The sequence below is a fragment of the Streptomyces sp. Ag109_G2-15 genome (genome assembly GCF_900215565.1).
Taxonomy (GTDB): domain Bacteria; phylum Actinomycetota; class Actinomycetes; order Streptomycetales; family Streptomycetaceae; genus Streptomyces; species Streptomyces diastatochromogenes.
This window is the reverse complement of the sequence record NZ_OCNI01000001.1, coordinates 5,149,228-5,263,498: the sequence shown is the minus strand read 5'-3', so window position 1 is coordinate 5,263,498 and position 114,271 is coordinate 5,149,228. Positions and strand designations below refer to the sequence as shown.

The 114,271-nt window shown below is 70.9% G+C and carries 103 protein-coding genes, 3 pseudogenes and 2 riboswitches (2 of these 108 running past the window's edge); of the genes and pseudogenes, 37 read left to right on the top strand and 69 right to left on the bottom strand.

Translation table 11 applies throughout. The features are described from left to right. Nucleotides 1–362: the start of a histidinol dehydrogenase gene (gene hisD, locus CRP49_RS23615; RefSeq protein WP_097255190.1), read on the bottom strand. Its footprint begins 964 nt before the window's first position; the window shows 362 of its 1,326 coding nt (coding positions 1–362); its start codon is at nt 360–362; the stop codon falls past the left edge of the window. Between the two features lie 202 nt (nt 363–564). Here hisD and CRP49_RS23610 point away from each other — a divergent pair, with 202 nt between their 5' ends. From CRP49_RS23610 to ybaK, 4 genes are all read left to right on the top strand, one after another. Beyond that, a complete protein-coding gene (locus CRP49_RS23610) occupies nt 565–2,142 on the top strand; it encodes an oxidoreductase (RefSeq protein WP_097255189.1) in 1,578 nt (525 codons plus the stop codon). A 172-nt stretch (nt 2,143–2,314) separates the two neighbouring features. Next, complete coding sequence (locus tag CRP49_RS23605) at nt 2,315–3,367, top strand: hypothetical protein (RefSeq protein ID WP_097255188.1); 1,053 nt, start codon at nt 2,315–2,317, stop codon at nt 3,365–3,367. 11 nt (nt 3,368–3,378) lie between these two features. Further along, nucleotides 3,379–4,119, top strand: coding sequence for an LON peptidase substrate-binding domain-containing protein (locus CRP49_RS23600; RefSeq protein WP_097255187.1), 741 nt, complete (start codon nt 3,379–3,381; stop codon nt 4,117–4,119). A gap of 22 nt (nt 4,120–4,141) precedes the next feature. Then, nucleotides 4,142–4,645 carry a Cys-tRNA(Pro) deacylase gene (gene ybaK / locus CRP49_RS23595; RefSeq protein ID WP_094220223.1) on the top strand — a complete coding sequence of 168 codons (504 nt, stop codon included), beginning with the start codon at nt 4,142–4,144 and terminating at the stop codon, nt 4,643–4,645. Nucleotides 4,646–4,650: 5 nt separating this feature from the next. Here ybaK and CRP49_RS23590 read toward each other — a convergent pair whose 3' ends face one another. From CRP49_RS23590 to CRP49_RS23575, 4 genes are all read right to left on the bottom strand, one after another. Further along, a complete protein-coding gene (locus CRP49_RS23590) occupies nt 4,651–5,325 on the bottom strand; it encodes an AAA family ATPase (protein ID WP_097255186.1) in 675 nt (224 codons plus the stop codon). 34 nt (nt 5,326–5,359) lie between these two features. After that, nucleotides 5,360–6,181: an ABC transporter permease gene (locus CRP49_RS23585; RefSeq protein WP_097255185.1), complete on the bottom strand. Its 822-nt coding sequence runs from the start codon at nt 6,179–6,181 to the stop codon at nt 5,360–5,362. 76 nt (nt 6,182–6,257) lie between these two features. After that, the gene (locus tag CRP49_RS23580) at nt 6,258–7,271 is read right to left on the bottom strand and encodes an ABC transporter ATP-binding protein (protein WP_097255184.1); all 1,014 of its coding nucleotides are present in this window, start codon (nt 7,269–7,271) and stop codon (nt 6,258–6,260) included. 79 nt (nt 7,272–7,350) lie between these two features. Continuing rightward, the gene (locus CRP49_RS23575) at nt 7,351–8,571 is read right to left on the bottom strand and encodes an NYN domain-containing protein (protein ID WP_097255183.1); all 1,221 of its coding nucleotides are present in this window, start codon (nt 8,569–8,571) and stop codon (nt 7,351–7,353) included. A gap of 226 nt (nt 8,572–8,797) precedes the next feature. Between CRP49_RS23575 and CRP49_RS46935 the strand changes: the two genes are divergently transcribed. Further along, complete coding sequence (locus CRP49_RS46935; RefSeq protein WP_179851734.1) at nt 8,798–8,971, top strand: hypothetical protein; 174 nt, start codon at nt 8,798–8,800, stop codon at nt 8,969–8,971. 71 nt (nt 8,972–9,042) lie between these two features. Here the strand turns inward: CRP49_RS46935 and dnaE are convergent, their stop codons facing one another. Beyond that, the gene (gene dnaE, locus CRP49_RS23570) at nt 9,043–12,582 is read right to left on the bottom strand and encodes a DNA polymerase III subunit alpha (RefSeq protein WP_097255182.1); all 3,540 of its coding nucleotides are present in this window, start codon (nt 12,580–12,582) and stop codon (nt 9,043–9,045) included. Between the two features lie 170 nt (nt 12,583–12,752). Here dnaE and CRP49_RS23565 point away from each other — a divergent pair, with 170 nt between their 5' ends. The 4 genes from CRP49_RS23565 to CRP49_RS23550 all read left to right on the top strand — a co-directional run bounded on the left by CRP49_RS23565 (nt 12,753) and on the right by CRP49_RS23550 (nt 17,488). Then, entirely contained in the window at nt 12,753–14,078 is a 1,326-nt protein-coding gene (locus tag CRP49_RS23565; protein ID WP_097255181.1) for a DUF2252 domain-containing protein, read from the top strand. Between the two features lie 67 nt (nt 14,079–14,145). Further along, nucleotides 14,146–14,829: a hypothetical protein gene (locus CRP49_RS23560; protein WP_097255180.1), complete on the top strand. Its 684-nt coding sequence runs from the start codon at nt 14,146–14,148 to the stop codon at nt 14,827–14,829. A gap of 66 nt (nt 14,830–14,895) precedes the next feature. Then, complete coding sequence (locus CRP49_RS23555; RefSeq protein WP_094220308.1) at nt 14,896–15,714, top strand: thioredoxin domain-containing protein; 819 nt, start codon at nt 14,896–14,898, stop codon at nt 15,712–15,714. A gap of 103 nt (nt 15,715–15,817) precedes the next feature. Further along, nucleotides 15,818–17,488 (top strand): alkaline phosphatase, encoded by a 1,671-nt coding sequence (locus CRP49_RS23550; RefSeq protein WP_097255179.1) that lies wholly within the window; start codon nt 15,818–15,820, stop codon nt 17,486–17,488. A 7-nt stretch (nt 17,489–17,495) separates the two neighbouring features. Here CRP49_RS23550 and CRP49_RS23545 read toward each other — a convergent pair whose 3' ends face one another. Further along, nucleotides 17,496–18,065 carry a dienelactone hydrolase family protein gene (locus CRP49_RS23545; protein WP_094220214.1) on the bottom strand — a complete coding sequence of 190 codons (570 nt, stop codon included), beginning with the start codon at nt 18,063–18,065 and terminating at the stop codon, nt 17,496–17,498. Between the two features lie 107 nt (nt 18,066–18,172). On the opposite strand from CRP49_RS23545, the gene CRP49_RS23540 reads away from it, so the two are divergent. After that, complete coding sequence (locus tag CRP49_RS23540; RefSeq protein WP_094220213.1) at nt 18,173–19,255, top strand: mechanosensitive ion channel family protein; 1,083 nt, start codon at nt 18,173–18,175, stop codon at nt 19,253–19,255. Here the strand turns inward: CRP49_RS23540 and CRP49_RS23535 are convergent. The 6 genes from CRP49_RS23535 to CRP49_RS23510 all read right to left on the bottom strand — a co-directional run bounded on the left by CRP49_RS23535 (nt 19,227) and on the right by CRP49_RS23510 (nt 25,675). After that, nucleotides 19,227–19,967, bottom strand: a complete 741-nt coding sequence (locus CRP49_RS23535) for an SDR family NAD(P)-dependent oxidoreductase (RefSeq protein ID WP_097255178.1) — start codon at nt 19,965–19,967, stop codon at nt 19,227–19,229. The two genes, CRP49_RS23540 and CRP49_RS23535, sit on opposite strands and share 29 nt — an antisense overlap. A gap of 71 nt (nt 19,968–20,038) precedes the next feature. Further along, on the bottom strand, nt 20,039–21,625 hold the full coding sequence (locus CRP49_RS23530; protein ID WP_097255177.1) for a Na+/H+ antiporter: 1,587 nt from the start codon (nt 21,623–21,625) through the stop codon (nt 20,039–20,041). 85 nt (nt 21,626–21,710) lie between these two features. Further along, the gene (locus CRP49_RS23525; protein WP_094220210.1) at nt 21,711–22,178 is read right to left on the bottom strand and encodes a GNAT family N-acetyltransferase; all 468 of its coding nucleotides are present in this window, start codon (nt 22,176–22,178) and stop codon (nt 21,711–21,713) included. After that, on the bottom strand, nt 22,175–23,119 hold the full coding sequence (locus tag CRP49_RS23520; protein WP_097255176.1) for an RluA family pseudouridine synthase: 945 nt from the start codon (nt 23,117–23,119) through the stop codon (nt 22,175–22,177). The genes CRP49_RS23525 and CRP49_RS23520 overlap by 4 nt, the downstream gene beginning before the upstream one ends. A 71-nt stretch (nt 23,120–23,190) precedes the next feature. Beyond that, a complete protein-coding gene (gene lspA / locus CRP49_RS23515; RefSeq protein WP_097255175.1) occupies nt 23,191–23,793 on the bottom strand; it encodes a signal peptidase II in 603 nt (200 codons plus the stop codon). 67 nt (nt 23,794–23,860) lie between these two features. Continuing rightward, nucleotides 23,861–25,675: a TraR/DksA family transcriptional regulator gene (locus CRP49_RS23510; protein WP_143670024.1), complete on the bottom strand. Its 1,815-nt coding sequence runs from the start codon at nt 25,673–25,675 to the stop codon at nt 23,861–23,863. Between the two features lie 602 nt (nt 25,676–26,277). Between CRP49_RS23510 and ileS the strand changes: the two genes are divergently transcribed. After that, nucleotides 26,278–29,421: an isoleucine--tRNA ligase gene (gene ileS, locus CRP49_RS23500; protein WP_179851733.1), complete on the top strand. Its 3,144-nt coding sequence runs from the start codon at nt 26,278–26,280 to the stop codon at nt 29,419–29,421. 225 nt (nt 29,422–29,646) lie between these two features. Here the strand turns inward: ileS and CRP49_RS23495 are convergent, their stop codons facing one another. The 16 genes from CRP49_RS23495 to rsmH form a co-directional block, all read right to left on the bottom strand. Then, nucleotides 29,647–30,831 (bottom strand): DivIVA domain-containing protein, encoded by a 1,185-nt coding sequence (locus CRP49_RS23495; RefSeq protein ID WP_097255174.1) that lies wholly within the window; start codon nt 30,829–30,831, stop codon nt 29,647–29,649. 55 nt (nt 30,832–30,886) lie between these two features. Next, nucleotides 30,887–31,174, bottom strand: a complete 288-nt coding sequence (locus CRP49_RS23490; RefSeq protein WP_094220204.1) for a YggT family protein — start codon at nt 31,172–31,174, stop codon at nt 30,887–30,889. Between the two features lie 51 nt (nt 31,175–31,225). Beyond that, nucleotides 31,226–31,867 carry a cell division protein SepF gene (locus tag CRP49_RS23485; protein ID WP_097255173.1) on the bottom strand — a complete coding sequence of 214 codons (642 nt, stop codon included), beginning with the start codon at nt 31,865–31,867 and terminating at the stop codon, nt 31,226–31,228. A 128-nt stretch (nt 31,868–31,995) separates the two neighbouring features. Continuing rightward, complete coding sequence (locus tag CRP49_RS23480; protein WP_097255172.1) at nt 31,996–32,715, bottom strand: YggS family pyridoxal phosphate-dependent enzyme; 720 nt, start codon at nt 32,713–32,715, stop codon at nt 31,996–31,998. 6 nt (nt 32,716–32,721) lie between these two features. Then, nucleotides 32,722–33,486, bottom strand: coding sequence for a peptidoglycan editing factor PgeF (gene pgeF / locus CRP49_RS23475; RefSeq protein ID WP_097255171.1), 765 nt, complete (start codon nt 33,484–33,486; stop codon nt 32,722–32,724). After that, the gene (gene ftsZ, locus CRP49_RS23470) at nt 33,483–34,685 is read right to left on the bottom strand and encodes a cell division protein FtsZ (protein WP_097255170.1); all 1,203 of its coding nucleotides are present in this window, start codon (nt 34,683–34,685) and stop codon (nt 33,483–33,485) included. Before ftsZ ends, pgeF begins: the two co-directional genes overlap by 4 nt. Before the next feature lie 278 nt (nt 34,686–34,963). Next, complete coding sequence (locus CRP49_RS23465) at nt 34,964–35,758, bottom strand: cell division protein FtsQ/DivIB (protein WP_097257500.1); 795 nt, start codon at nt 35,756–35,758, stop codon at nt 34,964–34,966. Nucleotides 35,759–35,784: 26 nt separating this feature from the next. Then, nucleotides 35,785–36,873 (bottom strand): undecaprenyldiphospho-muramoylpentapeptide beta-N-acetylglucosaminyltransferase, encoded by a 1,089-nt coding sequence (gene murG, locus CRP49_RS23460; RefSeq protein ID WP_097255169.1) that lies wholly within the window; start codon nt 36,871–36,873, stop codon nt 35,785–35,787. Between the two features lie 6 nt (nt 36,874–36,879). Continuing rightward, on the bottom strand, nt 36,880–38,241 hold the full coding sequence (gene ftsW, locus CRP49_RS23455) for a putative lipid II flippase FtsW (RefSeq protein ID WP_097255168.1): 1,362 nt from the start codon (nt 38,239–38,241) through the stop codon (nt 36,880–36,882). A 97-nt stretch (nt 38,242–38,338) separates the two neighbouring features. Beyond that, nucleotides 38,339–39,778, bottom strand: a complete 1,440-nt coding sequence (gene murD / locus CRP49_RS23450) for a UDP-N-acetylmuramoyl-L-alanine--D-glutamate ligase (protein ID WP_257033470.1) — start codon at nt 39,776–39,778, stop codon at nt 38,339–38,341. Next, nucleotides 39,760–40,830 (bottom strand): phospho-N-acetylmuramoyl-pentapeptide-transferase, encoded by a 1,071-nt coding sequence (gene mraY / locus CRP49_RS23445; RefSeq protein ID WP_094220306.1) that lies wholly within the window; start codon nt 40,828–40,830, stop codon nt 39,760–39,762. Before mraY ends, murD begins: the two co-directional genes overlap by 19 nt. After that, nucleotides 40,830–42,236: a UDP-N-acetylmuramoyl-tripeptide--D-alanyl-D-alanine ligase gene (gene murF / locus CRP49_RS23440; protein ID WP_097255166.1), complete on the bottom strand. Its 1,407-nt coding sequence runs from the start codon at nt 42,234–42,236 to the stop codon at nt 40,830–40,832. Before murF ends, mraY begins: the two co-directional genes overlap by 1 nt. Before the next feature lie 4 nt (nt 42,237–42,240). Continuing rightward, the gene (locus tag CRP49_RS23435; protein WP_373560362.1) at nt 42,241–43,896 is read right to left on the bottom strand and encodes a UDP-N-acetylmuramoyl-L-alanyl-D-glutamate--2,6-diaminopimelate ligase; all 1,656 of its coding nucleotides are present in this window, start codon (nt 43,894–43,896) and stop codon (nt 42,241–42,243) included. 44 nt (nt 43,897–43,940) lie between these two features. After that, a complete protein-coding gene (locus CRP49_RS23430) occupies nt 43,941–45,905 on the bottom strand; it encodes a penicillin-binding protein 2 (protein ID WP_306459747.1) in 1,965 nt (654 codons plus the stop codon). A gap of 5 nt (nt 45,906–45,910) precedes the next feature. Continuing rightward, a complete protein-coding gene (locus tag CRP49_RS23425) occupies nt 45,911–46,498 on the bottom strand; it encodes a septum formation initiator family protein (protein ID WP_097255163.1) in 588 nt (195 codons plus the stop codon). 63 nt (nt 46,499–46,561) lie between these two features. Further along, complete coding sequence (rsmH, locus tag CRP49_RS23420) at nt 46,562–47,518, bottom strand: 16S rRNA (cytosine(1402)-N(4))-methyltransferase RsmH (RefSeq protein ID WP_097255162.1); 957 nt, start codon at nt 47,516–47,518, stop codon at nt 46,562–46,564. A gap of 358 nt (nt 47,519–47,876) precedes the next feature. Between rsmH and CRP49_RS23415 the strand changes: the two genes are divergently transcribed. The 4 genes and pseudogenes from CRP49_RS23415 (at nt 47,877) to CRP49_RS23400 (ending at nt 53,568) form a co-directional block, all read left to right on the top strand. After that, nucleotides 47,877–48,488 carry a carbonic anhydrase gene (locus CRP49_RS23415; RefSeq protein ID WP_097255161.1) on the top strand — a complete coding sequence of 204 codons (612 nt, stop codon included), beginning with the start codon at nt 47,877–47,879 and terminating at the stop codon, nt 48,486–48,488. A 298-nt stretch (nt 48,489–48,786) separates the two neighbouring features. Next, nucleotides 48,787–49,824 (top strand): MoxR family ATPase, encoded by a 1,038-nt coding sequence (locus CRP49_RS23410; RefSeq protein WP_097255160.1) that lies wholly within the window; start codon nt 48,787–48,789, stop codon nt 49,822–49,824. Then, nucleotides 49,824–51,181 (top strand): annotated as a pseudogene (locus tag CRP49_RS23405) (DUF58 domain-containing protein). Before CRP49_RS23410 ends, CRP49_RS23405 begins: the two are co-directional and overlap by 1 nt. After that, nucleotides 51,181–53,568 (top strand): DUF3488 and transglutaminase-like domain-containing protein, encoded by a 2,388-nt coding sequence (locus CRP49_RS23400; protein ID WP_097255159.1) that lies wholly within the window; start codon nt 51,181–51,183, stop codon nt 53,566–53,568. Before CRP49_RS23405 ends, CRP49_RS23400 begins: the two are co-directional and overlap by 1 nt. An 80-nt stretch (nt 53,569–53,648) precedes the next feature. Here CRP49_RS23400 and CRP49_RS23395 read toward each other — a convergent pair whose 3' ends face one another. The 3 genes from CRP49_RS23395 to CRP49_RS23385 all read right to left on the bottom strand — a co-directional run bounded on the left by CRP49_RS23395 (nt 53,649) and on the right by CRP49_RS23385 (nt 55,769). After that, nucleotides 53,649–54,035, bottom strand: coding sequence for a DUF3040 domain-containing protein (locus CRP49_RS23395; protein ID WP_097255158.1), 387 nt, complete (start codon nt 54,033–54,035; stop codon nt 53,649–53,651). A 276-nt stretch (nt 54,036–54,311) separates the two neighbouring features. After that, on the bottom strand, nt 54,312–55,082 hold the full coding sequence (locus tag CRP49_RS23390; RefSeq protein WP_097255157.1) for a methyltransferase: 771 nt from the start codon (nt 55,080–55,082) through the stop codon (nt 54,312–54,314). 123 nt (nt 55,083–55,205) lie between these two features. Beyond that, on the bottom strand, nt 55,206–55,769 hold the full coding sequence (locus tag CRP49_RS23385) for an SAV_6107 family HEPN domain-containing protein (protein ID WP_097255156.1): 564 nt from the start codon (nt 55,767–55,769) through the stop codon (nt 55,206–55,208). A 167-nt stretch (nt 55,770–55,936) separates the two neighbouring features. On the opposite strand from CRP49_RS23385, the gene CRP49_RS23380 reads away from it, so the two are divergent. The 5 genes and pseudogenes from CRP49_RS23380 (at nt 55,937) to CRP49_RS23360 (ending at nt 61,679) form a co-directional block, all read left to right on the top strand. Beyond that, a complete protein-coding gene (locus tag CRP49_RS23380; RefSeq protein ID WP_097255155.1) occupies nt 55,937–56,722 on the top strand; it encodes an ATP-binding cassette domain-containing protein in 786 nt (261 codons plus the stop codon). Further along, nucleotides 56,694–58,778, top strand: coding sequence for a YhgE/Pip family protein (locus tag CRP49_RS23375; RefSeq protein ID WP_097255154.1), 2,085 nt, complete (start codon nt 56,694–56,696; stop codon nt 58,776–58,778). The genes CRP49_RS23380 and CRP49_RS23375 overlap by 29 nt, the downstream gene beginning before the upstream one ends. A gap of 47 nt (nt 58,779–58,825) precedes the next feature. After that, the gene (locus CRP49_RS23370; protein ID WP_066992729.1) at nt 58,826–59,455 is read left to right on the top strand and encodes a TetR/AcrR family transcriptional regulator; all 630 of its coding nucleotides are present in this window, start codon (nt 58,826–58,828) and stop codon (nt 59,453–59,455) included. A 387-nt stretch (nt 59,456–59,842) separates the two neighbouring features. After that, nucleotides 59,843–60,091, top strand: a pseudogene (locus CRP49_RS23365) (DUF4126 domain-containing protein); the annotation flags it as partial. Nucleotides 60,092–60,137: 46 nt separating this feature from the next. After that, a complete protein-coding gene (locus CRP49_RS23360) occupies nt 60,138–61,679 on the top strand; it encodes an NAD(P)/FAD-dependent oxidoreductase (protein ID WP_179851732.1) in 1,542 nt (513 codons plus the stop codon). 13 nt (nt 61,680–61,692) lie between these two features. On the opposite strand, the gene CRP49_RS23355 is transcribed toward CRP49_RS23360, so the two are convergent. The 6 genes from CRP49_RS23355 to CRP49_RS23330 form a co-directional block, all read right to left on the bottom strand. After that, a complete protein-coding gene (locus tag CRP49_RS23355) occupies nt 61,693–62,607 on the bottom strand; it encodes a hypothetical protein (RefSeq protein WP_097255152.1) in 915 nt (304 codons plus the stop codon). Nucleotides 62,608–62,663: 56 nt separating this feature from the next. Continuing rightward, entirely contained in the window at nt 62,664–63,587 is a 924-nt protein-coding gene (gene metF / locus CRP49_RS23350; protein WP_097255151.1) for a methylenetetrahydrofolate reductase [NAD(P)H], read from the bottom strand. Between the two features lie 120 nt (nt 63,588–63,707). Then, complete coding sequence (thiE, locus tag CRP49_RS23345) at nt 63,708–64,355, bottom strand: thiamine phosphate synthase (protein ID WP_097255150.1); 648 nt, start codon at nt 64,353–64,355, stop codon at nt 63,708–63,710. A 90-nt stretch (nt 64,356–64,445) separates the two neighbouring features. Further along, nucleotides 64,446–64,811 carry an Rv2175c family DNA-binding protein gene (locus CRP49_RS23340; RefSeq protein ID WP_094220178.1) on the bottom strand — a complete coding sequence of 122 codons (366 nt, stop codon included), beginning with the start codon at nt 64,809–64,811 and terminating at the stop codon, nt 64,446–64,448. A gap of 65 nt (nt 64,812–64,876) precedes the next feature. Continuing rightward, complete coding sequence (locus tag CRP49_RS23335) at nt 64,877–66,109, bottom strand: NAD(P)/FAD-dependent oxidoreductase (RefSeq protein ID WP_179851731.1); 1,233 nt, start codon at nt 66,107–66,109, stop codon at nt 64,877–64,879. A 32-nt stretch (nt 66,110–66,141) separates the two neighbouring features. Further along, entirely contained in the window at nt 66,142–66,492 is a 351-nt protein-coding gene (locus tag CRP49_RS23330) for a hypothetical protein (RefSeq protein ID WP_097255148.1), read from the bottom strand. Between the two features lie 53 nt (nt 66,493–66,545). Further along, a riboswitch (TPP riboswitch) is annotated at nt 66,546–66,657 on the top strand. Between CRP49_RS23330 and thiO the strand changes: the two genes are divergently transcribed. The 6 genes from thiO (at nt 66,655) to CRP49_RS23300 (ending at nt 72,370) form a co-directional block, all read left to right on the top strand. Further along, a complete protein-coding gene (gene thiO, locus CRP49_RS23325; protein WP_097255147.1) occupies nt 66,655–67,815 on the top strand; it encodes a glycine oxidase ThiO in 1,161 nt (386 codons plus the stop codon). Its footprint overlaps the riboswitch before it by 3 nt. Continuing rightward, nucleotides 67,812–68,012, top strand: coding sequence for a sulfur carrier protein ThiS (gene thiS / locus CRP49_RS23320; RefSeq protein ID WP_094220174.1), 201 nt, complete (start codon nt 67,812–67,814; stop codon nt 68,010–68,012). The genes thiO and thiS overlap by 4 nt, the downstream gene beginning before the upstream one ends. Nucleotides 68,013–68,015: 3 nt before the next feature. Then, a complete protein-coding gene (locus CRP49_RS23315; protein WP_094220173.1) occupies nt 68,016–68,810 on the top strand; it encodes a thiazole synthase in 795 nt (264 codons plus the stop codon). A gap of 93 nt (nt 68,811–68,903) precedes the next feature. Next, nucleotides 68,904–70,829 (top strand): Stk1 family PASTA domain-containing Ser/Thr kinase, encoded by a 1,926-nt coding sequence (gene pknB, locus CRP49_RS23310; protein ID WP_179851730.1) that lies wholly within the window; start codon nt 68,904–68,906, stop codon nt 70,827–70,829. 56 nt (nt 70,830–70,885) lie between these two features. Continuing rightward, nucleotides 70,886–71,764 carry a deoxyribonuclease IV gene (locus CRP49_RS23305; protein WP_097255145.1) on the top strand — a complete coding sequence of 293 codons (879 nt, stop codon included), beginning with the start codon at nt 70,886–70,888 and terminating at the stop codon, nt 71,762–71,764. Between the two features lie 75 nt (nt 71,765–71,839). Next, nucleotides 71,840–72,370, top strand: coding sequence for a DUF4396 domain-containing protein (locus CRP49_RS23300; protein WP_097257499.1), 531 nt, complete (start codon nt 71,840–71,842; stop codon nt 72,368–72,370). A gap of 18 nt (nt 72,371–72,388) precedes the next feature. Here CRP49_RS23300 and CRP49_RS23295 read toward each other — a convergent pair whose 3' ends face one another. Continuing rightward, nucleotides 72,389–73,021, bottom strand: a complete 633-nt coding sequence (locus CRP49_RS23295; protein WP_097255144.1) for a sulfite oxidase-like oxidoreductase — start codon at nt 73,019–73,021, stop codon at nt 72,389–72,391. A 175-nt stretch (nt 73,022–73,196) separates the two neighbouring features. Between CRP49_RS23295 and bfr the strand changes: the two genes are divergently transcribed. Next, nucleotides 73,197–73,676, top strand: coding sequence for a bacterioferritin (bfr, locus tag CRP49_RS23290; RefSeq protein ID WP_097255143.1), 480 nt, complete (start codon nt 73,197–73,199; stop codon nt 73,674–73,676). 7 nt (nt 73,677–73,683) lie between these two features. Here bfr and CRP49_RS23285 read toward each other — a convergent pair whose 3' ends face one another. Further along, on the bottom strand, nt 73,684–73,926 hold the full coding sequence (locus tag CRP49_RS23285) for a bacterioferritin-associated ferredoxin (protein ID WP_179851729.1): 243 nt from the start codon (nt 73,924–73,926) through the stop codon (nt 73,684–73,686). A 155-nt stretch (nt 73,927–74,081) separates the two neighbouring features. Further along, on the bottom strand, nt 74,082–75,434 hold the full coding sequence (locus CRP49_RS23280) for a class II 3-deoxy-7-phosphoheptulonate synthase (protein ID WP_094220167.1): 1,353 nt from the start codon (nt 75,432–75,434) through the stop codon (nt 74,082–74,084). Between the two features lie 105 nt (nt 75,435–75,539). On the opposite strand from CRP49_RS23280, the gene CRP49_RS49155 reads away from it, so the two are divergent. Further along, complete coding sequence (locus tag CRP49_RS49155; RefSeq protein WP_189312748.1) at nt 75,540–75,596, top strand: trp operon leader peptide; 57 nt, start codon at nt 75,540–75,542, stop codon at nt 75,594–75,596. An 89-nt stretch (nt 75,597–75,685) separates the two neighbouring features. After that, the gene (locus tag CRP49_RS23270; protein ID WP_097255141.1) at nt 75,686–77,572 is read left to right on the top strand and encodes an anthranilate synthase family protein; all 1,887 of its coding nucleotides are present in this window, start codon (nt 75,686–75,688) and stop codon (nt 77,570–77,572) included. 16 nt (nt 77,573–77,588) lie between these two features. On the opposite strand, the gene CRP49_RS23265 is transcribed toward CRP49_RS23270, so the two are convergent. The 4 genes from CRP49_RS23265 to CRP49_RS23250 all read right to left on the bottom strand — a co-directional run bounded on the left by CRP49_RS23265 (nt 77,589) and on the right by CRP49_RS23250 (nt 81,404). Continuing rightward, nucleotides 77,589–78,617, bottom strand: a complete 1,029-nt coding sequence (locus CRP49_RS23265; protein ID WP_097255140.1) for a 6-phosphofructokinase — start codon at nt 78,615–78,617, stop codon at nt 77,589–77,591. A gap of 123 nt (nt 78,618–78,740) precedes the next feature. Further along, nucleotides 78,741–79,418 (bottom strand): response regulator transcription factor, encoded by a 678-nt coding sequence (locus CRP49_RS23260; protein WP_097255139.1) that lies wholly within the window; start codon nt 79,416–79,418, stop codon nt 78,741–78,743. Next, nucleotides 79,415–80,641 (bottom strand): MacS family sensor histidine kinase, encoded by a 1,227-nt coding sequence (gene macS, locus CRP49_RS23255; protein ID WP_097255138.1) that lies wholly within the window; start codon nt 80,639–80,641, stop codon nt 79,415–79,417. The genes CRP49_RS23260 and macS overlap by 4 nt, the downstream gene beginning before the upstream one ends. A 34-nt stretch (nt 80,642–80,675) precedes the next feature. Beyond that, nucleotides 80,676–81,404 carry a 1-acyl-sn-glycerol-3-phosphate acyltransferase gene (locus tag CRP49_RS23250; protein WP_097257498.1) on the bottom strand — a complete coding sequence of 243 codons (729 nt, stop codon included), beginning with the start codon at nt 81,402–81,404 and terminating at the stop codon, nt 80,676–80,678. A gap of 150 nt (nt 81,405–81,554) precedes the next feature. On the opposite strand from CRP49_RS23250, the gene CRP49_RS23245 reads away from it, so the two are divergent. Together CRP49_RS23245 and CRP49_RS23240 are read left to right on the top strand one after the other, a co-directional pair. Then, nucleotides 81,555–82,334, top strand: a complete 780-nt coding sequence (locus tag CRP49_RS23245) for a carboxylesterase (RefSeq protein ID WP_097255137.1) — start codon at nt 81,555–81,557, stop codon at nt 82,332–82,334. After that, nucleotides 82,327–82,880: pseudogene (locus CRP49_RS23240) on the top strand (hypothetical protein). Before CRP49_RS23245 ends, CRP49_RS23240 begins: the two are co-directional and overlap by 8 nt. A gap of 24 nt (nt 82,881–82,904) precedes the next feature. On the opposite strand, the gene CRP49_RS23235 reads toward CRP49_RS23240, so the two are convergent. From CRP49_RS23235 to CRP49_RS23210, 6 genes are all read right to left on the bottom strand, one after another. Continuing rightward, nucleotides 82,905–83,660, bottom strand: a complete 756-nt coding sequence (locus tag CRP49_RS23235; protein ID WP_097255136.1) for an endonuclease/exonuclease/phosphatase family protein — start codon at nt 83,658–83,660, stop codon at nt 82,905–82,907. A 59-nt stretch (nt 83,661–83,719) separates the two neighbouring features. Then, on the bottom strand, nt 83,720–84,673 hold the full coding sequence (locus tag CRP49_RS23230; protein ID WP_094220158.1) for an ROK family glucokinase: 954 nt from the start codon (nt 84,671–84,673) through the stop codon (nt 83,720–83,722). Nucleotides 84,674–84,740: 67 nt separating this feature from the next. Next, nucleotides 84,741–85,232: a DUF5304 domain-containing protein gene (locus tag CRP49_RS23225; protein WP_097255135.1), complete on the bottom strand. Its 492-nt coding sequence runs from the start codon at nt 85,230–85,232 to the stop codon at nt 84,741–84,743. Nucleotides 85,233–85,289: 57 nt separating this feature from the next. Then, a complete protein-coding gene (locus CRP49_RS23220; protein WP_097255134.1) occupies nt 85,290–86,462 on the bottom strand; it encodes an ArsA family ATPase in 1,173 nt (390 codons plus the stop codon). A gap of 49 nt (nt 86,463–86,511) precedes the next feature. Further along, entirely contained in the window at nt 86,512–86,952 is a 441-nt protein-coding gene (locus CRP49_RS23215; RefSeq protein WP_094220155.1) for an SRPBCC family protein, read from the bottom strand. A 64-nt stretch (nt 86,953–87,016) separates the two neighbouring features. Beyond that, nucleotides 87,017–87,814, bottom strand: coding sequence for a metallophosphoesterase (locus CRP49_RS23210; protein WP_097255133.1), 798 nt, complete (start codon nt 87,812–87,814; stop codon nt 87,017–87,019). Between the two features lie 296 nt (nt 87,815–88,110). Here CRP49_RS23210 and CRP49_RS23205 point away from each other — a divergent pair, with 296 nt between their 5' ends. Beyond that, complete coding sequence (locus tag CRP49_RS23205) at nt 88,111–89,907, top strand: long-chain fatty acid--CoA ligase (protein ID WP_097255132.1); 1,797 nt, start codon at nt 88,111–88,113, stop codon at nt 89,905–89,907. A 16-nt stretch (nt 89,908–89,923) separates the two neighbouring features. Here the strand turns inward: CRP49_RS23205 and CRP49_RS23200 are convergent, their stop codons facing one another. After that, nucleotides 89,924–91,510, bottom strand: a complete 1,587-nt coding sequence (locus CRP49_RS23200) for a GMC oxidoreductase (protein ID WP_097255131.1) — start codon at nt 91,508–91,510, stop codon at nt 89,924–89,926. A 115-nt stretch (nt 91,511–91,625) separates the two neighbouring features. Beyond that, entirely contained in the window at nt 91,626–92,768 is a 1,143-nt protein-coding gene (locus tag CRP49_RS23195) for a glycosyltransferase family 4 protein (protein ID WP_097255130.1), read from the bottom strand. Between the two features lie 78 nt (nt 92,769–92,846). Here CRP49_RS23195 and CRP49_RS23190 point away from each other — a divergent pair, with 78 nt between their 5' ends. Next, nucleotides 92,847–94,082 (top strand): glycosyltransferase 87 family protein, encoded by a 1,236-nt coding sequence (locus CRP49_RS23190; protein WP_179851920.1) that lies wholly within the window; start codon nt 92,847–92,849, stop codon nt 94,080–94,082. On the opposite strand, the gene CRP49_RS23185 is transcribed toward CRP49_RS23190, so the two are convergent. Next, entirely contained in the window at nt 94,046–95,365 is a 1,320-nt protein-coding gene (locus CRP49_RS23185) for an MATE family efflux transporter (RefSeq protein ID WP_097255128.1), read from the bottom strand. The two genes, CRP49_RS23190 and CRP49_RS23185, sit on opposite strands and share 37 nt — an antisense overlap. Before the next feature lie 90 nt (nt 95,366–95,455). On the opposite strand from CRP49_RS23185, the gene CRP49_RS23180 reads away from it, so the two are divergent. Next, nucleotides 95,456–95,986 (top strand): PadR family transcriptional regulator, encoded by a 531-nt coding sequence (locus tag CRP49_RS23180; RefSeq protein ID WP_097257497.1) that lies wholly within the window; start codon nt 95,456–95,458, stop codon nt 95,984–95,986. On the opposite strand, the gene CRP49_RS23175 is transcribed toward CRP49_RS23180, so the two are convergent. The 5 genes from CRP49_RS23175 to CRP49_RS23155 form a co-directional block, all read right to left on the bottom strand. After that, the gene (locus tag CRP49_RS23175; protein WP_179851728.1) at nt 95,974–97,167 is read right to left on the bottom strand and encodes a hypothetical protein; all 1,194 of its coding nucleotides are present in this window, start codon (nt 97,165–97,167) and stop codon (nt 95,974–95,976) included. The genes CRP49_RS23180 and CRP49_RS23175 overlap by 13 nt on opposite strands. 29 nt (nt 97,168–97,196) lie before the next feature. Next, a complete protein-coding gene (locus tag CRP49_RS23170) occupies nt 97,197–98,219 on the bottom strand; it encodes an NlpC/P60 family protein (protein ID WP_097255126.1) in 1,023 nt (340 codons plus the stop codon). Nucleotides 98,220–98,456: 237 nt separating this feature from the next. Next, a complete protein-coding gene (locus CRP49_RS23165; RefSeq protein ID WP_097255125.1) occupies nt 98,457–99,488 on the bottom strand; it encodes an NlpC/P60 family protein in 1,032 nt (343 codons plus the stop codon). Nucleotides 99,489–99,700: 212 nt separating this feature from the next. Beyond that, nucleotides 99,701–101,044 carry an NYN domain-containing protein gene (locus CRP49_RS23160; RefSeq protein WP_097255124.1) on the bottom strand — a complete coding sequence of 448 codons (1,344 nt, stop codon included), beginning with the start codon at nt 101,042–101,044 and terminating at the stop codon, nt 99,701–99,703. Between the two features lie 38 nt (nt 101,045–101,082). Next, complete coding sequence (locus tag CRP49_RS23155) at nt 101,083–101,322, bottom strand: hypothetical protein (RefSeq protein ID WP_094220145.1); 240 nt, start codon at nt 101,320–101,322, stop codon at nt 101,083–101,085. 154 nt (nt 101,323–101,476) lie between these two features. On the opposite strand from CRP49_RS23155, the gene CRP49_RS23150 reads away from it, so the two are divergent. After that, nucleotides 101,477–102,220: a rhomboid family intramembrane serine protease gene (locus CRP49_RS23150; protein ID WP_097255123.1), complete on the top strand. Its 744-nt coding sequence runs from the start codon at nt 101,477–101,479 to the stop codon at nt 102,218–102,220. Continuing rightward, nucleotides 102,217–102,498 carry an Lrp/AsnC family transcriptional regulator gene (locus CRP49_RS23145; protein WP_094220143.1) on the top strand — a complete coding sequence of 94 codons (282 nt, stop codon included), beginning with the start codon at nt 102,217–102,219 and terminating at the stop codon, nt 102,496–102,498. Before CRP49_RS23150 ends, CRP49_RS23145 begins: the two co-directional genes overlap by 4 nt. Before the next feature lie 34 nt (nt 102,499–102,532). On the opposite strand, the gene CRP49_RS23140 is transcribed toward CRP49_RS23145, so the two are convergent. From CRP49_RS23140 to CRP49_RS23115, 6 genes are all read right to left on the bottom strand, one after another. Continuing rightward, nucleotides 102,533–103,906 carry an aminotransferase class V-fold PLP-dependent enzyme gene (locus CRP49_RS23140; RefSeq protein WP_097255122.1) on the bottom strand — a complete coding sequence of 458 codons (1,374 nt, stop codon included), beginning with the start codon at nt 103,904–103,906 and terminating at the stop codon, nt 102,533–102,535. Between the two features lie 161 nt (nt 103,907–104,067). Beyond that, nucleotides 104,068–104,184, bottom strand: a riboswitch (SAM riboswitch). Nucleotides 104,185–104,258: 74 nt separating this feature from the next. Next, nucleotides 104,259–105,323, bottom strand: coding sequence for an anthranilate phosphoribosyltransferase (gene trpD, locus CRP49_RS23135; protein ID WP_097255121.1), 1,065 nt, complete (start codon nt 105,321–105,323; stop codon nt 104,259–104,261). A gap of 120 nt (nt 105,324–105,443) precedes the next feature. Further along, a complete protein-coding gene (locus CRP49_RS23130; RefSeq protein ID WP_097255120.1) occupies nt 105,444–107,075 on the bottom strand; it encodes a cytochrome bc complex cytochrome b subunit in 1,632 nt (543 codons plus the stop codon). Then, nucleotides 107,072–108,130 (bottom strand): ubiquinol-cytochrome c reductase iron-sulfur subunit, encoded by a 1,059-nt coding sequence (locus CRP49_RS23125; RefSeq protein ID WP_097255119.1) that lies wholly within the window; start codon nt 108,128–108,130, stop codon nt 107,072–107,074. Before CRP49_RS23125 ends, CRP49_RS23130 begins: the two co-directional genes overlap by 4 nt. After that, entirely contained in the window at nt 108,127–108,939 is an 813-nt protein-coding gene (locus CRP49_RS23120) for a c-type cytochrome (RefSeq protein ID WP_097255118.1), read from the bottom strand. The genes CRP49_RS23125 and CRP49_RS23120 overlap by 4 nt, the downstream gene beginning before the upstream one ends. 62 nt (nt 108,940–109,001) lie before the next feature. Next, nucleotides 109,002–109,622, bottom strand: a complete 621-nt coding sequence (locus tag CRP49_RS23115; RefSeq protein ID WP_094220137.1) for a heme-copper oxidase subunit III — start codon at nt 109,620–109,622, stop codon at nt 109,002–109,004. Nucleotides 109,623–109,768: 146 nt separating this feature from the next. On the opposite strand from CRP49_RS23115, the gene CRP49_RS23110 reads away from it, so the two are divergent. Continuing rightward, entirely contained in the window at nt 109,769–110,170 is a 402-nt protein-coding gene (locus tag CRP49_RS23110) for a response regulator transcription factor (protein ID WP_097255117.1), read from the top strand. A 105-nt stretch (nt 110,171–110,275) separates the two neighbouring features. On the opposite strand, the gene CRP49_RS23105 is transcribed toward CRP49_RS23110, so the two are convergent. From CRP49_RS23105 to coxB, 4 genes are all read right to left on the bottom strand, one after another. Beyond that, nucleotides 110,276–111,538, bottom strand: coding sequence for an Ig-like domain-containing protein (locus CRP49_RS23105; protein WP_097255116.1), 1,263 nt, complete (start codon nt 111,536–111,538; stop codon nt 110,276–110,278). Between the two features lie 130 nt (nt 111,539–111,668). Further along, nucleotides 111,669–112,067 (bottom strand): cytochrome c oxidase subunit 4, encoded by a 399-nt coding sequence (locus CRP49_RS23100; protein ID WP_094220134.1) that lies wholly within the window; start codon nt 112,065–112,067, stop codon nt 111,669–111,671. Then, a complete protein-coding gene (gene ctaD, locus CRP49_RS23095; protein WP_097255115.1) occupies nt 112,064–113,794 on the bottom strand; it encodes a cytochrome c oxidase subunit I in 1,731 nt (576 codons plus the stop codon). Before ctaD ends, CRP49_RS23100 begins: the two co-directional genes overlap by 4 nt. After that, on the bottom strand, nt 113,791–114,271 hold the 3' portion of the coding sequence (gene coxB, locus CRP49_RS23090) for a cytochrome c oxidase subunit II (RefSeq protein WP_097255114.1). 479 nt of this gene lie beyond the right edge of the window; the window shows 481 of its 960 coding nt (coding positions 480–960); its start codon lies beyond the right edge, outside the window — the gene reads right to left on this strand; the stop codon is at nt 113,791–113,793. Before coxB ends, ctaD begins: the two co-directional genes overlap by 4 nt.

The following is a 114,271-nucleotide window of genomic DNA, read 5'->3' as shown; positions in this document are numbered from 1 at the left end:
CACTTCTCGGTGACGGACCCGCCGGGCACGACCTTGGTGGTGTGCGTCGAACGGCGCTGCTCACGGTGGACCAGACGGGCGCGGCGGATGGACTCCTCCAGGGCCGCACGCACGGCCGGGTCGAGGGCCTCCAGCGCGTCGGTGAGCGCCTGGCCCGGGACACGGACGGATTCCAGCCGTACTCCGTCGAACTTCTCGGCAAAGTCGATCAGCGCCGCGTCACCCCGATGATGCACGGCCTCGCAGATCGGACGCACCTTCTCCAGGGCGGCCTGAACGTCGAAGTCGGCTCGGGGCAGCAGGTCGCGCAGGGCCGGGCCCTCAGGAAGGGCGTCGCCGCGCAGATCGATTCGGGAGATCACGGTGTCAATTCTCTCAGACCGGGGTCGGGAGCCGTCCGCGCGTATCAATGGCTGATACAGAACGCGGGACAGCGGGCGGTACATAGCCTGGCCGGAACCCGGAAGATCACCTTCACATCGTGTGTATCAGGCGTCACTCAGCGGGCATGAACGGGTGTACGAGGAAGGTGACAGCGAGTAGTCAGAGGAGGAAGGAAGAGCGGTGACCGAGGGGGCCGGCATCCACGCCGGGGACCTGCCGGACGACCTGACCGCGGCCGAGGCGGGCATGTGGCAGGCCTTCCGCAACGGCAGCGTGTACGACCTGAGCAGCGGGGACGTAGTCGTGGACGATCCGCACGGCGGGCATCCCTGGGGACCCGAGCGGAGCGTCCGGGCGCGCATCATCTGCTGGCTGCTGCTGGACGGGCCTCCCGCGCTCGCGGGCCGGGTGCCCTCCCTGAAGCTGACCGGCGTGCGGGTCACCGGCACGGTGGACCTGGCGGGCGGCACGGTCACGCCGTACACGGAGCTGCGCGGCTGCCGCTTCGACGACCAGATCCTCCTGCCCGAGGCCCGGTTCACGACCCTGCGTCTGGTGGACTGCGCGGTGCCGCGCCTGGAGGCGGCCCGAGTGCACACCGAGGGCGATCTGCACCTGCCGCGCTGCCGCTTCCAGAACGGGGTGCGGCTGACCGACGCGCACATCGGCACGGACCTGCTGCTCAACCAGGCGATCGTCTACCGGGACCGCAGCGGCCGCTCGATCGCCGCGGACGGCATGACCGTGGGCCAGGACCTGCAGGCGGAGCTGCTGGAGTCGCACGGCGAGCTGAGCCTGCGCAGCGCCAAGATCGGGGTCTCGCTGAGCCTGCGGGGAGCGAGACTGGCCAACCCGTACGCGCGCCTCGCCCTGAACGCCCCCCAGCTGACGGTGGGGCGCACCCTGTACCTGACCCCGGCCGGCGTGGGCAACCCGCTGCTGAGCGGGACGACGCCCGCGCGCGGGACACGCATCCAGCGCTTCGAGTGCCGGGGCGGGATACGGCTGGACGACGGGCGGTTCGGGGACGCCGTGGACCTGGAGCGGGCCCGGTTCGGCTTCACCGACGACCAGGAGCTGTCGCTGCGCCGGGTGCAGACGCCCGAGCTGCGCTTCCTCGGGGACAGGCCGCAGCGCGGGAAGGTGGTGCTGTCCGGCGCGCGGATCGTCAACCTGGTGGACCACGCGGGCAGCTGGCCGGGCCCGGGCAGCCTCCACATGGGCGGCTTCGCGTACGAGAACCTCGTACCGCAGGGACCGTTCCCGCTGACCCGGCGGCTGGACTGGGTGGCGGCGGCCACCGCCGAGTACAACCCGGAGCCGTACGAACGGCTGGCCACCGTGCTGCGGGCGGCCGGGGAGGACGAGGACGCCCGCGAGGTGCTGCTCGCCAAGCAGCGCCGGCGCCGCGAGACGCTGCCGCTGGCCGCCAAGTTCTGGGGGTACGTCCAGGACTGGACGGTGGCGTACGGCTACCGGCCGGGCCGGGCCGCGGTGTGGATGGCGGTGCTGTGGGCGGCGGGCACGCTGGCCTTCTCGCACGCCGGCCATCCGCCGGTGAACCCCGGCGGCCATCCGTCCTGGAGTGCCGCCCTGTTCACGCTGGACCTGCTGCTGCCGGTGATCGACCTGGGCCAGGTCGGCCAGTGGCAGCTGCGCGGCGGCTGGCAGTGGCTGGCCGCGGCGATGATCCTGCTGGGCTGGATCCTGGCGACGACGGTGGCGGCGGGGGCGACCCGGCTGCTGCGGCGCGGCTGACGCCCGGTTCATCGGCACGTACGGATGCCCGGTTCATCGACATGTACGTCACATTGGTCAGGTACACCACATTAGTTGAACAATCACCTTTTACTTGTCCTTGACCGTCGGGCGTACAACCTTCCATGACTTGCCCGGACCCTCTGGCGCACGCCCGACCTGCGGACTTTCAATGGTCGACACCATGGCTCTGCTGCCGGCGTTCTTCCGCCCCACACGGATGACACGACGTGCCTCGCGCCCCGCCGACCCACAGGCGGCCGGCGACGAGGCCGTCCTCGACGCGCCCGACGAACGCCTGTCCCCCGCGCTGGTCGCGGCCGGCCGGGGCGAGTTCGGCGCCGCCTCCGCTCTGCTCGCCACCACGCGCGCGGCGGCCGAGTGGGAGGACCACGACCGCTACGCCAGGCGGCTCGCGGCCTTCGCCCGCTCGCGCTCCGAGTGGTTCGAGGCCTGGCACGCGGCCGCCCCGGACGACCCCGACGTCACGCTCGTCGCGGCCCAGCTGGCGGTGGACCGCGCCTGGCCCTCCCCGGCCCGCGCCGAGCTGCTGCGCGAGGTGAGCCCGCTGATCACGGCCGCCGCCCGGGCCGACGACCGCGATCCGGTGCCCTGGCGGATCGCGCTCGACCACGCGAGGGGCTCCCGGGCCGGGCACCGCTACTTCGAGGAGCTGTGGGAGGCGGCGGTCCGGCGCGCCCCGCACCACTACGGCTGCCATGTGGCCGCCCTGCGCTACCTGGGCACCTCCTGGCACGGCTCGCACCGCGAGTGCTTCGACTTCGCCGACCTGGCCGCGCAGGACGCCCCGGCCGACTCGCTCGTCCAGGCGCTGCCGGCCCGGGCGGCCCTCTCCTACCTGACCGACGGCTGCGGTCCCGAGGTACCGCGCGAGCGGCTGGAGGCGGCGGCCGACCGGGCGATCGCGCTCTCCGGCCGGTTCCCGGCGGCCACACCCTGGCCCGCCGAGATCCGCAACAAGCTGGTGTACGTCCTCGCCCGGCTGGAACGCTGGGAGGACGCCCGCACCCAGCTGCGCCTGATCGGCCCGTACGCCACGTCGTTCCCCTGGGACCGGTTCTCCGACGACCCGCTGGGCCACTTCCTGCGGCTGCGCGAGGCACTGCTCACGACCGCTCCCGGCACCACCGTGACCGAACTGCTGGCGGCACCCGCTCAACCGCGGAACGAACACCGCGGCCGAGCCCCCGCCCCCGACCATTAGGCTGGGGCGTCGTGACCACCGTCCGTCTCCCTCTCTTCCCGCTGAACTCGGCGCTGTTCCCCGGGCTCGTGCTGCCCCTGAACATCTTCGAGGAGCGCTATCGCGCCATGATGCGCGAGCTGCTGAAGACCCCCGAGGACGAACCGCGCCGGTTCGCCGTCGTGGCGATCCGCGACGGCCACGAGGTGGCAGCGAGCGCGCCGGGCATGCCCGATCCGACCGCACAGCCCGAGCGGGGCCCGGCCGCGGGCTTCGGCCCGGACCCGCTCAAGTCCTTCCACGGCGTGGGCTGTGTGGCGGACGCGGCGACCATCCGGGAGCGCGCCGACGGCACGTTCGAGGTGCTGGCGACCGGGACGACCCGGGTACGGCTGCTGTCCGTGGACGCGTCGGGCCCGTTCCTGACGGCGGAGCTGGAGGAGCTGCCGGAGGACCCCGGCGACGAGGCGGGCGCCCTGGCCGAGGGCGTCCTGCGCGCCTTCCGGCAGTACCAGAAGCGCCTCGCGGGAGCCCGCGAGCGCTCCCTCTCCTCGGGCTCCGACCTCCCGGACGACCCCTCGGTGGTCTCCTACCTGGTGGCGGCCGCGATGGTCCTGGACACCCCGACCAAGCAACGGCTGCTGCAGGCGCCGGACACCGCCTCCCGGCTCCGGGACGAGCTGAAACTCCTTCGCTCGGAGACGGCCATCATCCGTAACCTTCCGTCGTTGCCCGCGTTCGAGCTGACGCGGACGCCGACCAGCCTGAACTGAGCGAACCGAGGCCGACACCCCGATGGCGAAGAAGTCGAAGAAGCAGCAGCAGTCCGGAGGCACTCCCGCGACGGTGTCCCTGACGGCGGCGGGCGTGGACTTCACCCTCCACTCCTACGACCACGACCCCGCCCACCCCTCCTACGGCGAGGAGGCGGCGGAGGCGATGGGCGTCTCCCCCGACCGGGTCTTCAAGACATTGGTGGCCGACGTGGACGGCGCACTGACGGTGGCGGTGGTCCCGGTCTCCGGCACCCTCGACCTCAAGGCCCTGGCCGCGGCGGTGGGCGGCAAGCGGGCGACGATGGCCGACCCCACCCTCGCAGAACGCACCACCGGGTACGTCCGCGGCGGCATCTCCCCCTTGGGCCAGCGCAAGAAGCTCCGCACCGTCCTGGACGACTCGGCCGAGTCCCACGCCACGATCTGCATCTCGGCGGGCCGCAGGGGCTTGGAGGTGGAACTGTCTCCGGAGGACCTGACGAAGCTGACGGAGGCGGTACTGGCACCGATCGGGCGGGGCTGACGGGGTTACGCCGGCGGGGCTCCGTACGAGTCCTTCGGGGCCGGCCCGTGCGGATACGGCGCCTCAGGATCCCGCGGCCCGAACAACGCCGTGAGCCCCAGATGCACCAGCACCGCGGCCAACGGCCAAGCCAGCAACGCCCCCTTCGCCCCCAACTTCAACGGTGCCGAGAAGGTGACCCCCTTCCCCACCGCCTTCGCGTGAGCGATCACGTCGGACTCGGGCCCCAGCCAGACCCCGAACCGCCACGCGAGCACCGACCCGAGCAGGGCGCCCAGCCCGAGTGCCACAACGAGAGGCACACCCCCACGCCGCCGAAACAGAAGCACGACGACCGCGCTGACCAGCCCGAAGGCCAGCCCCAGCAGCGTGAACGTCCCGTCCACCCCGGCCGCCTGCTCCCCCTCGGTGTCCTTGAGGTAGACGACCCAGCTCTTGTCGACCTCGTCCCCCACCAGCGGCACATGCGGCGCCAGCCACCACCACAGCAGCCCGAACAGCACCCCGCCCAGCGCCACCGCTATCGCGATCACGACGGCTTCCCGGACTTCGGTCTTCATCCCAGGACCGTCCTGTTCGTACAGGCCTCCCACCGGCGCCCCGGCCGGCGGCGGCGCCTGCCAGACCTGGTGCGGGGAGTCGTCGTGCGGCGGCGGAGGCGGAGTCAGCGGTGCGGTCACTCTGACATCGTGCCAGGTCGCGCTGTGGGCCGCGTCATCGGACGGCGGCCCTGCGGTACGCCCAGGTCGCCACGGCCAGCGAGATCACTCCGACCCCCGCGCAGACTCCCAGGTCAGCGAGGACGACGGCCCAGTCCGGGTGGGCCTCGAAGGTCCGCGCGTAGGCCTCCACGCCGTAGGTCGACGGCAGCAGGTCCCGGGCCAGCCGTACGATCTCCGGCATCCGGTCGGCCGGCAGCACACCGAGCAGCAGTGCCGCCGACATGCCGAGCTGCCCGAGCAGCGTGGCCAGCTCGGGCCGCGGCGCGAGCAGCCCGCAGGCGGCGCCCAGCCCGGCGAGCGCGGCCCCGGCGAGCGGAATGACGGCCACCAGGATCCAGAGGTTGGACAGCGGCAGCCCGAACAGCACGCACCCGAAGACAGCGGTCACCAGGGTCCCCGGCACCGTGAAGGAGGCGTACGCCCCCGCCGCGCCCAGCACCACCGCCGCGGGCGGCACCGGCAGCGTGGCGTAGTGGTCGAGCCCGCCGCTGGCCCGCAGCTGCCCGAAGTACTGCGACAGCAGATTGAGCGCGACGTACGCGACGACGAGCACCGAGGACCCGGCCACCACGGACTGGGCCTCGCTGCCGCTGTCGACGACACCGCGCATCATCACGGCGATGCCGACGGACTGGAAGGTCGCCACGAACAGCAGCGGAATGCGCGCCACCCGGGCCCGGGACAGCTGGGCCCGGTAGACGGCCACCAGCGACGGCCACAGCCGCGCGGGCGGCCCCAGCTCGGCCGCGGGCCGGGCCCGTTCCGGCACGGCCCGGGCACCGCCCGGCAGAACCTCCGCGGGTACGACACTCACGACGAGCTGCTCCTCTTCCCTACGGCAGCCGCGCCGCCGTCCCACAGGGACCATACGGATACGACGATCCTCGCGCTCACGCCTTCACCAGCCCCTGCCGTGCCGCCCCGCCCAGCGCCAGGTACACGTCCTCCAGGCTGGGCGTGGCGAGCGTGAAGTCGTCCAGGGCGGCGAAGGCGGCCCCGCCGGTCACCGTGGCGACGACGGCCCGGGCCTCCTCGGGTGCGAGCCGGAGCGTCCAGCGCCGGCCGGACTCCACGGCCCGTTCGCGCAGCACGGCGACCTCGGGCACGTCCAGCGGTGCCCGCTCCCGCCACACCAGTTCCACCCGCACCTCGCCGGAGACCTGTTCCTTCAGCCCGGCCGGGGTGTCGCAGGCGATGACCCGGCCCTCGTCGAGGACGGCGACCCGGTCGAGAACGGTCTCGGCCTCGATGACGTTGTGGGTGACCAGCAGCACGGTCGTACCGTGTTCGGCCCGCCGCCGGTCCACGGCCGCCCACACCGCGCGCCGGGCCACCGGGTCCATGCCGGTGGTCGGCTCGTCCAGCACGAGCAGCGGCCGCCGGCCGACGAGGGCGGCGGCGAGGCAGGCGAGCCGCCGCTGTCCGCCGGACAGCTTCTTCAGCGCCCGCCCGGCGATCGGCGTGAGCCCCAGTTCGTCGAGTACGGCGTCCCGCTCGGCGCGCGCCCGCCGTACGTCCAGGCCGCGCAGGCGTCCGGTGGTCTCGGCGGCGAGCGCGACGGTCAGCTCGTCCAGGGCGGAGGACTCCTGCCCCAGGTAGGCGAGGATCCGCGCGGCCCGCTCGGGATGCCGGACGATGTCGTGGCCGAGGATCTCGACGCTGCCGGTGTCCGGCCGCAGCAGCCCGGTGAGCTGCCGTACGAGGCTGGACTTGCCGGCGCCGTTCGGCCCGAGCAGCCCGAAGATCTCCCCGCGCCGTACGTCCAGCTCCACACCGTCGGTGGCCCGCACCTCGGGCGTACCGGGTGTTCCGCGCCGCCCCTTCACGGGCGGGTAGGTCTTGCTGAGCCCGCGCACGCGTACGACCTCGTCCTGCCGAAGTGCCTGTCCCGCGCGCGTACTCACAAGGCACGAGACTACGGGGTCCGGCCCCTTTACTCGCCTTTGGGGCCACTTCTGTACTTGACCGGTAAGAAAAGAACGGTCATTCCCCGGCAGGGGCGTGCTCGGCCGCCGCCGGCACGTCGACCTCCCGCCAGAACCCCGCCCGGATGGCGTAACGGTCGTGCTCGTCGATCTGGTCGTCCTTGTGGGCGAGCAGCCCGAAGCGGGCGGCGTAGCGCAGCAGCTCGCCGTCGATGCGGTGCGGGATGCGCGGGTACATCGTGGACAGCCGCTGCAGATGGCCCTGGTCGCCGAGCCGGGACATCCACCGGCGGGCGAAGACCTGCCCCACCTCGTACGGGTCGCCGCCGACCGTGGTGATGTCCTCCTCCCGGTCGGCCCACCGCTGCTCGGCGGTGGTGAGCTGGGCCAGGGTCGGCATGGAGGCGACCTCGGGCGGCTCGGAGACCCCACCCGGCCGGTCCACCCAGCCCTTGTCGGAGGACCACCTGAGGGTCGCGGTCGTCGGATGCTGCACGGCGTGCACGCCGGGTGCGCGCAGCGCGGCGAGGTCCTTGGGGGTGGGCACGCCCTTGGGGGCGGGCACCCGCTCCTGGGTTCCGTTCTCGGATGCGGCGGCCGGCGCGTGGGCGCCCTCCTCGGCCGGGCTCTCGGCGGCCGTGCCGAGCGCGGACTCGGGCAGCGGCGCGGAGAGGATCGCGGCGATCTCGGGGCGGGGCGCGGGCGGCGGTGCGCAGACGCCGGTCAGCTCCTTGGCGCGGACCGCCGCCTGGGTGATCCAGGCCCGGTCCAGTACGCGCCGCTCGTCGGCCTCGGCGACCAGGTCCTCGGACTGGTTGTAGTCCCCGTCGGCGGCCTGCAAGGCCCACAGGTGGACGGCGACGCCGTGCTCCTTGGCGGCCATCATGCCGGGCAGCAGGTCACCGTCGCCGGTGACCAGGACGACGTCGGAGCAGGCGCGGTTGCGGGCCAGCTCGGTCAGCTCGGCGTGCATGGCGGCGTCCACGCCCTTCTGGGCCCAGCGTCCGTCACTGCGAGTGAGGGCCCCCAGCCGGACGGTGACCCGGGGCATCACGCGCAGCCGGCGGTGCTCCGGCTGGGGGACCCGGTCGGGGGCGCCGTCGAACCAGTAGATGCGCAGCAGCGGGCGCTCGGTCTCCGACTCGGCGCGTTCGCGCAGGGCCTGGATCAGCGCGGCGTGGTCGACGGTGATCCGGGACCGCGAGGGCTCACCGGCGAGGAGGCTGGCGGCGGCTCCCAGCAGATACCCGGCGTCCACCAGGACGATGCAACGGTCCACGCGACTCACCCTCTTCCCTGGAGGCTTTTGCTTCGGACTTCCTTCGAGTCTGCCCGACCACGCGGGGGTTAACGGCCGGAACTGGATCTTCGGCGTGGCGTTTGCGCATCCCGCTCGCCCACCAACCCTGTCACACACGGTAATTATCCGACATGCGCGTGATGTCAGCTTATGTGAATCTGGTCGCGGCCCTGGCCCCTAGATCCCCCACAGGAGGCAGATCACCATGGCCAAGAACAAGAACCGCAAGGGTGGCTCGCAGAACCGCGCGCCGCAGGCCGAGCAGGCTCACGAGCACGCACAGCGGTCGTCCACGGAGGCGCACGAGTCTCCGACGCACGTCCCGGGCAGCCCCTCGGATGTTGCTCGTAAGAAGCAGAAGAGCTTCGGCCACAACTAAAGGGCAGTTGAAGCCCAGGCACACGGAAGGGGCGTACCCGCCGAGGGTGCGCCCCTTCCCGCTGCATCCGCTCAGCCCGCCAGGCAGGACGGGCCGAGCAGCACCTTCAGGTCTCCGAAGAGCGCCGGGTCCGGCTTCACGCGGTGCCGGTCCAGGCGCAGCACCGTCGTCTTCCGCGGCCCCTGGAGCTTGATCCGGACCTCGCTCTCGCCCTTGTGGTGGCTGAGGATCTCGCCGAGGCGGCTGACCATCGGCGGGGTGACCCTGGTGGCCGGGATGGTGAGGATCACCGGCGCGTTGGTGCCCGCGTTCGACAGGTCGGGCACCTGGAGCTCCATCGCGACCAGCCGCGGCACGTCCTCGCGCTTGTCGAGCCGGCCCTTGACGAACACGACCGCGTCCTCGACGAGTTGGGTCGACACGAGCTGGTACGTCGCCGGGAAGAACATGCACTCGATGGAACCGGCGAGGTCCTCGACCGTGGCGATCGCCCAGGCGTTGCCCTGCTTGGTCATCTTGCGCTGCAGACCCGAGATGATGCCGCCGATGGTGACCACCGCGCCGTCCGCGTGCTCGCCTCCGGTGAGCTGGGCGATGCCCGCGTCGGCCTTGTCGGACAGCACGTGCTCCAGGCCGAAGAGCGGGTGGTCGGAGACGTACAGACCGAGCATCTCCCGCTCCTGGGCGAGCAGATAGGTCTTGTCCCACTCCTCGGTGGTGAACTCCACGTCCAGTCCGAAGCCGGGCTCGCTGGAGTCCTCCTCGCCCATGCCGCCGAAGAGGTCGAACTGTCCCTCGGCCTCCTTGCGCTTGACCGCGACCACGTTGTCGATCATCGGCTCGTACTGGGCCGTGAGCCCCTTGCGGGTGTGGCCCATGGTGTCGAAGGCGCCGGCCTTGATCAGCGACTCCGTGGTGCGCTTGTTGCAGGCGACCGCCTCGACCTTGTCGAGGTAGTCGGGGAAGGAGGCGTACTTGCCCTTCGCTCTGCGGCTCTTGATGATCGACTCCACCACGTTGGTGCCGACGTTGCGCACGGCTTCGAGGCCGAAGAGGATCACGTCGTCGCCCTGGGCGGCGAAGTTGTGCACCGACTCGTTGACGTTCGGCGGGAGCACCTTGATGCCCATGCGGCGGCACTCGTTGAGGTAGATCGCCGACTTGTCCTTGTCGTCCTTGACGGAGGTCAGGAGCGCGGCCATGTACTCGGCCGGGTAGTTCGCCTTCAGATAGGCGGTCCAGTACGACACCAGGCCGTACGCGGCGGAGTGGGCCTTGTTGAAGGCGTAGCCGGCGAAGGGGACCAGCACGTCCCACAGGGCCTGGATGGCCTCGTCGCTGTAGCCGTTCTTACGGGCGCCGGCCTGGAAGATGGTGAAGTTCTTCGCCAGTTCCTCGGGCTTCTTCTTGCCCATCACGCGGCGGAGGATGTCGGCCTCGCCGAGCGAGTAGCCCGCGATGATCTGGGCGGCCTTCTGCACCTGCTCCTGGTAGACGATCAGGCCGTAGGTGACCGCCAGGACCTCTTCGAGTGGCTCCTCCAGCTCCTTGTGGATCGGGGTGATCTCCTGGAGCTTGTTCTTGCGCAGCGCGTAGTTGGTGTGCGAGTCCATGCCCATCGGGCCCGGACGGTAGAGCGCCGACACGGCGGAGATGTCTTCGAAGTTGTCGGGCTTCATCAGGCGCAGCAGCGAGCGCATGGGGCCGCCGTCGAACTGGAAGACACCGAGGGTGTCGCCGCGCTGGAGCAGTTCGAAGGTCGTCGGATCGTCGAGCGGGAGGCTCAGCAGATCGATGTCGACGCCCTTGTTGGACTTCACCATCTTGACGGCGTCGTCCATGATCGTGAGGTTGCGCAGGCCCAGGAAGTCCATCTTCAGCAGGCCGAGCGACTCACAGCTCGGGTAGTCCCACTGGGTGATGGTCACGCCGTCGGTGTGCCGCACCCACACCGGGACGTGCTCGGTGATGGTCTCGCTGGACATGATCACGCCGGCCGCGTGCACGCCCATCTGCCGGACCAGGCCCTCGACGCCCTTGGCGGTGTCGATGACCTTCTTCACGTCCGGCTCGTTCTCGTACATGCCCCGGATCTCGCCCGCCTCGCTGTAGCGCGGGTGCGAGGGGTCGGTGATGCCGTTCAGGTCGATGCCCTTGCCGAGGACGTCGGCGGGCATCGCCTTGGTGAGCCGGTCACCCATGGCGTACGGATAGCCCAGCACGCGCGCGGAGTCCTTGATCGCGTTCTTGGCCTTGATCTTGCCGTACGTGCCGATCATGGCGACCTTGTCGGCGCCGTACTTCTCCGTCACGTACCGGATGACCTCGACGCGCCGACGCTCGTCGAAGTCGATGTCGACGTCGGGCATGGAGACGCGCTCGGGGTTGAGGAAGCGCTCGAAGATCAGGCCGTGCGGGATCGGGTCGAGGTCGGTGATCCCCATGGCGTAGGCGACGATCGAGCCGGCCGCGGAGCCTCGGCCGGGGCCGACCGCGATGCCGTTGTTCTTGGCCCACATGATGAAGTCGGCGACCACGAGGAAGTAGCCCGGGAACCCCATCTGGATGATGACGTCCATCTCGTACTCGGCCTGCTTCTGGCGGTCGTCGGGGATGCCGCCGGGGAAGCGGCGCTCCATCCCGCGGCGGACCTCCTCCTTGAACCAGGTGACCTCGGTGTAGCCCTCGGGGATGTCGAACTTCGGCATGAGGTTCTTCGCCTCGAACATGCCGGTGGTGTCCACCATCTCGGCGACGAGGAGCGTGTTGGCGCAGCCCTCCTGCCAGGCGTCCGAGGAGTCGATGGCGTACATCTCGTCCGTGGACTTCAGGTAGTAGCCGGTGCCGTCGAACTTGAAGCGGTCCGGGTCGGAGAGGTTCTTGCCGGTCTGGATGCAGAGCAGAGCGTCGTGGGCGGTCGCCTCGTGCGCGTACGTGTAGTGCGAGTCGTTGGTGACCAGCGGGGGGATGCCGAGCTTCTTGCCGATCTCCAGGAGGCCGTCGCGGACCCGGTGCTCGATCTCGATGCCGTGGTCCATCAGCTCCAGGAAGTAGCGGTCCTTGCCGAAGATGTCCTGGTAGTCGGCGGCGGCCTTGAGGGCCTCGTCGTACTGGCCGAGACGCAGCCGGGTCTGGAGCTCGCCGGAGGGGCAGCCGGTGGAGGCGACGATCCCCTCGGACCACTGGGCGATGGTCTCCTTGTCCATCCGGGGCCACTTCTGGAGCCAGCCCTCGGCGTAGGCGTCCGAGGAGAGCCGGAAGAGGTTGTGCAGGCCCGTGCTGTTCACGGCCCACATCGTCTTGTGGGTGTAACCACCGGAACCGGAGACGTCGTCGCGCTTCTGGTGCGGCTGGCCCCACTGGATCTTGCGCTTGTTGCGCCGGGACTCGGGGGCGACATACGCCTCGATCCCGATGATCGGGGTGATTCCGGCTTTCTTCGCGGTGTGGAAGAAGTCGTACGCGCCGTGGAGGTTGCCGTGGTCGGACATGGCGATGTGCGTCATGCCCATCTCGTTGCAGGCGTTGAACATGTCCTTGAGCCGCGCGGCGCCGTCCAGCAGCGAGTACTGGGTGTGGACGTGCAGGTGCGTGAAGGGCGGCTTGGACACGGTGAGGCCTCCAGGGGAAACGCTCGGCGACGGGGTGGCGGACAGTTCTGGGGTCAGCGTCGAAGTCTATGCCTCGGGACTGACACCCGACGGGCACTCCCACGTACCTTCGTGCGTTGGAGACGGCAGAAACGCTGTCGTACAGGCACTGCACCAGGAGGCACCCCGCGATGTCGGTCCCCCAGCTCAACGACGAGCAGCGCGGCGAGGAGATCCTCGCCGTCTTCGACACCGCCTTCGGCCGGCTCCTGGCCGCCGACCCGGCCGCGTTCCGGGTGAAGTTCCGGAAGATGGCGGCCTCGGCGTTCGCCTTCTACCGGGGCACGGCGGCCCTCTTCTACCGCGACCTCGACGCCGAGAAGCGCGGCGGCCCGTACCTGGACGACCGCACCTCGCGCGTGTGGATCCACGGCGACCTGCACGCCGAGAACTTCGGCACCTACATGGACTCCAACGGCCGCCTGGTCTTCAACGTCAATGACTTCGACGAGGCCTACGTCGGCCCCTTCACCTGGGACCTCAAGCGGTTCTCGGCCTCCATCGCGCTCATCGGGTACGCGAAGGCGCTCAGCGACGAGCAGATCACCGAGCTGGTGACGATCTACGCGGCCGCCTACCGCGAGCGCATCCACGCCCTGGCCACGGGCGCCAAGAGCGACGAGGTGCCGCCGTTCACGCTGGACACCGCGCAGGGGCCGCTGCTGGACGCGCTGCGTGACGCCCGCTCGCTGACCCGTTTCGAGCTGCTGGACTCGATGACCGAGATCCGCGACTTCGAGCGCCGCTTCGCCCCGGGCGGCGGCTCCATCGAGCTGGACGCCGCCACCCGCTACAAGGTGCTGGCCGCCTTCGACGGCTACCTGGAGACCCTGCCGGACTCCTCCCTGGCCCGTCCGGACTCGTACCGGGTGAAGGACGTCGTGGGCCGCCGCGGCATCGGCATCGGCTCGGCGGGCCTGCCGTCGTACAACATCCTCCTGGAGGGCCACAGCGACGCCCTGGAGAACGATGTCGTGATCTACATCAAGCAGGCCCAGACCCCGGCCGTCTCCCGGCACATCACGGACCCGGCGATCGCGGGGTACTTCCAGCACGAGGGCCACCGCACGGTGATCTCCCAGCGCGCCCTGCAGGCGCACGCCGACCCGTGGCTGGGCTGGACCGAGCTGGACGGCGCGGGCCAGCTGGTCGCCGAGGTCTCGCCGTACGCCGTCGACCTGGACTGGGGCGACATCGACGACCCGGAGGAGATCGCGGCCGTCGTCGCCGACCTCGGCCGGGCCACGGCCACGATGCACGCGGCGGCGGACGACACCTCCGGCGAGTCCCTGGTGCCGTTCTCCACCGAGCGGGCCATCGACGCGGCGCTCGCGGCCGACGAGGAGGGCTTCGCGCCCCTGCTGGTGGACTTCGCGCACGGCTACGGCGCACGCGCGCGTGCCGACCACCAGATCTTCGTCGACCTGTTCCGCAACGGCCGGATTCCGGGGCTGTAACCTCGCACACTCACAGGCACCCTTTAGGGGTCTCCTACTCGCGTACGTGACAGACTCTGCACTCGCTATGGACATATCCGGGACCCAGCTCAGAGCCGCGCGCGCGGCGCTGTTCACGGCCGTGGTCGTGACGCTCAGCACCGCGTCGCACGTCCTGCTGTCCAGGGCCCCGCTGCCGGTGGCGACCGTGGCCGCGGTCGCCGGCGGCGTGTTCCTGACCGCGTACGCGCTGGCGGGCCGCGAGCGCGGCTTCGGCCGGATCGCGGCTCTGCTGATCCCGCTGGAGCTGGCCGCGGACACCGTGTTCACCACCGGCCAGCACGCCTGTTACGGCAGGGCGGGCGGCCCGGTGGCCGGACCGCTGCGCGCCCTCGGCCTGGACGTGCTGTGCCAGGGCGGCGTGGGCACCCCACTGGCCCAGGTGACCGGCGCCACGGGCCGCGGCTCCGGGGCGCTGCTCGCGCACGCCAGCCCGGCCGCCGCCTGGCTGCTGCTCGCCGCGCACATCGGCGTGGGGCTGCTCGCCGCCGCCTGGCTGCGGCGGGGCGAGCGGGCCCTGACCCAACTGCTGCGCGCGGTCGCGGCCACGACGTTCCGGCCGCTGCTGCTGGCGGTGGCCGCGGTCGCCGTACGGCTCTCCCCGGCGCGCCGGCTGCCGCGCCCGGCCCCGCGTCCGGCCGTCGCCCGCGACCGGCTCCTCGTGCACTCCCTGGGACGGCGTGGACCGCCGTGCTCACCGGCATTCATCTGAGCACGATCAGTCCCCCACACGTATCCCGCGTACGACATGTGCGCGTCCCACATGGAGATCACCAACATGAGCAAGCGGAACAGCCAGGCGTCGAAGTCGGCGGCCCGGGAGCGGCTGCGCCAGGAGCGCGAGCGGCAGGCCAAGCGCGCCAAGGTCAGGCGGCAGGTCATCGTGGCCGCCTCGGTCGTGGGCGTGCTGGCCGCGGCCGGCGGCATCGGCTACGCCGTCGTCCAGATGAACAAGCCCAGCTACTGGGAGGGCCTGAAGGACGCCTCGGTCGTCGCCCCTGCCAACACCACGGGCACGAAGGGCACCACCGTCGTCATCGGCAAGGACACCGCCAAGAAGACCCTCAAGGTCTACGAGGACCCGCGCTGCCCGGTGTGCGCCGCGTTCGAGCAGACCGTCGGCTCGACGGTGAAGAAGGACATCGACGCCGGCAAGTACAAGATCCAGTTCATCAGCGGCACGTTCATCGACAACCACGACAACGGCGTGGGCTCCAAGAACGCGCTGAGCGCACTGGGCGCGGCGCTCAACGTCAGCCCCGAGGCGTTCCTCGAGTACAAGACCGCGCTGTACTCCACGAAGTGGCACCCGGACGAGAACACCGACAAGTTCAAGGACGACAGCTACCTCATCAAGGTCGCCGACACCGTGCCCGCGCTGAAGAGCAACGCGAAGTTCCAGGACGCGGTCAAGAAGGGCACCTACGACGCCTGGGCGATGGCCATGTCGAAGACCTTCGACGACAACAAGGACGGCGTGACGGGCACCCCGAGCTTCGTCATGGACGGCAAGAAGCTCACCACCGGCAACCAGGGCAACCCGCCCATGTCGGTGGCCGATTTCAACACGGCGGTGGACGCGGCTCTCAAGGGCTGACGCCTATCTGGCGATTCGTCAGAATCTGATCACCGCATGAAGAGCGGGCGAACTTTCGGAGTTCGCCCGCTCTTGCGCATACCGATCAGTAACCTGATGGGTCGTGACCAGTCGATACCAGCCATCCGAGGCCGCCAAGCGCCTCAACTCCCTTTCGCCCCGCCGCCGTACGGTCGTCAAGGCCGCGGCGGCGACCGCTGTCCTGGCCGGCCCGCTCGCCGCCGCCCTGCCGGCGCGCGCCGCCACGGACGCCCCCGCCTTCCTGCACGGCGTCGCCTCGGGCGACCCGCTGCCCGACGGCGTCCTGCTGTGGACCCGGGTGACCCCCACCCCCGAGGCGATACCCGGCTCCGGGCTCGGCCCGGACACCGAGGTGAGCTGGGTCGTCGCCAAGGACAAGGCGCTGACGACCATCGTCGCCAAGGGCTCGACCACGGCGAGCGCGGCCTCCGACCACACCGTCAAGGCCGACATCCGCGGCCTGGAGCCGGCCACCGACTACTGGTTCCGCTTCTCGGCCGGCGGCACCGACTCCCCGGTGGCGCGCACCCGCACCGCGCCGGCGGCGGACGCTGCCGTCCCCGGCCTGCGCTTCGGCGTGGTCTCCTGCGCCAACTGGGAGGCCGGCTACTTCTCCGCCTACCGCCACCTCGCGGCGCGCAGCGACCTCGACGCCTGGCTGCACCTCGGCGACTACATCTACGAGTACAAGTCCGGCGAGTACGCGGCCCGGGGCACGGTCGTCCGCCCGCACGCGCCCACGAACGAGATCATCACCCTCGCCGACTACCGGATCCGGCACGGGAAGTACAAGACCGACCCCGACCTGCAGGCGCTGCACCTGAAGGCGCCGGTCGTCGCGATCTGGGACGACCACGAGTTCGCCGACAACGCCTGGTCGGGCGGCGCGGTCAACCACACCGAGGGCGCAGAGGGCACCTGGACGGCCCGTCAGGCCGCCGCCAAGCAGGCCTACTTCGAGTGGATGCCGGTCCGTCCCGCGATCGCCGGCACCACCTACCGCCGGCTGCGCTTCGGCAAGCTCGCCGACCTCTCCCTGCTGGACCTGCGCTCCTTCCGCTCCCAGCAGGCCGCCACGGCCAGCGGCTCGGTGGACGACCCGAACCGTACGATCACCGGCCGGGCCCAGCTCGACTGGCTGAAGGCCGGTCTGAAGGCCTCCGACACCAAGTGGCGGCTGGTCGGCAACTCGGTGATGATCTCGCCGTTCTCCTTCGGCTCCCTCTCCGCCGACCTGTTCAAGCCGCTCGCCAAGCTGCTCGGGCTGCCGCAGGAGGGCATCGCCGCCAACACCGACCAGTGGGACGGCTACACCGACGACCGCCGCGAGCTGCTGGACCACCTGCGCTCCAACGCCATCGGCAACACCGTCTTCCTGACCGGCGACATCCACATGGCGTGGGCCAACGACGTGCCGGTGGACGCGGGCACCTACCCGCTGTCGGCCTCGGCGGCCACCGAGTTCGTGGTGACCTCGGTGACCTCCGACAACCTCGACGACATCGTGAAGGTCCCCGAGGGCACCGTCTCCGCCATCGCCTCGCCGCTCATCAAGGCCGCCAACCGGCACGTCCACTGGGTGGACACCGACCGCCACGGCTACGGCGTCCTGGACATCACCGCCGACCGTGCGCAGATGGACTACTACGTCCTGTCCGACCGCACGGCCGCCGACGCGACCTCCTCCTGGGTGCGTTCGTACCGCACGCGCAGCGGCACGCAGAAGGTGGAGCGCACCTACGACCCGGTGTAGCCGAGCCCTACAGGCTGTCGAGGAAGCCGAGCGCCACCCGCCAGGTGGCCTCGGCAGCCTCCGCGTCGTAGTCCGGCAGCCCGGGGTCGGTGTACAGGTGCCCCGCCCCGGCGTACCGGTAGACCTCCACGTCCGCCCCCGCCCTGCCCATCTGCAGGTACCAGGCGCTCAGCCAGTCGTCCGTCTCGAACGGGTCCGGCTCGGCCACGTGCAGCTGCACCGGCAACTCGTCCACCCGCGTGTTCGGCGCCAGGTCCGAGGTGCCGTGCAGGAGCAGCAGGCCGCGTGCCTTCTCGTCGCCGAGGGCCAGGGTCTGCGCGATGGAGGCGCCGAGCGAGAACCCGGCGTACACGAGCCCCCGCTCCGAGTACGGCGCCGCCGCCAGCACGGCCCGCTTGAGCAGCTCCTCCTTGCCGATCCGCTCCTTGAACTCCATCCCCTCCTCGACCGTCTCGAACGTGCGCCCCTCGAAGAGGTCCGGCGTCCACACCTCGTGGCCCGCCGCACGCAGCCGGTCCGCGGCCTCGCGCACCGCGGGCCTGAGCCCGTAGGTCGAGTGCAAGAGCATGATGTTCATGAGGCCATGGTGCCAGCCGGGTACGACAACGCCGTAGCGCGGCCTTTCCCGGGTGCGCCGCGAAGTCGCAGGTTCATGACGCCGCGAGCCTGGTAAGACGCGAAGACATGGAGAACGTGCTCCGCCCCCTGATCGTGCTCGGCGGCTCGGTCCTGCTCACCCTGGCCATCGGCTGGGCCACCGACCGACTGCTGCGCAAGGCCGACGAACGAAATCCCGAAACCCCTCTGTGGGACCTGCTGCGGCGCGGCCGCATCCCCTATCAACTCGTCCTGTGCGCCGCCCTGCTCAGAGGCTCCTACGACCACGCGAACCTGCTGCAGCGGCATCACACCGGCGTGGGCCGGACCCTGACCCTGGTGCTGATCGGGTCCGCCGCCTGGCTGGTGATCCGGATCGCCGCGGCGGTCGTCGAGACCTCCTACACCCGGTACGCGCGGGCCCACCCGGACGCCGCCCGGGTGCGCCGGGTGCGCACCCAGGTGGAGCTGATCATGCGGGTGGTCTCCGCGATCGTGATCGTGGTGGCGAGCGCCTCGATGCTGCTGACGTTCCCGGCGATGCGCGCGGCCGGCGCCTCGCTGCTGGCCTCCGCCGGCATCCTCGGCATCGTCGCCGGTGTCGCCGCCCAGTCGACGCTGTCGAACATGTTCGCGGGGCTGCAGATCGCCTTCGGCGACATGGTGCGTATCGGCGACACGGTGGTGGTGGACGGCGAGTGGGGCACGGTCGAGGAGATCACCCTGACCTTCCTGACGGTACGGACCTGGGACGAGCGACGGATCACGATGCCGGTGTCGTACTTCACCTCCAAACCCTTCGAGAACTGGTCGCGGGGCACTCCGCAGATGACGGGCACCGTCTTCTGGCACCTCGACCACGGCGCGCCGATCGAGGCGATGCGCGAGAGGCTCCGCGACATCCTGCGTCAGTGCCCGGCCTGGGACGGCCGCAACTACAACCTGTACGTGACGGACGCCACCCCGAACACCATCCAGGTGCGCGCCCTGGTGACCGCGAAGGACGCGGACGACATCTGGACGGTCCGGGTCACCGTCCGCGAGCAGATGATCACCTGGCTGTCGGCCGAACACCCCTACGCACTGCCCCGCGTCAACACCGCCGACGCGGTCCTGCCGCCGGGGCTGACCGCACGGTCCGTCAACGGCCCCGCTCGCTACCCCCGTTGACCTGGATCACCTGCGAGGTGACATGCCCGGCTTCGGGCGAGGCCAGCCAGCGCAGAGTCGCGGCCACATCCCCGGGTATGCCGGCGCGGCCGGTCACGGTGTCGGCGATGAGCCGCTGCCGCCGCGCCTGGTCCATGGTGTCTCCGAAGAACTCGGTGTCCTCGATGTACCCGGGCGCCACCACGTTCACGGTGATACCGCGTGGCCCCAGCTCACGGGCGAGGTCATGGGCATAGGGGTGCAGCCCCGCCTTGGCCGCAGCGTACGCGCCGCTGCCCGAACCCCGGTACGCGGCAATGGAACTGAGGAAGAGCACCCGGCCGCCGGGCTCGGCGAGCCGGTCCTTGAGGGCTTCGGTGAGGAGGGCGGCCGTGAGTGTGTTCAGCCGGAAGTTGACCGTCCAGTTGTGGAACACCCGGTCGAGGGGGTCGTCGCTGCCGGCCGGGGGCTCCAGGTGCCCGGCGCCGCCCGCGCTGTGCACGAGCACGTCGACGGTGCCGAACTCCTCGGCCACGAACCGCGCGACGCCACGCACGTCACCGGGTTCGGCCAGATCCGCCGCATAGGTGAGCGCCCCGGGCACCCCTGCCTTCTCCAGCACCTCCGCGCGCCGCCCGAGCAGCAGCACCCGATCCCCGTCCGCGGCGAAGGCGTGCGCCGTCGCAAGCCCGATTCCCGTACCGCCACCACTGATCACGATGTTGCGAGTCATGATCCGAGAGTACGAACGCCGCCCGGCGAACGCTTCCGGTTATCCACAACTCCGGTCCGCTTGTATGAGAATCAGCGCAAGCTCCGCACATCGAGATGCCTCAGCACCCGGTCCACGATCTCCGGATCCGCCCCGGGCTCACTCCGCGCGGCCAACACCTCATGCCGAGCCGCACTCAACATCTCCCCCTGAATCCGCCTCACCCGCTTCACCCGCCGCTCCCGCTGCTGATGCGCCTCCCGCCGCTCCGCCTCCCCCATGTCCGGGCTGATCCGGATCCCGATGTCGAAGGCCCGCCGCAACATCTGCTCCGCCAACTCCTCCGGCAACTCCTCCACCTGCTCGATCTCCCGCAGCCTCCGCCTGGCGGCCTTCGTGGCCCGTCGCGCCAGCTCCTCCTCGAACTCCTTCTCCCGCTCGGAGTCGGCTTTCACGCCGAGCCGCTTCACCAGCCAGGGCAGGGTCAGCCCCTGCAGCACCAGCGTGGCGATGATCACCCCGAAGGCGATGAAGACGATCTCGTCGCGGTCGGGGAAGGGGGACCCGTCGTCCGTCTTGAGCGGAATCGCCAGCGCGAGCGCCACCGAGGCCACCCCGCGCATCCCGGACCACCACATCACCACGGTCTCCCGCCAGCCCACCGGAATGTCCTCGTCGTAGTCCCGCCGGGCGTGCAGCCGCTTGGTCAGCCAGGTCGCGGGCAACAGCCACAGCAGCCGTACGAGGACGACGACGCCGACGATCGTGGCGGACCAGCCGAGCAGCTCGCCCCAGCGCCCGGTCGCCGTCCTGATCGCGTTGTGCAGTTCGAGGCCGATCAGCCCGAAGGCGACGCCCGTGACGAGCGTGTCGATGATGTCCCAGAAGGTGTGCCCGGCCAGCCGGGTCATCACGTCGTCGGCGTCGGTGGCGTACTCGGCGAGGAAGAGGGCCGTGGTGAGCACGGCGAGCACCCCGGACCCGTGCAGCTCCTCCGCGAGGACGTAGGAGGCGTACGGCACCAGCAGGGTCAGCCCGATCTGCAGGGTGGGGTCGCCGAGCAGGTCCATCAGCTTGTTCGCGCCCCAGCCGAGGGCCAGCCCGATCGCGACGGCGACCACGGCCGACAGGACCAGGTCGACACCGGCTCGCCAGGCCGAGAACTCCCCGCTCACGGCGGCGGCGATCGCCACGTGGTAGAGCACGATGGCCGTGACGTCGTTGAAGAGCCCCTCGCCCTCCAGGATCGACACCAGACGGCGCGGCAGTCCGAGCTGCCCGGCGACGGCGGTGGCCGCGACCGGGTCCGGCGGGGCGATCAGGGCGCCCAGCGCCACGGCGGCGGCGATCGGCAGGCCGGGCACGATCGCATGGGCGACGGCGGCCACACACAGCATCGTCACGAACACCAGGGCGACTGCCAGCAGGAAGATCGGCCGCTTGTTCGCCGTGAACTGCCGCCACGAGGTCCGCCGTACGGCGGCGTAGAGCAGCGGCGGCAGCAGTCCGGGCAGGATCAGCTCGGGCGGGATCTCCACGTCGGGCACGAAGGCGGCCACCGCCAGAGCCCCGCCGAACACGGTCATCAGCACCGGCGCCGGCAACCCCAACCGGTCCCCCACCGGGACGCTCACCAGGGCCCCGAGCAGCACCACGAACAACAGAGCCAACTGATCCACGGCCGGCGCTCCGGGAGTCGACGATCACACGGCAGACGTCCAGCCTGCCACGGCCCCCCGCGCACCGGCCGTCACGGCACCTCGGCTACAGGACGCGCCGCATCGCCCGGTGCGGGATCCCGGCCTCCGGGTACTCCGGGCCGTACGCCTCGTACCCGAGGCGCTCGTAGAAGCCGAGGGCGTGGGTCTGCGCGTGCAGGTCCACCGCGGCCAGGCCACGCGCGCGTGCCGCCTCCTCGATGGCCCGTACCAGGGCCACGCCGACGCCCAGCCCGCGCGCCTCACGGGCGACGGCGAGCCGCCCCAGGGCGCCCACCGAGGCGTCCCCGCCGGTCTTCGCGGCGGCCGCCTCGCCGTACAGCAGGCGGCCGGTGCCGAGCGGCACGCCGTCCTCGCGGACCGCCAGCACATGCACGGCGGCGGCGTCGTACGCGTCGTACTCGATGTCCTGCGGAACGCCCTGCTCGACGACGAAGACCTCCTTGCGCACCGCGAAGCAGGCCTCGCGGTCGGCGGCGTCCTCGGCGATCCGGACGGTGTACGGCGTGCTCACCCGTACGTCTCCTCACGGACCTGGTCGAGGGCGTTCTGCAGGTCCTCCGGGTAGTCGCACTCGAACTCGACCCACTGCCCGTCCCCGGGGTGCTCGAAGCCGAGCCGCACCGCGTGCAGCCACTGGCGGGTCAGGCGCAGCCGCTTGGCGAGGGTCGGGTCGGCGCCGTAGGTCAGGTCACCGACGCAGGGGTGGCGGTGGGCGGCCATGTGGACGCGGATCTGGTGGGTGCGGCCGGTCTCCAGCTTCACGTCGAGCAGGGAGGCGGCGCGGAAGGCCTCGATGAGGTCGTAGTGGGTCACGGAGGGCTTGCCGTCGGCCGTGACCGCCCACTTGTAGTCGTGGTTCGGGTGCCGGCCGATCGGGGCGTCGATCGTGCCGCTCGTCGGGTCCGGGTGGCCCTGGACGAGGGTGTGGTAGCGCTTGTCGACCGTGCGCTCCTTGAACTGGCGCTTGAGCGACGTGTACGCGTACTCGGACTTCGCCACGACCATCAGGCCGGAGGTGCCGACGTCCAGGCGGTGCACGATGCCCTGGCGCTCGGCGGCGCCGGAGGTGGAGATCCGGTACCCGGCGGCGGCGAGTCCGCCGATGACGGTCGGGCCGGTCCAGCCCGGCGAGGGGTGCGCGGCCACGCCGACCGGCTTGACGATCACGACCACGTCATCGTCGTCGTGCACGATCTCCATGCCCTCGACCGGCTCGGCGACCACCTGCACGGGCGCGGCTGCCTGGGGCATCTCGACCTCGAGCCAGGCGCCTCCGCGCACCCGCTCCGACTTGCCGACCACCGTCCCGTCGACCTGGACCTTGCCGGCCGCGGCCAGCTCCGCCGCCTTGGTGCGGGAGAAGCCGAACATGCGGGAGATGGCGGCGTCGACGCGCTCGCCCTCCAGGCCGTCGGGCACGGGCAGGGTACGGATCTCGGGAATCGTGCTCACCCGACGAGTATGCCGGACGGCTCCGACGCCCCCGACCGAGCCTGTGGACAACGACCCCGCGCCGGCCGGTGTCAGTCCTTGTGGACGGTGCCGTCGGGGTCCAGGCCGCGGAAGGACAGCAGCACGATCAGGATGCCGCCGCACACGATCGCCGAGTCGGCCAGGTTGAACACCGCGAAGCCCTTGGGCGCGATGAAGTCCACGACCTCACCCTGGAAGATCCCGGGCTCCCGGAAGATCCGGTCGGTGAGGTTGCCGAGCGCGCCGCCGAGCAGCAGGCCGAGGGCGATCGCCCAGGGGAAGCTGTAGAGCTTGCGGGCCAGGCGGATGATCACCACGATCACGGCGGCCGCGATGAGCGTGAAGATGATCGTGAAGGCCGCGCCGAAGCCGAAGGCGGCGCCCGGGTTGCGGATGGCATGCAGCTCCAGCAGGTCCCCGATCACCTGGATCGGAGCGTGGTGCTCCAGCTTCGCGACCACGATCATCTTGCTGATCAGGTCGAGGGCGTACGCGAACGCGGCCACCGCGAACAGCACGGCGATCCGGCGCCCGCGCCCGGTCCGCTGCGGCGCCGCCGCCTCCTGCTCACCCGCACCGGGTACACCGGACGTCCGCTCGCCGCTGTCGTCCGGGGTGTCCGGCGTACCGATGATCCGCTCCGCCTCTGCCACGTGAGTCCCTCAACCTAGGTGCCTGACTGAGGACGAGAGTACGGCACACCCCGGGGGACCCTCGTGCTCAGGAGCGACGTTCCTGCTTCTGCTTGCACTCCACACACAGAGTGGCCCTCGGGAACGCCTGCATGCGGGCCTTGCCGATGGGGTTGCCGCAGTTCTCGCACAGGCCGTAGGTGCCCGCGTCGAGCCGTTCCAGGGCTCGCTCGGTCTGGATCAGCATCTCGCGCGCGTTGGCCGCCAGCGCCATCTCGTGCTCGCGCGTGATGTTCTTGGTACCGGTGTCGGCCTGGTCGTCGCCGGCGCCGTCTCCGGAGTCCCGCATCAGGCCCACCAGGGAGGCCTCGGAGGAGCTGATCTCGGTCCGCAGCCGCTCTGCCTCGGACTGCAGCTCGGCGCGGGCCTCCTCGACCTCTTCCGGGGTCCAGGGGTCCTCGCCCGGGCGCACCGCCAGCTCGCCGGGCTCCACCGCGGCGACCCGCGCCTTGGGAACGGCGTTCTGCTCCGCCGTGGCCGTGCCAGGAGTCTTCTTCGCAACCACCGTCGTGGCTCCCGTCTGCTCCGCGGCCCGCGCCGCGCCCGCTTTCTTGGCCGTGCTCTTCCCGGCCGCCCCCGTGGAGACGCCCTCGGCGACCGCCTTCCTGCCGACGGCCTTCTTCCCGCCCGCCTTCTCGGCAGCCCCCTCCACGACAGCTCCGGCGCCCGTCTCCTCGGCAGCCACCACCTCGGAGGCCGCCTCCTCCACCACCACCTTCCTGCCCACCTTCTTCTCGCCACCCGCCTCCTTGCCGGCCCCCTTCTTGCCGCCTGCCTTCACGGTGGCCGCCTTCTTGGTAACCGCCTTCGCGCCGGCCGCCTTCTTGGTGGCAGCCATCTCCTTGGCGATCGTTTCCTCGGCAGCCGTCTCCTTGGTAGCTGCCTTCCTGGCCACCGTTTTCGTGGCCGAGTCCTTGGCAGCCGTCCCCTTGGCGGCCGGTTCCTTCACCGCGGCCCTCGTAGCCATCGCCTTCGTGGCACGGTCCTCGGCGGCCGACTCCTTCGGCGCCACCTTCGTGGCCGAGTCCTTGGCAGCCGCTTTCTTCGTAGCTGCCCTCCTCGTAGCTGCCGTCTCTGTGGCGATGGTCTTCGAAGCCGCAGCCTTCTCGGCCACTGCCTCCTTGGTCGCAGCCTCCCTGGCCGCGGCCCCCTTGCCCGCCGTCCTCCCAGCCGCAGCCTTCCTGGCCGCCGTCCTCCCAGCCGTCGCCTCCTCGACCGCAGCCTCCTCAGCCACCGCCCCCTTGCCCACCGTCCTCCCAGCCGTCGCCTCCTCGACCGCAGCCTCCCCGGCCACCGCCACCTTGGTCACAGCTTTCCTGGCAGCAGGCTTGGTGCCGGCCTCCACAGCCGCCGTCCGCTTCCCTGCCTTCCCGACCTCTGTGCCCCTTCCGGCCTCCCCGACCGCCGTACCCTTCTCGGCGGCCTCCCTGACCCCCGCACCCCTCCCGGCGGCCTCCCCGACCGCCGTCCCCTTCCCGCGGCCCGGGGCCGCCGCCGGCCCCGTCCCCGCCGCAGAGCCCCTCTTCGCCGCAGAACCCTTCTTCCGCCCGGCCGAGGCGGCACCCGCCCTCCTCGCGGCAGCGCTCGGCCCCTCCCCGGGCTCCTGCGCGGGTGGCTTTCCCGGTGTCTTGGCTGTCGCCGTGCTGCCCGGGGGCAGGGTGGAGCGCTCCGCTCCGTCGGCGCGGGTGTGGACCGGCTCAGGCGGTCCCGTCCGCCCGGCCGAGGCGGCACCCGCGCGCGTGGCCTTCTTGCCGCCGGCTCCCTTGGCCTCGCCGCCGGAGGCGGCCGCGCCCCGGGAGCGGCCGGTCGCCGGCAGCTGTACGGCGGTCTTCTTCGCCACCATGGCCGCGACCCCTTCACATATTGTGATCTTGCTCGCGAATCGTGCTGGGACGATAAATCGACTTGAGTCCCGCGGCAACGGGGCACACCGCCCGATTCGCCCGCCCGCACCCCCCGCGCAGCGGACCTGCATCCGTTGTGCCCAGCTCCCCGCCGGGTAATCCGCCGAGCCGGGCGCACCCGGATGCGGGCACCCGGACCCCTCGCCATTCGGGTCATCCGGCAGCCTCCTCGGCCGGGCCCCGGGGCGGGCCCGAAAAGCGGTCGGCCGCTGTCCACGCGGCGCCGTACACTGGGCGGAGCGAAAAGCGTGGATGGGGACGAGTAGCGACGTACGCAGCCCAGAGCGACCCGGGGACGGTGTGAGCCCGGGGGCGAGCGCGACGTGAAGATCACCCCGGAGCCGCCGGAAGAAAGCCGTGGAGGACCCACGGCGAGTAGAGCCGGCTTCGCGACCCCAATGAGGGGGCTCACCAGCGCGTACGGCGCGCAGGGGAGCCAAGGAGGGTGGTACCGCGGGAGCGCGCCGCACACGGCGTAGCAGGAAAGAAGGCTCTCGTCCCTCCGACGGAAGGCAGCAAGTCCGTTGGAGGATGCTCGCAGATGACAGCGCCGACGTACCGCCAGGTGCCCGCCCAGGTCGACCTGCCCGCGCTTGAGCACGCGGTGCTCGACTTCTGGCGCGACCAGAAGATCTTCGCCAAGAGCCTGGAGCAGTCCGAGGGCCGCCCGGAGTGGGTGTTCTACGAGGGCCCGCCCACCGCGAACGGCATGCCCGGCGCCCACCACATCGAGGCGCGGGTCTTCAAGGACGTCTTCCCCCGCTTCCGCACCATGCGCGGCTACCACGTGGCCCGCAAGGCCGGCTGGGACTGTCACGGCCTGCCGGTGGAGCTGACGGTCGAGAAGGAGCTCGGCTTCAGCGGCAAGCAGGACATCGAGGCGTACGGCATCGCCGCCTTCAACGACAAGTGCCGCGCGTCCGTGCTCCGCCACACCGACGCCTTCGAAGAGCTCACGACCCGCATGGGCTACTGGGTCGACCTCAACGACGCGTACGTCACGATGGACCCCGAGTACATCGAGTCGGTCTGGTGGTCGCTGAAGGAGATCTTCAACAAGGACCTGCTGGTCCAGGACCACCGCGTCGCCCCCTGGTGCCCGCGCTGCGGCACCGGCCTGTCCGACCACGAGCTGGCGCAGGGCTATGAGACGGTCGTGGACCCGTCCGTGTACGTCCGTTTCCCGCTCACCTCCGGACCGCTCGCCGGCGAAGCCGCGCTCCTGGTGTGGACGACGACCCCGTGGACCCTGGTGTCCAACACGGCGGTCGCCGCGCACCCCGACGTGACCTACGTCGTCGCGACCGACGGCGAGGAGAAGCTCGTCGTCGCCGAGCCGCTCGTCGTCAAGGCGCTCGGCGAGGGCTGGGAGACCACGGGCCAGACCTTCACCGGCGCCGAGATGGAGCACTGGAACTACCAACGTCCGTTCGAGCTGGTGGAGTTCCCGGCTCCGGCGCACTACGTGGTGAACGCCGAGTACGTCACCACCGAGGACGGTACGGGTCTGGTCCACCAGTCCCCCGCCTTCGGTGAGGACGACCTCAAGGTCTGCCGCTCCTACGGCCTGCCGGTCGTGAACCCGGTCCGCCCGGACGGCACCTTCGAGGAGGACGTCCCGCTGGTCGGCGGCGTCTTCTTCAAGAAGGCGGACGAGAAGCTCACCGCGGACCTCCAGCAGCGAGGTCTGCTCTTCAAGCACATCCCGTACGAGCACAGCTACCCGCACTGCTGGCGCTGCCACACCGCGCTGCTCTACTACGCCCAGCCCTCCTGGTACATCCGCACCACGGCGGTCAAGGACCGCCTGATCCAGGAGAACGAGAAGACCAACTGGTTCCCGGAGACGGTCAAGCACGGCCGCTTCGGCGACTGGCTGAACAACAACATCGACTGGGCGCTGTCCCGCAACCGCTACTGGGGCACCCCGCTGCCGATCTGGCGCTGCGAGGACGACCACCTCACCTGCGTCGGCTCCCGCGCGGAGCTGACCGAGCTGACCGGCACCGACCAGTCGGGCCTGGACCCGCACCGCCCGTACATCGACGAGGTCACCTTCGCCTGCCGTCACGACGGCTGCGGCAAGACGGCCACGCGCGTGCCGGAGGTCATCGACGCCTGGTACGACTCGGGCTCGATGCCGTTCGCGCAGTGGGGATACCCGTACAAGAACAAGGAACTGTTCGAGAGCCGGTACCCGGCGCAGTTCATCTCCGAGGCGATCGACCAGACGCGCGGGTGGTTCTACACCCTGATGGCCGTCGGCACACTCGTCTTCGACAAGTCGTCGTACGAGAACGTCGTCTGCCTGGGCCACATCCTCGCCGAGGACGGCCGCAAGATGTCCAAGCACCTGGGCAACATCCTGCAGCCGATCCCGCTCATGGACCAGCACGGCGCGGACGCGGTGCGCTGGTTCATGGCGGCCGGCGGTTCCCCGTGGGCGGCCCGCCGGGTCGGCCACGGCACCATCCAGGAGGTCGTCCGCAAGACGCTGCTGACGTACTGGAACACGGTGGCCTTCCAGGCGCTGTACGCCCGTACGTCGAACTGGGCGCCGTCCGCCGCCGACCCGGCCCCGGCCGACCGCCCGCTGCTGGACCGCTGGCTGCTGTCCGAGCTCCACGCGCTCACCGACCAGGTGACCCAGGCGCTGGAGGCGTACGACACCCAGCGCGCCGGCAAGCTGCTGTCCGCGTTCGTCGACGACCTGTCCAACTGGTACGTCCGCCGCTCGCGCCGCCGCTTCTGGCAGGGCGACAAGGCCGCGCTGCGCACGCTGCACGAGGTGCTGGAGACGGTCACGAAGCTGATGGCCCCGATCACCCCGTTCATCACCGAGCGGGTGTGGCAGGACCTGGTCGTGCCGGTGACCCCCGGCGCCCCGGAGTCGGTGCACCTGGCCTCCTGGCCCGAGGCGGACCTGGGCGCGATCAACCCGGACCTGTCGAAGCAGATGGTCCTGGTCCGCCGGCTGGTGGAGCTGGGCCGTGCCACGCGCGCGGAGTCGGGCGTCAAGACTCGCCAGCCGCTGTCCCGGGCCCTCATCGCCGCCACCGGCTTCGAGAACCTGGACCCCGAGCTGCACGTCCAGATCACCGAGGAGCTGAACGTCACCTCCCTGGCGTCGCTGTCCGAGGTCGGCGGCTCGCTGGTGGACACGACCGCCAAGGCCAACTTCCGCGCCCTGGGCAAGCGGTTCGGCAAGCGCGTCCAGGACGTGGCCAAGGCCATCGCGAACGCGGACGCGGCGGCGCTGTCCCTGGCCCTGCGCGAGGGCACGGCGTCGGTCGAGGTCGACGGGGAGACGGTCACCCTCGCCCCGGACGAGGTGATCATCACGGAGACCCCGCGCGAGGGCTGGTCGGTGGCGTCCGACTCGGGCGCGACGGTCGCACTGGACCTGGAGATCACCGAGGTGCTGCGGCAGGCGGGCCTGGCCCGGGACGCGATCCGGCTGATCCAGGAGGCCCGCAAGAACAGCGGCCTGGACGTCGCCGACCGGATCGCCCTGCGCTGGACCTCCACGGACCCGGCGGTCATCGCGGCGCTGTCCGAGCACGCTGAGCTGATCGCCGACGAGGTCTTGTCGACCGACTTCGGCCAGGGTGAGGCGGACGGCACGTACGGCGATGCGTTCACCGACGAAGGTCTGTCGCTGACGTTCCGGCTGCGCAAGGCCTAAGTAGACATCAGAAGGGCCCGGTCCCCTCGGGGGCCGGGCCCTTCTGACGTGTCCAAGTGGGATCAGTGATCGTGCGCCCACGCGGCGGAGCCGCACATCGACACAGCCCCGCGCCCCTGAAGTTGCCGCCAACGCGCGTAAATAGGGCGGGGCCCCGGACCGAAGTCCGGGGCCCCGCCCTATGAACGCTGCCGACGCCGTTGTCGTACTAGTGTCCGCGGGCCGTCAGTTGTCGTCCTCGTCGATCAGGAACCCGCGCATCGGCGAGGGTGCCTGGCCCATCGGGGACGGACCCTGCGGACGGACCGGAGCCATGGGCTGGGTCATCGCGGGGGTCATCTGCTGCTGGCCGCCGTAGGACGGGGCGGACGGTGCAGGAGCGCCGCCCATCGTCTGGTTGCCGCCGTAGGACGGGGCGCTCGCGCCGGCCGGAGCCATGGAGGGCGCCGGGGACGGCGGGAGGGACGCGGTGGCCGGGGTGCGCGGCGGGGCCAGGGAGTCGTCGGCCTGCGTCTCCAGCTGGCGCAGCTGCGACTCCAGGTACGACTTCAGACGCGTGCGGTACTCGCGCTCGAAGCCGCGCAGGTCCTCGACCTTGCGCTCCAGCGTGGCGCGCGCGGACTCCAGGGAGCCCATGGCGACGCGGTGCTTCTCCTGCGCGTCCCGCTCCAGCGCGTCGGCCTTGGCACGGGCGTCACGCTCCAGACCCTCGGCGCGGCTGCGGGCCTCGCCGACGATCTTGTTGGCCTCGGAGCGGGCCTCGGCGATCGCCTGGTCGGCGGTCTGCTGGGCCAGCGAGAGGACTCGGGCGGCGCTGTCGCCACCGGGGCCCTGACCGGGGCCGCCCATCGGACCGCCCATGGGGCCGCCCATCGGACCACCCATCTGCTGCTGCATGGGCGGCTGACCACCCATAGGGCCCTGACCCATCGGACCCTGACCCATCGGGCCGGGACCCTGCGGGCCGCCCTGACCGCCGGGGCCGGCGGGCAGCTGCGGGGCACCGCTCGGCAGCTGGGGCGGACCACCCATGGGGCCACCCATCTGCTGCTGCGGCGGGCCCGATATGCCGGCGGGCACCGGAGCGCCGGGACCTCGCATGCCCTGCTGAGGCATGCCCTGCTGAGGCATCCCCTGCTGAGGCATCCCTTGCTGAGGCATCCCCTGCTGAGGCATCCCCTGCTGCTGGTCCTGCGGCTCCGGAGGCTTGCGCATGTTCTGCTGGTTCTGGGCAGCAGCGCGCGTGGCCGCGGCCAGCTTGGCGCGCAGGTCCTCGTTCTCGCGGAGCAGACGGGTCAGTTCGGCTTCGACCTCGTCGAGGAAGGCATCGACCTCGTCCTCGTCATAGCCTTCTCGGAGGCGGACGGTCGTGAACTGCTTGTTCCGCACGTCCTCGGGGGTCAACGGCATCTCTTCACCTCAACGTAGTCATCGGCAGTCGGCAAGACCGTATCGTCCACCCTCATCACAGGAAGCTCTGCACAACGGAGATGAGGATGTAGACGATGATCATCAGTACGAAGAAGGACAGGTCGAGCGCCACGCCCCCGAGACGCAGCGGCGGAATGAACCGCCGCAGAAGCTTCAGCGGTGGATCGGTGACAGTGTAGGTGGCCTCCAGGACGACCACCATCGCCTTGCCGGGTTGCCACGAGCGGGCGAACTGGAAGACATAGTCCATGACCAGCCGGAAGATCAGCACGACGAGGAACACCATCAGCGCGATGTAGATCACCTGCGCGAACACGCTCATGGCCTGGGCTTCCCTCTCCCCTGTTCCGTACTTCTTTTCCGGTGGTGCGTCTCAGCTCTGGTTGAAGAACCCGCCCTCTGCGATGCGGGCCTTGTCCTCCGCCGTGACATCGACGTTAGCAGGAGACAACAGAAACACCTTCTGCGTCACCCGCTCGATGCTGCCGTGAAGACCAAACACCAAACCAGCCGCAAAGTCGACAAGTCGCTTCGCGTCTGTGTCATCCATCTCAGTCAGATTCATGATCACCGGGGTGCCCTCACGGAAGTGTTCCCCGATGGTACGGGCCTCGTTGTAGGTCCGCGGGTGAAGCGTGGTGATCCGGTAAGGCTCTCGTTCCGACACGACCTTGGGCATGATCACCGGTGCGTTCTTCTCCAGGGACTGACGTTCTTGTGTGATGGATGCCACGGGCGCGATGCGCGCCGGACGTCCGGATTCCGCGGCGAGCGAAGTCGAACGAGCCACCGGTTCGCGCTGCGCGGGCGGTTGCACGATTCGCACCTCTTCGTCCCTTTGGGACTGATGTGCACCGTGCGACTGGTGTGACGACTCGTGCCGTCGGTGGTCCCGCTCGGGCTCCGGGTCCAGTTCGGGCTCGAAGTCGTCGTCGGGGTCGAATCCGCGGCCGTCGTACCCATCGTCCTCCACGAGGCCGAGGTAGACCGCCATCTTGCGCATCGCGCCGGCCATGCTCTGAGTCCTCCGCTCTGTGGTGGATCGACTGACGACTGCCAAGTGCCCGCGATCCACGAGGTCGTTGTGCCCGCCTTCACAGGCATTGACCATATTTTCTGCTGTGGTCCGACTTCTTGGCGACGTTACCCGAGCCTGGGGCGGACTCCGAGTACCGCAGTGCCGACGCGCACATGTGTCGCCCCGGCTGCCACGGCCTGTTCGAGGTCCGCACTCATCCCTGCCGACACCATGGTTGCAGCCGGATGAGCTCGGCGCAGGTCAGTCGACAAATCCATGAGGCGCTCGAATGCCGCCTGTTCGCGTCCCGCGTACTCTCCGGTGAGCGGAGCGACGGTCATCAGCCCGTCGAGCCGCAGCCCGGGTGACCCGGCCACGAGGTCGGCCAACTCTTCGATTCCGCCGGGCGCTACGCCACCGCGCTCGCCCCGCAGGCTCTCGCCGGCGTCGAGCGCGACCTGGATGAGACACCCCACCTCGCGCTCCGCCCGCACGGCCTCGGTCGACAGCGCCGTGACGAGTCGCGCGCGGTCCACGGACTGCACGACATCGGCATAACCGACCACAGAACGTACCTTGTTGGTCTGCAACTGACCGACAAAATGCCACTTAAGGGGCAGATCTGTGCAGGCTGCGGCCTTCGGTGCCGCATCCTGGTCGCGGTTCTCGGCAACATGAATCACACCGAGTTCCGACAAAATCCGCACATCGCTCGCCGGATAGGTCTTGGTGACCACGATCAGGGTCACCTCTTCCCGCCCCCGCCCGGCCGCCGCACAGGCGGCGGCGATGCGCTGCTCCACTTTCGCCAGATTTCCGGCGAGTTCGGTCTTACGGTCCGTCATGCCCCATCAGTCCAGCCAGACATAGCCCGCGAGCCGCCCGGTGGTGCGGTCACGGCGGTACGAGAAGTGATCGCCCGACTCCAGCGTGCACACCGGCGATTGCGCCCGGTCGCACACCCCGAGCCGGTCGAGCTGCGCGTGCACTCCGGCGCTCACGTCGACCGCGGGCGTGCCCCAGCTCGTTTCGGCGTGCGCCGCCGGCTCGACGGCGGCCACTTCGGCGCGCATCTGCTCCGGTACCTCGTAGCACCGGCCGCAGACGGCCGGTCCGGTGCGGGCGACGATCCGGCCCGGTTCGGCACCGAGTTCGGTCATGGCCCGTACGGCGGCGGGGACGATCCCCTTGACCATGCCGGGCCGCCCGGCGTGGGCCGCGGCCACGACCCCGGCGACGGGGTCGGCCAGCAGCACCGGCACGCAGTCGGCGGTGAGGACGGCGAGAGCCAGTCCGCGGCGGGCGGTGACGATCGCGTCGACCTCAGGTACAGGCCTCCCCCACTCTCGGCTTCGCTCGAGCGGGGGGACCCCCATACCCCAGGGCGCGTCCACGACGGCCACGTCGGCGCCGTGCACCTGGTTCATCCAGACGACCCGACCGGCGTCCAGCCCGAGGGACTTCGCCGCCAGCTCCCGGTTCTCCCGTACCGCCGCGGCGTCGTCCCCGACGGCCCCGCCGAGGTTGAGCTCCTCATACGGAGCGGCGCTCACCCCGCCCCACCGGTCGGTGAAGGCGAAGTGCGCGCCGCTCACGCTCTCGCGCTGTCCTATCACTTCAGGAAGTCCGGGACGTCCAGTTCCTCTGCCGCGCTGTCCGAGTAGCTCCGCGAGGACGGGACCGGCGGGGCGGCCGGGATGTCGGCCACCGGCTCGGGCGCCGGCTCCGGCTCCTCCTTCGGGGTCACGCTGCCGAGCGAGCCGAAGGACGGGCGGCTCTCCGGCTGGCGTGCCGGAGCGGGCTCGTCGCGGCGGGGCGTGGAGGAGGCGGAGGCCGAGCCGAGGATGTTGTCCCGGCGGGCCGGCGGCTGGCCGCCGTCGAAGCCGGCCGCGATCACGGTGACCCGCACCTCGTCGCCGAGGGCGTCGTCGATGACCGCGCCGAAGATGATGTTGGCCTCGGGGTGGGCGGCCTCGCTGACCAGCTGGGCCGCCTCGTTGATCTCGAACAGGCCGAGGTCGGAGCCGCCGGAGATGGAGAGCAGGACACCCCGGGCGCCGTCGATGGACGCCTCCAGGAGCGGCGAGGAGATCGCCATCTCGGCGGCGGCCACCGCGCGGTCGTCGCCGCGGGCCGAGCCGATGCCCATGAGGGCCGAACCGGCCTCGGACATGACCGACTTGACGTCGGCGAAGTCGAGGTTGATCAGACCGGGGGTGGTGATGAGGTCGGTGATGCCCTGGACACCGGAGAGCAGGACCTGGTCGGCCGACTTGAAGGCGTCGAGCACCGAGACCTGGCGGTCCGAGATGGACAGCAGCCGGTCGTTCGGGATGACGATGAGGGTGTCCACCTCTTCGCGCAGTTCGGCGATGCCGTCCTCGGCCTGGTTGGCGCGGCGCCGCCCCTCGAAGGTGAACGGGCGCGTGACCACGCCGATGGTGAGGGCGCCGAGGGAGCGCGCGATGTTGGCCACGACGGGCGCGCCGCCGGTGCCGGTGCCGCCGCCTTCACCGGCCGTCACGAAGACCATGTCGGCCCCCTTGAGGACCTCCTCGATCTCCTCGCGGTGGTCCTCGGCGGCCTTGCGGCCGACGGCCGGGTTGGCGCCGGCTCCAAGTCCGCGGGTGAGTTCACGGCCGACGTCGAGCTTGACGTCGGCGTCGCTCATCAACAGCGCCTGCGCGTCCGTGTTGATGGCGATGAACTCGACGCCCTTGAGACCGACCTCGATCATCCGGTTGATGGCATTGACACCACCGCCGCCGACACCGATGACCTTGATGACTGCGAGGTAGTTCTGCGGTGCTGCCACGTCGAAGGCCTCTCGCCTCGAATTACGTTGTCGCCTCCGGGCGGTTCCCCGCACCGGGACGACGGATGCCGAATGGGACGGTCCGAACGCCGACCCGAACCCTAACCCTGAAGTTTAGGGTTACCAGTGTGTCTGTTCCCTGGAGTCTTCTGAACAGGACACTAAGTCGACAAGTGGCGCCCGTTCAACGAACACGCCGAACCTCCCGTTTTTCTTTTCACCCTATGTGATCAGCCGTAGCAGTGCCCAACCAGGGTGCTGGCCTGCACTGATATGCGTCAACTCCCCGATGACGCAGGGGCGGTGGGGACGCTGACATCGAAGTGCCGCGCACCGGGAGCTGCTTTCATGAGAGCCGTGAGGGCCCGTGCCTTGACGCGGCCGCTCTCCCCGCTGCCCCACGCCACCGTGCGGCCGTCGCCCAACTCCAGCGAGATGTCGTCGTAGGAACGGACTTGGACGGTCCGGGTGTCCCGCGCGACCGCGGCCGGCAGATCGCCGGCGACCTGGACCGCCTCGCGCACCAGCCGGTCGGTGCCGAAACGCCGGAAGCTCGCGGAACCGGAACCCGACCGGGATGCGGACAATTCCAGCGTCGGAACGCCTTTCGGTGCCTGCGAAACCGTAGCGAAACGGACACCTTCATCGTCGACTTCGACGAAGTTCCCGGCTTTTCGGACAAGCAGCACGGGGGTGCGCTCGACCACTTTCAGGCCGATTCCATGGGGCCAGGAACGGACGACATCAACGGTGTCAATTCGGGGCAATTTCCGGCGAAGTCGGGCTTCGATGGCGTCCGTGTCGACGGAAATCATCGGATCCCCGACCGGCACGGAGGCGACCTCGCGCACGTCGGCGGGGGTCAGTACGCGGGTGCCCGTGACCGAGACCTGCTGCACACGCAGCCACGAGGAGCCGTACAACACCCAAGCGGAACCCGCCCCGAGGAGCACCAGGGCGACAGCCAGGATGACGATCGTACGAAGGCGGGGTCTGCTCAACCGCCGCGCGGGCGGCGGGCCGGACGACTCCTGCTGGCGTTCACCGCGCTCGGCGGTCGTCGGTCCGGCCACGCTCACTGCCCTTTCGTCATACGGTCCTATCGGCGCGAGGCGATCGCCTCGTACACCATGCCGACGAGCAGCTCGTCGGCGTCCCGGCGGCCGAACTCGCTTGCCGCGCGGGACATCTCGTACAGCCGGTGCGGGTCGGCGAGCACGGGCAGGACGTTCTGCTGGACCCACTCGGGCGTGAGTTCCGCGTCGTCGACCAGGAGGCCGCCGCCGGCCTTGACCACCGGCTGGGCGTTCAGCCGCTGTTCGCCGTTGCCGATGGGCAGCGGGACGTAGGCGGCCGGGAGTCCGACGGCGGAGAGTTCGGCGACGGTCATCGCGCCCGCGCGGCAGAGCATCATGTCCGCCGCGGCGTACGCGAGGTCCATCCGGTCCAGGTAACTTACCGGGATGTAGGGGGGCATTCCCGGCATCTGCTGCACCTGCGGCAGTTCGTTCTTCGGGCCGACCGCGTGCAGGATCTGGATACCGGCCTGCTGCAGCCAGGGGGCGACCTGCTGGACGACCTCGTTGAGGCGCCGGGCGCCCTGCGAGCCGCCGGTGACGAGCAGCGTCGGCAGGTTCGGGTCGAGCCCGAACATCGCGCGGGCCTCGGGGCGGGCGGCGGCGCGGTCCAGGGTGGCGATGGAGCGGCGCAGCGGGATGCCGATGTAGCGGGCGTCGCGCAGCTTGCTGTCCGGGGTGGAGACGGCGACCCGGGCCGCGTACCGCGAGCCGATCTTGTTGGCCAGGCCCGGCCGCGCGTTGGCCTCGTGGATCACGATGGGCACGCCGAGGCGCTTGGCGGCCAGGTAGCCGGGCAGGGCGACGTACCCGCCGAAGCCGACCACACAGTCGGCCTTGGTGCGCTCCAGGATCTGCTCGGCGGCCTTGATCGTGCCGCGCAGCCGGCCCGGGACCGTGATCAGCTCGGGCGTGGGCTTGCGGGGCAGCGGCACCGCGGGGATCAGCGCCAGCTCGTAGCCGCGCTCCGGGACGAGCCGGGTCTCAAGTCCGCGTTCCGTGCCCAGGGCCGTGATCCCCACGGTCGGATCCTGCCTGCGCAGGGCGTCCGCGAGGGCGAGCGCGGGCTCGATGTGGCCGGCGGTCCCCCCACCAGCGAGTACGACATGCACCGAAATTCACCGCTCTCCGGACGAACGCGCCGCTGAGGCACGCCGTCGCATCGTGTTCCATCTCCGAGGCCCCCGATCCATACTGGCGCCTCCAGCCCGCTTTCTACCAAAGCGAGGCTGCCGCATCGCAAGCGCCGCCCGCGCAGCGGGGTCGTCGCGTGCGAAGGCGATCAGCAGCCCGATGGCGAACATGGTCGGCAGCAGGGCGGACCCTCCGTAGGAGAACAGCGGGAGGGGGACGCCGGCGATCGGCAGCAGGCCGAGCACCGCACCGATGTTGATCACCGCCTGGGCGATGATCCAGGTGGTCACGCCTCCCGCGGCGTACCTCACGAAGGGGTCCTCCGTGCGTCCGGCCACGCGGATACCCGCATAGCCTAGAGCCGCGAACAGGGCGAGCACCGACAGCGTCCCCGCCAGGCCCAGTTCCTCACCGGTGACGGCGAAGATGAAGTCGGTGTGCGCTTCCGGCAGTTGGCCCCATTTTTCCACACTCGCACCGAGACCGGATCCGAAGAGTCCGCCGGAGGCGAGGGCGTAGATCCCGTGCACGGCCTGCCAGCAGTCGGCGACGCCCGACCTCGGCTCGGTGGCGCCGATGCAGGCAAGCCGGGCCATCCGGTTGGGGCTGGTCTTGATGAGGACGACACCGATCAGACCGGCGATCGAGAGCACCCCGGCGAACAGCCGGGTCGGTGCCCCCGCGAGCCACAGCAGGCCGAACAGGATCGCCGTGAGGATGATCGCGGTGCCCATGTCGCCGCCGAGCATGATCAGGCCCAGCAGCAGGAAGGCGACCGGCACCAGCGGCACCAGCATGTGCTTCCACTGGGTCAGCAGCTTCTTCTCCTGCTTGCGGGCGATCAGGTCCGCGCCCCACAGCACCAGGGCGAGCTTGCCGAACTCGCTGGGCTGGATCTGGAAGGAGCCGCCCAGGGAGATCCAGTTCTGGTTGCCGTTGACCGCCATTCCTATCCCCGGCACCTGCACCAGGGCCATCAGGAAGACGGCACCGGCGAGGATCGGGTAGGCCAGCGCCCGGTGCAGCTTCACCGGCATGCGGGAGGCGGCGAGCAGCAGTCCGCCGCCGATCGCGGCGGCCAGGAACTGCTTGCGGAAGAAGTACGACCCCGGCAGCGACAGCTGCAGCGCGGTGATCTGGGAGGCCGAGTAGACCATCACCAGGCCCAGCACGGTGATCAGCAGGCTGCCACCGAGGATCAGGTAGTAGGCGGTCAGCGGGCGGTCCCAGGCCTTGTGCGCGCGCGTGTAGAGCCGCAGGAAGGGGTTCTCGCCCGGCGGCCGGGGTGCCGCGGGCCTTTTGGCGGCGCGCTGAACCGGAGGACGGCCTGTACGGCTACTGGACATCACCAGCTCCTCGCACCCGCCGACCAAACCCGAGCCACATCCGCCTCACGCGTCCCTCCAAGGGTCCCGAAGCACCCCAGGTGGCCGAGACCCGCCGTCAGGCGCCCGCGCCGAGTTCGCGGACCGCCGCCGCGAACGCGTCACCGCGCTGGTTGTAGTTGGTGAACATGTCCATGGAGGCGCAGGCCGGGGCCAGCAGCACCGTGTCGCCGGGCTGAGCGAGCCGCTTCGCCTCCGTCACCGCCTGGAGCATCGCCCCAGTGTCGGTCCGTTCGAGGTCGACGACGGGTACTTCCGGGGCGTGTCGCGCGAGGGCCTCGCGGATCAGGGCGCGATCGGCGCCGATGAGCACGGCACCGCGAAGTCGCTTTGCCGACTTGGCGACCAGCTCGTCGAAGGTCGCCCCCTTCGCCAGACCGCCCGCAATCCATACGATCGGTTCATATGCCGCCAACGAGGCTTCCGCGGCATGGGTGTTGGTCGCCTTGGAGTCGTCCACGTACGCCACCCCGTCGAGGTCGGCGACGTGCGCGATGCGGTGGGCGTCCGGCCGGAAGGCCCGCAAGCCGTCGCGTACGGCCTTGGCGGGCACCCCGAAAGCACGCGCGAGGCCCGCGGCGGCAAGGGCGTTGGCGATGTTGTGCGGGGCCGGCGGGTTGACGTCGGAGACCTCGGCCAGCTCCTGCGCGTTCTTGTGGCGGTCCTCCACGAAGGCGCGGTCGATCAGGATGCCGTCCACGACGCCGAGTTGGGAGGGAGCCGGGGCACCGAGGGTGAAGCCGATGGCGCGGCAGCCCTCCTCCACGTCCGCCTCGCGCACAAGGTCCTCGGTGAGCTTGTCGGCCACGTTGTAGACGCAGGCGACCCGATTGCCCTCGTAGATACGGCCCTTGTCGGCGGCGTAGGCCTCCATGGAGCCGTGCCAGTCGAGGTGGTCCGGGGCGAGGTTCAGGACGACCGCGGAGTGGGCGCGCAGGGAGGGCGCCCAGTGGAGCTGGTAGCTGGACAGCTCGACGGCCAGGACGTCGTACTGCTCCTCGCCGAGGACCGCGTCCAGCAGGGAGACGCCGATGTTGCCGACGGCGGCGGTGCGCAGGCCCGCGGCCTGCAGGATCGACGCCAGCATCTGGACGGTGGTGGTCTTGCCGTTGGTGCCGGTCACGGCCAGCCAGGGGGCCGCGTCGGGGCCCCGCAGGCGCCAGGCCAGCTCCACGTCACCCCAGACGGACACGCCCGCCTTCTCGGCCGCGAGGAACAGCGGCTTGTCCGGCTTCCAGCCGGGCGCGGTGACGATCAGCTCGGTGCCTTCCGGCAGGGTCGCCCCGTCGCCGAGGCGCACGGTGATGCCGAGCGCCTCCAGCTCCGCGGCCTGCTCACGCGCGCGTGCGTCGTCACCGTCGTTGACGACCGTGACGATCGCCCCGCGCGCGTGCAGCACTTTCGCCGCCGGGACGCCGGAGACGCCGAGCCCGGCGACCGTGACGTGCTTGCCCTGGAAGTCAGAAGGCACCGAGGAGGTCACTTGTCCGCTGCCCATCCTGCGTAGAAGAGGCCAAGTCCGACAATCACACAGATTCCCTGGATGATCCAGAAGCGGACCACCACCAGGACTTCGGACCAGCCCTTGAGTTCGAAGTGGTGCTGGAGTGGCGCCATCCGGAAGACGCGCCTGCCGGTGAGCCGGAAGGAGCCGACCTGGATGACGACCGACATGGTGATGAGGACGAACAGGCCGCCCATGATGGCCACCAGCAGCTCCGTGCGGGAGAGGATGGCCAGGCCCGTCAGGACACCGCCGAGGGCGAGCGAACCGGTGTCGCCCATGAAGATCTTCGCCGGCGAGGTGTTCCACCACAGGAAGCCCAGGCAGGCGCCCATCAGGGCGGAGGCGATCACGGCGAGGTCGAGCGGGTCGCGCACCTCGTAGCAGGCGGCCGGGTTGGTCAGGGTGCCCGCGTTGGCGCAGGACTCCTGGAACTGCCAGACGCCGATGAACGTGTAGGCGCCGAAGACGAGGACGGAAGCGCCGGTGGCGAGGCCGTCCAGACCATCGGTGAGGTTCACGCCGTTGGACATCGCGAGGATCATGAACAGCGCCCAGACGACGAACAGCACCGGGCCGATCGACCAGCCGAAGTCCGTGATGAACGACAGCTTGGTGGAGGCCGGGGTGTTGCCCCGGGCGTCGGAGAACATCAGCGACAGCACCGCGAAGGAGATGCCGACGATCAGCTGGCCGGCCATCTTCGCCTTGGCCCGCAGCCCCAGCGACCGCCGCTTGACGATCTTGATGTAGTCGTCGAGGAAGCCGACCAGACCCATGCCGAACATCAGGCCGAGGACCAGCAGTCCGGAGTAGGTCGGGGCGTAGCCGGTGATGAGCTTGCTCAGGAAGTACGCGGCGATCGTCGCCAGGATGAAGGCGATACCACCCATGGTGGGCGTACCGCGCTTGCTGGCGTGCTCGCGCGGGCCGTCGTCGCGGATGTACTGGCCGTACCCCTTGCGGGCCAGCAGCTTGATCAGCAGCGGGGTCCCGATCAGGGTCAGGAAGAGGCCGATGACTCCCGAGAACAGGATCTGCTTCATCATCGGGCGGCAACCTCACCCTCGGCACCGGTCTCGACGAGCGCCTGGGCGACGCTTTCGAGCCCCACCGAACGGGACGCCTTCACGAGTACGACGTCCCCTGGGCGCAACTCGCTGCGCAACAGGTCGACCGCCGCCTGTGCGTCGGACACGTGCACCGACTCCTCACCCCACGAACCCTCGTTATATGCGCCCAGTTGCAGCCAGGAGGCTTCGATCCCCCCGACCGCGACGAGCTTGCTGACGTTGAGCCGGACGGCGAGCCGTCCGACGGCGTCGTGCTCGGCGAGCGCCTCGTCCCCCAGCTCGGCCATCTTGCCGAGCACCGCCCACGTGCGGCGCCCCTTGCCCATGGCCGCGAGCGCCCTGAGGGCGGCCCGCATGGACTCGGGGTTGGCGTTGTAGGCGTCGTTGACGATGGTCACGCCGTCCGGGCGCTCGGTGACCTCCATCCGCCAGCGGGAGAGGGAGCCCGCCTCGGAGAGCGCGGTGGCGATCTCTTCCGCGGACAGGCCCAGCTCATGGGCGACGGCGGCCGCGGCGAGCGCGTTCGACACGTGGTGCTCACCGTACAGGCGCATGGTCACATCGCTTGCACCGGAGGGTGTGTGAAGTCTGAAGGCGGGCTGTCCGCTGTCCGTGAGTCGCACGTTCTCGGCGCGTACGTCCGCTTCGGCCGACTCTCCGAAAAGGACCACCTTCGCCTTGGTACGGGAGGCCATGGCACGTACCAACGGGTCGTCGGCGTTGAGGATCGCCGCGCCGTCCTCGGGCAGCGCCTCCACCAGCTCGCCCTTGGCCCGGGCGATCTGCTCGCGGCCGCCGAACTCGCCGATGTGGGCGGTGCCGACGTTGAGCACCAGGCCGATCCTCGGCGGGGTCAGGTCGGTGAGGTAGCGGATGTGCCCGATGCCGCGGGCGCCCATCTCCAGCACGAGGAACCTCGTCTCCTCGGTGGCGGACAGGGCGGTCAGCGGCAGCCCGATCTCGTTGTTGAGCGAGCCGGGCGTGAACACGGTCGGCGCCTTGCTCCGGAGCACCTGGGCGATGAGGTCCTTGGTGCTGGTCTTGCCGGCGGAGCCGGTCAGGGCGACGAGGGTCGCGCCGAGCCGTCGTACGACATGGCGGGCGAGGGCGCCGAGGGCGGTCTGGACGTCCTCGACGACGATCGCGGGCACGCCGACGGGACGCGACGCCAGTACGGCGACCGCGCCCGCCTCCACGACGGCCTGCGCGAAGTCATGGCCGTCCACGCGCTCACCGGCGAACGCGGCGAACAGGGTGCCGGGCACCACCTCGCGGGAGTCCCGGACGACCGGTCCGGTGACCTGGACGGACGGATCCGGTATGTCGTGCGTCTGCCCGCCGACGACTGCTGCGATCTCGGCGAGGGAGAGGGCGATCACAAGTTCATCCCTGGGTCTTCTGGATAGCTTCGCGAAGCACCTGGCGGTCGTCGAAGGGACGGACCACGCCGGCGATGTCCTGGCCCTGCTCGTGGCCCTTGCCCGCGACCAGCACGGTGTCGCCGGGCTGTGCGCGGCCCACGGCGGCCTCGATCGCGGCGGCCCGGTCCTCGAACAGGAGCACCTCGCCGCGCTCGTGCGCGGGCACGGAGGCCGCGCCCTGGAGCATGGTCGCGAGGATCGCGAGGGGGTCCTCGGAGCGGGGGTTGTCGGAGGTCAGTACGGCCGTGTCGGCGAGCCGGGCCGCGGCGGCGCCCATCGGGGCGCGCTTGGTCTGGTCGCGGTCGCCGCCGCAGCCGAGGACGACGTGCAGGCGGCCCTTGGTGACCTTGCGCAGCGCCTTGAGCACCGACTCGACGGCGTCGGTCTTGTGGGCGTAGTCGACGACCGCGAGGTAGGGCTGCCCGGCGTCCACCCGCTCCAGGCGGCCGGGGACGCCCGGTACGGCGGCGATGCCGTCGGCGGCGACCTGCGGGTCGAGGCCGGCCGCGGCGAGGGCGACGACGGCGGCGAGGGTGTTCGCCACGTTGAAGGGGCCCGGCAGCGGCGACTTGGCGTGGATGCGCTCGCCCTCGGGGCCGACGACGGTGAACGTCGAGTCCATGGGGCCGACCTGGACGTCCTCGGCGCGCCAGTCGGCGTCGGGGTGGCCCTCGGCGGAGAAGGTGACGACCGGGACGGTCGCCTCCTTCGCGAGCCGGCGGCCGTACTCGTCGTCGGCGTTGATCACGCCGAGTCTGCTGCGCTTCGGCGTGAACAGCTGTGCTTTGGCCCGGAAGTAGTCCTCCATGTCGGAGTGGAACTCCATGTGCTCCGGGCTGAGGTTGTTGAACACGGCGATGTCGAAGACGCAGCCGTCGACCCGGCCGAGGACGAGGGCGTGGCTGGAGACCTCCATGGCGACCGCCTCGACACCGCGTTCGCGCATGACGGCGAACAGGGCCTGCAGGTCGGTGGCTTCGGGGGTGGTGCGCTCGGACTTGATGCGCTCCTCACCGATGCGCATCTCCACGGTGCCGATGAGGCCGGTGTCGCGGGTGGTCTTCAGACCGCCCTCGACCAGATAGGCGGTGGTGGTCTTGCCGGAGGTGCCGGTGATGCCGATCTGGAGCAGGCCGCGGCCGGGGTGGCCGTAGATCGTCGCCGCCAGTTCGCCCATCCGCGCGCGCGGGTCGTCCACGACCAGGACCGGCAGTCCGGTCGCCGCTGCGCGCTCGGCGCCCGTCGGGTCGGTCAGCACGGCGACCGCGCCGAGGCCTGCGGCCTGGGTGACGAAGTCGGCGCCGTGCAGGCGGGCACCCGGGAGGGCGGCGTACAGGTCGCCGGGGCGGACGGCGCGCGAGTCGTGGGTGATCCCCGTGATCTCGGCGGCGGCGTCCGGAGCGGCGGCACCCAGCTGATCGGCCAGTTCCGCGAGGGGTGTGGCGGAGACCTGAACCGGTCGCGGCGGTCCCGAATATGTCACGGAAGCGCCCTTCTGGGTGGTTTGGGACTGATCAGCGTGTGGCACGGCGGTGAGCGTACCGGGCGCACCCGCTCCGGAGCGAAGTGAGGGCTCTGCGGCGCCTTGGTTCCCGGAATCGGGGGTGATCGTTCTCACGGGCTCGTTCCTGGTGGTCTTCCGGTGGTGCGGGGTGGGGCTGATCAGGGCTTGTAGTCGACGGGCAGGTTCGCGGCCCTCGCCCCGGTCGGCGGGACCTGGAGGGTCTTCAGGGCGAACTCCATCACCTGCTTGTAGATGGGTCCGCAGATCTGGCCGCCGAAGTAGTTGCCGGACGTGGCGTTCTGGATCGCGCAGTAGACGGTGATCCGCGGGTTGTCCGCGGGTGCGAATCCGGCGAACGACGAGGTGTAGCCGCGGTAGCGGCCGGTGGCCGGATCCACGCGGTTGGCCGTGCCGGTCTTGCCCGCGACCCGGTATCCGGGGATGCGGGCCTTGACGCCGGTGCCCTGCTCGTCGTCCACGACGGACTCCAGCATCTGGGCGAGGGATCTGGCCGTCTTCTCGCTGACCACGCGGGTCTTCCGGGGCTTCGAAGCGGGGGTGAAGCGCCCGTCGGCGCCCTCGGTGCCGCGCACCAGGGTCGGCTCGACGCGGACACCGCCGTTGGCGATCGTCGAGTACACGGAGGCGGCCTGCATGGCGCTCAGGGAGAAGCCCTGGCCGAAAGGAATCGTGTACTGCTGCGACGTCGACCACTTGTCGGCGGGCGCGAGGATGCCCCTGGTCTCGCCGGGGAAGCCGAGCCCGGTGGGGCCGCCGATGCCGAACTTGCGCAGGTACGAGTAGAGGACCTTGTTGGCCTCCGGCTGGGTCTTGCCGAGCTGGCCGGCGGCGAGGATGGTGCCGATGTTGCTGGACTTGGCGAGCACGCCGTTGAGCGTGAGGTACCAGGTCTTGTGGTCGATGTCGTCCTGGAAGAGGCGGTCGCCGCGGTGCAGCCGGTTCGGTACGACGACGTGGGTGAGCGGGGTGGCCGCGTTCTGCTCCAGCACCGCCGCCATCGACATCACCTTGGCGGTGGAGCCGGGCTCGTAGGCGTCCTGGACGGCCGCGTTGCCCATGGCCGACCCGTCGGCCTTCGACAGGTCGTTCGGGTCGAAGCCGGGCGAGTTGGCCATGGCCAGGATCTCGCCGGTGCGGGTGTCCTGGACGATGACGTAGCCGCGGTCCGCCTTGGACTTCTTCACCTGCTCGGTGATGGCGTTCTGGGCGGCCCACTGGATGTCGCGGTCGATGGTCAGCTCGACGTCGCTGCCGGGCACGGCGGGCGTCTCCGTCGAGCCCGCGGTGGGCACCTCACGGCCGCCGGACTGGGCGTAGCGGATCTTGCCGGCCTTGCCGGACAGCTGATTGTTCAGCTCCTGCTCGATGCCGCCGCCGCCCTTGCCCTCGGCGTTGACCCAGCCCAGTATCCCGGCGGCGAGGTCGCCGTTGGGGTACACGCGCTGGCTGCTGGGGTCGGCGAAGACTCCGGCGAGCACGTTGGCCGTGTTGTTGTCGGTGTCGGCCTTCTTGGCGAGTGCGCTCTTCAGATCCTTGATCTGCTTCCAGACCTGTGGGGTCTGCCGGGTGGCGAGCCGGGTGTAGCGCGACAGCTTGTTCGCGGGCCTGAGCTTCCTGACGATGGTGGCCTGGTCCTGGCCGAGGATCGGCGCGAGCAGCGCGGCGGCCTGTTCGGGTCCGTCGTCGATCTTGAGCTGCTTGACGGTGAACATCGTCGGGTCGGCCGTGATGTCGTACGCGTCCTCGCTGATGGCGAGGGCCACGCCGTTGCGGTCGGTGATCTGGCCGCGCTCGGCGGCCAGGGTGTGCACGACGTACCGGTTCTGTTCGGCCTTGGCCGCGTACGCGCTGGCGTCGACGGCCTGGACCTGGAGCAGCCGTACGACGAAGGTGAGCAGCACCAGGGTGAGCGCGAGGGCGACCATGCGCAGCCGGGGGCGGGGGCTGCCGAGCCGGAGGGCGGGCGGGGGCATGGGCCGGGCCCCGCTCGGCCGCCGGGCCGGACGGGCGCCGGGCCCGGGCTGCCGCCGTACGGCGCCCCGCGGCCGGGGCGGCTTCGCGGGGCCGGGCACGCGGCGGCGCGGCGGTTCCCTGTCGGACACTTCCGTCACCTGCCGGGGGTCGGTGTGGGCGCGGGCTGGAGGATGGTGGGCGGTGGCGGCACCGCCCCTTCCGGTGCGGCCGCCGGGGCCGAGGGGAGGGGGGTGGCGGGCGGCTGTGTCGGCGCGACCGAAGGGGAGGAGACCGAGGGGCTCGCGGGGGACACGGAAGGACCAGGGGCCGGAATCATGGTCTCCGGGGCGACCGGCTGGGTGAACGAGGCGGGCTCGGGGCTGGCCGCGTTCGGTACGCCCTTGACGGTGCCGTCGGAACCGAGGAAGGCCGGGTCACCGCCGGGGACCATGCCGAGTGCGCGGGCACGGCGCTGGAGCGCGTCGGGGGACGAGTAGGCGTCGATGTCCCGTTGCAGGGCCTGTTCCTCGTCGGTGAGGCTCTTCGTCTGCTTCTGCAGGTCGTCGAGTTTGAACGAGCCTTCGCTGAGCGCGGAGTTGAGCACCAGCAGCCCGATGAGGCCGCCACCGAGCAGCAGGACGACGAGGAGCACGAACGGGGTGCGGCCCGCGCGGGCACGGCCGGCCGGAATGAGCCGGACGAGCCGGGCGGCCCTCCCCCTCAGTTCGGGTTTCCTACTCACTGGGCCTCCGGTGGCTCCGGCACACCGACGGGTGAGTCCGGAAACCCAACCGACCCGATTCGCTCACTCGGCGTCCTCCCTGATGCGCTCGGCACCCCGCAGCCGGGCCGGGGCGGCCCTGCGGTTCTCGGCGACCTCTTCCTCGGTGGGAAGTTCGGCACCGCGCGTGAGCAGCTTGAGCCGCGGCTGGTAGCGCTCGGGCACGACCGGCAGTCCCGGCGGCGCGGTGGACGCTGCGCCGGCCGCGAACACCTGCTTCACCAGCCGGTCCTCCAGCGAGTGGTACGACAGCACGGCGATGCGCCCGCCGACGTCGAGGGCCTTCACCGCGGCCGGGATCGCCCGCTCCAGGACGGACAGCTCGCCGTTGACCTCGATGCGCAGCGCCTGGAAGGTGCGCTTGGCCGGGTTGCCTCCGGTGCGCTTGGCGGCCTGCGGCAGCGCGTCCCGGATCAGCTCGACGAGCCGGGCGCTGTTGCTGAACGGCTCCTTCTCGCGTTCCCGGACGATCGCGGAGACGATCCGCTTGGCCTGCTTCTCCTCGCCGTAGGCGCGCAGGATCCGCACCAGCTCGCCCGCCGGATAGGTGTTGAGGACCTCGGCGGCACTGATGCCGGTCGTCTGGTCCATGCGCATGTCGAGGGGGGCGTCCTGGGCGTAGGCGAAGCCGCGGTCGGCCTCGTCCAGCTGCATGGAGGAGACGCCGAGGTCGAACAGGACACCCTGCACGCGCGGGATGCGGAGCCGCCGCAGTACGTCGGGCAGCTCGTCGTAGACCGCGTGCACCAGGGTGGCCCGCTCGCCGAAGGACGCGAGCCGCTCGCCGGACAGGCGCAGCGCCTCCTTGTCCCGGTCGAGGGCGACGAGCCGCGCCTCGGGGAACCGCGTCAGCAGTGCCTCGCTGTGGCCGCCGAGGCCGAGGGTGCAGTCGACGACCACCGCTCCCGGCCGCTCCAGGGCGGGCGCCAGCAGATCCAGGCACCGCTGGAGCATCACCGGGACGTGTCGACTCTGGCTCAAGGGGGCCTCTCAGTTCCGGCGGGCGTCGCACGCACCGCCGGGTCCCCGCCCGCTCCGTGAAGGGGAGGCCTGCCGGCGCCGGAAGCGTCAGCCGACCGGGAGCGGGAGGAGGCCGAGCCGTACGTACGCGCCGCGCACGTGGGGAGACGGTCCGGGTGTGTGCCGGGGTCTCCGGGGGGTTTCACCAGCAGGGAGAGCCGCCCCTCCCGCTTCGCGTCACTTTAGTCCACCGTGTCTCGCGGTCAATCAACCGGCCTGCGCGTCGCGTACCGCGCCTCGGACGGAGTGGCAATTCGAAAAGATTCACCCATCCGGCCTACGTTTGCCCTCCGTGTGGGTTAGCTCACAACAAGCCACGATGACGTTCTTTGTCCGCTCTCACAGCAGGCCTGGACCGAGGGTGACCAGTAACGTCGTGACTATGACGACTTCCGCAGCAGTTCCCACTGGATCCGAAGGCGCCATAACCAGCAGCGGCACCGTGACGGACCGCCTGGTGGAGGCGAACGAGCACTACGCTTCTGCCTTCACCGACCCCGGTATGGACGCCCGGCCCGTCCTGCACGTGGCCGTGGTGGCCTGTATGGACGCCCGACTCGACCTGCACGCCGCGCTCGGCCTGGAGCTCGGCGACTGCCACACCATCCGCAACGCGGGCGGCGTGGTGACCGACGACGTGATCCGCTCCCTGACCATCAGCCAGCGCAAGCTCGGCACCCGCAGCATCGTCCTGATCCACCACACCGGCTGCGGTCTGGAGGCCCTCACCGAGGACTTCCGCACCGAGCTGGAGATGGAGGTCGGCCAGCGTCCGGCGTGGGCGGTGGAGTCCTTCCGGGACGTCGACCAGGACGTGCGCCAGTCCATGCAGCGGGTGCGCACCTCGCCGTTCCTGCTGCACACCGACGACGTGCGCGGCTTCGTCTTCGACGTGCGCACCGGTCTGCTGCGCGAGGTCGACCCGGCCTGAACCCGGCCCGACCGGGGCCGCCGGCCCGCCCCGAACACCCCCGTCCTGCCCACCCGGCACCCCGCCCTGCGAAAACATTCCGCCGCACGGCATCGAAAACGGTGGTCGAAAAGGCCGTAAGACCGACATCGTGCGGGCAGTTGTCCACAGGCGAGTGACACGAATCGGTAACGGCAGCAAGAATGCGGGGTGTGGGCGTCGCGTGGAACCTTTTCCGCGCGGTGTCCGTGTTTTCGGGGTGGGCCGGTTTCGCATCGCAGAGCGTCGGCCCGAGTAAGAACGGGCCGAGGAGGGCCGGGTGACGACCTATGACGATCGAGCGAGCCTCACTGATCTGACCGCCACTGTGGAGCGTGTCCGCAGTTCGGTGGAGGGTGTGATCGAGGGCAAGCCCGAGGTCGTACGGCTTTCGCTGACCGTACTGCTCGCCGAGGGACACCTGTTGATCGAGGATGTCCCCGGAGTGGGCAAGACCATGCTCGCCAAGGCACTGGCGCGGTCCATCGACTGCACGGTGCGGCGTATCCAGTTCACGCCCGACCTGCTGCCCTCGGACATCACCGGGGTGTCCATCTGGGACCAGCAGCGCCGGGACTTCGAGTTCAAGCCGGGCGCCATCTTCGCGCAGATCGTGATCGGCGACGAGATCAACCGCGCCTCGCCCAAGACCCAGTCGGCGCTGCTGGAGTCCATGGAGGAGCGGCAGGTCACCATCGACGGGCAGACCTATGAACTGCCCAGCCCCTTCATGGTGGTGGCCACGCAGAACCCGGTGGAGATGGAGGGCACCTATCCGCTGCCCGAGGCCCAGCGCGACCGCTTCATGGCGCGGGTCTCCGTCGGCTACCCGAGCGTCGAGGCCGAGCTGCAGATGCTCGACATCCACGGCGGCGTGAGCCCGCTGGAGGACCTCCAGCCGGTGGCGCACGCGCACGAGATCGTGAAGCTGATCGAGGCGGTGCGCGGGGTGCACGTCTCCGAGGCGGTGCGGCGGTACGCGGTCGAGCTGGTCGCGGCCACCCGTACGCACCCCGACCTCAGACTCGGCGCCTCCCCGCGCGCGACGCTGCATCTGCTGCGCGCGGCCAAGGCGTCCGCCGCCCTCAGCGGCCGGGAGTACGCACTGCCGGACGACGTCCAGGCGCTCGCCGTCGCCGTCCTCGCCCACCGGCTGCTGCCCACCGCGCAGGCGCAGCTCAACCGGCGTACGGCCGAGCAGGTGGTGTTGGAGATCCTGCAGCACACCCCGGTGCCGGCGGCGCAGCAGCAGAGCGGCTTCGGCGGTCTGGGCCGGGGTGTGCCGGCCTATCCGCAGCAGCCCCCGCGGAGTCTGTGATGAGCGCCGGGGGGACGGGGCAGGCGGAGCCCGATCGCGGGGAGGCGGGCGGGGTCCGCACGGCTCTGGCGGGGCTGACCACCCGTGGCCGTTCCTTCCTGGCCGCCGGGATCGCGGCCGCGATCTGCGCGTATGTGCTGGGCCAGAGCGATCTGCTGCGGGTCGGCCTGCTGCTGGCCGTGCTGCCCCTGCTCTGCGCGACCGTGCTCTACCGCACGCGCTACCGGGTGGCCGGCAGCCGCCGGCTCTCCCCGCGCGCGTGCCCGCCGGCAGCGAGGCCCGGGTGCACCTGCGGGTGGACAACGTCTCCCGGCTGCCCACCGGCCTGCTGATGCTCCAGGACCGGGTGCCCTACGTCCTCGGGCCCCGGCCCCGTTTCGTGCTGGACCGGGTGGAGCCGGGCGGCCGCCGCGAGGTGTCCTACCGGGTCCGCTCGGACCTGCGCGGCCGCTATCCGCTGGGCCCGCTGCAGCTGCGGCTGACCGACCCGTTCGGGATGTGCGAACTCACCCGCTCCTTCTCGACCTACGACACGCTGACCGTCATCCCGCGCGTGGAGCCGCTGGCGCCGGTCCGGCTCAGCGGCGAGGCCAAGGGGTACGGCGACGGGCGGCAGCGCTCGCTGGCCCTCGCGGGCGAGGACGACGTGATCCCGCGCGGGTACCGCTACGGCGACGACCTGCGCCGCGTGCACTGGCGCTCCACCGCGCGCTACGGCGAGCTGATGGTGCGCCGCGAGGAGCAGCCGCGCCGCTCCCGCTGCACGGTCCTGCTGGACACCCGGGGCATCGGCTACGAGGGCGCGGGCCCCGACTCGGCCTTCGAGTGGGCCGTCTCGGGCACCGCGTCGACGCTGGTGCACATGCTCGAACGGGGCTTCTCGGTACGCCTGCTGACCGACAACGGCAGTTCGGTCCCCGGCGAGGGCGCCGACGGGTTCGCGGGCACCGGCCAGGACAGCGCGGACGCGGCCGGACTGATGATGGACACCCTCGCGGTGATCGACCACTCCGACGGCACGGGCCTGTCCCGGGCGTACGACCTGCTGCGCGGCGGGAACGAGGGGCTGCTGATCGCCTTCCTGGGCGATCTCGACGAGGAGCAGGCCGCGGTGGTCGCGAAGATGCGCCAACGCAGCGGCGGTGCGGTCGCGTTCGTGCTGGACCCGGACACCTGGGTGCGGGAGACGGCGGACGTGCCCGGCCCGGGCGCCCGGCACGAGGAGCGGCTGCGCATGCTGCGCGAGGCGGGCTGGACGGCGCTGAGCGTGCCGCGCGGCGCCTCGCTGAACGATCTGTGGCGGCAGGCGGACCGGGAACGCTCGGGCCTGACCGCCGTGAGCGGGGAGGCACTGTGATGAGCGGGCGGGCACGACTGGCCCTGTGCGCCGCAGCGGCCACGCTGATGGCCGCGTGCGCCCTGCTGCCCCTGGTCGACCAGCCCACGTGGCTGTTCCAGACGGTGCTGCTGGTCGCCGTGCAGACCGGGGTGGGCGCGGCGGCCCGGAGGGTGCCGCTGGCCCGGCCGCTGACCGTGGCGGCGCAGGTCCTGGTCACGCTGATGCTGCTGACCCTGGTCTTCGCCCGGCAGCAGGCGTTCGTCGGGCTCGTCCCGGGCCCGGACGCCTTCCGGCACTTCGGTGACCTGCTCCAGCAGGGCTCGGACGACGTCAGCCGGTACGCGATACCGGCACCGCTGACCGACGGCATCAAGCTGATGCTGATCGGCGGTGTCCTGGTGATCGGCCTGCTGGTGGACACCCTCGCGGTGACCTTCCGCAGCGCGGCCCCGGCCGGGCTGCCGCTGCTCGCGCTGTACTCGGTGGCCGCTGGGCTGTCCGACGGCGGCACCGACTGGCTGTGGTTCCTGGTCGCGGCGGCCGGCTATCTGATGCTGCTGCTCGCCGAGGGCCGGGACCGGCTGGCTCAGTGGGGCCGGGTCTTCGGCGGCGCGCCCCGCACCCCGGGCGACCCGGACGGCGGCGCGGTGGCCCCGGTGCGCACCGGACGCCGGATCGGCGCGGTCGCCCTCGGTGTCGCCCTGGTGGTGCCGGCCGCCCTGCCCGCGATGCAGGGCGGCCTGCTGGACGGCGCCGGAGCGGGCGTCGGCGCGGGCAACGGGAACGGCGGCACGATCTCCGCGGTCAACCCCCTGGTGTCGCTGCGCGACAGCCTGAACGTGGAGAACGACCGCCAGGTGCTGTCCCTGAAGACCAGCGCGGCCGACCTCTCGGACATGTACCTGCGGATCGTCTCGCTGGACGACTTCGACGGCACCACCTGGAAGCCGTCCCAGCGGCACATCGTCGGTGTGCCGGACGTCTTCCCCACGCCCGTCGGCCTGGGCACGGGCATCAAGCGCTCCACCGTGAGGACGACGGTCACGGCGGCGGACTGGTACGCGCAGGACTGGCTGCCGATGCCGTACCCGCCGAGCGGGGTGCGGATCAGCGGGAACTGGCGGTACGAGCCCGTCGGCATGACGCTCGTCGGAGACCACGGGCAGAACACACGCGGCGAGACCTACCAGGTGAACAGCCTGGACGTGCAGCCGACAGCGGACCAGCTGGCCGCGGCCGCCCAGCCGCCGGCCGCGCTGAAGCGTGAGTACACCAAGGTGCCGTCCAAGCTGCCCAAGGTGGTGGCCCGGACGGCCAAGGAGATCACCGCGGGCTCGGCGAGCCACTACGAGGAGGCGGTCAAGCTCCAGGACTACTTCGCCGTGTCCGGCGGCTTCCAGTACGACACCCAGGTGGAGGTCGGCCGCGGCCCGGACGCGATCGCGACGTTCCTGAAGAAGAAGCAGGGCTTCTGCGTCCACTTCTCCTTCGCGATGGCGGCGATGGCCCGCACGCTGGGCATCCCGGCCCGGGTCGCGGTGGGCTTCGCGCCCGGGACCCCGCAGGCGGACGGCTCGGTGTCGGTGACCCTGAAGGACGCGCACGCCTGGCCCGAGCTGTACTTCGAGGGCGTCGGCTGGACCCGCTTCGAGCCGACCCCGACCCGGGGCACCGTGCCGTCGTACACCCAGTCGAACACGCCCGGTTCCTCCCAGCCGGACGAGGCCCTGCCGTCCCGCGGGTCGTCGACGGCGCCCTCCGCGTCGGCTTCGCCGAGCGAGAGCTGCACGTCCCAGCTGCGCAAGCTTCAGGCGTGCGACAGCCCGTCCGCCGCGGTGGCGCAGCACGGCGGTGGCGGCGGTTCGTGGCGCTGGCTGTGGTACGTGCTGATCGGGCTCGGTGGCCTGGTGGTCCTGGCGATCCCGCTGGCGCCGATGCTGTGGCGGGCGCGGGTGCGGTCCGTACGGCTCGGGGCGCACGCGCGGACCGAGGAGGGTGCGGCGGCCCACACGCTGGCGGCCTGGCAGGAGCTGACCGACAGCGCCTGGGACGTGGGCATCCTGCCGGACGAGTCGCAGACGCCGCGCAAGGCCGCCGCCAGGATCGTGCGGCTGGGGCATCTCGACCCGGCGGCCGGGGCCTCCGTGCACCGGGTGGCGGACGCGCTGGAGCAGGTGCTGTACGCGCCCCGGCCGCGCCCGGTGGCGGGCCTGGCCGAGGACGTGCGCCGGGTGGTCGCCGCCCTGAACGGCAGCGTGAACAGGTGGACGCGGCTGCGGGCGCGGTTCGCGCCGCGGTCGGCCGTGCAGGTGCTGTGGGCGGTGTCGGGCCGGTGGGCGGCGCTCAGGGCGCGTGCGGTGGCGGCCCGGCCGACGCTGCGCAGGCCTTCGGGGCAGCAGGGCTGAGTCCGGAGAACGCGTGAGGGGTGACCACCGGCTGGTGGTCACCCCTCAAGGATGTCTGCTGTGTGCGAACCGCCTAGCGGCTAATGCCCCTGCTGCTCGTCCCGGCGGCGCTGCCAGCGCTGCTCGATCCGGTCCATCATGGAGCGCTTCTGCCGTACCTGGCGGCGCGGGGCACCCGCGGGCTGCTCACCCGGCTTGGGGGCCTTCCGCCAGCCGGTGACGGCGAGTACGGCACAGCCCAGCATGACGAGGAAGCCCACCACGCTGACCCAGATCTGCTGTGCGACCATTCCGGCCATGAGGAGCGCGATACCCACGAGGAAGCCCGCGACCGCCTGGTAGACCCGCCGCCGGGTGTACGTCCGCAGCCCACTTCCCTCAAGCGCCGACGCGAACTTGGGATCTTCGGCGTACAGCGCTCGCTCCATCTGCTCGAGCATGCGCTGCTCGTGCTCCGAGAGCGGCACGGAGTCCTCCTCATCGTGCAGTCGCCGGGGCGACTCGGGGGTCCCTTCAGGATAGGCAGGGAATCACCCCCGTGAAACCCGCCCCTCTACGCCAATAGGCCAACCGGAATCCGCCATGGCCGTCCCGGCTCGCTGAGGCTTCCATTCCCCGGCGGCCGACCCGTCATGCCGGACGGTATACCTCGATCATACGGCGCAAACCGCTCGATCGGGGGTCTTGTGGCGTACTCCATCTGCCGCCAAGTCCCTGATCAGCGCCGGATCTCGGCAGGCCGCTCAGACCTCCGCGGCCCCCGGCGTCTCACCGAGCACATGGAGCTGGGTGGCGACGGAGTGGAACGCGGGCAACTCGGCCGCCGCGGCCTCCAGCTTGAGCAGGGCGTCGAGGGCGCCGGGCTCGGTGTCCACCAGGACGCCGGGCACCAGGTCGGCGAAGACCCGCACGCCATGTACGGCGCCGATCTTCAGGCCCGCGCCCTCGACCAGCGCGGTGAGCTGCTCCGCGGTGAAGCGGCGCGGCATCGGGTCGCCGGCGCCCCAGCGGCCCTCCGGGTCCTCCAGGGCCTGCTTGGCCTCCTTGAAGTGGCCGGCGAGGGCCCGCGCGAGGACGGCACCGCCGAGACCGGCGGCGAGGACGCTGAGAACACCCTCGGAGCGCAGCGCGGCGACCGCGTTGCGGACGCCCTCGGCGGGGTCGTCGACGTACTCCAGGACACCGTGGCACAGCACGGCGTCGTAGCCGCCGCGCTCGACCACCTCGAACAGGCCGTGAGCATCGCCCTGGACGCCCTTGACCCGGTCGGCGACACCGGCCTCGGCGGCGCGGCGCTCCAGCGCGAACAGCGCGTTCGGGCTGGGGTCGACGACGGTGACGCGGTGTCCGAGGCGGGCGAGCGGCACGGCGAAGTTGCCGCTGCCGCCTCCGGTGTCGAGCACGTCCAGCGAGTCCCGCCCCGTGGCCTTGACCCGGCGGTCGAGGGCGTCCTGGAGGACCTCCCAGACCACGGCGGTACGGAGAGAGGCGCGGGGGCGCATCGGGTCCGACACGGCAGTTGACTCCTCGGCAGGGCGGGCGGCTTCCGGCGAACTCCACCCTATTGCCTCCGGCGCCGTACCTGGTCACCGCGGAGGGGTACTGCCGTGTCCGTCCCGTCTGGTGGACCGTCGCGGTCAGCCCGCGTCCGGGAGGCGGCCGCGAGGGCCCGGGCCGCTTCGCTCGTCGGTGTCCTGGCGGGGCTGGGGCAGGACGGGCTGGAGCACCAGCATCCGCTCGACGATGCGGAGGAACATCGCCACGTCGCGTATCAGGTCGTCGGCGTCCCGCTGTCCGGCCGCTCCCTGGATGCCCGCCTCGGCGCGGGCCCGGCGGGCGGCGCCGGAGGCGAAGAGCGCGCTCCACTCGGTCAGTTCGGGGGCGATCTCGGGCAGCACCTCCCAGGCGCTGCGGATGCGGGCCCGGCGGCGCGGGGAGGTCTCGGGGCGGGCCCGGGCGGCGAGCACGGCGGCGGCGGTGCGCAGGGCGGCCAGGTGGGCCGCCGCATAGCGTTCGTTGGGGGTTTCCAGGACGGCGGCCTCTTCGAGGCCGGCCCGGGCCAGGGTCAGCAGGTCGAGGGCGGCGGGCGGGGCCGTGGCCCGGCGGAGCACGGGGTGCACATCGCTCGCCGGGCCGGTCAGTGAGGGGGCAGGGCCGGTGGCGCGGCGCCGATGGGCGGCGGCTGCGGACGAGTTGGCCATGACGAACCTCCTGTCGTCTGGGTGACGGCACAGGTGCCGTATGTGCCCATCGTGAGGTATGGCACTGACAATCCGTTCTGACCTGGGCTTTTGCCTCGATCGTAGGTTCGGGCGTATTTTTGCACTGACCAGTCAGTTCAAAAAGATGCAACCAGGCAGGGGGGCTTGTGGACGGCGTGGACGTCACAGCCGAGGGCCTAGGGCTCAAGGGGCCACGGGGGTGGGCCTTCCGCGGCATCACCTTCGACGCGAAGCCCGGCTCGCTGATCGCGATCGAGGGACCGTCCGGCTCCGGCCGTACGTGCCTGCTGCTCGCGCTCACGGGACGGATGAAGCCCACCGAGGGCGCGGCCACGGTGGGCGGGTCCGGGATCCCCCGGCACATGGCGGCCGTGCGCCGGGTCGGCGCCGTGGCCAACGTGGCCGGTGTCACCGACCTGGAACCGGCCCTGACCGTCGGGGAGCACCTGCGCGAGCGGGCCCTGCTGCAGCGCAGGTTCGGCGACTCGCCGCGCGCGCTGCTGCGCCCCCGGGCGGACCGCGCCCGCGAGGCACGGCTGCGCGTCGACGCGGCCCTGGCCGCCGCCGGACTCGACCTGGAGACGCTCCCCAAGGGCCCCCGCACGGCCGTACGCGATCTCGAGCGGCTTCAGGAGCTGCGCCTGTCCATCGCGCTGGCCCTCCTCGGCCGGCCCGGACTGCTCGGTGTGGACGACGTCGAGACCAAGCTCTCCGACGCCGAACGCGCCGAGGTCTGGGACCTGCTGCGGTCCCTCACGCGCGCGGGGACGACGGTCGTGGCGGTGTGCCGCACCGCCCCCGAGGACTGCGTCGCCGTCCCCACCCACCGAGGCGAGGACACGAGCGACCGCGGCGAAGACACGGAAGACAAGAGCGAGAAGAGCGACACGAAGGGGGAGGCCGATGCGCTCGCCGAGGCTGGCCGCGCTTGAGCTGAGGCGCTTCGGGCGCGGGAAGCTGCCGCGCGCGGCCCTGGTCGCGCTGCTCGTGCTGCCCCTGCTCTACGGCGCCCTGTACCTGTGGTCGTTCTGGGACCCCTACGGCCGCCTGGACCGCATCCCGGTGGCCCTGGTGAACGACGACAAGGGCGCAACTGCGGGCGGGAAGAAACTCACGGCCGGCGACGACATCGTGGCCGGGCTGCGCGACAGCCGGACCTTCGAGTGGCACGAGGTGAGCGACGCCGAGGCCCGCGAGGGCGTCGAGGACGGCACGTACTACCTGTCGCTGACCATGCCGGCCGACTTCAGCGAGCGGATCGCCTCCAGCTCGGGCGACTCCCCGGAGACGGGCGCGCTCCGGGTGCGCACGAACGACGCGAACAACTACATCGTCGGCCAGATCTCCCGGACGGTCTTCAGCGAGGTCCGCACGGCCGCGTCCACCAAGGCGTCCCGGACCTTCCTGGACAAGATCTTCATCTCGTTCTCCGGCATCCATGACAAGACCGTGACGGCGGCCAACGGTGCCGACCGGCTCAAGGGCGGCATCGGAAAGGCGGAGAAGGGCTCCAAGAACCTCGCGGACGGCCTGAAGGACGCCAAGAGCGGCAGCGGCAAGCTCTCCAAGGGCCTGACGAAGCTCACCACGGGCGCGAGCGACCTGGAGGACGGCTCACAGCGGGTCGCGGACGGCACCCAGGCCCTCGCCGACAACGTCAACGGCGTCTACCGGAAGGCCGGCCCCTTCCTGAAGAACAACGGGAAGACCATCGGGGACACCGCTCAACTGGTCGCCGACTCGGCCAAGGCGGTCCGCCACAACCTCGACGTCCTGGTGAAGCTCGCGCCGGGTGCGGCCAGGACCGCCCATGCCTCCTCCACCGTCCTGGACGAGGTCTACCGGACGCACTGCGAGACCGCGACCCTCCCCGACCCCATCTGCCCGGACCTGAAGAAGGCCAGGCAGGCCGCCGCCGACGTGGCCACCGTCGCCGACGACCTCAACACCCTGATCGCCGACCAGGACGGCGACCTGAAGACGATGCAGGCCAACCTCGGCACGCTCCAGACACAGGCCCAGGCCCTGGCCGAGCGCGCACCGCACCTCTACGAGGACGTGAACGACGCCGTCAGGAAGATCAACCGGCTGAACGACGGAGCGGCCGAGGTCGCCGCGGGCGCCAAGAAGCTCCATGCCGGACTGGGCACCGCCGGGGTCGGCGCGGTCAAGCTCGACCAGGGCATCGGAACGGCCGAGTCGGGTGCCGAGACCCTGAGCGGCGGCATGTACAAGCTGGTCGACGGCTCCGGAAAGCTCGCCGGCGGTCTGCACGACGGTGCGAAGAAGATCCCCGACTACGACAAGCAGGACCGCGACCAGCGCACCGGCGTGATGGCCGACCCGGTCCAGCTCGCCACCCACGACCTGCACAAGGCGCCCAACTACGGCACCGGCTTCGCCCCTTACTTCATCCCGCTGTCCCTGTGGGTGGGCGCGATGGTGGCGTACATGCTGATCCCGCCGCTCAACCGGCGTGCCCTGGCGGCCGGTTCGCCGGCCTGGCGGATCGCGCTGGCCGGCTGGCTGCCGGTGGCCGCGGTGGGCGTGCTGCAGACGGCGGCCCTGATGTCCGTGCTGCACTGGGCGATCGGCCTGCAGATGGCGCGGGCGGCCGGAACGGTCGGCTTCCTGTTCCTGGTGGCGGGGTGCTTCGCCGCGATCGTGCAGTGGCTCAACGCCCGCTTCGGCGCGGCCGGCCGGATCCTCGTCCTGGCGCTGCTGATGCTCCAGCTGACCTCGGCGGGCGGCACCTACCCGGTGCAGACCAGCCCGGGCTTCTTCAACGCCCTCCACCCGTTCCTGCCGATGAGCTACATCGTGGAGGCCCTGCGCCGGCTGATCACGGGCGGTGGGCTCGGCCCGGTGTGGCAGGCGTGCGGGGTGCTGACCGCGTTCACCGCGGGCGCCCTGGCGCTGACGGCGCTCGCGGCCCGGCGCCGCCAGGTGTGGACGCTGGACCGGCTGCACCCGGAGCTGAGCCTGTGATCCCCAAGACGTCCCTGCACGCGCGCGTACCTGTGACAATCGGGGCCATGGAAAGCAGCAGCGCCACGTCCGGCGGCAGCACGCGCCGCGAGGCAACCCGGCAGAAGCTCTACGAGGCGGCCGTCACACTCATCGCCGAGCAGGGCTTCTCCGCCACCACCGTGGACGAGATCGCCGAGCGGGCCGGAGTCGCGAAGGGCACGGTCTACTACAACTTCGCGAGCAAGTCGGTCCTCTTCGAGGAGCTGCTGCGGCACGGCGTGGGCCTCCTCACCGCCTCCCTGCGGGAGGCGGCCGAGCGGACCGCGGCCGAGGGCGGCAGCAAGGTGGACGCGCTGGACGCGATGGTCCGCGCGGGCCTTGTCTTCATCGACCGCTACCCGGCCTTCACCCAGCTGTACGTGGCCGAGCTGTGGCGCACCAACCGTGCCTGGCAGTCCACGTTGATGGTGGTGCGGCAGGAGGCCGTCGCCGTCGTCGAGGGGGTGCTGCGCGAGGGCGTGGCGGCCGGCGAGTTCAGCGAGGAGATCGACGTCCAGCTGACGGCGGCCGCGCTGGTCGGCATGGTCCTGGTGGCCGCCCTGGACTGGAAGTCCTTCCAGCCGGAGCGCTCCCTGGACGACGTCCACGCGGCCCTGTCCCGGCTGCTCCAGGGGCGCGTGAGCGGGAAGGGCTGAGCACGCCGGAGCACGAGAAAGGCGCCGGTCCGCTTGCCGGACCGGCGCCTTCCCACTCCCCCGTACTTCCCGTACTCCCCCGTACGGTTTCCCCCGATGGTCCCCCGTGGTGGTCTGCCCCGGGTCCCCCGTGCCTCGCTTCCGCCGACGGATCGGCGGAAGGAGCGGCCAGGGCGCGGGCGCCGTTCCGCCGCCCCGTGTCGGCGGTGCCGGTCCGCGCCCCCTTGCCGTGTCTCCACTCTCCCGTTCGCGCAGGCCGCGGCCCATCCGCGCGCGTACTCATCTCGGCGCCTAGGTACGGATACTCAGGCGTGTGTGTGCGGGCCCACGACGCCGGCCCGCCGTCTGGCCACGATCGCGTCCGTGTCCGACCTCGTCGGCAAGCCCACGGTCGTCCGGCCGCTCGCGGGCGCCTGGGTCGGGGCGCTGCTCGCCGGGCACAGCGGCTCGCTGTCGGACGTCCCGTTCGCGCTGTTCCATCCGGAGGCGGCGGCGATCATCGCGGCGGTGCTGCTCGTCTGCGGGCTCGTGGTGCTGGTGTTCCTGGTCTCGCGGATCCGGCGCTTCCTCAGGCGCCGGGCCCAGCGGCGGGAGGAGCGGCGACTGGCCTCACGGGTGTCCGGGCCGCCCGGCTGACCGCCCGCGGGCCGCGTTGTCAGTGGCGGTCGATAAAGTCGCAGGCATGGCACGGATTGCGGTGATCGGCGCCGGGATGGGCGCGATGGCGGCCGCTGCCCGGCTGGCCGTCGCGGGCCACCGGGTGGCGGTGTACGAGCGTACGGAGACGTACGGCGGTGCGGTGCGCCGCTTCGAGCGGGACGGGTTCGCCTTCGACACGGGCCCGGGGCTGCTGACGCTGCCGGCCGTGTACCGCGATCTGTTCGTCAAGACCGGCAAGCAGCCGCTGGAGGACGTCGTCGAGCTGGTCCAGGTCGACCCGGCCGCGCGGCACGTCTTCGCGGACGGCACGCAGGTGTCCCTGCCGAACGCCTCGCGCGCGGGTGTCGTCGCGGCCCTGGACGAGGCGCTGGGCGCGGGGGCCGGGCAGCGCTGGGGCGACTTCCTGGTGCGGGCCCGCGAGGCCTGGGACCGCACCCGCCGGCCGCTGCTGGAGGAGCCCCTGTGGCCCAACTGGCAGATGCTGGCGGAACGGGAGCCGTATCCGGCCGTCCCGCACAAGCGGCTGCTGCGCACGCGCCGGGCGAGCACGCCGGCCGAGATCGGCGCCTGGGAGCTGCGCGACGAGCGCTTGGCGGCCCTCCTGCAGACCCACGTGCTCGCGTACGGCCTCGACCCCCGGACCGCTCCGGCGAGCGCGGCCGTGCTGCCGTACATGGAGCACGCCTTCGGCACCTGGTATGTACGCGGGGGCATCCGGGAGTTGGCGCGCGCGGTGTACGAGCGGTGCGTGCAGCGGAGAGTCGAGTTCTTCTTCGGCGCCGAGGTGACCGGGATCCTGGAGAAGGACGGCCGGGCCGCCGGGGTGGAGTTGGCTGGGGGCACCTCCCACGCTTTCGGCACTGGGGGAGGGACGGTGGCCGAGGCGGACCATGTGGTGGCGGACGTGGACACGGCGCGGCTGCGGGACCTGACGGAGCATCCGCTGGACGAGGACGGTGACGTGCGGGCCGACCCGATCTCACCCCCGCCCGCGCGGTTCACCCTCCTGCTGGCCCTGCGTGGCGGGCGCGAGCCCGAAGCCGTCCACCGTACGGTCGTCCACGCGCCGGACGCCGAGATCGAGCTGGACTTCCTGGCCTCTCCCGGCGGCGACCAGCCGGTGTGTCCCACGGTGACCGTGCTGCGCCCGGACGACCCCGCGCTCAGACCGGACGGCTCGCACGAGTCCGTGGTGGTGTCCGCCGTGGTGTCGTCCGAGGCCGCCTGGGAGGACGAGGGCACGGTCCGGCGCTACACGGACTTCCTGCTCGAAGCCGCCCAGCGCGCGGTGCCCGGGCTGCGGGAGCGCCTGCTGTGGCACGAGGTGCGCACCCCCGTGCACACGGAGGAGGAGACGGGCGCCCGCTTCGGGGCCGTGCCCGCTCCCGCACTCGCCGCGGGCCGGGGGCGTTTCCTGCACCCGGCGAACACCACGCGCCTGCCCGGGCTGTACCGCGTGGGCGGCTGGTCACACCCCGGCGGCGGTCTCCCCCACGCCGGTATGTCGGGCGCGCTGGTGGCCGGGCTGATCGTGGAGGGGCCGGAGTTCCGCGGCTCCCAGTGAGCCGCGGCAGGCCTCAGAAACGGTACTGCTCGTCGTACCCGGTGCCCGGCTGCGGCTGCTGCCCGTGGCCCTGGTACGGGTACGGCTGCTCCTGCGGGAGTTCGCCGCCGTAGGTCTCGTCGTTGCGCTGCTGCGGGACCCAGACCCCGCCGGCCGGGGTCTCGCCGTAGCCGCCGGTGGCGTACGGGTCCTGGCCGTAGCCCTGCTGGCCGTACTGCTGCTGGTCGTAGCCGGTGCCGTAGGACTGGGTGCCGATGTACGGGTCGGAGTAGTTGGCGTAGCCCTGCTGCTGGGCGCCGGTGTCGTAGCCGTAGCTCTGCTGCTGGGCGTAGCCCGAGTAGTCGTAGGCGTAGTTCTGCTCGGCGGCCTGGGGCTGGGCGGCGCCCGCGTAGGCGGTGTCGCCGTAGACGCCGTAGGAGCCGGTGTCCTCGGGGAGGGGCTGGGGCTCGTAGACGGCGGTGGTCTCGGCGGCGGTGGGCTCGGCCGACCGGGCCGGGGTGAAGACGTCGTCACGGTCGTAGTCGTCGTCGCCGTAGGCGAGCTGCTCACGGCCGTAGTCGGCGCCCCGGTCGTCGCCCTCGGCGGGCTCCAGGTCCGAGACCTCGAGGGTCGGGTCGTGGCGGTCCGCCCTGCCGCGGCGGCGCTTGCTGCCGCCGCCCTCGGCCTCGGCATCGGGGCGCTTGACCGCCCAGCCGGCGGCGAAGCCGCGGCGGAAGGACAGCGTGACGTAGGTCTGGCCGATCGCGAACGCGATGGCGCCCAGACCGATCACGATGACGGACGGCATCAGCACGCCGACCACGACACCGAGGAAGCCGACGAAGGCGAGCAGCCGCCAGCGCAGCCGTGCCTTGTACTGCAGCAGCACCTCGCCGAGCAACCACAGTGCGACGATGCCGAACGCGATGTAGAGGACCGTCCAGCCCATGTACGCCCCTCTCCCAGTGACCGCTACGCAGTGTGTCGTATCGCGGTGCGGCCGGTCTAGGCCTGCGGGGGGTGGTGCAGGCCCAGGTTCTCGTAGATTTCCAGGGTCGCCGTCGAGTTGTTCAGGGTGATGAAGTGCAGTCCGGGCACTCCCTCGTCCAGCAGCCGTGCGCAGAACTCCGTGGCGAACTCGATGCCAATGGAGCGTACCGCCGCCGGATCGTCCTTCGCTGTGAGGATCCGCTCTTTCAGAGCGTCCGGGAAGTGCGCGTTGCTGAGCTTGGGCAGCCGCTCCAGCATCTTCACGCTGGTGACCGGCAGGACCTCGGGGATGACCGGGGTGTCGCAGCCGGCGGCCTCGACGCGGTCGCGCAGCCGCAGGTACGACTCCGGCTGGAAGAACATCTGCGTGATGGCGTAGTCGGCGCCCGCACGGCACTTGTCGACGAAGTGGGCGACGTCGGTGTCCCACTCCGCGGACCGCGGGTGCATCTCCGGGAAGGCGGCGACGCCCACGCAGAAGTCGCCCGACTCCTTGATGAGCCGGACGAGTTCGGCCGCGTAGGTCAGGCCGCTCGGGTGCGCGACCCAGTCGCCCATCGGATCGCCGGGCGGGTCGCCGCGCACGGCGAGCATGTTGCGGATGCCCGCGTCCGCGTACTGGCCGATGATGTTGCGCAGCTCGGCGATGGAGTGGTCGACCGCGGTGAGGTGGGCGACCGGGGTGAGCGTCGTGTCCACGACGATCTGCTGGGTCTCCTTGACCGTGGTCGCGCGCGTGGAACCGCCGGCGCCGTAGGTGACGGAGACGAAGTCGGGGGCTACGGCCTCGACCCTCCTGAGCGCGTTCCACAGGTTCCGCTCGCCCTGGGGGGTCTTCGGCGCGTAGAACTCGAACGAGTACGTCTTCTTGCCGGTGGCGAGGATGTCGCGCACGGTGCGTGCGCGATCAGTCCTGGTGGATGCGGTTCCGAGGGCCATACCGGCAGGTTAGCCAGGGGTGGGCGGTCCCCCAACCGGGCACCGGAAATTTGCCCGAATTGTCCGCTTCCTGTCCACCCCTTGGACAAAAACCTGGACAGACACCGGACAGAACCCGCTCTAGGCCTGCCGCAGCCGCTTCGCGAACTCCGCCGCGGCGGCTCCGGGGTCGTCGGCCTCGGTGATCGCGCGGACCACGACCACCCGGCGGGCACCCGCGTCCAGCACCTCGTCCAGGTTGCCGAGGTCGATGCCGCCGATCGCGAACCAGGGCCGGTCGGTGCCCAGGGCGGCGGTGTACCGGACCAGGTCGAGGCCCGGGGCGTGCCGGCCGGGCTTGGTGGGGGTGGGCCAGCAGGGGCCGGTGCAGAAGTAGTCCACGCCCTCCTGGACGGCGGCCGCTGCGGCCTCGGACTCGGCGTGCGTGGAGCGGCCGATCAGGACGTCGTCGCCGAGGATCGCGCGGGCCGCGGGGACCGGGAGGTCGCCCTGGCCGAGGTGGAGCACGTCGGCGGAGGCGGCGTGGGCGACGTCGGCCCGGTCGTTGACCGCCAGCAGCTTGCCGTGCCGGGCGCAGGCGTCGGCGAAGACCGCCAGGTGCTCCAGCTCCTCGGCGGCCTCCATGCCCTTGTCGCGCAGCTGCACGATGTCGACGCCACCGGCCAGGACCGCGTCCAGGAACTCGGCGAGGTCGCCCTGCCGTCGGCGGGCGTCCGTGCAGAGGTAGAGGCGGGCGTCGGCGAACCTGCTGCGGGCGGTGTCGGACATGCGTGGGTCCCCCCGTTGTCGGTGTTCATGGGTGGGCGAGTGGGTGGCGTACGGGCCGGGGCCCGTACGCCACCCGTGGTGCGGGTCGGTTCAGACGGCGAGCGCCTGGGCGCGGCGCTTCACCTCCGTGCCGCGATTCTCGCTCAGGGCCTGCGCGGGGGTGCCGGGCAGGGTCGGGTCGGGGGTGAAGAGCCACTCGATCATCTCTTCGTCCGTGAAGCCGTCGTCCCGCAGGAGCGTCAGGGTCCCGGACAGGCCCTTGACGACCTTGTCCCCGTCGATGAAGGCGGCGGGGACGTGCAGCGCCCGGTTCTCACCTCGGCGTACGGCGATGAGCTGGCCCTCCTTGACCAGCTGCCGCACACGTGTCACCTCGACGTCGAGCATCTCGGCGATGTCGGGGAGGGTGAGCCAGGCAGGGACGAGAGCATCGATCTTTGCGTCAATCTCGGTCACAGGACAAGCCTGCCATCCCCCACTGACAGTCGGAAGCCAGGCCGGTCCGGCCGGGGACGACGTGCCTAGTCGGCGGTGCTGTCCTTGAGGGGCCGGGCCGGGTCCGTCAGGGCCTCGGGGTCCATGCGGCGGCCGGCCTCGATCAGCCGTCGGCCCTGGGCCAGATCGCGCGGCCTGCCCACGGCCAGCAGGGCAACCAGCCGGTCCTCGCGCAGCCAGCAGACGGTCCAGGCCGGGCTCGCCGGGTCGCCGCGCCACACCATCCGGTCGGCCGCGGGGTGGTGGCCGGCGTACTGGACGAAGCGGCCGAACTGCTCGGACCAGAAGTACGGGACCGGGTCGTAGACCACGGGGATCTCGCCCAGGATGTTCGCGGCGACCGTGCGCGGGCCCTGCAGGGCGTTGTCCCAGTGGTGGACCAGCAGCCGGGCGCCGTACCGGGCCGAGGGGAAGGAGGCGCAGTCGCCGACCGCGTAGACGTCCGGGGCGGAGGTGCGCAGCTGGGCGTCGGCCACGACCTCGCCGTGCGTGCCCAGCTCGATGCCGGAGCCGGCCAGCCAGGCGGTGGCGGGGCGCGCGCCGATGCCGACGACGACGGCGTCCGCGGGCAGCCGCGTGCCGTCGGCGAGCACCACCGCGCCGGGCTCGACGCGCTCCACGCGCGCGTGCGTGCGCAGCTCGGCGCCGCTGTCGGCGTACCAAGCGGTCATCGGGGCGGCCACCTCGGGCGGGAGCGCGCCCGCGAGCGGCCGGTCGGCGGCCTCGACGACGGTCACCGCGCAGCCCGCCTCCCGGGCCGCCGTGGCGAACTCGGCGCCGATCCAGCCGGCGCCGACGACCACGATGGCGTGCTGCCGGGCGAGCACCGGTCGCAGCCGTTCGGCGTCGTCCAGGGTGCGCAGCAGGTGCACGCCGGGCACACCCTCGGTGCCGGGCAGCGTGATCGGTTCGGCGCCGGTGGCGAGGACCAGCACGTCGTACGGGACGGGCCCGGCCTCGGTGTCCAGTTCGTGGTCGCCGGGGCGCACGCCGAGCACCTCGCAGCCGAGCCGCAGGTCGACGCCGAGCGACTCGAAGTCGATGTCGAAGGCGGAGCCCTCGGCCTTGCCGAGCAGCACGGCCTTGGACAGCGGTGGCCGGTCGTACGGCTGGTGGGGCTCGGCGCCGATCAGCGTGACGGTCCCCGTGAAGCCCTGTTCACGCAGGGCGACCGCGGTCTGCACTCCGGCCATGCCGGCGCCCGCGACGACCACGCGCCGCCCCTGTGACGTGCCCTGCTGCGGTGTCTGCTCGCTCACCCGATCACCATAGACAACTGACAATCCGTCAGTCAGCGGGCGTGCTCGGTGACCTGCTCCACAACGCTGGTCCCGGCGCCCGGCTGGGACTCCCACTCCCAGGTCTCCTCCAGCCGCACCCGCCCGTCCGGCAGCTCCACGACGGTCGAGACGCAGTGCCCCGAGGAGGTGGTCCCGTCCCGCTTGAGCTGCACGTACCGGAAGTCCAGCCGGTCACCGGCCCGGGTGCCGACCAGATGGCCGCGTACGACGTCGCCGCCCGCGTACTCGGCCCAGATCTCGCCGTCCTGCTCGTGGTACGTGAACCGGGTGCGCGTACCCACCTGACCTGGTGCTTGGTCCGCCACCGGGGCGAGGACGAGGCCGTCCAGCGAGCGGGCCATGGATCGGGGCTCCCTTACGAGTGACGAGCGCTGCGGGCTAGGGTGGCCACCGTACAAGCACTCGCGGGAGCCCGGACGCACCGGGCTGAGAGGGAGGCTGGCGGCCTCCGACCGTACGAACCTGATCCGGGTCATGCCGGCGAAGGGAGGGGCTGGACGCCCATGTCGTCACGTACGTCCGACGTCCTCGTCATCGGGGGCGGGATCATCGGCCTGGTCACGGCCTGGCGGGCCGCGCAGCGCGGGCTCGCCACGGCCGTGGTGGACCCCGAGCCCGGCGGCGGGGCCGCGCGGGTCGCGGCGGGGATGCTGGCCGCGGTCACCGAACTGCACTACGGCGAGGAGACGCTGCTCGCCCTGAACCTGGAGTCCGCCCGCCGCTACCCGGACTTCGCGGCCGAGCTGACCGAGCTGACCGGCCACGACCTCGGCTACCGCCGCTGCGGCACGCTCGCCGTCGCGCTCGACGCCGACGACCGCGCCCACCTGCGTGAACTGCACGCGCTCCAGCAGCGTTCGGGCCTGGAGTCGGAGTGGCTGTCCGGGCGGGAGTGCCGGCGTCTGGAGCCGATGCTCGCGCCCGGGGTGCGCGGCGGGCTGCGGGTCGACGGCGACCACCAGATCGACCCGAGGCGGCTGGCCTCGGCCCTGGTGGCCGCGTGCGAGCGGGCCGGGGTGGTGTTCCACCGGTCCTGGGCCGAGCGGCTCGACGTCGTCCGGGACCGGGCCGCCGGGGTCACCACGGCGGACGGCACGGTGCTGCGCGCGGAGCGGACCGTCCTCGCGGGCGGCAGCCTCAGCGGGCGCCTCACGGGCGTCCCGGAGGACGTACTGCCCCCCGTGCGGCCGGTGAAGGGCCAGGTGCTGCGGCTGACCGTGCCGCGCCGGTACGCGCCCTTCCTGAGCCGTACCGTGCGGGCCGTGGTGCGCGGCAGCCAGGTCTACCTGGTGCCCCGGGAGAACGGCGAGCTGGTCGTCGGCGCCACCAGCGAGGAGCTGGGCTGGGACACGACGGTCACCGCCGGGGGCGTGTACGAGCTGCTGCGCGACGCCCATGAGCTGGTGCCCGGGATCACCGAGCTGCCCCTCACCGAGACCCGGGCGGGACTGCGCCCCGGCTCCCCGGACAACGCGCCGCTGCTCGGCCCGTCCGGGCTCGACGGGCTGCTGCTGGCCACCGGGCACTACCGCAACGGAGTGCTGCTCACGCCGGTCACCGGGGACGTCATGGCGGAGCTGCTGGTCAGCGGTGAGCTGCCCGACGAGGCCCGTCCGTTCACGCCGAAGCGCTTCGGCGCCGTACTCATGGAGCAGCCCGCATGAACATCTCCGTCAACGGGGAGCGCCGCCAGGTCGCCCCGGGCACCGCGCTGGACGCCCTCGTGCAGACCCTCACCGTGGCGCCCTCCGGGGTGGCCGCCGCCCTCAACGAAACCGTCGTCCCGCGCGCGCAGTGGGCGACCACGGCCCTCGCCGAGGGTGACCGTGTCGAAGTCCTCACCGCCGTGCAAGGAGGCTGACCCATGGCCGACGATCCCTTCGTCCTCGGTGGTGTGCCCCTCGGCTCCCGGCTGATCATGGGTACGGGCGGCGCGCCGAGCCTGGAGGTGCTGGAGCGGGCCCTGGTCGCCTCCGGTACCGAGCTGACCACGGTGGCCATGCGGCGGGTCGATCCCGCGGTGCACGGCTCGGTGCTGTCGGTGCTGGAGAAGCTGGGCATCCGGGTGCTGCCGAACACGGCGGGCTGTTTCACCGCCGGGGAGGCCGTGCTGACCGCCCGGCTGGCCCGGGAGGCGCTGGGCACCGACCTGATCAAGCTGGAGGTCATCGCCGACGAGCGGACGCTGCTGCCGGACCCGGTGGAGCTGCTGGACGCGGCGGAGACGCTGGTCGACGACGGCTTCACGGTGCTGCCGTACACCAACGACGACCCCGTGCTCGCGCGGAAGCTGGAGGACGTGGGCTGTGCGGCGGTGATGCCGCTGGGCTCGCCGATCGGCTCCGGACTCGGGATCCGCAACCCGCACAACTTCCAGCTGATCGTGGAGCACGCGCGCGTGCCGGTGATCCTGGACGCGGGGGCCGGCACGGCGTCGGACGTGGCCCTGGCGATGGAGCTGGGGTGTGCGGGCGTGATGCTCGCCTCGGCCGTCACGCGGGCCCAGGAGCCCGAGACGATGGCCGCCGCCATGAAGCACGCGGTGGAGGCGGGGCGGCTGGCCCGGCTGGCCGGGCGGATCCCGCGCAGGCACTTCGCCGAGGCCTCCTCCCCGGCGGAGGGCCGCGCGCACCTGGATCCGGAACGCCCTGCCTTCTAGCCGCGTGCCACCAGGGTCACAGCTCTGCTGCAGTCCGTCCCCGGAACGGCCGAGCGGGCGGGACTGTCGGTCACCCCTCGTACACTCGCCTGCGTGGATACGACCCTTCAGGACCCCCTCGTCGGGCAGGTGCTCGACGGACGGTATCGCGTCGATGCGCGGATCGCGGTCGGTGGGATGGCCACGGTCTACCGGGCCCTGGACACCCGCCTCGACCGTGTGCTCGCGCTCAAGGTGATGCACCCGACCCTGGCGGCCGACGGGTCGTTCGTGGAGCGGTTCATCCGGGAGGCCAAGTCGGTCGCCCGGCTCGCCCACCCCAACGTGGTGCAGGTCTTCGACCAGGGGACCGACGGGTCGTACGTGTACCTGGCGATGGAGTACATCGCCGGGTGCACCCTGCGGGACGTGCTGCGCGAGCGGGGCGCGCTGCAGCCGCGGGCCGCGCTGGACATCCTGGAGCCGGTGCTGGCCGCGCTCGGCGCCGCCCACCGGGCCGGGTTCGTGCACCGGGACATGAAGCCCGAAAACGTGTTGATAGGGGACGACGGCCGGGTCAAGGTCGCCGACTTCGGGCTCGTACGGTCCGTGGACACCGTGACCAGCACGACGGGTGCGGTGCTCGGGACCGTGTCGTACCTCGCGCCCGAGCAGATAGAACAGGGCACCGCCGACCCCCGCGTCGACGTGTACGCGTGCGGTGTCGTCCTCTACGAGATGCTGACCGGCGGCAAGCCGCACTCCGGGGACTCCCCCGCGCAGGTGCTCTACAAGCACATCCACGAGGACGTGCCCCCGCCCTCGGCGCTGGTGCCGGGGCTGCCGTACGAGCTGGACGAGCTGGTCGCCTCCGCCACCGCCCGCACCCCGGACATCCGGCCGCAGGACGCGGCGGCGCTGCTCGGCCAGGTGCTGCGGGCGCGGGCCGGTCTCAGCGCCGAGCAGCTGGACGCGTTGCCGCCGCAGGCGCTGTCCGCGGAGCACGAGCACCGCGACATCTCTGCGGACCGTACGAGCGTGATCCCGCGCTCGCTGACCGTGCCCCGGCCGCTGCCCGTCAACGAGGACGAGGACCCCGCCGCGGGCGTCCAGCACACCAGTCGGCTCCATGCACCGCCCGTGCCGCCCCGTCGGACGAGGCGCCTGGTGCTCACGGTCGTCGCCGCCGTGCTGGTCGTGTTCGGCGTGGGCGCCGGGGTCTGGTACATCAACTCCGGCCAGTTCACGAAGGTCCCGCCGCTGCTGTCGAAGACGGAGGCTCAGGCGAGGGAGCGGCTCGACACGGCCGGGCTCAACGTCGGAAAGGTCAAGCGGGCCTACAACGACACCGTCAAGCGCGGCACGATCATCAGCACCGACCCGGCGCCCGGCGCCCGCATCCGGGACAACGACTCGGTGACGCTGACCATCTCGCTCGGCCCGGAGACGGTGAACGTGCCGGATCTGGAGGGACAGCCGCTCGCCAAGGCTCAGGCCCGGCTGAAGGCGGACGGTCTCGAGCCGGGCATGGTCACCCGGGAGTTCAGCGACGACGTCCCCATGGGGTCCGTGATCGCCACGACACCACAGGCAGGCACCAAGCGGCATGCCGGTTCGGCGATCGCGCTGACCGTCAGCAAGGGCAGCCGGATCGACGTACCGGACGTCACCGGCAAGGACCTGGACGTGGCCCGCCAGGAACTGACGGACGCCGGGCTGAAGGTGAAGATCGCCGCCGAGCAGATCAACTCCGAGTACGACAAGGGCAAGGTCGCCGCGCAGAGCCCGGGTGACGGCAGCCAGGCCGCCCAGGGCGACACGGTGACGCTGACCCTGTCCAAGGGCCCGGAGATGATCGAGGTCCCGGACGTGGTGGGCTCCAGCGTGGACGACGCGACGAAGCGGCTGGAGGCCTACGGCTTCCAGGTGGAGAAGGACCGCGGGCTGCTCGGGCTGTTCGGCGACACCGTGACGAAGCAGTCGGTGGAGGGCGGCAAGAAGGCGCCCAAGGGGTCGACGATCACGATCACCATCCGGTGACGGGGGTCACCGGGGACCGTGGTCCGGGGGCCGGGCGGGCATGACACCCTGAACGGGTGAGTCCTGATCAGCCCTCCCTCCCCCGCAACCCCGTGGGCGGCCACGTCCCCGTGGCCGGCGGCCTGCACTCCGTGGGTCTGTCGTACGCCCATGACCTCAAGGCGGAGACCGTGCAGGTCTTCGTCGCCAACCCGCGCGGGTGGGCCACACCGGCCGGGAACCCCCGGCAGGACGAGGCGTTCCGCGCGGCCTGCGCCGAGGAGTCGATCCCGGCGTATGTGCACGCCCCCTACCTGATCAACTTCGGCTCGCACACCGAGGCGACCGTCGAGAAGTCGGTGGAGTCGCTCAGGCACTCGCTGCGGCGCGGGCGGGAGATCGGTGCGCTCGGCGTGGTCGTGCACACCGGCAGCGCGACCGGCGGGCGGGAGCGGGCCGTGGCACTGCGGCAGGTGCGCGAGCACCTGCTGCCGCTGCTGGACGAGCTGACCCACGACGACGATCCGTGCCTCCTGTTGGAGTCGACCGCAGGGCAGGGCGCCTCGCTGTGCTCGCGCACCTGGGACTTCGGGCCGTACTTCGAGGCGCTGGACGCCCATCCGAAGCTGGGCGTGTGCCTGGACACCTGCCACATCTTCGCCGCCGGGCACGACCTGACCGGGCCGAACGGCATGCACCAGACCCTGGACCTGCTGGTCGACACCGTCGGCGAGGGGCGGCTGAAGCTGATCCACGCCAACGACTCCAAGGACGTGGTCGGCGCGCACAAAGACCGCCACGAGAACATCGGCTCCGGCCACATCGGCGAGGACCCGTTCCGGGCGCTGATGACCCACCCGGCGACCGAGGGCGTACCGCTGATCATCGAGACGCCCGGCGGCAAGGAAGGACACGCGGCGGACGTGGAGCGGCTGAAGAAACTGCGCGACGGATAACCCCTTGGGGAATACCCCTGGGGGGTATACGGTTCCTGCTGGGCGCAGGAACCGTTACCTGACATGGGGGTCGTCATGCAGCACGAGGCGCACGCAGCACACCACGAGCACGAGGCACACGCACACCACGAGCACGAGCACGAGGCACACGCGCACCATCACGCACCCGCCGCCACCTGGTCCGTGGCCGCCCGGGCCACCCTGCACTGCCTCACCGGCTGCGCCATCGGCGAGGTGCTGGGCATGGTCGTCGGCACGGCGTTCGGGTGGGGCAACCTGCCGACCATGCTGCTGGCGATCGTCCTGGCCTTCTTCTTCGGCTACTCGCTCACCCTGCGCGGCGTCCTGCACGCCGGGGTCGACTTCCGTACGGCCCTGCGGGTGGCGCTGGCCGCGGACACCCTGTCCATCGTGGTGATGGAGCTGATCGACAACGGGGTGATCCTGGTCTGGCCGTCCGCGATGGACGCCACGCTGGGCGACGCGCTGTTCTGGGTCTCGCTGGTGATCTCGCTCGTGATCGCCTTCGTGGTGACCACGCCGGTCAACAAGTGGACGATCGGCCGCGGCAAGGGCCACGCGGTGGTGCACCAGTACCACCACTGACCGGCCCACCAGGAGAGGTCAGAGCTCGGGGCCGTCCCCGGGCCCTTCCTGGTAGGAGTAGCGCTGCTCCTTCCAGGGGTCGCCGATGTTGTGGTAGCCGCGCTCCTCCCAGAAGCCGCGGCGGTCGGCGGTCATGTACTCCACACCCCGCACCCACTTGGGGCCCTTCCAGGCGTACAGGTGGGGGACGATCAGGCGGACCGGGAAGCCGTGCTCGGCGGTGAGGAGTTCGCCGTCCTTGTGGGTGGCGAAGATCGTGCGGTCGGAGGCGAAGTCCGCCAGGCGCAGGTTCGAGCTGAATCCGTACTCCGCCCAGACCATCACATGGGTGACGTCCGGCGCCGGCGGGGCGAGGTCCAGGATCGCGCGGGCCGGGACACCGCCCCACTCCGCGCCGACCATGCTGAACTTCGTCACGCAGTGCAGATCGGCGACCACGGTGGTGTACGGCAGGGCCGTGAACTCCTCATGGTTCCAGGTGCGCTTGTCGCCGTCGGCGGTGGACCCGAAGACCCGGAACTCCCAGCGCTCGGGCCGGAACTTCGGCACCGGCCCGTAGTGCGTGACCGGCCAGCCACGCTGGAGTCGCTGCCCCGGCGGAAGCTCGGACCCTGCCGTTGCTCCAGATTCGCGCTCCACCGGATGACCCATGTCTCCATCCTGACAGACCTCGGGCAGTGCCCTTGACCACCCATGAGCAAATCGGACAACTGCTATCAACTCAGCGTGTACTTACTAAGTACGCACTTACTGGACGATCTTCACTCACGGTGCAATCATGCGGCCGCACACCTCACCCGTCCCCCGTGTGGAAGGAGCCGCTGCGATGCAGGGCGACCCCGAGGTCATCGAGTTCCTCAACGAGCAGCTCACCGGCGAGCTGACCGCGATCAACCAGTACTTCCTGCACGCGAAGATGCAGGAGAACTTCGGCTGGACGAAGCTCGCCAAGTACACGCGGCACGAGTCGTTCGACGAGATGAAGCACGCCGAGGTGCTGACCGACCGGATCCTGTTCCTGGAGGGGCTGCCCAACTACCAGCGGCTGTTCCATGTGCGGGTGGGCCAGACCGTCAAGGAGATGTTCGAGGCCGACCGGCAGATCGAGGTGGAGGCGATCGACCGGCTCAAGCGGGGCATCAAGGTGATGCGCGAGAAGGGCGACATCACGTCGGCGAACATCTTCGAGGACATCCTCGCCGACGAGGAGCACCACATCGACTACCTCGACACCCAGCTGGAGCTGGTGGAGAAGCTCGGCGAGGCGCTGTACATCGCCCAGGTGATCGAACAGCCGGAGAGCTAGCCGAGAGCTAGGCCGCCTCGTCCAGGCCGACAGGGCCGGACAGCTCCGCCAGCATCGGCTTGCCCTGGTCGGCCAGCTCACGGCGCGGGCAGGCGCCGCGGCCGAGGATCGCCTGGATACGCCGTACGCACGAGCCGCAGTCCGTGCCCGCCTTGCAGGCGGAGGCTATCTGCCGGGGGGTGCAGGCGCCGTCCTCCGCGTGCTGCTTGACCTGGGCCTCGGTGATGCCGAAGCAGCTGCAGACGTACACGCGGATTCACCTCCCGACGGGATTGATAGGTAGTGCCGTCCCGCTTGATCGGTGAGGCTTACCTAACCTTACCCGCCATGTCGAACCCGCAAAAGTGCCAAGGGGCGCGGATCGGGTGTGATCCGCGCCCCAACGCACCTACCGGTCTTTCGCGATCACTGGTCCCGGTACATCTCGGCGACCAGGAACGCCAGGTCCAGGGACTGGCTGCGGTTCAGGCGGGGGTCGCAGGCCGTCTCGTAGCGCTGGTGGAGGTCGTCGACGAAGATCTCGTCGCCGCCGCCCACGCACTCGGTGACGTCGTCGCCGGTCAGCTCGACGTGGATGCCGCCCGGGTGGGTGCCGAGGGCCTTGTGGACCTCGAAGAAGCCCTTGACCTCGTCGAGCACGTCGTCGAAGCGCCGGGTCTTGTGCCCGGAGGCCGCCTCGAAGGTGTTGCCGTGCATCGGGTCGGTCACCCAGGCCACGGTCGCGCCCGAGGCGGTGACCTTCTCGACCAGCTCGGGCAGCTTGTCGCGGACCTTGTCGGCGCCCATACGGACGATGAAGGTCAGCCGGCCCGGCTCCCGGTCGGGGTCGAGGCGCTCGATGTACTGCAGCGCCTCCTCGGCCGTGGTGGTCGGGCCGAGCTTGATGCCGATCGGGTTGCGGATCTTCGAGGCGAACTCGATGTGCGCGTGGTCCAGCTGCCGGGTGCGCTCACCGATCCACACCATGTGCGCGGAGACGTCGTACAGCCGGCCGGTGCGCGAGTCCACGCGGGTCAGCGCCGACTCGTAGTCGAGCAGCAGCGCCTCGTGCGAGGAGTAGAACTCGACGGTCTTGAACTCCTCCGGGTCCGTGCCACAGGCCCGCATGAAGTTCAGCGCGTTGTCGATCTCGCGGGCGAGCTGCTCGTAGCGCTGACCGGACGGGGACGACTTCACGAAGTCCTGGTTCCAGGCGTGCACCTGGCGCAGGTCGGCGTAGCCGCCGGTGGTGAAGGCGCGCACCAGGTTCAGCGTCGAGGCGGACGCGTTGTACATCCGCTTCAGGCGCTCGGGGTCCGGGACGCGGGCGGCCTCGTTGAAGTCGAAGCCGTTGACCGAGTCACCGCGGTACGTCGGCAGGGTCACGCCGTCGCGGGTCTCGGTGCCCTTGGAGCGCGGCTTGGAGTACTGGCCGGCGATGCGGCCCACCTTCACCACGGGCACCGAGGCCGCGTAGGTCAGGACGGCGCCCATCTGGAGCAGCGTCTTGAGCTTGTTGCGGATGTGATCGGCGGACACCGCGTCGAAGGCCTCGGCGCAGTCGCCGCCCTGGAGAAGGAACGCCTCTCCCTTGGCGACGGCCGCCATCCGGGCGCGCAGCTGGTCGCACTCGCCCGCGAAGACGAGCGGCGGATACGACTCGAGGTCCGCGATCACTGCGCGCAGAGCCTCGGGGTCGGGGTACTCGGGCTGCTGCGCCGCGGGCAGGTTTCGCCAGGTGTTGCCAGCGCTCGGGCTGGTCTTAGCGTTCACGGTCACCTCGTAAACATTACGGGGTCGTGTCGCCATATTTTCCTCCGGCTCGACTGGTGAGACGGAGTGACTGCCACATGGACGGCACGGCCGTGCGGTAGGGTTCCTCGCATGTTCGCGCTTTCGAACCAGAACTGGTGGTGGACCGCTCATCCGGCGGCCCACTGACTGCGCGTACGCAAGACTTCGCGAAGGCCGCCCGAGGGGCGGCCTTCGGTGTTTCCGGGGTCGTTCCTCTCCATCGAGAAGGATCACCCATGGATCTCCAGAACCTCTTGCACGACCCCCGTCCCTTCGCCCTGCTCCGCCGTCGCACCCCGGGTCGCGACGAGCACACGGTGGAGGTGCTGATCGGCCCCGTCTCCTCCCGTGACCGCCTCGCCGACCTGCCCGACGAGGGGCTCGCGCTGGTGCCGTTCCGGCAGATCCGCGAGCGCGGCTTCGACGTCCGCGACGACGGCACGCCGCTGCTGGTGCTGACGCCCGAGGAGTCGTACGAGATCCCGCTCGCCGACGCCCTCCGGTCGCTGCCGGGCCACGAGGTACGGGTCGAGGGCGGGGGCTTCGACGTCGGCGACGAGGCGTACGGCGAGATCGTCGGGCGGGTGCTGCGCGAGGAGATCGGCCGGGGCGAGGGCGCGAACTTCGTGATCCGAAGGACGTACGAGGGTCAGATCCCGGGGTTCGGGCGGGCCGACGCGCTGGCGCTGTTCCGGCGGCTGCTGGAGGGCGAGCGGGGCGCGTACTGGACGTTCGTCGTGCACACCGGGGAACGCACGCTGGTCGGAGCCAGTCCCGAGGTGCATGTGCGGATGTCGGGCGGGACCGTCGTCATGAACCCGATCAGCGGGACGTACCGCTATCCGGCCGAGGGGCCGACGCCGGAACATCTGCTGGACTTCCTCGCCGACGGCAAGGAGATCGAGGAGCTGTCCATGGTCGTCGACGAGGAACTGAAGATGATGTGCACCGTCGGCGACATGGGCGGGGTGGTCGTCGGCCCGCGTCTGAAGGAGATGGCGCACCTCGCGCACACCGAGTACGAGCTGCGCGGCAAGTCCTCCCTGGACGCGCGGGAGGTCCTGAAGGAGACCATGTTCGCGGCGACGGTCACCGGGTCGCCGGTGCAGAACGCGTGCCGGGTGATCGAGCGGCACGAGGTCGGGGGGCGCGGTTACTACGCGGGTGCGCTGGCGCTGCTCGGCCGGTACGCGGGTGGCGGGCGGGAAGGATCTGTGGGTGCCCAGACGCTGGACTCCCCCATCCTGATCCGCACCGCCGACATCGATGCGGACGGCCGGCTGCGCGTCCCGGTCGGCGCGACGCTGGTGCGCGGCTCGGACCCGGCGGGCGAGGTGGCGGAGACGCACGCGAAGGCGGCGGGCGTGCTGGCGGCCCTGGGGGTACGGCCGTCCCGGCCGCGCGCGGAGCGGGAGCGGCCCAGGCTGGCCGACGATCCCCGGGTGCGGGCCGCGCTGGACGGGCGCCGCTCCTCACTGGCGCCGTTCTGGCTGCGGATGCAGGAGCGGTCCCAGTCCCTTCAGGGGCACGCCCTGGTCGTCGACGGTGAGGACACCTTCACGGCGATGCTCGCGCATGTGCTGCGGTCGAGCGGGCTGGACGTCACCGTCCGGCGGTTCGACGAGCCCGGGCTGCGGGAGGCCGTGCTCGCGCACGAGGGGCCGGTCGTCCTCGGTCCCGGCCCGGGTGACCCCGGCGACCTGGACGATCCCAAGATGCGCGTCCTGCGGGCCCTGACCGCCGAGGTGATCCGGGAGCACCGGCACGGTGTCCTCGGGGTCTGCCTCGGGCACGAGCTGATCGCGGCGGAGCTGGGCCTGGAGATCGTACGGAAGGAAGTGCCGTACCAGGGTGCGCAGACGGAGATCGACCTGTTCGGGCGGAGCGAGACCGTCGGCTTCTACAACAGCTTCGTGGCGCGCTGCGACGACGAGGCGGCGCGCGAACTGGCCGCGCACGAGGTCGAGGTGAGCCGGGCCGCGAACGGCGAGGTGCACGCGATCCGGGGCCCCGGGTTCGGCGGGGTGCAGTTCCACCCGGAGTCGGTGCTGACGCTGGACGGGGCGGCGATCGTGCGGGAGCTGGTTGCCCAGCTGCGCCGCACGACCGTGCAGCCGTCGTAGCCGTCAAGGGCTGCCGTCAGCCGAAGAACACCCCGACCTCCTCGTACAGCTTCGGGTCCACCGTCTTCAGCTTGGCGGTGGCCTCGGCGATCGGGACGCGGACGATGTCGGTGCCGCGCAGGGCGACCATCTTGCCGAAGTCGCCCTCGCGGACGCAGTCGATGGCGTGCAGACCGAAGCGGGTGGCGAGCCAGCGGTCGAAGGCGCTCGGGGTGCCGCCGCGCTGGATGTGCCCGAGGACCGTGGTGCGGGCCTCCTTGCCGGTGCGCTTCTCGATCTCCTTGGCCAGCCACTCGCCGACGCCGGAGAGGCGCACGTGCCCGAAGGAGTCCAGCGACTCGTCCTTGAGGACCATGTCGCCGTCCTTCGGCATGGCGCCCTCGGCGACGACGACGATCGGGGCGTACGAGGCCTTGAAGCGGGAGGTGATCCAGGCGCACACCTGGTCGAGGTCGAAGCGCTGTTCCGGGATGAGGATGACGTTGGCGCCGCCGGCCAGGCCGGAGTGGAGGGCGATCCAGCCGGCGTGGCGGCCCATCACCTCGCAGACGAGGACCCGCATATGGGACTCGGCGGTGGTGTGCAGGCGGTCGATGGCCTCGGTGGCGATGCCGACCGCGGTGTCGAAACCGAAGGTGTAGTCGGTGGCGGACAGGTCGTTGTCGATGGTCTTGGGCACGCCGACGACGGGGACGCCGTACTCGTCGGTGAGGCGCGCGGCCACCCCGAGCGTGTCCTCGCCGCCGATCGCGATGAGGGCCCCGACCTCCAGCTTGGCCAGGTTCTCCTTGATACGGCGGATGCCGTTCTCCTGCTTGAGGGGGTTGGTCCGCGAGGAGCCGAGAATAGTGCCGCCGCGGGGCAGGATGCCGCGCACCGCGGGGATGTCGAGGCGGACGGTGTCGCCTTCGAGAGGTCCGCGCCAGCCGTCCCGGAAGCCGACGAAGTCGTATCCGTACTCCTGTACGCCCTTGCGGACGACGCCCCGGATGACGGCGTTGAGCCCGGGGCAGTCGCCGCCTCCGGTCAGTACTCCGACCCGCATGGAAATGTCCCTTCGCCGCAGTTGCCTGACGCTCAGTCACGGTAAGGGTGATTCACGTCACACAGGGAGAGGCGGGAAGGGTGATTCCGGTGAATTGTCAGGAGGCTGCTTGACCAGGCGGTTTCACTCGTCGTCGAGCCCGCGCTCTATGGCGTACCGCACCAACTCCACCCTGTTGTGCAGCTGGAGCTTGCCGAGGGTGTTCTGGACGTGGTTCTGGACCGTGCGGTGGGAGATGACGAGGCGTTCGGCGATCTGCTTGTAGCTCAGGCCCTTGGCGACCAGCCGCAGCACCTCCGTCTCCCGCTCGGTCAGCCGGGGCGCCCCAGGCTCGTCGGCGTCGGGGGCCGGTGCGGGCTCGGAGGCGAGGCGCCGGTACTCGCCGAGGACCAGTCCGGCGAGGCCCGGTGTGAACACCGGGTCGCCGACGGCGGTACGGCGCACCGCGTCCAGGAGTTCCTCGGTGGAGGCCGACTTGAGCAGGTAGCCGGTCGCGCCGGACTTCACGGCCTCCAGCACGTCGGCGTGCTCACCGCTCGCGGACAGGACGAGGACGCGCAGGGCGGGGTTGTGGCCGACGAGTTCCTTGCACACCTGGACGCCGGGCTTGGCGGGCAGGTTGAGGTCCAGCACGAGGACGTCGGGGGCGGCGGCCTTGGCGCGGCGGACCGCCTGCTCGCCGTCGCCGGCGGTGGCGACCACCTCGAAGCCGGACTCGCTCAGGTCCCGGGCTACCGCGTCGCGCCACATGGGGTGGTCGTCGACCACCATGACCTTGATCCGGTCCTGCCGCTCGCTCATCGCTTCCCCGCCTTGTGCCGTGAGACCTTCGGTACCTTCAGTTCGACCTCCGTGCCCTGCCCGGGGACGGAGAGCAGCTCGGCGCTGCCGCCGAGGTCGCGCAGCCGGCCCCGGATCGACTGGGCCACGCCCAGCCGGCCCTCGCCCTCGGCCTGGGCGAGCCGGCCCTCGGGGATGCCGGGGCCGTCGTCCCGTACGGTGACGACGATCTCGTCGGGCTCGTCCTCGACCAGGATCCAGGCCCGGGCGTCCGCACCGGCGTGCCGGCGCACATTGTCCAGAGCGGCCCCGACCGCCGAGGCCAGCTCCCGCGCCGCCGCCCGCGGCAGCGGCACCGGGGCGCCGGGCTCGGCGAGGCTGACCCGGGCGCCGGCGTAGGGGGCGAGCAGGGTGCGCAGGTCGACGGGGCCGTCGTCGTACCGTTCGTCGTCCGGTTCCTCGACCGCGCGGACGACGGCTCCGGCGGCCGCGTCCTCCGACACCCGGGAGACCGGCAGCAGCCCGCCGGAGACCAGCGTGCGCAGCGCCACCTCCTGCTCCCCCGCGAGGCGCCCGAGTTCGGCCGCCTCGCCGCCGATGACCGCGCCGCGCCGCTGCACCATCGCCAGCACCTGGAGCACGCTGTCGTGGATGTCCCGGGCGAGGCGCTCCCGCTCCCGGGTCGCGGCCTCGATCTCCAGGGCGCGGGCGAGGGTGCGCTCGGAGGCGCGGGCGACCTCGACGACGTAGCCGATGGCGATGGAGGCGACCCAGACCAGGATCACGTTGTGCACGGTGTCCCGGGCCGGGGTGCCGCGCTCGACCAGGTTGACGACGGCGACGGCCGTGGAAGCCACGGCGGCCCAGCGCCAGCCGCCCTTGATGGCGAAGGCCAGCACGGAGCCTGCGGTCCATATCGACGGCAGCGTCGGGCCGCCGCCCGCGATCCGCTCGTGGCTGTCGGCGAGCGGGGTGAGCATGATGCCGGTGAGGGCGATGGTCAGGTCGGCGGCCAGGAAGCGCTTGGTGCAGCTCGCCGCGTTGGCCACCTTGGGCAGGGTGGCCAGGGTCCAGCTGACCAGGACCGCGTAGTAGGCGACGGCGACCCAGGGGCGTACGAAATGGTCGTACGCCGTGGCGCAGAGGCCGATGGCGTACAGCATCGTCAGCACGCGGTAGCCGGCGAGCGCACGCCACAACGGCAGCTCGACCGACATCCGCATGACCCGCTCGCGCTTCGGCATGACCCCCCGATCCCCCGACTTCCCCCAGCCTCCCCTAGACCTGCTTCTTCTCCGCCTTCTCCGCGTCCTTGGCCGCCTTCGCCGCGTCCGCGATCTGCCGCTTGGCGGCGGTCGCGTACATGTCGACGTACTCCTGGCCGGAGAGCTTCATGATCTCGTACATGACCTCGTCGGTCACCGCGCGCAGGACGAAGCGGTCGTGCTCCATGCCGTGGTACCGGCTGAAGTCCAGCGGCTTGCCGATGCGGATGCCCGGACGCATCAGCTTCGGCATCACCTTGCCGGGCGGCTGGATCTTCTCGGTGTCGATCATCGCGACGGGGATGACCGGCGCGCCGGTGGCGAGCGCCACGCGCGCGAGGCCGCCGGGCTTGCCCCGGTACAGCCGCCCGTCGGGCGAACGGGTGCCCTCCGGGTAGATGCCGAACAGCTCGCCGCGCTCCAGCACCTCTATGCCGCTCTTGATCGCGGCCTCGCCGGCACCGCGCGCCCCGGAGCGGTCCACCGGGAGCTGTCCGACCCCCTTGAAGAAGGCCGCCGTCAGACGGCCCTTCACGCCCGGGGTGGTGAAGTACTCGGCCTTCGCGATGAAGGTGACCTTGCGGTCGAGGACCGCGGGCAGGAAGAACGAGTCCGAGAAGGACAGGTGATTGCTCGCCAGAATCGCGGCACCTTCGTCCGGAATGTTCTCCAGACCCTCCACCCAGGGCCTGAAGGCGACCTTCAGCGGTCCTCCGATGGCGACCTTCATAGTGCCGTACAACACCCGCGTGCCTCCTGTTTCCGTCGGTCAGACCTTATCCCGGAGTGCCGACAATGGGCCCGACGACCCTGGTCGGTGTCAGTGCGGTCGCGTACGGTGAAGCACATCCGCCAGTTCTTCACGCCTCTCTCAGGAACAGGAGCCCGAAAGGTGCCGGTTCTCCCCGGAGCCGAGCCGTACCGCCACGAGGGCGGGGAGGTGGGTGTTCTCCTCTGCCACGGCTTCACCGGCTCGCCCCAGTCGCTGCGCCCCTGGGCGGAGCACCACGCGGCGCACGGCCTGACCGTGTCGCTGCCGTTGCTGCCCGGGCACGGCACGCGTTGGGAGGACATGCAGGTCACGGGCTGGCAGGACTGGTACGCGGAGGTGGACCGCGAGCTGCGGCTGCTCTCCGAGCGCTGCTCCCGGGTGTTCGTCGCGGGCCTGTCGATGGGCGGGGCGCTGGCGCTGCGGCTGGCGGCCAAGGAGGGCGAGCGGGTGCAGGGCGTCGTACTTGTCAACCCGGCGAACCGGGTGCACGGCCTGTCGGCGTACGCCCTTCCGGTGGCCCGGCACCTGGTGCGGACGACGAAGGGCATCGCCAGCGACATCGCCAAGGGCGGCGCGGCGCTGCTGGGTTACGACAGGGTGCCGCTGCACCCGGCGCACTCCCTGCGGGTGTTCCTGCGCCGGCTGGACGGCGAGCTGCCCCAGGTGACCCAGCCGTTGCTGCTGCTGCGCAGCGCCCAGGACCATGTGGTCCCGGCGGCCGACTCGGCCCGGGTGCTGAGCCGGGTGTCCTCCCTGGACGTAACGGAGGTCGTGCTGGAACAGAGTTACCACGTGGCGACGTTGGACCACGATGCGGACCGGATCTTCGAGGAGAGCCTCGCCTTCATCGGCCGGCTCGCACCCAGTGTCGGCAAGGAAGGGACGGCCGCAGTTGGCTGAGCACGACTCCGACCGCGAGGACCGCGAGCCGGAAGAGAAGGGCGTGCCCTTCGACGAGGAGGCCGCCTGGCGGGCGATCGTCGCAGGGTACGGCGAGGAGCCGAAGGACCCGCCGGGTAGCAGGCCCTTCAAGCCGGTCGAGGATCTCGCGCTGCCCGAAATGCCCCCGAGGGCGACGGTACCGAGGAGCCGCGGCCCGCCAAGCCGCTGGGCAGCTCGATCTCGTTCGCGCCCGGCGTGGGCCCACGTGACTACACCGCGCCGGAGCCGTCCGAGGACGACTTCGACGAGGACGACGAGGGCCACTTCGTACCGCCCGAGCCGCCGCCGCTGCCGACCGCCGACACGACCGCGAAGTTCGCCTGGCTCGGGGTGGTCGGCGGCCCGATCCTGCTCCTGGTGGCCGTGCTGCTCGGCTGGGAGATGACCTGGTGGCTGACGACCGCCGGCGTCGGCGGGTTCCTGGGCGGCTTCGCCACGCTGGTGATGCGGATGCGGACGGACGACGACGAGGACGACGGCCCGGGGCGCGGAGCCGTGGTCTGACGCGCGCCACCACACCGACGCGCGTTACGACGCCGGGATCTTGAGGGCGGCCAGGACCGGGAGATGGTCCGTGGCCGCCCTCAGGTCTGCCTCGGTGATCCCCGGCTGGTTCAGGGGCACCCCGCAGCCGAGCACCTCGATGCCCTTGGTGGCGAAGACGGCGTCGATGCGCTGGTGGGGGTTTGCGGGGGTCGAGGTGAATTCGCCGCCCCAGGGGGCGGTGGTCCGGCAGTCCTGGAGGGCGGCGGCGAGGTGGCGGAAGGAGGGGCCGTCGGGGCGCTCGTTGAGGTCGCCGCCCGCGACGGCGTGCTCCACGCCCAGGTGGGCGAGCCGGTCGAGGAGCAGGCCGGCCTGCTCGTAGCGCTCGTCCTTCTGCAGGCTCAGGTGACAGCTGATGACGCCGAGGCGGGCCCGGCCGAACCGTACGACGGCGGTGGCGAGGCCGCGCCTGTGGAGGCCGGGGGTGAGCGGGAGGAGTACGTCTTCCGTCCGCTCGACGGTGGCTCGCAGGTTGCACAGAATCGCCGGTCCCGCCGCCGTCGCTCCGCCGGTGAGGATGACCTGGCCGGAGGCTGCTGCGAGGCGGGCCAGCTTCTTGCGCCAGCGGAAGAAGCGGGGGGCTTCCTGGACGAGGACCAGGTCGGGGGCGCAGGCGGTGATCACCCGGGCGAGGGCGTCGGTGTCGTCGCGCAGGGAGCGGATGTTGTAGCCGAGGACCCGGATGACGGCGGAACCGTCAGGTTCCGTACGGGAGTTGGGAAGCAGCATGACGATCAACATACGACGATGCCCGCCGTCCCGGGACCGGACGCGGCGGGCACTGTCGTACAGGGGGCTCACTACATGATCGGGTCGGGCTCCCGGGCCAGGTCGGCCGCGCCCACCAGGCCGGCCTTGTTGCCCAGCTGGGCGGCGATCACGTCGGCGACGGGGCGCCAGTTGCCGCCGACCAGCCAGCGCTTGTAGGACTTGCGGATCGGGTCGAGGACCAGCTCGCCCTCGTCGGAGAGGCCGCCGCCGACGATGAAGGCGGAGGGGTCGAAGAGGGAGGCGAGGTCGGCGAGGCCGGCGCCGGCCCAGCGGGCCAGCTCGCGGTAGGAGTCGACGGCGACCGGGTCGCCCTGACGGGCGGCCATGGAGATGTGCTTGCCCTCGATGCCCTCGGGGGTGCCGTCGCCGAGGCCGAGCAGGATCTCGGCGTTCTCGGGGGTGGCGTTGGCGCGCTGCTTGGCGTAGCGGACCAGGGCGCGGCCCGAGGCGTACTGCTCCCAGCAGCCCTGCGAGCCGCAGCCGCACAGCAGGCCGTCCGGCACCATCCGGATGTGGCCGAACTCGGCGGCCACGCCGAAGTGGCCGCGGCGCAGCTTGTTGCCGATGATGATGCCGCCGCCGAGGCCGGTGCCGAGCGTGATGCAGATGACGTTGCGGTGGCCCTTGCCGGCGCCGAACTTGTACTCGCCCCAGGCGGCGGCGTTGGCGTCGTTCTCGACCACGACCGGGAGGCCGGTGCGGGCCTCGACCTCCTGCTTCAGCGGCTCGTTGCGCCAGTCGATGTTGGGGGCGAAGTACACCGTGGAGCGCTGCCGGTTGACGTAACCGGCCGCACCGATGCCCACGCCGACGATCTCGTGCCCGGCGCGCGCGCCCTCGACGGCGGAGGCGATGGCGTCCACGATCGCCTCGGGCGTGCCCGGGGTCGGCACCTTGTAGGTCGAGAGGATGTTGCCTTCCTCATCGACCACGCCGGCCGCGATCTTCGTGCCGCCGATGTCGACGCCGATGGTGAGTCCCATGAATCCCTCAGTTTCGGTCGAGCCCCGCTACGGCCAACCGTACCCGAGGCCCTGCCGTGGGAGGGCTTCAGTCCAGGTCGATGCGCTCCCCCGGACCGGTGCCCTCGCCCCGGTCGCGGCGGTCGGTCCTGTCGTCCTTCAGGTCGTCCGCGCCGGTGGTCCAGCGGTGCTCCTGGGCCTGGACCGCGGAGCGGTAGGCGGCCAGCAGTTCGTTGCCGGCCGCGGCGAGGTGGTCGAAGACCTCCGGGTTGCGCTCGATGACGGGCTCGACGGCGGCCTTCGCCTGCTGGACGACCTGGCGCACCACCTGCTGGGCCGCTGGTCCGGCGACGGCTCCGAGGAGCGGGGACTGGAGGCCGGACAGCTTGTCGGCCACCGTGTCCACGAGCCTGCGCAGTTCCTCGGCGGCGGAGCCCGGGGGCGGGCCCTGCTCGGCGCGGCGGCGGGCCTTCTCGGCGGCGAGGTCCTCGGCGCAGGCCGTGGCCCAGGCGTCGGCGTCGGTCGCCCGCTCCTCCTGGACCTCCTCGGCGGGGTCGGGTACGGGGCGCTCATCGCTCATGGCGGACTCCTGACTACGGTTCGCCCCTACGACGTTACCCGAATGGGCGTGCGGCGTTCAGCGTCCGACGGCGGGCCACAGGTCGGGATCGGGGGTGAAGCGGATGCGCAGCTCACCCTCGCGCAGGGCGGCCCCGGCAACGGTGCAGCGGCGCAGGGCGGAGGGAAGCGGAACGATCCGCCGGAACGGGCCCGCGGTGATCACGAGTTCGTCGCCGCGCCGGATCAGGTCCAGCTCGTCCCGTATCGCGCCGGGCAGCGGGATGTGCCACACGAGGACGCCGTCCTCGGCGAGGCAGTCGGCGACGGGCCACTCGGCCGGGGCGGACACGGGGGTGACGCCGGGGACGGCGAGGGCGTGCAGATCGTCGGTGCCGTGGGGGTCGCGGCCGAGGTGGGGGACGGTGTGGAGGTTGTACGGCTCGGCCCACTCGGCCAGGGCCTTGCGCTGCTGGGCGAGGAGGCCGGCGAGCCAGGTGTCGGGGGCGGTCTCGGGCAGGACGCGGTTGGCGATCAGGGCCTCGGTGCGCAGGCCGCGCAGGGCGAGGCCGAGGGTCGCCGCGTGTACGGCGTCGGCGCCGGCGGGGCCGGGCTCGGCGACCAGGCGTACGGCGGTGTGCCGGTCGGTGAGGACCGCCTCGACGGCCGCCAGTTCGACGTCCCAGCGGGCCGCCGTCTCGTACAGCCACTCGGCGGGCATGGGGACGCCGGCCAGCCGGCCGAGGACCGGGCGCAGGGCGCGGGCCGCCTGCCGCTCGGGCGGGAGCAGGCGGCGCAGGTAGCGGCGCAGCTCCTCCGGGAGGGCGAGCAGGGGGAGGGCCTGCGGGAGGGCCGGCAGGTCGACGACGAGGAGGTCGTAGCGCTCGGAGAGGGCGGCGTCCCTGAGGGCGCGCAGGAAGGACAGCTCCTCGGCACCGGGCAGCGGGGTGACCTCCTCACCGTCCAGCCGGGCTGCGCCGAGGAGGTCCAGGACGTTCGCTGCGCGGGTCTGGAAGGCGGTGAGGTCCTGCCGGAAGCGGTCGACCGCGTCGGGCCTCCACACGGTGAGGAACGGGGCCACCTCGGTCGGGGTCGGTCCTGTTCCGGTGCCCAGCGCCACGCCCAGGGTGTCGGTGTGATCCGAGCTGAGCAGGAGCGTGCGGGTGCCTTCGCCTGCGGCGCGCTGTGCGGTGGCGGCAGCGATGGTCGTACGACCGCTGCCGCCCGGGCCCGTGATCAGGATGGTGCGCATGAGGGTGAACGGTAACGGTTGGCAGGGCCCGCGGCGGCGGTGGGAAGACTCAGCTTCCCGACTCGACGCGCTTCTTCAGGCCCGCCAGGGCTCGGTCGATGATGACCTTCTCCGCCTTGCGCTTGATCATGCCGAGCATGGGGATCTTGACGTCCACCGTGAGCTGGTAGGTGACCTCGGTGGCGCCCGTGCCGGCCGGCTTGAGGAGGTAGGAGCCGTCCAGCGAGCGCAGCATCTGGGACTTGACCAGCGTCCAGGAGACCTCGTTCGCCCCGGTCCAGGTGTAGCCCAGGGTCTGGTCGTCCTTGATGGCCCCGGCGTCCATGACGAGGCGGACCTGCTCGGCGCGGCCCTGGTCGTCGGTCTTGAGGACCTCCGCCTCCTTGACCTCGCCGGTCCAGTCCGGGTAGCGCGCGAAGTCGGCGATGACCGCCATGACGTCGGCCGGAGCCGCCTCGATCGTGATGCTCGAACTGGTGTGTTCCGCCATCGCCGTGGCTCCTCCAGATACGGACCTAAGAGTGTGCAGCGTGAAGGCTACCGCGCCGCCGACCTCACCATTCCAGCGCCCATGGCCTGCCCGTCCCGGCGAAGTGCCCCACGTTCACGCACTCGGTCGCCCCGATCCGCATCCGGCGCGCCAGCGGCTGGTGGACGTGGCCGAAGAGGGAGTAGCGGGGGCGGGTGCGGCGGATCGCGTCCAGGAGGGCCCGGCTGCCCCGCTCGAAGCGGCGCGCGACGGTGTCGTAGACCAGCTCGGGCACCTCCGGCGGTATGTGGGTGCACAGCACGTCCACCTCGCCGACCGCCTCGATCTTCGCCGCGTACTCCTCGTCGTCGATCTCGTACGGAGTCCGCATCGGGGTGCGCAGGCCACCGCCCACGAAGCCGAAGGTCCGGCCGCCGATCTCCACCCGCTCGCCGTCCAGCACCGTGGTGCCGGGCCCCGCGTACTCGCTCCACAGGGGCGGCATGTCGACATTGCCGTAGGTGGCGTACGTCGGTGTCGGGAACGCGGCGAACAGCTCGGCGTACTGCTTGCGCACCGCCTTCTCGATGGCGGTGGCCCGGTCGGAGCCGATCCCGGCCCACAGCCGGGCACCGAAGGCACGCGCCTCCTCGAAGCGGCGCGCCGTGCGCAGTTCGACGATGCGGTCGGCGTTCTCCGTGCCGAACAGGTCGGGGAAGATCCCGCGCGAGTGGTCGGCGTAGTCGAGGAAGAGGACGAGGTCGCCGAGGCAGATCAGGGCGTCCGCACCTTCGCCGGCCCGGGCCAGGTCACGGGCGTTGCCGTGCACGTCACTGACCACATGGACGCGTGTCCTTCGGTTACCGGAGCGTGTGGGTGCCATGGCGATCAAGCGTAGGCGTGTGGGGTGTGCGTGAACAGTGGCGACCCGGCTTGTGGTTACTCGCCGGTCGCTTAGGCGGTGGACTACTGTGCGCGAAGGAACGCCATCCTGTGTGACGCAGCGAACATCTCGCCAGGACCCCCTGTCGTAGAAGCCATACCGGCGGGTAACGTCCGGGCAGTCCAGTCGTGCTCTGGATTTCAACAAGTGAATTCCAGAGCACCTGCCCGAGCCTTGGACCGCACCGTCGCATCACACAGTGTCGTGGCGCCGGCGCCCTATGAGGAGCAGCAGTCTTGCGCGAGTTCAGCCTTCCGGCTTTGTACGAGGTCCCTGCGGACGGCAATCTGACCGACATCATCCGCAGAAACGCCGCGCAGCATCCCGACGTCGCCGTCATCGCCCGCAAGGTGGGCGGCGCCTGGCAGGACGTGACGGCCACGGAGTTCCTGGCCGAGGTGCACGCCGCCGCCAAGGGGCTCATCGCCTCCGGTGTACAGCCGGGCGACCGGGTCGGCCTGATGTCCCGCACCCGGTACGAGTGGACGCTCCTCGACTTCGCGATCTGGAGCGCGGGCGCGGTCACCGTGCCGGTGTACGAGACCAGCTCGCCGGAGCAGGTGCAGTGGATCCTGTCCGACTCGGGCGCGACCGCCTGCATCGTGGAGCTGGACAACCACGCCGCCGCCGTGGACTCGGTGCGCGACTCGCTGCCCGCCCTGAAGCACATCTGGCAGATCGAGGCCGGGGGCCTGGAGGAGCTGGGCCGGCTCGGGCAGGACGTCTCGGACGCGACCGTGGAGGAGCGCAGCTCGCTCGCCAAGGCCGACGACCCGGCGACCATCGTCTACACGAGCGGTACGACCGGCCGCCCCAAGGGCTGCGTGCTCACCCACCGCAGCTTCTTCGCCGAGTGCGGCAACATCGTGGAGCGGCTGCGCCCGCTGTTCCGCACCGGTGAGTGCTCGGTCCTGCTCTTCCTGCCGCTCGCGCACGTCTTCGGGCGGCTGGTGCAGATCGCGCCGATGATGGCGCCGATCAAGCTGGGCTGTGTCCCGGACATCAAGCACCTCACGGACGAGCTGGCCGCGTTCCGGCCGACGCTGATCCTCGGTGTCCCGCGCGTCTTCGAGAAGGTGTACAACTCCGCGCGCGCCAAGGCGCAGGCGGACGGCAAGGGCGCGATCTTCGACAAGGCCGCGGACACCGCGATCGCCTACAGCAAGGCGCAGGACACCCCGTCGGGCCCGCCCCTCGGCCTGAAGATCAAGCACAAGGTCTTCGACAAGCTGGTCTACAGCAAGCTCCGCGCGGTCCTCGGCGGCCGGGGCGAGTACGCGATCTCCGGCGGTGCCCCGCTGGGCGAGCGCCTCGGTCACTTCTTCCGCGGCATCGGCTTCACGGTGCTGGAGGGCTACGGCCTGACCGAGTCCTGCGCGGCGACCGCGTTCAACCCCTGGGACCGGCAGAAGATCGGCACGGTCGGCCAGCCGCTGCCCGGCTCGGTGATCCGGATAGCGGACGACGGCGAGGTGCTGCTGCACGGCGAGCACCTGTTCAAGGAGTACTGGAACAACCCGGGCGCGACCGCGGAGGCGCTCGCCGACGGCTGGTTCCACACCGGTGACATCGGCACGCTCGACGAGGACGGCTACCTCAGGATCACCGGCCGCAAGAAGGAGATCATCGTCACCGCCGGCGGCAAGAACGTGGCCCCGGCCGTGATCGAGGACCGTATCCGTGCCCACGCGCTGGTCGCGGAGTGCATGGTGGTGGGCGACGGGCGGCCGTTCGTGGGCGCGCTGGTCACCATCGACGACGAGTTCCTGGGCCGTTGGGCGGCCGAGCACGGCAAGCCGGCGGGCTCCACCGCGGCGTCGCTGCGCGAGGACCCGGATCTGCAGGCGGCGATCCAGGCGGCGGTCGACGACGGCAACGCCGCGGTGTCGAAGGCGGAATCGGTGCGGAAGTTCCGCATTCTGTCCTCCCAGTTCACGGAGGAGTCGGGCCACCTCACCCCGTCGCTGAAGCTCAAGCGGAACGTGGTGGCGAAGGACTACGCGGACGAGATCGAGGCGATCTACGCGAAGTAGTCACCCTGAAGCAGGCTCATGGCGCGGTGTCCTCGGCGAGGACCCGCGCCATCGTGCGTTCGGCGAGCGCGGTGATGGTGACGAAGGGGTTCACCCCGATCGAGCCCGGCACGAGCGAGCCGTCGGTGATGTAGAGCCTCGAATACCCCTTGACCCGGCCGTAGTCGTCGGTCGCCTTCCCCAGCACGCAGCCGCCCAGCGGGTGGTAGGTGAAGTCGTCCGCGAAGACCTTGCTGGTCGAGCCGAAGAGGTCGTACCGGTAGATGGTCGCGTTGGCCGCGTTGACGCGGTCGAACAGCTTCTTGGCCATGCCGACCGAGACGGCGCTCTGCGCGGCGGTCCAGCCGAGCTTCACCGCGCCCGACGAGGAGTCGTACGAGAACGACGCCCGCTCGGGGTTCTTGGTGATCGCCAGGTACAGGCTGATCCAGTGCTCGAACCCCATGGGCAGCGGGGCGATCTCGGCGAAGACCGGGTTGGCGGTGTTGGCCCAGTCGTCGATGCCCATGACGGGCATGGTCGCCTGGTTGGCGCCGACGGTGTCCCAGATGTGGTTGGCGCGGCCGAGCATGGTGTTGCCGTTGGTGCCCCAGCCGGCGCCGACTCCGGCGTTCAGCGCGGGCAGGGTGCCCGTCTCCCGTGCCCGGACGAGGAGTTCGGTCGTACCGAGGCTGCCGCCGCCGAGGAAGAGGTACGTGCAGCTGTACTGCTTGGTCTCCACGACCTTGCCGGTGGTGTCGATGCGGTCGGCGGTCAGGACGTACGACCCGTCGCTCGCCCTGGTGACCGACCTGACCTTCTCCAGGGTGTGGATCGTGACGTTGCCGGTGCCGAGGGCGGCGGCCAGGTACGTCTTGTCGAGGCTGCGCTTGCCGTAGTTGTTGCCGTAGATGACCTCGCCGGCGAGTGCGGACTTCGTGGCCGTGCCGGCGGCCTCGCGCTGCATGTAGCCGAAGTCGTAGACGTTCGGCACGAACGTGGTCTTCAGGCCGGCGTTGGCGGCGGCCTTCCGGGAGGTGCGGGTGAACTGGTACCACTCCGTGGACTCGAACCAGGCCGGGTCGACGGTGTTGACGCCGAGCATGGAGCGGGCGCGCGGGAAGTAGGTGCCGTACATCTCGTCGGCGTCCACGGTCGGGAACTGCTCGGCGAAGTAGGACTTCAGCGGGGTGACCGCCATGCCGCCGTTGACCAGGGAGCCGCCGCCGACGCCCCGGCCGACGTACACGGACATGTTGTCGTAGTGCACGCGGTCGAGGACTCCGGGGTAGGCGCCGATGTCCTTGTTGACGAGGTCCAGCCAGAGGAAGGTGGCCAGCGGGGCCTCGGTGCGGGTGCGGAACCACATGGAGCGCTGGTCGGGTGCACTGGTGGAACAGAACACCTTGCCGTCGCCGCCGGTGGTGTTCCAGAGGCGGCCCATCTCCAGGACGAGGGTGCGGATGCCGGCCTGACCGAGGCGGAGGGCGGCTACGGCGCCGCCGTAGCCGGAACCGACCACGATCGCCGGGGAGTTGTCGACCGCGGCCGGTTCGGCGGCGTGCGCGGACTGGAGACCTATGCGGGTGAGACCGGACGCGGCGGCTGTCTGGAGAGCCACCATGCCGAGGATTTGACGCCTCGTCAGCTGATGCTGCATCAGTTTTGCTGTCATGTGCGCAGCATGTGCGGATTTCCCCGTTCCGCCTAGAGCGGGGACGAGTTTTTGAAGACCTCTTTCAGAGCAGTTCTCTGAGCTTGTCCGCCAGCAGGTCCCAGCGCCACTTCTCCTCGACCCACTGGCGGCCCCGCTTGCCCATCCGGTCGCGCAGCTCGGGGTCGCCCAGCAGAGCCACGATCCGCTCGGCCGCCTCCGCCGGTTCGCCGCCGCGGACGACCCAGCCGGTCTCCCCGTCGAGCACCGCGTCCGGCGCGCCGCCCGAGTCACCCGCGACGACCGGCAGGCCGGTGGCCGAGGCCTCCAGGTAGACGATGCCGAGGCCCTCGACGTCCAGGCCGCCGCGGCGGGTGCGGCACGGCATGGCGAAGACGTCGCCGGCGCCGTAGTGGGCGGGCAGCTCGGACCAGGGCACGGAGCCGGTGAAGCGGACCGAGGCCTCGACACCGGTCTCGCGGGCCAGGCGGCGCAGGTCCTGCTCGTAGGGGCCGCCGCCGACGATCAGCAGCACGGTGTCCGGCTCGGCGGCGAGGATCCGGGGCATGGCCTGGATGAGCGTGTCCTGCCCCTTCCGCCGCACCAGCCGGGACACGCACACGACCACCGGCCGGTCGGTGAGCCCGAGCCGTGCCCGGACCTCGTCTCCGCCCGAGCCGGGGTGGAAGGTCTTCTCGTCGACACCGGGCGGCAGTTGCACCATCCGCTCGGCCGCGTCCGGGGTGAGCGCGGTCGCTATCCGGGAGCGGGTGTACTCGCCCAGGTAGGTGATCGTGTCGGTGGAGTCGCCGATCCGGCGCAGCAGCTGCCGCGCGGCGGGCAGCTGGGCCCAGCCGGCCTCGTGCCCGTGGGTGGTGGCCACCAGCCGCTCGGCTCCCGCCCCGCGCAGCGCGGGAGCCATCAGACCGAGCGGCGCGGCCGCCCCGAACCAGACCGAGGTGCAGCCGTGCTCGCGCAGCAGCGAGACGGCCCGCCGGGTCGCGCCGGGCGTGGGCAGCAGCATGGTCGTACGGTCGCGTACGACGGTGAAGGGCTGCTCGGCGTCGAAGGCGGCCGTGGCCGCGACTCCCTCGCGACCGCGCTTCCAGGTGGAGGCGTAGACGACCAGCCGCTCGGGTTCCAGCCGGAGGGCCATGTTGTGCAGGAAGGCCTGGATGCCGCCCGGCCGGGGCGGAAAGTCGTTGGTCACGATCAGCGTCTTGTGCATCGCTGCCGACCCTACCGGGCGCGCTTCGTGGCACTCGCACAGGTCGGCAGGGAATCATGGGTCCGGACCGGGGCCGGGATACGAACAGGGGTACGGGTGAGCGGGAAGATAGCGGGACTGTCGGCGACTTGGTGCGCCACCCGCCTGGTGCTACTGCTCTTCGTCTTCGGGGTGTACGTCTTCCCGGGCCCCGACGTCACCACCGACGTGTCGGTGATCTACCAGGGCTGGTACGAGGTGCTGCGCCAAGGAACGTTTCCGCTGGCCGACGTGACCTGGCAGTACCCGCCGGCAGCGGCGCTCGCGATCCTCTGCCCCGCCGCCCTGCCGTTCCTGAGCTACCCGCACGCCTTCTTCGTGCTGGTGTGCCTGGCCGATCTGGCCGTGCTGGCCCTGCTGGGGTACGCGGGCCTGCGGCCCGGCCGGTCGCTGCGCGGGGCCTGGACCTGGGTGGCGGGCGTACCGCTGCTCGGCCCGACGGTGTACGCCCGTTACGACCTGATGGTGACCGCGGTGGCCGTGGCGGCCCTGCTCGCGGGGACCCGGCATCCGCGGGTGATGGGCGCGCTGGTGGGTTTCGGGGCGCTGCTGAAGGTGTGGCCGGCGCTACTGCTGGTGGGTGCCACCCGGCTGCGGGCGTGGGTGTCGGCCGCGGTGACCGCGGGCGGTGTCGCGGCGCTGTTCGCGGTGTCCATGTCGGGCGCCTTCGCCTTTCTCACCTTCCAGCGGGACCGGGGCACCGAGGTGGAGTCGCTGGGCAGCCTGGTCTTCCATGTGGCCCGGCACCACGGCTGGCAGGGTCAGGTGCTGCTGAACTACGGGTCGATCGAGTTCGTCGGCCCGTACGTGGGACTGGTCAGCACTGTCGCGATGGCACTGAGCGGGGCCGCGCTCGGCTGGCTGGTGCTGTGGCGGCGGCGGGCGGCCCGGTTCGCCCCGCACACGCTCGCGGACGCCGCCCTCACGGCGGTCCTGCTGTTCACGGTCACCAGCCGGGTGATCAGCCCGCAGTACCTGGTGTGGCTGATCGGCCTGGCCGCCGTGTGCCTGTGCTCCCGGGCGAGCCGTATGGGCGCCCCCGCCCTGATGGTCCTCGCCGCGGCCTTCGTGACGGTCCTCGAGTTCCCGATCGGCTTCATCCACGTGGTCGTGAGCGACACGTACGGCATCACCCTGCTCGTCCTGCGCAACGGCCTGCTCGTCGCCGCCGCGCTCACGGCGGCCCGCGCGCTGTGGCGCTCCACGGTCCCCGCGGCCGCCGCGACCCCGCTGCCCCCTCAGCCGACCCTCGCCAAGGAGACCTCGGCCCCCTGACGCCGCCCCCGCCGCAGCAGCACCGCCACGGCCCCGCACTGCACGGCCATCGCGAGTGCCAGGGCCAGGCAGACGCCGGGCAGGCCGAGGCCGGAGAGGGCGTACGCCAGGGGCAGCTGGACGGCGGTGCCGAGCACGGTGGCCCGGAGCAGCGCCGGGGCTCCCCCGCTGCCCTCGAAGACCCCGCCGAGCGCGATGCAGCAGGCCATCAGCAGCAGGTAGGGGCCGATGCAGCGCAGGAACAGCACGCCCTGGTGGGCGACCTCGGGTCCGGCGCCGAAGGCGGCCGTGATCCAGGGGGCGGTGGCGGCGAACAGGATGGCGGCCGCCAGGCCCAGCGCTCCGGAGAGGAGCATCGCCTGCCTCCCGATGGCCCCCCGCGCGTCCTGTCCCGCGCCCCGGGTGTGCGCGGTGTGGATGGCGGCGGCCTGCCGTACCGCGTAGAAGGCCATGGTGGCGACGTACAGGACCTTGTACGCGATCGAGTAGGCGGCCACCGCCGTCACCCCGAGCCGCGCCACGATCGCCACCAGCACCAGCGCACCTCCCTGCCGCACGGTGAAGTCGGCGGACATGGGCAGGCCGGTGGTGAGGGTGCGGTGCAGGGCGGCGCGGACCGGTTCGGCGCGCGGGGCCTCGGCCGCCGTGCGCAGCAGCGCGTTGCGGCCGAGCGCGCGCAGGCCCACCGCCAGGGCCGCGCCGCGGCACAGCACGGTCGACAGGGCGGCGCCCCGGACGCCGTAGAGGTGGATGAGGACCGGGTCGCAGAGCAGGATCAGCCCGTTGGCCAGCAGGGCGAGCCGCATCGGGGTGCGGGTGTCGCCGGCGCCCTTGAGGATGCCGTCGACGAGCTGCTGGGCGAAGAAGACGGCCATGCCCGGCAGGGAGATCGCGAAGTAGGCGGCCGCGAGGCCGAGGGCCGCCGAGTCGCCGGCGCCCAGGACCAGGCGGGCCAGCGGCTCGCGCAGGAGGAACCCGCCCACCGCGACCACCGGTGTGACCAGCGCGCACAGAGCCCGGCCGCCGCGCACCGCGGCCCGCAGGGCGGCGGGATCACGGGCTCCCCGGGCGTGTGCGACCAGCACGGTCGTGCCGGAGGCGAAGACCAGGGCGATGCCAAGCAGCACGTTCTCGGTGTTGGTCGCGACGGCGACGGCGGCCACGGCGGCACCGCCGAGCCGGGAGACCCAGACGGTGTTGATGATCCCGGAGGCGACCGAGGCGAGGAGCGAGAGGTAGACGGGGTGGGCGAGCGAGACGAGTTGCCTGCGGTGCGCGTTCACGAAGAGCCCCCTCTTATCGAGCTACCTCGTTTAGAGGTAGCTCGATAAGAGCTAGCATGGATCCGACGTCCGCTGCAAGGAGGAATGCGCGTGCTGGAGCTGTCGATCCTGGGCTTCCTCGCCGAGGAACCCCTGCACGGCTACGAGCTGAAGGAGCGCATCAGGGCGCTGAGCGGCCATGTCCGCCCGGTCAGCGACGGCGCCCTCTACCCGGCCATCAACCGGCTGGTCGCCGCGGGCAAGCTCGACCAGCACACCGAGGAGGGCGCGAGCGCCGCCCCGCGCCGGGTGCTGTCGCTGACCGCGAAGGGCCGCGCGGACCTGCTGGAGCGGCTGCGCACTCCCAAGCAGGCCGAGATCACCGACCACGTCCGCTTCAACACCGTCCTCGCCTTCCTGCGGCACCTGGCCGACCCGGCGGAACAGGCCGCGGTACTGCGCCGCCGCCTGGACTTCCTGGAGACCCCGGCGAGCTTCTTCTACCGGGACGGCGAGCCGGTGCGCGCCGAGGAGGCGGACGACCTGTTCCGGCAGGGCATGCTGCGGGTCGCCCGGGCCACCGGCACGGCCGAGCGGGCATGGCTGCGCGAGGCGATCGAGGCGCTCGGTCAGCGCAGCTGAGCGCGCACGTACCGCCGCCACTCGGCGGTGAACGCCTCGGGCTTGGTCTTGAGCACCTTCCTCAGCGCCTCCTCGACCGCGCCGGGCCGCTTCTGGTGGTCGCCGACGGCCCGGTAGAAGGCGCCCAGCCGGGCCTTGCCCCAGTGGTCGGCGATCATCCGGCAGGCGAGCCAGCCGCCCTCGTAGGCCTGTGCGAGACGGGCGGGGTCGCGGCTGAAGCCGAAGTCCTTGTCGGCGGGGAGGCTCGTGGGCACATGGCTGTCCTTGACCGCGCGGGCCAGTTCCGGCGCGGCCTCGGCGGGCGTGCGGCCGGTGCCGAGGTAGCCGATCCAGTCGGCGTAGCCCTCGGAGAGCCACAGCGGGGTGGCGGCGGTGGTGTGCGCGCGGGTGGCCACGTGGGTGGTCTCGTGGGTGAGCACGACCTGCTTGCCGACGCCGCCCAGCATGGCGTACGCCTCCGGGTTGACGACCACCCGGTCCGCGGGCGCCCGGCCCGCGCCGCCCACCTCGCCGGTGGTGACGGCGGCGATGCCCCGGTAGTTGGACGCGGGCGAGCCCAGCAGCCCCGCCATGCCCTCCAGCGTGCGCGGGACGAGGACGACGACCCGGCCGGCCCAGTCCGTGCCCCACGCCCGGGAGACGGCCGGGACCGCGTGGTCGGCGAGCCGGGCGTAGGCGCGCAGGTCGCCGGCACTCTGACCGGCCCCGAGGACCAGGCTGTGCGCGCCCTTCGCCGCGGTCACCTTGCCCTGGTCCCACAGCTGCTCCCCGGCCTTGTGCGCGGGCTTGTCGGCGGTGACGTACCACTTGCCGTCGGCGGTGCGGCCGAGGGTGAGGGTGCGGCGGACGCTGACCGGGGCCCGGTCGTAGCCGGCGATCCGGTAGCGCAGTTCGGCGTCGGCGGTGGCGCCCGGCCCGCCGTGGTGCAGGGCGGTCACCCGGTAGGTCCAGGAGGCCAGCGGGAGCGCCCGCAGGCGGACGTACGCGGTCCGGCTGCCCGTCGCGCCGTACGCCGTCTCGTCGTGCCGGAGCAGGGCCGCGGAGCGCCGGTCGAGCACCTGCTGCACCTCGGCCCTGGCCGGGTCGACCGCGGTCCGGCCGCCGCATCCGGCGAGGGGCGCCGCGAGCAGCAGACAGAGCCCCACCACCGTGGAGCGCCATGCCCGCCCATGACCAGCCATTCGCCGATCGTACGGGTTCGGGTGGGAGGTCAGGGCCGGGTGACCGAGGAGACGGGCATCATGCCGACCGGGTCGTAGCGCACCGGCGCGCCCGGATAGGGGGCGTGGATGACCTGGCCGTTGCCCACGTACATCGCCACATGGCTGGCGTCGGAGCGGTAGACGACCAGGTCGCCGGGGCGTGCCTGGGAGAGCGGGATCTGCCGGCCGGCGTACCGCTGCTCCTGCGAGGTGCGCGGCAGATGGACGCCGGCGTGCCCGTACGACCACTGCATCAGGCCCGAGCAGTCGAAGCCGGAGGGGCCGGTCGCGCCCCACACATAGGGGCGGCCGAGGGCGGAGCGGGCGGCGGCGACGGCGGCCGCGGCGCGGGCGTCGGGGGCGACGGCGCCGGACAGGTCGGGCAGGTCGGCGCGGTCGGCGCCGTCCGAGCGGGAGGCCCGGTCGTAGGCGGCGCGCTCGGCCGCGGGCAGGGCGTTGAGCAGCTGCCGGGCCCTGGCGAGCTTCTTCTCCACGGTCCGCTTGTGCGTGGCGACCGCCTTGCGGCTCTGCTCCAGCGCGGCGAGCTTCCCGGCGGCGTCGGCACGCTCCTGGGCCAGCTCGCGCATCGCCGTGCTCAACTCCCGCAGCCGGCCCGCCTGCTGGGCGCCGATGCGGTCGAGGGTGGCCGCCTTGTCGAGGTAGTCGTCGGGGTCGTCGGAGAAGAGCAGGGCGACGGCCGGGTCGAGGCCGCCGGCGCGGTACTGGGCGCCGGCCAGCGAACCGAGCGCCTCGCGCATGGTGTTGATGCGCTGCTGCTGCCGGGCGATGTGGTCCTGGGCGTCCCGGATCTCCCGGCGCAGCACGTCGGCCCGCTCGTCGGCCTTGTCGTAGGCCTGGGTCGCGCTCTCGGCCTCCTCGTAGAGGCGGTCCACCTCGGCACGGGTGTCGCCGTGCGGCGCTGCTTGGGCGGGTACGGCGCCGAGCGCGGCGGCCGCGGCCGACAACACACACAGGGCGACGCCGGCCCCTCGGTTGAACCCGGACAGTGCAAGGCGGCGATGGGACCCCACGGCAGTCCTTCTGCTGGCGGACAGGGACGGCTTCCCCGGCGCCGGGGACGGGGAGGCCCCTGCGCCGGGGAAACGCGGCAGACAGTAGCCGTGCGGAAGGACCACGCCGAACGACATCGAGGGGCGCACAAACCTGACGCCCCGCCCCTGACGCAGGTCATGGGCGGGGCGTGGAGTCAGTTTCGGTGCACGGGAATTCGCCCGTTCGGGCGCCCCCGAGTCAGCGTCGCGGTGTTGTCAGACCCGGACGCCGAACTGGAACGGCATGTTGCTGATCGACTCGTAGCGGACCACGGCACCGGTGTGCGGGGCGTGCAGCACCTGGCCGTTGCCGGCGTAGAGGCCGACGTGGTGCAGGTCGCCGTAGAAGAAGACCAGGTCGCCGACCTGGAGCTGGCTCTCCGAGAGGTGGGCGCCGATGTTCGCCTGCGCCTCGGAGGTGCGCGGGATGGTGACACCGGCCTGGGCATAGGCCCAGGAGGTCAGGCCCGAGCAGTCGAAGGAGGAGGGACCGGAGGCGCCGTAGACGTAGGGCGAGCCGATCTTGCTCTGCGCGGCGGAGAACGCGGCGGCGGCCCGGTTGGAGGCGGAGGAGTCGTCGCCGAGGTCCACGCGCTCGGTGGAGGAGCGGTTGGCGCGCGCCTGCTCGGCGGCGAGCGCGGCCTTCTCCTTGGCGGTCAGGGTGTTGAGCAGCTTCTGCGCCTCGGCGAGCTTGCCCTGGACTTCCTTCTTCTTGTTGCCCAGCTCGGTGCGGGTGGCGGCGAGGTCCTTGAGCTTGTCGGTGGCCTCTGCCCGCTCCTGGGCGAGTTCGCGCTGTTTGTCCTGAATCTTCTGCAGGGCCTCGACCTGCTGGCTGCTCAACTGGTCGAGCGTGGAGGCCTTGTCGAGGAAGTCGTCCGGGTTGGAGGACAGGAAGAGCTGGACCGAGGAGTCGATACCGCCGGAGCGGTACTGGGCGGTGGCCAGCGAACCCAGGCCGTCGCGCAGCTTGTTCAGCTCCTGCTGACCGCGGGCGACGTTGTCCTGGATGGTGGATATTTCCTTCTGCAGCTTCTGCTGCTTCTCCTTGGCCCCGTTGTACTTCTCGGTGGCCTGCTCCGCCTGCTCGTAGAGGTGGTCGACCTTCGCCTTGACCTCGTCCTTGCTGAGCTTCTCGCTCGGCGCGGCATTGGCGGCGTTCGCGCTGAGCGCGACGGCAGCGGCGGCTGCGGTGGTCAGCACGGTGACACGCGTGCGGCTCGGCTGCTTGGGTCGACGATGGGACGCCACTGAGGACGAACTCCTTCTTGTGAGTGATCACCCGTTCGGAGGTTCGAGCCCAGACCCTAGTGACCCACTTGTGATCAGTTCAAATCCTCGCGGCAAAAAACCCTGTGACGCAATGCATTCTTTGCACATAACTCACGTGCAGTGAGACGCGATTGACCCTACGTGGCGTGAGAGTCAGGTCAATTCGGGCATTGCGTATGCGCGTTGGACCTTCAGGACAGTCGCTTCAGAAGTACCGCAGAGGCGACGGGACGGGCACCGGCCTTCGCGACCCCGTCGGCCACCTCCCGGTCGGTCGAGGCGACGATGACCGGACGGCCCGGGGGCTCCGCGCGCACCAGCTGACGGATCAGCTCGTCGGCCGTGATCCCCGGCTTGGAGAACAGCACCCGCACCCCGCGCGGCGGCGCGAGCAGCACCGGCGCGGCCAGTTCGGCGCCGTCGAAGACGCACGTCACCTCGGCGCCGGTCTGCGCGGCGAGCGCCGAGAGCTGGCCCAGGAGCCGCAGTCGCTGCTTCTCCAGCGGCATCTGCGGATAGCCGGTCTTGGTGACGTTGTAGCCGTCGACCACCAGATGCACCTGCGGCAGCGCGAGCAACTGGTCGAGGATCGCCGGGTCGTTCTCGGACAGGGCCCGGGCCGCGATGTCCTTCGGGGTCATTCGTCCCGGTTCGACCGCGTCCACGGTCTCGGCCGGGCGCACGGAGACCGGGGGCAGGGCGAGTTCGCGCCGCAGCCCCTGGGTGGCGTCCAGCAGGGTGTCGAGCAGCAGCCGTACCCGCATGTCCTCGACGCTGCGCCCCTCGCGGGCCGCCCGGCGGGCGGCCTCCAGCCCGGCCTCGGCCTCGCCCAGCCGGGCCTTGAGCCGGCGGGACTCGCTCTCGGCGGCCGACAGCTGCGCCTGCCCCTCGGCACGCACGGCCTCGATCTCGCCCTGGACCTTGCGCAGCGCGGCCTCCCCGCGCTTGACGTCGCTGAGTGCGGCACGGAGCTTACGGTGAAGCGATTCCGCTTCCTTCTTCGCCGACTCCAGCTCGGTGCGCAGCCGTTCGGTCTCGGTCCGGGTCTGCGCCCGGGCCTGGGCCAGCTCCTCGCGCAGCCGCTCCAGCTCGGCCCGGCTCTCCTCGTCGGCCCGCTCGGCGTCCGCGCGCTGGGCCTCCTCGCCGGCCGCGGTGACCAGCTTCACCCAGCCCGCCGGGCGCAGCACATAGGCCGCGGCCGCCACATCGAGCGGGTCCGCGGCCGGGGGCGGCGAGCCGGAGTCCAGCGCGCCGGACAGCTCCGGCTGCGCCTCTCTGAACTTCTCCCCGATCCGCTGCCGGAAGAGCGGGTCGGTCTCCAGCGCGGCCGCCATCGCGTTCCCGGCGAACTTGGCCCGCCGGTTCGGGGCGAACCGGGCGTACTGCCTCAACTGGGCGGGCAGTTCCGCGACGGTCAGGCCGCCGAACCCGTCGGAGACGATCTGCACGACCCGCCGGCGCACGCCGTCGGGCAGCGGACGGTCAAGCACCTCAGCGGTGCCGTCGCCCGGCCCCCCGCTTGCGGTCTCCACCATCCGTCACACCCCAATACCCTGTACGGGGCCCGCTCCGCTCAGGAGCCGGCGCCCGGCCTGTCCACGAGTTCCACCTGGTCCACCGCGTTGCACCAGCGGCAGCGGACCGACTCGATGGTCTCACTGACCACCTCGCGCTCCTCGACCGTCGGCTCACCGGCGAGGTCGAGGTGGATGTACTCGACGACCTTCGACGAGCGGGTCACGTCGAAACGCGTGAGGTTGCCGCAGAGGGTGCAGCGCCATCGCGTCGTGGCGGTCGGCAGGGGAACCGTCATCGTGGCTGTTCGCTTCCTTACTCGGGTCGGTCCGCGCCGCTCCTCGACGCGTGTGGCTCGTAACCCTACGGCCTGGCGGGTACTCACCGCCCGTCCGTCCACGGCGGCGAGGCGGTCTGTCAGGTTGCGTCCCCTTACGTCATGCTCTGTAGTCATGATCAACGCCTGGAGCACGACGGCCGGCCGCACACTCAGGGCGCTCCGGGACACCTCCGCGCCGATGACGTACTTCCTCATCGCCCTGTGCTCACTGATCTTCGTGCTGGGCCCGGCCTCCGGGCTCACTCCGGCGTACGGCTCCGCGGACGCGCTGCCGGCCGCGCAGCGCGCGTACTTCCGGCGCTGGGGGGTGGTCCCGGCGGAGCTGTTCCACGAGCCCGTCCGGGAGGCCCTGACCCCGGTCACCGCGCTGTTCGTGCACGGCAGCTGGGTGCATCTGCTCGGCAACATGCTCTTCCTCTTCGTCTTCGGGGTGATGACCGAGGAACGGATGGGCCGGGTGGAGTTCACCCTGTTCTACGTCGGCTGCGGCTATCTGGCCCTGCTGGGCTACGCGGCCGCCAACGCCACCTCCGAGCAGTCGCTGGTGGGCGCGTCCGGGGCGATCTCGGCGGTGCTCGGGGCATTTCTCTACCTGTTTCCCCGCGCCCGTGTGACCAGTCTCCTCCCCTTCCTGTTCTTCCTGCCGATGCGCTTCCCGGCCTGGGTCGTGCTGCCCTTCTGGGCGGCCCTGCAGTGGCTCGCGGCGGGCCGCTCCGGCGAGGGGCCCGGGGTCGCCTACCTGGCGCACCTGGTCGGCTTCGGGGTGGGGTTCGGCTACGCATGGGTGCGATACGGACGCACGACTAGAGTGAACCCTGCACCGGCTCCGGCACCCGAGGGAGAGAACCCGTCGTGATCACCGCGATCGTCCTGATCAAGACCAGCGTGGACCGGATCCCCGAGATCGCCGAGCAGATCGCCTCGCTGGATACCGTCAGCGAAGTCTTCTCCGTCACCGGTACGTATGACCTGATCGCCATGGTGCGGGTACGCCAGCACGAGGACCTGGCCGACGTGATTCCGGGGCGGATCAGCAAGATCCCCGGGGTGGAGGCCACGGACACGCACGTCGCCTTCCGTACGTACTCGCAGCACGACCTCGAGGCGGCCTTCTCGATCGGGTTGGACAACTGATCGCCTGAAGACCGCCTCACCAGGCTTCAGAGACTCACACCGCCGGGACGCAGCGACCGTCCTCCGTGCGGTACTGCCACTTCGCGCCGTCCGTGACCAGTTCCCGTACCGCGTTCACGAAGCGCTCCACGTGCTCGTCCGGCGTGCCCGCGCCGAAGCTCACCCGGATCGCGTTCAGGGACTTCTCGCCGGGGGCGGCCTCGGGGGCGCCGCACTCGCCCTGGGTCTGGGGGTCGGAGCCGAGGAGGGTGCGGACCAGCGGGTGGGCGCAGAAGAGGCCGTCGCGGACGCCGATGCCGTACTCGGCGGAGAGGGCGGCGGCGAAGTGGGAGCTGTTCCAGCCGTCCACCACGAAGCTGATCACACCGACGCGAGGGGCGTCGTCGCCGAAGAGGGAGAGGATCCTGACCTCGGGGACCTCGGCGAGGCCCTCGCGGACCTTGGTGATCAGGTGCTGCTCGCGGGCCACGAGGGTGTCGAAGCCGGCCTCCGTCAGCGCCTTGCAGGCGGAGGCGATGGAGTAGGCGCCGATGACGTTCGGGGAGCCGGCCTCGTGGCGGGCGGCGGTCTCGTGCCACTGCACGGCCACTCCCCCGTCCTCGCGCCGCGTGACCTTGCGGCTCGCACCGCCGCCCGCGAGGTACGGCTCGGCCGCGACCAGCCAGTCGGCGCGGCCGGCCAGGACGCCGGAGCCGAAGGGGGCGTACAGCTTGTGGCCGGAGAAGGCGACCCAGTCGACGTCGAGGTCCTGGATCGACACCGGGTGGTGGGGGGCCAGCTGGGCCGCGTCCAGGACGATCCGGGCGCCGTGGGCGTGGGCCGCGGCGGCCAGCTCGCGGACCGGCCACAGCTCGCCGGTGACGTTGGAGGCGCCGGTGACGCAGACCAGGGCCGGGCCGTACGGGTCGCGGTCGGCGAGGGCCCGCTCCAGGGTCTCGACGGCCTGCTGCGGGGTGCGCGGGGCGTTGAGGTAGGTGACCCGGGCGTCCTGCCAGGGCAGCAGGGAGGCGTGGTGCTCGGTCTCGAAGACGAAGACCTGGCAGTCGGCCGGGATCGCCCGGGCCAGCAGGTTCAGGGAGTCCGTGGTCGAGCGGGTGAAGATCACCTGGTCGTCGGTGCGGCAGTCGAGGAACTCGGCGACCGTCCGGCGGGCGTTCTCGAACAGGTCGGTGGAGAGCTGGGAGAGGTAGCCGGCGCCGCGGTGGACGCTGCCGTAGTACGGCGCGTAGGCCGCCACGTCGTCCCAGACGCGCTGCAGGGCGGGGGCGCTGGCCGCGTAGTCGAGCGCCGCGTAGGTGACCTCGCCGCCGGTCACGAGCGGGACGGTGACATCCCCGCCCAGAACGGGCAGCGCCCCCGAAATGTTACGGCAAACGGTCTGGGCGGAGGCAGCGGTGGAGACAGACATGGCGAACTCCCGTGAGAGGCAAGCGGAATCACCGTGCGAGCGGGTACGGCTCAAGCACGGAGAAAGGTGAAAGGGGTATGCGGAGGCGGGGCTCTACGCCCTATCGCATTCGCTTGCTCACAGAAGGCTCCCTCGACGACCAGGACCCCTGGCGTGTGAGGGGTCCGCGCTTGCCGTAGACCTCGCTGCCTACGACCTGGTCTTCACCCGGGGCACCCCGCCACGGACGGAGGGTTGCCGGACAGTCGGCCGGGGCCTCATGACTGTCACTCATGACCTGGACAGGAACGTACGTGAAGTGATCGCGGTCCCGCAACTCCTGTCCGGATCGCGGGACCGCACATCGGATCCGTCAGCTGTTGCTGGCCGCCACCCACCGCTCCAGCGTCCGCTTCGCCGCACCCGAGTCGATCGACTCGGCCGCCTTGGCCATGCCCGCCCGGAGCTGCTCGGCCAGGGGGGCCTCGGTCGGGTCGAGGGCCACCAGGGCCGCCGCCGAGTTCAGCAGGACCGCGTCCCGGACGGGGCCCTGCTCGCCGTCCAGCAGGCGGCGGGCGACCTCCGCGTTGTACGACGCGTCGGCGCCGCGCAGGGCCTCCACGGGGACGAGGTCGATGCCGACGTCCCGCGGGTCGAAGCCCTCCTCCGTGACCTTGCCGTCCCGGACCACCCACACCCGGGAGGTGGAGGTGGTCGTCAGCTCGTCCAGGCCGTCGTCGCCCCGGAAGACCAGGGAGGAGTTGCCGCGCTCGGCGAGGACCCCGGCCACGATCGGTGCCATCCGCGGGTCGGCGACACCGACCGCCTGGGCACGCACCTTGGCCGGGTTGGTGAGGGGACCGAGCACGTTGAAGGTCGTACGGATCCCCAACTGGCCGCGTGCCGCGGCGACATGGCGCAGCGACGGGTGGAACTTCACCGCGAAGCAGAAGGTGATACCGGCGACCTCGGCGACCTCGGCGACCCGCTGCGGGGTCAGGTTGAGGTTGACGCCGAGCTTCTCCAGGACGTCCGACGCGCCGGACGCCGATGACGCGGCCCGGTTGCCGTGCTTGATCACCTTCGCGCCCGTACCGGCGACGACGATCGACGACATGGTGGAGATGTTCACCGTCTTCGCGCCGTCACCGCCGGTGCCGACGATGTCGACGGTCCGGCCGGGCACCTCGATCACGTTCGCGTGCTCGTACATCGCCCGGACCAGCCCGGTGATCTCGTCCACCGTCTCGCCCTTGGCCCGCAGTGCCACCACGAACCCGGCGATCTGCGCGTCGGTCGCCTCGCCGCGCATGATCAGGTCCATCGCCCAGGCCGTGTCGTCGGCGGACAGGTCCCGGCCATCCAGCAGGCCGTTCAGCAGGGCGGGCCAGGAACGGCCCGCCGCGGTGTCGCCTCCAGCGGGGGTCACAGCGCTCATAGCCGCTCCTGGGTGTCGTAGAAGAACAGTGTGGTCCCACCCTATCCAGCCCGGGACAGGGCGAAGGGCCCCGTCCGTAACACGGACGGGGCCCTTCAGCGTGGCGTGGCGACGCGGGGATCAGTGGTGGCCGTGGCCGCTCGTGATCTCCTTGTACTCGTCGACAGTGGGCTTCGGGATCTGGTTGTCCTCGCCGTAGTAGGCGTTGCTGAGCTTGACGCGCAGCTTCTCGGACGCCTTCACCTTGCGCTCGACACCGTTCTCGTCGACCGTCGGGCCGATCTCGGCCGGCTCGTACTGGTGGTGAGCCGTGAGGGTGTGCAGCTGCTCCTGGCTGAGCGGCTCGTGCACCTCGATGAACTCACCGTGCGGCAGGCGCTTGATGATGCCGGTCTCGCGACCGTGCAGCACCTTCTCGCGGTCGCGGCGCTGCAGGCCGAGGCAGATCCGCTTGGTGGTGATGAACGCGATGACCGGTCCGGCGAAGAAGAAGATCCGGACGAACCAGGTCACGTCGTTGATCGACAGGTGGAAGTGGGTGGCGATGAGGTCGTTGCCACCACCGACCAGGCCGACCATGTACACGGTCACCCAGGCGACACCGAACGCGGTACGCGTCGGGGCGTTGCGCGGCCGGTCCAGGATGTGGTGCTCGCTCTTGTCGCCGGTGACCCAGGACTCGATGAACGGGTAGAGCGCGATCGCCGCCAGGACGAGACCGAAGAGCACCAGCGGGATGAACACGCCCAGGACCAGCGTGTGACCCCAGAAGTTGATCTCCCAGCCCGGCATGTAGCGGACCAGACCCTCGGCGAAGCCCATGTACCAGTCGGGCTGGGCGCCGGTGGACACCTGGTCGGGCCGGTAGGGGCCCATGGCCCAGATCGGGTTGATCTGGGTCACCGCGGCGATGGCCGCGATCACACCGAAGACCAGGAAGAAGAAGCCTCCGGCCTTGGCCATGTACACCGGCAGCAGCGGCATGCCGACGACATTCTTCTCGCTCTTTCCGGGACCCGCGAACTGCGTGTGCTTGTGGTAGAAGACCAGGATCAGGTGGCCCACCATCAGGCCGAGCATGATGCCCGGCAGCAGCAGGATGTGGATCGAGTAGAACCGCGCCACGAAGTCGTGGCCCGGGAACTCGCCGCCGAAGAGGAAGAACGAGATGTACGTGCCGACGATCGGCATCGACAGGATCGCGCCCTCGGTGAAGCGGACACCGGTGCCGGAGAGCAGGTCGTCCGGGAGCGAGTAACCGGTGAAGCCGGTGAACATGCCGAGGACGAACAGCAGGAAGCCGAACAGCCAGTTGATCTCACGCGGCTTGCGGAACGCGCCGGTGAAGAACACGCGCATCATGTGCACGAACATGCCGGCGAGGAAGATCAGCGCGGCCCAGTGGTGGATCTGCCGGATGAGCAGACCACCGCGCACGTCGAAGGAGATGTGCAGGGTCGAGTTGAACGCCTCGGACATCAGCTGTCCCTGGAGCGGGACGTAGCTGCCGTGGTACTCCACCTCGTTCATCGACGGGTGGAAGAACAGCGTCAGATAGACACCGGTCAGGATGATGATGAGGAAGCTGTACATGCAGACTTCGCCCAACATGAACGACCAGTGGTCGGGGAAGATCTTGCGCATGTTGGACTTGGCCAGGGAGTAGATCCCCAGCCGGCCGTCGGCCCAGTCGGCGACCCGCTCGCCTGCCGGGGCCTTGCCGCGTCGCTCGTTGTTCTCGTTGGTGCTCATCCGCGCTCCCAGAATGCAGGACCGACGGGCTCCTCGAAGTCGCCGAGCGCCTGGAGGTAACCCTCGTCGTTCACGCCGATGCGGAGCTGCGGCAGGGCGTGACCGGCGGGGCCGAAGATCACTCGGGCACCGTCGGAGAGGTCGAAGGTGGACTGGTGGCACGGGCACAGCACGTGGTGCGTCTGCTGCTCGTACAGGGAGATCGGGCAGCCGACGTGGGTGCAGATCTTCGAGAACGCGACGATGCCCTGGTGCGACCATTCGAGCTCGCGCTTGTCCTTGATGTTGTCCGGCTGGAGCCGGATGATCATCAGGGCCGCCTTGGCGATCTCGTTCTGGAAGTCCTCCTGCACCTCCTCCAGGCCCTCGGGCTTGGCGAAGGTCAGCGAACCGACGGCGACGTCCTCGGGACGCAGCGGCTGGTTCGTGTTCATGTTGACGAGCAGCTTGCCCTTGGCCCACAGCGTGTGACGCAGCGAGGTGCCGGGCAGCGGACCGAGGTCACGCAGCAGCATGACGCCGGAGAGCGGCACCAGGGCCAGCGCGCCGAACATCGTGGTGCGGATCAGGCCGCGGCGGCCGATCGCCGACTCCTTGGCGCCCTGCTTGAAGTCCGCGTGGACCTTCGCACGGACCTCGGGAGAGGCCGCGATCGCGTGCCGCTCGTCGGCGACCTCCACGTCGGACATCAGGGTGCGGGCCCAGTGGACCGCGCCCGCGCCGATGCAGAACAGCGCCGTGCCGAGGGTCATGCCGAGCGCGAAGTTCAGCGCGCTGACGTGCCCGATCGGGAAGACGAAGATCGACTTGTCGTGCGGGATCGCCACGTAGGAGACGATGAAGCCGACGGTGGCCAGCATCGACACCGTGAACAGCAGGGCGACGACGCGCTCGGACCGCTTGGCGGCCCGCTCGTCGATGTCCTGGATCCGGTGCTCGTGAGGCGGCAGCCCCGGGTCCGCGAACGGGTTCTTCTCGTCCGCGACGGTCACGGCCGCGTGCGCGTGGTCCTGCTCAGCGGGCAGGTTCTCTTCTGGAATGTCTTGGCTACTCATGACTTCTTGGCCTTTGCGGTCCGAGCGGCGACCCAGACGGCTACCGCGATCAGCGCACCGAGGCCGAAGACCCACGCGAACAGGCCCTCGGTGACCGGGCCGAGACCGCCCAGCTCCATGCCGCCCGGCTGCTCCGTCTCGCTGCTGTTGATCGCGTTCAGGTACGCGATGACGTCCTTCTTGTTCTTCTCCGACAGCGTGGTGTCGGGGAAGGAGGGCATGTTCTGCGGGCCGGTCTGCATGGCCTCGTAGATGTGCTTCGGGTCGACGCCCGTCAGGTCCGGCGCGAACTTGCCCTTGGTGAGGGCACCACCCTTGCCGGTGAAGTTGTGGCACTGCGCGCAGTTGGTGCGGAACAGCTCGCCACCCTTGGCGATGTCCGCGCCCTCCGGGCCGTACTGGTCCTTCGTCGGCACCTCGGGACCGGCGCCCAGCGAGGCGACGTACGCCGCGAGCTGGTCGATCTGGGCCTGGGTGTAGATGTTCTTCTTCTTAACGACCTGCGGGCCCTGCGAGGTGGCGGCCGGCATACGGCCGGTCGCGACCTGGAAGTCGACCGCCGCAGCGCCCACGCCGACCAGGCTCGGGCCGTCGGAGGAGCCCTGGCCACCGGTGCCGTGGCAGCTGGCGCAGCCGACCTCGTAGAGCTTCTTGCCCTCCTTGATGGTCAGGGACTGGGAGGTTTCATCGGCCTGCGCCTTGCTCGCGGGCGCGAACGCGGCGTACAGCCCCCCAGTGGCCGCCAGCGCGAGGAGTAGGACGACGACCGCCGCCAGCGGATGGCGTCGTCGTGCGGAGAGCTTTTTCACGGATTACCCCGGTGTCAGGATCTTCTGCGTCGATGCTTCTGGATGTGCGGGAGCGGTCCCGGCTACTTGATCAGGTAGATCGTGGCGAAAAGGCCGATCCAGACCACATCGACGAAGTGCCAGTAGTAGGACACGACAATGGCGGCGGTCGCCTGCTCGTGGGTGAACCTCTTCGCCATGTAGGTGCGGCCGAGGACGAACAGGAAGGCGATGAGGCCGCCCGTCACGTGCATGCCGTGGAAGCCGGTGGTCAGGTAGAACACCGAGCCGTACGGGTCGGAGGACAGGGAGATCCCGTCCTTCTTCACCAGCTCCGTGTACTCGTAGATCTGACCGCCGATGAAGATCGCACCCATGATGAAGGTGAGGATGAACCAGCCACGGAGCTTCTTCACGTCCCCGCGCTCGGCGGCGAACACGCCGAGCTGGCAGGTGAGCGAGGAGAGCACCAGGATCGTGGTGTTCGTCGCGGAGAACGGCACATTGAGCGCCTCCGCCTGCTCCTTCCAGTGCGCCGGACCGGTCACCGATCGGAGGGTGAAGTACATCGCGAAGAGGGCCGCGAAGAACATCAGCTCGGAACTCAGCCAGATGATGGTTCCGACGCTGGTGAGGTTCGGTCGATTGACCGACGGGTGCGCGTGCCCGGTTTCTACTGTCGTTGCTGTCGCCACGACCGACATTATGTCGGTCGCTTATCCCGCCCTCACTCCGGGGGGTGCCGTTCGGAGTGTTGCTGCCCGCCGAACCGGTGTTGACGTGGTGTTCATGGGAGTAACATCCGCCCCGAACGGCCCTGTCCGTAGGACGCTGACGTCTCGGAGGAAGCATGCAGCCGACCGCTACCGTGCTGGTGTACAGCGACGACTCCAACACGCGGGAACAGGTGCGGTTGGCCACCGGCCGCAGGCCGGCTCCTGATGTGCCCCTGGTCGAGTTCGTGGAGTGCGCGACTCCTGAGGCGGTGGTGCGGGAGCTGGACAAGGGCGGCATCGATGTGTGCGTGCTCGACGGTGAGGCCGTGCCGATGGGGGGCATGGGGGTGTGCCGGCAGATCAAGGACGAGGTGTTCAACTGCCCGCCTGTGCTGCTGTTGATGGGGCGGCCTCAGGATGCGTGGCTTGCCACGTGGAGTCGGGCCGACGCGGCGGTCACCTTGCCGGTGGATCCGGTGGAGTTTGCCGCCGCCTTGGCTGGTTTGCTCCGTCGTAAGAGGTTGCTGAGCGCCTAGCAGCTCGGGGCGCGAGGTGGCTGTGCGGCTGACGCCCGGTGGGGGCCTTTCGCGCCCACGCGGCGGAGCCGCACATCGACACAGCCCCGCGCCCCTATGGGGCGCTCACACCGCCGTTGGCTGGAGGCGCAACGCATCCTGTGGTGCTGGGCCGTCCGGGGTGCCGTTGATGAGGGCGCTGCCTGTGCGCCACTTCTTCCAGTCGACGTTCCAGTCGCCGAAGCCGTTGCCGAAGGGTTCCATCGGGTTGCCGTTGGAGTTGACGACCTTGACGATGTCGCCCTCGTGGATGTGGTCGAAGAACCACTCGGCGTTGGATGTGCTCATGCCGGTGCAGCCGTGGCTGACGTTCTCGTAGCCCTGGGAGCCCACTGACCAGGGCGCGGCGTGGACGTACTCGCCCGACCAGGTGACCCGGGTGGCGTAGTAGACCGGCAGGTCGTACGAGTCGGAGCTGCCCTCGGCGATGCCGACCGTGGTGCCGCGCATGCGTACGAAGTACTGCTTGGCCAGTACGACCTTGACCCCGTTGCGGGTCTCGAAACCGGGCTTGCCGGTGGTGACGGGGATCGACTGGATCGCCTGGCCGTTCTGGTAGTACGTCAGCTGGTGCGCCGAGGCGTCCGTGACGGCCTCGATCCGGTCGCCGGTGGTGATCTTCAGCGCCTTGGACTTGCCGCCCCAGAGACGGTCGCTGATCCGTACGCCGTCCAGGTTGCTGTGCACCTGGATGGTGGCGTGCGCGGGCCAGTACTCCTTGGGGCGGTAGTGGAGTTCCTTGTCGCTCACCCAGTACCAGGAGCCCTGGACGGCCGGCGTGGCGTCCACCCTGAGGGCGCGTTCCACGAGGGCCCGCTGCGCCTTGTCCTTGACCGCCTGGTCGAGTTGGGCGGTGATGGGCTGTCCGACGCCGTACTGGCCCGACTCCGGCCCGAACGTGACGTTCAGGCGCTTGGTGGTGGTGGGCTTGCTGGTGTCGAAGGTGAGGATCTTGCGGCCGGGCGCGCCGTCCTCGTCCTCCGTGCTCACCTCGACCGTGTAGTGGGCGTTGGCGGCCAGCGGGGAGGTGCTGTGCCAGCGGCTGCCGTCGGCGGCGAGTTCGCCCGCCACGAAGCGTCCTGTGGAGTCCTGGGCGGTGACGTCGGTGATCCGGCCGTCGTCGTCGCTGGTGGTGATCTCCAGGGGCTTGTCCGGGTCGGCCTGCTTCCCTGCGCCGGTGGGGCCGTTGAAGGAGATCATGTCCGCTGCGTCGTACGGCTTGGCCGACAGGGGGTTGCCGTCCGAACCGCAGCCGGTGACGCCCGCGCCGAGGGCGGCCACCAGCAGGGTGCAGCTGACGACGGTGCGGGTCCGCGGAGTGTGGTTCATATGATCACGCTATGAGATACAAGCCCCATTTGCGCGCTGCGTAATTCATACGGGGGACGGACGCCGCGCAAAAGCAGGAGCCCGGACCCTCCTGACGGAGTGTCCGGGCTCCCGGTGTGCTCACTGCGTGCTACTGGGTGCGGTTCTCACCGTGGTAGTACTCGAACACCCAGCCGAACAGGCCGACCAGGATGAACGGTGCACCGAAGTACAGCAGCCACCAGCCGACCGCGACACCGAGGAAGGCGAGCGCGCCGCCGAAGCCGAGGGCGAGCGGCTGCCAGCTGTGCGGGCTGAAGAAGCCCAGCTCGCCCGCGTCGTCCGCGACGTCGGCCTCCTTGTCGTCCTGCGCACCCGCGTCGACCCGCCGGGCGGTGAAGCCCAGGTAGAAGCCGATCATGATGCTCAGGCCGAAGGCCAGGAAGAGCGCAGTGGTACCGGCCGGCTCCTTCGACCACACGCCATACACGATGGCCATGATCAGGATGAAGACGCTCAACCAGATGAACATCCGACCCTGGATCTTCACTTGCCGGCCTCCTTGCTGCCCGCGATGGCACCGTGACCGGAGTACTCAAGCTGCTCGAGAGCGGCGATCTCGGGGTGGTGCAGGTCGAACGCCGGGGATTCGCTGCGGATCCGCGGCAGGGTGAGGAAGTTGTGCCGCGGCGGCGGGCAGGACGTCGCCCACTCGAGCGAGCGGCCATAGCCCCACGGGTCGTCCACGCCGACCGGCTTGCCGTACTTGGCCGTCTTCCACACGTTGTAGAGGAACGGCAGGATCGACAGGCCGAGCAGGAACGAACCGATCGTCGAGACCGTGTTGAGGGCGGTGAAGCCGTCGGCCGCCAGGTAGTCGGCGTAACGACGCGGCATGCCCTCGGCACCCAGCCAGTGCTGCACCAGGAACGTGGTGTGGAAGCCGATGAACAGCGTCCAGAAGGTGATCTTGCCGAGGCGCTCGTCCAGCATCTTGCCGGTCATCTTCGGCCACCAGAAGTGGAAGCCGGAGAACATGGCGAACACGACCGTACCGAAGACCACGTAGTGGAAGTGGGCCACCACGAAGTACGAGTCGGAGACGTGGAAGTCCATCGGGGGCGAGGCCAGGATGACACCGGTCAGACCACCGAACGTGAAGGTGATCAGGAAGCCGGTGGCCCAGAGCATCGGCGTCTCGAAGGACAACGAGCCCTTCCACATCGTGCCGATCCAGTTGAAGAACTTCACACCGGTCGGGACGGCGATCAGGAACGTCATGAAGGAGAAGAACGGCAGCAGCACACCGCCGGTGACGTACATGTGGTGGGCCCACACCGTCACGGACAGACCGGCGATCGCGATGGTCGCCGCGATCAGACCCATGTAGCCGAACATCGGCTTGCGGGAGAAGACCGGGATGACCTCGGAGATGATGCCGAAGAACGGCAGCGCGATGATGTACACCTCTGGATGGCCGAAGAACCAGAAGAGGTGTTGCCAGAGCAGGGCTCCGCCGTTGGCCGCGTCGAACACATGCGCACCGAACTTGCGGTCCGCCTCCAGGGCGAACAGCGCGGCCGCGAGGACCGGGAAGGCGAGCAGCACCAGAACGGCGGTCAGCAGCACGTTCCACACGAAGATCGGCATGCGGAACATGGTCATGCCCGGGGCACGCATGCAGATGATCGTGGTGATGAAGTTGACCGCGCCGAGGATGGTGCCGAAGCCGGAGAAGGCCAGACCCATGATCCACATGTCGGCGCCGATGCCCGGGCTGCGGACCGCGTCCGACAGCGGGGAGTAGGCGAACCAGCCGAAGTCGGCCGCACCCTGCGGGGTGAGGAAGCCGCCGACCGCGATGGTCGAGCCGAACAGGTAGAGCCAGTAGGCGAACATGTTCAGCCGCGGGAAGGCGACGTCCGGCGCGCCGATCTGGAGCGGCATGATCCAGTTCGTGAAGCCGGCGAACAGCGGCGTCGCGAACATCAGCAGCATGATCGTGCCGTGCATCGTGAACGCCTGGTTGAACTGCTCGTTCGACATGATCTGCAGGCCGGGGCGAGCCAGCTCGGCGCGCATCAGCAGCGCCATCACGCCACCGATCAGGAAGAACGCGAACGACGTGACCAGATACAGCGTTCCGATGGTCTTGTGGTCGGTGGTCGTCAGCCACTTCACCACGACATTGCCGGGCTGCTTGCGCCGGACCGGCAACTCGTTCTCGTACGAGTCCTCAGCTGCCGCGGCACCCTGGGGTTCGTTGACGATGCTCACAGGTTGTTCGTCTCCCGGTTCTTCTCGTGCGGCGTCTGCGCGATGCCGGCGGGAATGTAACCGGTCTGCCCCTTCTTGGCGAGGTCCTTGAGGTGCTGCTCGTAGCGCTCGGGGGAGACGACCTTCACGTTGAACAGCATCCGGGAGTGGTCGACGCCGCAGAGCTCGGCGCACTTGCCCAGGAACGTGCCCTGGTGGTTGGGAACCACCTGGAAGGCGTTGGTGTGCCCCGGGATCACGTCCTGCTTCATCAGGAACGGCACCACCCAGAAGGAGTGGATGACGTCACGCGAGGTGAGGATGAAGCGGACCGTCTTGCCCTCGGGGAGCCAGAGGGTCGGGCCGGGGTTGCCGGTCTGAGGGTTCTTCGTGCCCGGCGTACCGACGTCGTAGACACCGCCGGCGTTCGCCGGGAAGTCCTTCTTGAACCGGTCCGGAATGGCCAGCAGTTCCTTGGACGTCTTGGCGTTGCCGGGG

Excerpts from the sequence above, each read along its gene's own strand:
- CRP49_RS23605 (WP_097255188.1), top strand. The coding sequence starts at position 2,315 with ATGGTCGACACCATGGCTCTGCTGCCGGCGTTCTTCCGCCCCACACGG.
- ybaK (WP_094220223.1), top strand. The coding sequence starts at position 4,142 with ATGGCGAAGAAGTCGAAGAAGCAGCAGCAGTCCGGAGGCACTCCCGCG.
- CRP49_RS46935 (WP_179851734.1), top strand. The coding sequence starts at position 8,798 with ATGGCCAAGAACAAGAACCGCAAGGGTGGCTCGCAGAACCGCGCGCCG.
- CRP49_RS23565 (WP_097255181.1), top strand. The coding sequence starts at position 12,753 with ATGTCGGTCCCCCAGCTCAACGACGAGCAGCGCGGCGAGGAGATCCTC.
- CRP49_RS23560 (WP_097255180.1), top strand. The coding sequence starts at position 14,146 with ATGGACATATCCGGGACCCAGCTCAGAGCCGCGCGCGCGGCGCTGTTC.
- CRP49_RS23555 (WP_094220308.1), top strand. The coding sequence starts at position 14,896 with ATGAGCAAGCGGAACAGCCAGGCGTCGAAGTCGGCGGCCCGGGAGCGG.
- CRP49_RS23545 (WP_094220214.1), bottom strand. The coding sequence starts at position 18,065 with ATGAACATCATGCTCTTGCACTCGACCTACGGGCTCAGGCCCGCGGTG.
- CRP49_RS23540 (WP_094220213.1), top strand. The coding sequence starts at position 18,173 with ATGGAGAACGTGCTCCGCCCCCTGATCGTGCTCGGCGGCTCGGTCCTG.
- CRP49_RS23535 (WP_097255178.1), bottom strand. The coding sequence starts at position 19,967 with ATGACTCGCAACATCGTGATCAGTGGTGGCGGTACGGGAATCGGGCTT.
- CRP49_RS23510 (WP_143670024.1), bottom strand. The coding sequence starts at position 25,675 with ATGGTGGCGAAGAAGACCGCCGTACAGCTGCCGGCGACCGGCCGCTCC.
- ileS (WP_179851733.1), top strand. The coding sequence starts at position 26,278 with ATGACAGCGCCGACGTACCGCCAGGTGCCCGCCCAGGTCGACCTGCCC.
- CRP49_RS23495 (WP_097255174.1), bottom strand. The coding sequence starts at position 30,831 with ATGCCGTTGACCCCCGAGGACGTGCGGAACAAGCAGTTCACGACCGTC.
- CRP49_RS23490 (WP_094220204.1), bottom strand. The coding sequence starts at position 31,174 with ATGAGCGTGTTCGCGCAGGTGATCTACATCGCGCTGATGGTGTTCCTC.
- CRP49_RS23485 (WP_097255173.1), bottom strand. The coding sequence starts at position 31,867 with ATGGCCGGCGCGATGCGCAAGATGGCGGTCTACCTCGGCCTCGTGGAG.
- CRP49_RS23480 (WP_097255172.1), bottom strand. The coding sequence starts at position 32,715 with ATGACGGACCGTAAGACCGAACTCGCCGGAAATCTGGCGAAAGTGGAG.
- ftsW (WP_097255168.1), bottom strand. The coding sequence starts at position 38,241 with ATGTCCAGTAGCCGTACAGGCCGTCCTCCGGTTCAGCGCGCCGCCAAA.
- murD (WP_257033470.1), bottom strand. The coding sequence starts at position 39,778 with ATGGGCAGCGGACAAGTGACCTCCTCGGTGCCTTCTGACTTCCAGGGC.
- mraY (WP_094220306.1), bottom strand. The coding sequence starts at position 40,830 with ATGAAGCAGATCCTGTTCTCGGGAGTCATCGGCCTCTTCCTGACCCTG.
- CRP49_RS23415 (WP_097255161.1), top strand. The coding sequence starts at position 47,877 with ATGACGTTCTTTGTCCGCTCTCACAGCAGGCCTGGACCGAGGGTGACC.
- CRP49_RS23400 (WP_097255159.1), top strand. The coding sequence starts at position 51,181 with ATGAGCGGGCGGGCACGACTGGCCCTGTGCGCCGCAGCGGCCACGCTG.
- CRP49_RS23385 (WP_097255156.1), bottom strand. The coding sequence starts at position 55,769 with ATGGCCAACTCGTCCGCAGCCGCCGCCCATCGGCGCCGCGCCACCGGC.
- CRP49_RS23375 (WP_097255154.1), top strand. The coding sequence starts at position 56,694 with ATGCGCTCGCCGAGGCTGGCCGCGCTTGAGCTGAGGCGCTTCGGGCGC.
- CRP49_RS23370 (WP_066992729.1), top strand. The coding sequence starts at position 58,826 with ATGGAAAGCAGCAGCGCCACGTCCGGCGGCAGCACGCGCCGCGAGGCA.
- CRP49_RS23360 (WP_179851732.1), top strand. The coding sequence starts at position 60,138 with ATGGCACGGATTGCGGTGATCGGCGCCGGGATGGGCGCGATGGCGGCC.
- CRP49_RS23355 (WP_097255152.1), bottom strand. The coding sequence starts at position 62,607 with ATGGGCTGGACGGTCCTCTACATCGCGTTCGGCATCGTCGCACTGTGG.
- metF (WP_097255151.1), bottom strand. The coding sequence starts at position 63,587 with ATGGCCCTCGGAACCGCATCCACCAGGACTGATCGCGCACGCACCGTG.
- thiE (WP_097255150.1), bottom strand. The coding sequence starts at position 64,355 with ATGTCCGACACCGCCCGCAGCAGGTTCGCCGACGCCCGCCTCTACCTC.
- CRP49_RS23330 (WP_097255148.1), bottom strand. The coding sequence starts at position 66,492 with ATGGCCCGCTCGCTGGACGGCCTCGTCCTCGCCCCGGTGGCGGACCAA.
- thiO (WP_097255147.1), top strand. The coding sequence starts at position 66,655 with ATGTCGTCACGTACGTCCGACGTCCTCGTCATCGGGGGCGGGATCATC.
- thiS (WP_094220174.1), top strand. The coding sequence starts at position 67,812 with ATGAACATCTCCGTCAACGGGGAGCGCCGCCAGGTCGCCCCGGGCACC.
- CRP49_RS23315 (WP_094220173.1), top strand. The coding sequence starts at position 68,016 with ATGGCCGACGATCCCTTCGTCCTCGGTGGTGTGCCCCTCGGCTCCCGG.
- CRP49_RS23300 (WP_097257499.1), top strand. The coding sequence starts at position 71,840 with ATGCAGCACGAGGCGCACGCAGCACACCACGAGCACGAGGCACACGCA.
- CRP49_RS23295 (WP_097255144.1), bottom strand. The coding sequence starts at position 73,021 with ATGGGTCATCCGGTGGAGCGCGAATCTGGAGCAACGGCAGGGTCCGAG.
- bfr (WP_097255143.1), top strand. The coding sequence starts at position 73,197 with ATGCAGGGCGACCCCGAGGTCATCGAGTTCCTCAACGAGCAGCTCACC.
- CRP49_RS23270 (WP_097255141.1), top strand. The coding sequence starts at position 75,686 with ATGGATCTCCAGAACCTCTTGCACGACCCCCGTCCCTTCGCCCTGCTC.
- CRP49_RS23265 (WP_097255140.1), bottom strand. The coding sequence starts at position 78,617 with ATGCGGGTCGGAGTACTGACCGGAGGCGGCGACTGCCCCGGGCTCAAC.
- CRP49_RS23260 (WP_097255139.1), bottom strand. The coding sequence starts at position 79,418 with ATGAGCGAGCGGCAGGACCGGATCAAGGTCATGGTGGTCGACGACCAC.
- macS (WP_097255138.1), bottom strand. The coding sequence starts at position 80,641 with ATGCCGAAGCGCGAGCGGGTCATGCGGATGTCGGTCGAGCTGCCGTTG.
- CRP49_RS23235 (WP_097255136.1), bottom strand. The coding sequence starts at position 83,660 with ATGTTGATCGTCATGCTGCTTCCCAACTCCCGTACGGAACCTGACGGT.
- CRP49_RS23230 (WP_094220158.1), bottom strand. The coding sequence starts at position 84,673 with ATGGGACTCACCATCGGCGTCGACATCGGCGGCACGAAGATCGCGGCC.
- CRP49_RS23225 (WP_097255135.1), bottom strand. The coding sequence starts at position 85,232 with ATGAGCGATGAGCGCCCCGTACCCGACCCCGCCGAGGAGGTCCAGGAG.
- CRP49_RS23220 (WP_097255134.1), bottom strand. The coding sequence starts at position 86,462 with ATGCGCACCATCCTGATCACGGGCCCGGGCGGCAGCGGTCGTACGACC.
- CRP49_RS23215 (WP_094220155.1), bottom strand. The coding sequence starts at position 86,952 with ATGGCGGAACACACCAGTTCGAGCATCACGATCGAGGCGGCTCCGGCC.
- CRP49_RS23210 (WP_097255133.1), bottom strand. The coding sequence starts at position 87,814 with ATGGCACCCACACGCTCCGGTAACCGAAGGACACGCGTCCATGTGGTC.
- CRP49_RS23200 (WP_097255131.1), bottom strand. The coding sequence starts at position 91,510 with ATGGTGGCTCTCCAGACAGCCGCCGCGTCCGGTCTCACCCGCATAGGT.
- CRP49_RS23195 (WP_097255130.1), bottom strand. The coding sequence starts at position 92,768 with ATGCACAAGACGCTGATCGTGACCAACGACTTTCCGCCCCGGCCGGGC.
- CRP49_RS23175 (WP_179851728.1), bottom strand. The coding sequence starts at position 97,167 with ATGGCTGGTCATGGGCGGGCATGGCGCTCCACGGTGGTGGGGCTCTGT.
- CRP49_RS23160 (WP_097255124.1), bottom strand. The coding sequence starts at position 101,044 with ATGGTGGAGACCGCAAGCGGGGGGCCGGGCGACGGCACCGCTGAGGTG.
- CRP49_RS23155 (WP_094220145.1), bottom strand. The coding sequence starts at position 101,322 with ATGACGGTTCCCCTGCCGACCGCCACGACGCGATGGCGCTGCACCCTC.
- CRP49_RS23150 (WP_097255123.1), top strand. The coding sequence starts at position 101,477 with ATGATCAACGCCTGGAGCACGACGGCCGGCCGCACACTCAGGGCGCTC.
- CRP49_RS23140 (WP_097255122.1), bottom strand. The coding sequence starts at position 103,906 with ATGTCTGTCTCCACCGCTGCCTCCGCCCAGACCGTTTGCCGTAACATT.
- trpD (WP_097255121.1), bottom strand. The coding sequence starts at position 105,323 with ATGAGCGCTGTGACCCCCGCTGGAGGCGACACCGCGGCGGGCCGTTCC.
- CRP49_RS23130 (WP_097255120.1), bottom strand. The coding sequence starts at position 107,075 with ATGAGCACCAACGAGAACAACGAGCGACGCGGCAAGGCCCCGGCAGGC.
- CRP49_RS23125 (WP_097255119.1), bottom strand. The coding sequence starts at position 108,130 with ATGAGTAGCCAAGACATTCCAGAAGAGAACCTGCCCGCTGAGCAGGAC.
- CRP49_RS23115 (WP_094220137.1), bottom strand. The coding sequence starts at position 109,622 with ATGTCGGTCGTGGCGACAGCAACGACAGTAGAAACCGGGCACGCGCAC.
- CRP49_RS23110 (WP_097255117.1), top strand. The coding sequence starts at position 109,769 with ATGCAGCCGACCGCTACCGTGCTGGTGTACAGCGACGACTCCAACACG.
- CRP49_RS23105 (WP_097255116.1), bottom strand. The coding sequence starts at position 111,538 with ATGAACCACACTCCGCGGACCCGCACCGTCGTCAGCTGCACCCTGCTG.